At 35.0% G+C, this 115,343-nt stretch carries 62 protein-coding genes (2 of these 62 only partly in view); 43 read left to right on the top strand and 19 right to left on the bottom strand.

Going from position 1 to position 115,343, the window contains the following annotated elements; genetic code table 11:
• From CLV90_RS07170 to CLV90_RS07140, 7 genes are all read left to right on the top strand, one after another.
• Positions 1-1,785: the 3' portion of a hypothetical protein gene (locus tag CLV90_RS07170; RefSeq protein WP_133686781.1), read on the top strand. Its footprint begins 138 nt before the window's first position; the window shows 1,785 of its 1,923 coding nt (coding positions 139-1,923); its start codon lies beyond the left edge, outside the window; the stop codon is at positions 1,783-1,785.
• 24 nt (positions 1,786-1,809) lie between these two features.
• A complete protein-coding gene (locus CLV90_RS07165; protein ID WP_133686780.1) occupies positions 1,810-4,599 on the top strand; it encodes an alpha-L-rhamnosidase in 2,790 nt (929 codons plus the stop codon).
• Positions 4,600-4,657: 58 nt separating this feature from the next.
• The gene (locus tag CLV90_RS07160; RefSeq protein WP_243835293.1) at positions 4,658-7,393 is read left to right on the top strand and encodes an alpha-L-rhamnosidase; all 2,736 of its coding nucleotides are present in this window, start codon (positions 4,658-4,660) and stop codon (positions 7,391-7,393) included.
• Positions 7,390-8,910, top strand: coding sequence for a sulfatase (locus tag CLV90_RS07155; protein WP_133686779.1), 1,521 nt, complete (start codon positions 7,390-7,392; stop codon positions 8,908-8,910). The genes CLV90_RS07160 and CLV90_RS07155 overlap by 4 nt, the downstream gene beginning before the upstream one ends.
• A 378-nt stretch (positions 8,911-9,288) precedes the next feature.
• A complete protein-coding gene (locus tag CLV90_RS07150; RefSeq protein WP_133686778.1) occupies positions 9,289-12,330 on the top strand; it encodes a SusC/RagA family TonB-linked outer membrane protein in 3,042 nt (1,013 codons plus the stop codon).
• Between the two features lie 9 nt (positions 12,331-12,339).
• Complete coding sequence (locus CLV90_RS07145) at positions 12,340-13,908, top strand: RagB/SusD family nutrient uptake outer membrane protein (RefSeq protein WP_133686777.1); 1,569 nt, start codon at positions 12,340-12,342, stop codon at positions 13,906-13,908.
• Positions 13,909-14,078: 170 nt separating this feature from the next.
• Positions 14,079-15,470 (top strand): cellulase family glycosylhydrolase, encoded by a 1,392-nt coding sequence (locus CLV90_RS07140; protein WP_133686776.1) that lies wholly within the window; start codon positions 14,079-14,081, stop codon positions 15,468-15,470.
• Positions 15,471-15,584: 114 nt separating this feature from the next.
• Here CLV90_RS07140 and CLV90_RS07135 read toward each other — a convergent pair whose 3' ends face one another.
• Positions 15,585-17,333: a sulfatase family protein gene (locus CLV90_RS07135; protein WP_133686775.1), complete on the bottom strand. Its 1,749-nt coding sequence runs from the start codon at positions 17,331-17,333 to the stop codon at positions 15,585-15,587.
• Positions 17,334-17,586: 253 nt separating this feature from the next.
• Between CLV90_RS07135 and CLV90_RS07130 the strand changes: the two genes are divergently transcribed.
• Together CLV90_RS07130 and CLV90_RS07125 are read left to right on the top strand one after the other, a co-directional pair.
• Entirely contained in the window at positions 17,587-21,117 is a 3,531-nt protein-coding gene (locus tag CLV90_RS07130) for a sulfatase-like hydrolase/transferase (RefSeq protein ID WP_133686774.1), read from the top strand.
• 295 nt (positions 21,118-21,412) lie between these two features.
• The gene (locus CLV90_RS07125) at positions 21,413-22,894 is read left to right on the top strand and encodes a sulfatase (protein ID WP_133686773.1); all 1,482 of its coding nucleotides are present in this window, start codon (positions 21,413-21,415) and stop codon (positions 22,892-22,894) included.
• A gap of 79 nt (positions 22,895-22,973) precedes the next feature.
• Here the strand turns inward: CLV90_RS07125 and CLV90_RS07120 are convergent, their stop codons facing one another.
• Positions 22,974-24,326: a Gfo/Idh/MocA family protein gene (locus CLV90_RS07120; protein ID WP_133686772.1), complete on the bottom strand. Its 1,353-nt coding sequence runs from the start codon at positions 24,324-24,326 to the stop codon at positions 22,974-22,976.
• Positions 24,319-25,695: a 3-keto-disaccharide hydrolase gene (locus CLV90_RS07115; RefSeq protein ID WP_133686771.1), complete on the bottom strand. Its 1,377-nt coding sequence runs from the start codon at positions 25,693-25,695 to the stop codon at positions 24,319-24,321. Before CLV90_RS07115 ends, CLV90_RS07120 begins: the two co-directional genes overlap by 8 nt.
• 193 nt (positions 25,696-25,888) lie before the next feature.
• Between CLV90_RS07115 and CLV90_RS19375 the strand changes: the two genes are divergently transcribed.
• The 22 genes from CLV90_RS19375 (at position 25,889) to rhaM (ending at position 64,473) form a co-directional block, all read left to right on the top strand.
• Complete coding sequence (locus CLV90_RS19375) at positions 25,889-27,901, top strand: hypothetical protein (protein ID WP_208295102.1); 2,013 nt, start codon at positions 25,889-25,891, stop codon at positions 27,899-27,901.
• Positions 27,902-27,933: 32 nt separating this feature from the next.
• Complete coding sequence (locus CLV90_RS07100) at positions 27,934-28,896, top strand: ThuA domain-containing protein (RefSeq protein ID WP_133686770.1); 963 nt, start codon at positions 27,934-27,936, stop codon at positions 28,894-28,896.
• Positions 28,897-28,898: 2 nt separating this feature from the next.
• Positions 28,899-29,768: a 3-keto-disaccharide hydrolase gene (locus CLV90_RS07095; RefSeq protein WP_133686769.1), complete on the top strand. Its 870-nt coding sequence runs from the start codon at positions 28,899-28,901 to the stop codon at positions 29,766-29,768.
• A 24-nt stretch (positions 29,769-29,792) separates the two neighbouring features.
• Positions 29,793-32,285 carry a hypothetical protein gene (locus tag CLV90_RS07090; RefSeq protein ID WP_133686768.1) on the top strand — a complete coding sequence of 831 codons (2,493 nt, stop codon included), beginning with the start codon at positions 29,793-29,795 and terminating at the stop codon, positions 32,283-32,285.
• Complete coding sequence (locus CLV90_RS07085) at positions 32,282-33,853, top strand: sulfatase (RefSeq protein ID WP_133686767.1); 1,572 nt, start codon at positions 32,282-32,284, stop codon at positions 33,851-33,853. Before CLV90_RS07090 ends, CLV90_RS07085 begins: the two co-directional genes overlap by 4 nt.
• A 1-nt stretch (position 33,854) precedes the next feature.
• On the top strand, positions 33,855-36,131 hold the full coding sequence (locus CLV90_RS07080; RefSeq protein WP_133686766.1) for a glycosyl hydrolase: 2,277 nt from the start codon (positions 33,855-33,857) through the stop codon (positions 36,129-36,131).
• A 7-nt stretch (positions 36,132-36,138) separates the two neighbouring features.
• Positions 36,139-37,632, top strand: coding sequence for a sulfatase family protein (locus CLV90_RS07075; RefSeq protein ID WP_133686765.1), 1,494 nt, complete (start codon positions 36,139-36,141; stop codon positions 37,630-37,632).
• A 23-nt stretch (positions 37,633-37,655) separates the two neighbouring features.
• A complete protein-coding gene (locus CLV90_RS07070; RefSeq protein ID WP_133686764.1) occupies positions 37,656-39,107 on the top strand; it encodes a sulfatase in 1,452 nt (483 codons plus the stop codon).
• 127 nt (positions 39,108-39,234) lie between these two features.
• A complete protein-coding gene (locus tag CLV90_RS07065; RefSeq protein ID WP_133686763.1) occupies positions 39,235-42,711 on the top strand; it encodes a glycosyl hydrolase in 3,477 nt (1,158 codons plus the stop codon).
• 28 nt (positions 42,712-42,739) lie between these two features.
• Positions 42,740-44,200: a sulfatase family protein gene (locus CLV90_RS07060; RefSeq protein WP_133686762.1), complete on the top strand. Its 1,461-nt coding sequence runs from the start codon at positions 42,740-42,742 to the stop codon at positions 44,198-44,200.
• A gap of 16 nt (positions 44,201-44,216) precedes the next feature.
• Positions 44,217-45,650: a sulfatase gene (locus CLV90_RS07055; RefSeq protein ID WP_133686761.1), complete on the top strand. Its 1,434-nt coding sequence runs from the start codon at positions 44,217-44,219 to the stop codon at positions 45,648-45,650.
• Positions 45,651-45,656: 6 nt separating this feature from the next.
• Complete coding sequence (locus CLV90_RS07050; RefSeq protein WP_133686760.1) at positions 45,657-47,099, top strand: sulfatase family protein; 1,443 nt, start codon at positions 45,657-45,659, stop codon at positions 47,097-47,099.
• Between the two features lie 212 nt (positions 47,100-47,311).
• Complete coding sequence (locus CLV90_RS07045; protein ID WP_133686759.1) at positions 47,312-50,146, top strand: DUF1549 domain-containing protein; 2,835 nt, start codon at positions 47,312-47,314, stop codon at positions 50,144-50,146.
• Positions 50,147-50,167: 21 nt separating this feature from the next.
• Positions 50,168-51,652: a DUF1501 domain-containing protein gene (locus CLV90_RS07040; RefSeq protein ID WP_133686758.1), complete on the top strand. Its 1,485-nt coding sequence runs from the start codon at positions 50,168-50,170 to the stop codon at positions 51,650-51,652.
• 5 nt (positions 51,653-51,657) lie between these two features.
• The gene (locus CLV90_RS07035; protein ID WP_133686757.1) at positions 51,658-52,758 is read left to right on the top strand and encodes a 6-bladed beta-propeller; all 1,101 of its coding nucleotides are present in this window, start codon (positions 51,658-51,660) and stop codon (positions 52,756-52,758) included.
• A 347-nt stretch (positions 52,759-53,105) separates the two neighbouring features.
• Positions 53,106-55,961 carry an alpha-L-rhamnosidase gene (locus CLV90_RS07030; protein ID WP_133686756.1) on the top strand — a complete coding sequence of 952 codons (2,856 nt, stop codon included), beginning with the start codon at positions 53,106-53,108 and terminating at the stop codon, positions 55,959-55,961.
• Complete coding sequence (locus tag CLV90_RS07025; protein ID WP_133686755.1) at positions 55,958-56,728, top strand: hypothetical protein; 771 nt, start codon at positions 55,958-55,960, stop codon at positions 56,726-56,728. Before CLV90_RS07030 ends, CLV90_RS07025 begins: the two co-directional genes overlap by 4 nt.
• 123 nt (positions 56,729-56,851) lie before the next feature.
• On the top strand, positions 56,852-59,041 hold the full coding sequence (locus CLV90_RS07020; RefSeq protein ID WP_243835291.1) for a glycoside hydrolase family 3 N-terminal domain-containing protein: 2,190 nt from the start codon (positions 56,852-56,854) through the stop codon (positions 59,039-59,041).
• Between the two features lie 62 nt (positions 59,042-59,103).
• Positions 59,104-61,665: a hypothetical protein gene (locus tag CLV90_RS07015; RefSeq protein WP_133686753.1), complete on the top strand. Its 2,562-nt coding sequence runs from the start codon at positions 59,104-59,106 to the stop codon at positions 61,663-61,665.
• Positions 61,666-61,697: 32 nt separating this feature from the next.
• Positions 61,698-62,825 (top strand): glycoside hydrolase family 88/105 protein, encoded by a 1,128-nt coding sequence (locus CLV90_RS07010; RefSeq protein WP_208295101.1) that lies wholly within the window; start codon positions 61,698-61,700, stop codon positions 62,823-62,825.
• A gap of 9 nt (positions 62,826-62,834) precedes the next feature.
• Complete coding sequence (locus tag CLV90_RS07005) at positions 62,835-64,127, top strand: alginate lyase family protein (protein ID WP_133686752.1); 1,293 nt, start codon at positions 62,835-62,837, stop codon at positions 64,125-64,127.
• A gap of 31 nt (positions 64,128-64,158) precedes the next feature.
• A complete protein-coding gene (rhaM, locus tag CLV90_RS07000) occupies positions 64,159-64,473 on the top strand; it encodes an L-rhamnose mutarotase (protein WP_133686751.1) in 315 nt (104 codons plus the stop codon).
• Positions 64,474-64,492: 19 nt separating this feature from the next.
• Here rhaM and CLV90_RS06995 read toward each other — a convergent pair whose 3' ends face one another.
• From CLV90_RS06995 to CLV90_RS06970, 6 genes are all read right to left on the bottom strand, one after another.
• Positions 64,493-65,632 (bottom strand): lactonase family protein, encoded by a 1,140-nt coding sequence (locus CLV90_RS06995; protein WP_133686750.1) that lies wholly within the window; start codon positions 65,630-65,632, stop codon positions 64,493-64,495.
• A 229-nt stretch (positions 65,633-65,861) separates the two neighbouring features.
• On the bottom strand, positions 65,862-68,270 hold the full coding sequence (locus tag CLV90_RS06990) for a glycoside hydrolase family 2 protein (protein WP_133686749.1): 2,409 nt from the start codon (positions 68,268-68,270) through the stop codon (positions 65,862-65,864).
• A gap of 126 nt (positions 68,271-68,396) precedes the next feature.
• Positions 68,397-69,584: a glycoside hydrolase family 88 protein gene (locus tag CLV90_RS06985; RefSeq protein WP_133686748.1), complete on the bottom strand. Its 1,188-nt coding sequence runs from the start codon at positions 69,582-69,584 to the stop codon at positions 68,397-68,399.
• A gap of 74 nt (positions 69,585-69,658) precedes the next feature.
• On the bottom strand, positions 69,659-71,173 hold the full coding sequence (locus CLV90_RS06980) for a RagB/SusD family nutrient uptake outer membrane protein (protein WP_133686747.1): 1,515 nt from the start codon (positions 71,171-71,173) through the stop codon (positions 69,659-69,661).
• A 10-nt stretch (positions 71,174-71,183) separates the two neighbouring features.
• Positions 71,184-74,195 carry a SusC/RagA family TonB-linked outer membrane protein gene (locus CLV90_RS06975; RefSeq protein ID WP_243835290.1) on the bottom strand — a complete coding sequence of 1,004 codons (3,012 nt, stop codon included), beginning with the start codon at positions 74,193-74,195 and terminating at the stop codon, positions 71,184-71,186.
• Between the two features lie 202 nt (positions 74,196-74,397).
• A complete protein-coding gene (locus CLV90_RS06970; protein ID WP_133686746.1) occupies positions 74,398-78,507 on the bottom strand; it encodes a hybrid sensor histidine kinase/response regulator transcription factor in 4,110 nt (1,369 codons plus the stop codon).
• A 427-nt stretch (positions 78,508-78,934) separates the two neighbouring features.
• Between CLV90_RS06970 and CLV90_RS06965 the strand changes: the two genes are divergently transcribed.
• From CLV90_RS06965 to CLV90_RS06940, 6 genes are all read left to right on the top strand, one after another.
• The gene (locus tag CLV90_RS06965; RefSeq protein WP_133686745.1) at positions 78,935-79,765 is read left to right on the top strand and encodes an SDR family oxidoreductase; all 831 of its coding nucleotides are present in this window, start codon (positions 78,935-78,937) and stop codon (positions 79,763-79,765) included.
• A gap of 18 nt (positions 79,766-79,783) precedes the next feature.
• Positions 79,784-80,968, top strand: a complete 1,185-nt coding sequence (gene uxuA / locus CLV90_RS06960; RefSeq protein WP_133686744.1) for a mannonate dehydratase — start codon at positions 79,784-79,786, stop codon at positions 80,966-80,968.
• Positions 80,969-80,985: 17 nt separating this feature from the next.
• Entirely contained in the window at positions 80,986-81,825 is an 840-nt protein-coding gene (gene kduI / locus CLV90_RS06955) for a 5-dehydro-4-deoxy-D-glucuronate isomerase (protein ID WP_133686743.1), read from the top strand.
• Between the two features lie 4 nt (positions 81,826-81,829).
• A complete protein-coding gene (locus CLV90_RS06950) occupies positions 81,830-82,624 on the top strand; it encodes a gluconate 5-dehydrogenase (protein ID WP_133686742.1) in 795 nt (264 codons plus the stop codon).
• Between the two features lie 13 nt (positions 82,625-82,637).
• Positions 82,638-83,822 (top strand): DUF4861 family protein, encoded by a 1,185-nt coding sequence (locus CLV90_RS06945; RefSeq protein WP_133686741.1) that lies wholly within the window; start codon positions 82,638-82,640, stop codon positions 83,820-83,822.
• A gap of 103 nt (positions 83,823-83,925) precedes the next feature.
• Positions 83,926-85,626: a GMC oxidoreductase gene (locus CLV90_RS06940; RefSeq protein WP_133686740.1), complete on the top strand. Its 1,701-nt coding sequence runs from the start codon at positions 83,926-83,928 to the stop codon at positions 85,624-85,626.
• 67 nt (positions 85,627-85,693) lie between these two features.
• Here CLV90_RS06940 and CLV90_RS06935 read toward each other — a convergent pair whose 3' ends face one another.
• The 6 genes from CLV90_RS06935 to CLV90_RS06910 form a co-directional block, all read right to left on the bottom strand.
• On the bottom strand, positions 85,694-86,668 hold the full coding sequence (locus CLV90_RS06935; protein ID WP_133686739.1) for a Gfo/Idh/MocA family protein: 975 nt from the start codon (positions 86,666-86,668) through the stop codon (positions 85,694-85,696).
• Positions 86,669-86,787: 119 nt separating this feature from the next.
• Complete coding sequence (locus CLV90_RS06930; RefSeq protein ID WP_133686738.1) at positions 86,788-88,200, bottom strand: purine-cytosine permease family protein; 1,413 nt, start codon at positions 88,198-88,200, stop codon at positions 86,788-86,790.
• A gap of 14 nt (positions 88,201-88,214) precedes the next feature.
• Positions 88,215-89,363, bottom strand: a complete 1,149-nt coding sequence (locus tag CLV90_RS06925; protein ID WP_133686737.1) for an alpha-hydroxy acid oxidase — start codon at positions 89,361-89,363, stop codon at positions 88,215-88,217.
• A gap of 10 nt (positions 89,364-89,373) precedes the next feature.
• The gene (locus CLV90_RS06920; RefSeq protein ID WP_133686736.1) at positions 89,374-90,747 is read right to left on the bottom strand and encodes an FGGY-family carbohydrate kinase; all 1,374 of its coding nucleotides are present in this window, start codon (positions 90,745-90,747) and stop codon (positions 89,374-89,376) included.
• Positions 90,748-90,756: 9 nt separating this feature from the next.
• Positions 90,757-92,037 (bottom strand): sugar isomerase, encoded by a 1,281-nt coding sequence (locus CLV90_RS06915; RefSeq protein ID WP_133686735.1) that lies wholly within the window; start codon positions 92,035-92,037, stop codon positions 90,757-90,759.
• Positions 92,038-92,112: 75 nt separating this feature from the next.
• Positions 92,113-94,212: a bifunctional aldolase/short-chain dehydrogenase gene (locus tag CLV90_RS06910; protein ID WP_133686734.1), complete on the bottom strand. Its 2,100-nt coding sequence runs from the start codon at positions 94,210-94,212 to the stop codon at positions 92,113-92,115.
• A 187-nt stretch (positions 94,213-94,399) separates the two neighbouring features.
• Here CLV90_RS06910 and CLV90_RS06905 point away from each other — a divergent pair, with 187 nt between their 5' ends.
• The 6 genes from CLV90_RS06905 (at position 94,400) to CLV90_RS06880 (ending at position 105,784) form a co-directional block, all read left to right on the top strand.
• Positions 94,400-95,446 carry a GntR family transcriptional regulator gene (locus CLV90_RS06905; RefSeq protein WP_243835288.1) on the top strand — a complete coding sequence of 349 codons (1,047 nt, stop codon included), beginning with the start codon at positions 94,400-94,402 and terminating at the stop codon, positions 95,444-95,446.
• 352 nt (positions 95,447-95,798) lie between these two features.
• Positions 95,799-98,906, top strand: a complete 3,108-nt coding sequence (locus CLV90_RS06900; protein ID WP_133686733.1) for a SusC/RagA family TonB-linked outer membrane protein — start codon at positions 95,799-95,801, stop codon at positions 98,904-98,906.
• Positions 98,907-98,917: 11 nt separating this feature from the next.
• On the top strand, positions 98,918-100,495 hold the full coding sequence (locus CLV90_RS06895) for a RagB/SusD family nutrient uptake outer membrane protein (RefSeq protein WP_133686732.1): 1,578 nt from the start codon (positions 98,918-98,920) through the stop codon (positions 100,493-100,495).
• Between the two features lie 27 nt (positions 100,496-100,522).
• The gene (locus CLV90_RS06890; RefSeq protein WP_133686731.1) at positions 100,523-101,236 is read left to right on the top strand and encodes a hypothetical protein; all 714 of its coding nucleotides are present in this window, start codon (positions 100,523-100,525) and stop codon (positions 101,234-101,236) included.
• A 211-nt stretch (positions 101,237-101,447) separates the two neighbouring features.
• Positions 101,448-103,919 (top strand): TonB-dependent receptor domain-containing protein, encoded by a 2,472-nt coding sequence (locus CLV90_RS06885; protein ID WP_133686730.1) that lies wholly within the window; start codon positions 101,448-101,450, stop codon positions 103,917-103,919.
• Positions 103,920-104,713: 794 nt separating this feature from the next.
• Positions 104,714-105,784, top strand: a complete 1,071-nt coding sequence (locus tag CLV90_RS06880; RefSeq protein ID WP_133686729.1) for a LamG domain-containing protein — start codon at positions 104,714-104,716, stop codon at positions 105,782-105,784.
• Positions 105,785-106,029: 245 nt separating this feature from the next.
• Here the strand turns inward: CLV90_RS06880 and CLV90_RS06875 are convergent, their stop codons facing one another.
• The 4 genes from CLV90_RS06875 to CLV90_RS06860 all read right to left on the bottom strand — a co-directional run.
• Entirely contained in the window at positions 106,030-109,365 is a 3,336-nt protein-coding gene (locus CLV90_RS06875) for a VCBS repeat-containing protein (protein WP_133686728.1), read from the bottom strand.
• A 154-nt stretch (positions 109,366-109,519) separates the two neighbouring features.
• Positions 109,520-111,037 (bottom strand): RagB/SusD family nutrient uptake outer membrane protein, encoded by a 1,518-nt coding sequence (locus tag CLV90_RS06870; RefSeq protein ID WP_133686727.1) that lies wholly within the window; start codon positions 111,035-111,037, stop codon positions 109,520-109,522.
• A gap of 11 nt (positions 111,038-111,048) precedes the next feature.
• Positions 111,049-114,057, bottom strand: coding sequence for a SusC/RagA family TonB-linked outer membrane protein (locus CLV90_RS06865; protein WP_166638542.1), 3,009 nt, complete (start codon positions 114,055-114,057; stop codon positions 111,049-111,051).
• Between the two features lie 600 nt (positions 114,058-114,657).
• On the bottom strand, positions 114,658-115,343 hold the 3' portion of the coding sequence (locus tag CLV90_RS06860; RefSeq protein ID WP_133686725.1) for a tetratricopeptide repeat protein. 949 nt of this gene lie beyond the right edge of the window; only the last 686 of its 1,635 coding nucleotides appear in the window; the start codon falls outside the window, past its right edge; the stop codon is at positions 114,658-114,660.

The following is a 115,343-nucleotide window of genomic DNA, read 5'->3' as shown; positions in this document are numbered from 1 at the left end:
AATCTATTGAGAGATTGGTGCGATGGTCTTATACAAACTCAGGTGATGGATTCTAAAGATCCTGCAAAACAGGGTATGTTCATATGCCCTGCATGTAATAAAGTTCATGGTAGAATGATGGATGCTGTCTACCCTCTACTTGCCATGGCAAAATATACAGGTGATAAAAAATATCTTGAATCAGGTATTGCAGTAATGGAGTGGGCAAAAAATGTAACCTTACCCAGTGGAGCGTGGTCAAATGATTTAAATCCAAAATCATGGAACGGCATAACGGTTTTCGGCGCCATTTCCCTTGCAGAGACCTTACACTATCATGGTGATCTATTAGATATTAATCGAAGAAAACAATGGACAGATAGATTGGAAAAAGCAGCAGATTTTGTTTATGAAAAGTTCCCTTCAATTGATGCGACCAACGTAAATTATGGAGCAACTACAATTTATGCATTAAACCTAATTGGCAAGATGCTAAACAAACCGGCATATATTAGTCGTAGTAAAGAACTTGCTAATGAGATAAAACCCTATTTCACGAACCCGAATCATTTTCTCTATGGAGAAATAAAACCAAGTGCTCACAAACTAAGTGCTAAAAAATTACCTGGTATTGATTTAGGTTATAATGTAGAAGAATCTTTAAACAACATTGTGCTATATGCAGTTCATGAAAACGATCAAGAGCTTTTAGAACTCTTAGATAAATCGTTAAGCACGCATTTAGAATTTATGTTACCTGACGGTGGATGGGATAATGGCTGGGGAACCCGTATGTTTAAATGGACGTATTGGGGAAGCCGAACATGTGACGGCAGCCAACCGGCACTAGTATTGATGGCTGACCGTAACCCTGCACTAGCTACGGCAGCAGTTAAATATACAGAGCTACTAAAAAAGTGTACAAATAACGGATTGTTACATGGCGGTATACACTATGTTTCGCACGGTATTAAACCTTGTATACACCATACTTTTGCCCACAGTAAGCCATTGGCTCATTTATTGGACAATTGGGATGAACTGCCAAAAATTGATACCTCTACCCCACTACCTCGAAGCATAGCTAATGGCATAAAACACTATAAAGAAATTGACACTAGCCTATTTGCACGTGGCCATTGGAGAGGAACTGTAACCGCTTATGATGCAATTTATAAAGACGGTCATTACCGCCAAGCCACAGGCGGGGCAATGTCTCTATTATACCATAATAAAGTCGGTCTTTTATTAGCTGCAAGTATGGCCGAATACAAATTGGTAGAATCATTAAATCAACAACCCAACCCCGGAGAAGATTTTCCTTTTACTCCAAGAGTTGAAACTAGGTTCGATGGCAAATGGTATTCTAATATATTTGACCGTACAGCAATTATTTCTTCTGAAGATACTAACGGAAAAATTAACATAGACGCTGAATGTAAATTAACAGATTATAATAATGAAGTGGTTGAAGAAACAGCATCAGATTTTAATTTAACCTATCAGGCTTCAGAAACCGAAATTCAGATTATTGCAAAAACCAATCAAAAAATTTTAACAGAAACAGCCTTTGTTTTACCGATAATTTCACCGAACAATGAGGCAATCAACCAAGTGAGTACAAATGAAATTACCGTACAGAAACCTGAAGGTTTGGTAAAAATAACCTCAAGTGTGCCGCTTAAAATAAAAGAGACTTCAAGAGAACGGATTTTTAATATGGTACCAGGTGCAGAAGCCATTCCAATTATGGCATATTTTGAAGTGAACTCCAATGAACTAAAAATCTCAATACAGGTATCATAAGCTATATAGACCTATACTTAACCAATGAATACAACTTCACATAGACTAACCTTATTAATCATTATTTTATTCTTAGTTTATATACCGGTAACTGGTTATAGTCAAAAGAAAACAAATCTTGCAGCAAAAAACCTAACTGTTAGCGAGGGTTTTGAAAACCCTTTAGGATTTTATGATGCGTCACCGACCTTTTCTTGGAAACTTCCAAACAACGTAAAATATCAAACTGCATATGCAATTGTTGCTGCAAGTTCACCAGAACTCTTACCTGATAATCCTGATATATGGCAAAGCAAGAAAACATCTTCTGAAAATTCAATTTTCAATCCATACGAAGGACAAAATTTAGGTTCTAGACAAAAAATCTACTGGCAAATAATGTATTGGGATGAACATGATCAACCATCCATCTGGAGTGAAACTGCAGATTTCGAATTAGGCCTTTTAAAGAATAGTGATTGGAAAGCAAAATGGACAAGTTTAGATACTGCAAAAGATAGTATTAAAGGAGTACGGAATTTTTTAATGCACAGACCCCAGTATTTAAGAAAAGACTTTGAGTTATCATCAATTGTTAAATCTGCGCGCTTATATATTACGGCAAAAGGTGTTTTCGATGTGCATTTAAATGGTAAAGATGTGAGTGATGATGTACTTACACCAGGTTGGACACCATATAATAAACGTATTGAAACCCTTACCTACGATGTTACTGAATTATTGACATCTGGTAAAAATGCCATAGCTGTTGAATTGGCATCTGGTTGGCATTCAGGCAGAATCAGCCGCGGCAAGGCAGTGTACAAAAACTTTACCTCTCCAAAAATATTATGCCAGTTAGAAATAACACTAAAAGATGGTTCTAAAAAAATAATAGTTTCCGATGAATCTTGGAAAGGTACCACAAACGGTCCTAGAAGACTAGCAAGTCTTTATGATGGCGAAATATATGATGCTAATTTGGAAATCAAAGGTTGGACAAAAGCTACTTTTGATGCTTCAACTTGGGAAACTGCCCAAAATGAAGCTATTTCTGATAGTGTTAGTCTACGGCCAAAACGTCATGAAACAGTTAGAACAACTGAGGTTTTAGAAGATGTAGAAATTGTATCAACTACAAAATCTTCGGTTGTATTTAATATGAAACAGAATATGCTGGGTGTACCAAAAGTTATGGTGCCTATGAAAAAAGGCGATACACTTACTATTCGTTTTTCTGAAATGCTATTATCAGACGGTACGTTTTATACCGATAATTACCGTTCTGCCAAGTCAACCGACTATTATATTGCGGCAAAAAATGGCGTAATAGAATGGTCTCCGAAATTTACATTTCATGGATTTCAATTTGTTGAATTATCAGGTTATGATGACTCGGTAAAGCCAGAGACAAATTGGATAAAAGGTTTGGTGCAACATTCAGATATTACAGAAAATGGTTCATTTACATCATCAAATGAAAAATTAAATCAACTTCAAAGTAATATTACCTGGGGCTTGCGTGATAACCTTTTAGATGTACCTACAGACTGTCCGCAACGTGACGAACGCTTGGGGTGGACGGGAGATGCACAGGTAATTTCACCAACTGCTATGTTTAATTTTGACACTCATGCATTTTGGACGGCTTGGTTGCAAAGCATGCGCGAAACACAATCTGAACATAGTGATGGGTTAGTCCCATTTATTATTCCAGATGTTTTACAAAATAATAAAGCTAGTTCAGGTTGGGGCGATGCAGCTGTTATTATTCCTTGGGATATTTATAACATTACAGGCGATAAAAAAGTGCTTGAAGAGAATTATGAAATGGCTAAAAAATGGGTAGGTTATTACGAATCTAAATCTCAAGATTTTATCCCGACCATACATTCTTTTGCCGACTGGTTACAGCCTTACCCCGAAAAAACAGGAAAAATAGGTAATAGGGGCGATACACCAAGGCTTTTTGTAAACACGGCATATTTTGCACATTCGTCACATTTAGTTTCTAAAATAGCTGGTGTATTGGGTAAAACTGATGATGAAAAAAAATACAAGGATTTATATAAGAACATTGCTTCTGCTTTTGAAAATAATTTTTTTGATATCAACGGAAAATTTAAAAATAAAAAGCAAACTCAAACTAGTTATTTACTCGCTATCTATTTTGATTTACTAAAACCAGAAACAAAAATAAAAGCGCAACAGCATTTATTACAAGAAATTAAAAAAGCAGACTACCATTTAGGTACCGGTTTTTTAGGTACTCCTATTTTACCTAAAGTTTTAGATGATATGGGCGAGATAGACCTGATGTATAAAATTCTATTTAAAGAAACCTATCCGTCTTGGTTTTATTCTATAAACCAAGGTGCTACCACTATGTGGGAACGTTGGAATAGTTTTAGCAAAAAAGATGGTTATAATCCACAAAGTATGAATAGTCTTAACCATTATGCATACGGAGCCATTGGGCAATGGATGTATGAACGAATTGCCGGTCTTTCATCTTTAGAACCTGGCTATAAAAAAATAAAAATTGCCCCAATACCGAACACAGAATTTTTAAATGCCGCATCTGCGAAATTAAATACACCTTACGGTAAGGCGTCATCTTCATGGAAAATAGAGAATAACACTTTTTATCTCGATGTGGTTATACCTGCGAATACCTCTGCAGAAATACATATACCCTATAATACCATTAACAAATTAATGGTAAACAATATTACGTTCAAAGAAAATTTAAATATGAAAGTAATAGATTCTGCTCAAGAATCTATTAAAATATTAGCACAACCAGGCACCTATACTTTTCAACTAACACTATAACAAAATGTATTATAAATCAATATCTAAATATTTTCTACGACTGATAGTCTGTTTCTTTTTGATCAATCAAACAGCATGCACCGAAAAACAGAGTTTGGCGGCAGCACAAAATTTAACAATTGCCGAGGGTTTTGAAAATCCGATTGGTTTTTACGAAAACAGCCCAACGTTTTCATGGATATTACCAAATAAGGACGGTATTAAAAGTCAGTTCGCATATCAAATTGTTGTGGCTAGTGATCCAGATTTATTGCCGGACCAACCAGATTTATGGGACTCAAAAAAGCAAAACACAGACCAATCTACTTGGATAAAATACAAAGGGTCTACATTAAAATCCCGCCAAAAAGTATACTGGCAAATAAGATATTGGGATCAGAATGGCGAAGCTTCAGAATGGAGTACTTTACAAAATTTCGAATTAGGGTTACTTAAAAATAGTGACTGGAACGCAAAATGGGTTGGGCTCAACACTGCAAAAGATAGTATACGCGGTCGCGGTAATGTACTTATTCATAAGCCTCAATATCTAAGAAAAGAATTTAAATTATCTAAAACTATTTCTTCTGCTAGGTTATATATAACTGCCAAAGGTGTATTCGACGTCTCTATAAATGGAAAAAATGTAAGTGATGATGTAATGTCTCCAGGTTTTACAACCTATGACAAGAGAATTGAAACTTTAACCTATGATGTCACAGATTTAATCGAATCTAATCATAATACTATTGGTGTTGAATTAGCTTCCGGCTGGCATTCAGGAAGATTACTATGGGGCATAACGCCATGGAACAATACTATTTCGCCAAAAATATTATGTCAGTTAGAAATAAATATGACAGATGGATCTAAAGAAATTATCACTTCAGATAATAGCTGGAAAGGAACTACCAACGGACCTATCCAATTTTCTGAAATCTATGATGGCGAAATTTATAATTCAAATTTAGAAATGCCCAAGTGGTCTCAAAATAGTTTTGACGATAAAAACTGGATCAATGTCGAGGTTGCCAATCTTGAAGACCATATTGCGTTAGAACCAAAAAGACATTCGACGGTTAAGAATAAAATAGCGTTAAGTCCAAAAGAAATAACGAAAAAAAACGGAACAGTAATTTTCGACCTAAAACAGAATATGGTAGGCGTACCGAAAGTTAAAGTACCGATGAAGAAGGGAGATACTTTAGAAATTAGGTTCGCAGAGATGTTATCACCAGACGGGTCTTTCTACACAAAAAATTACCGTTCGGCGAAATCTACCGATTATTACATTGCTGCCAAAGACGGTTTTATAGAGTATATGCCCAAATTTACTTTTCATGGTTTCAGATATATTGAATTAAGCGGTTTCGATACTTCAAAAGAACCGACCAAAGATTGGGCAACAGGTATCGTACAGTATTCAGATTTTGATGACAACGGTACATTTACATCGTCTAACGATAAATTGAACCAACTACAAAGTAATATTGTGTGGGGCTTAAGGGGTAACTTCTTTGATATACCTACAGATTGCCCACAGCGAGATGAACGTTTAGGATGGACAGGTGATGCGCAGGTTTTTGGACCAACATCTATGTTTAATGCCGATGTATATAAGTTCTGGGCCAGTTGGTTACAAAGTGTCAAAGAAGCGCAATTTGAAAATGGAGGTATTCCATGGACAGTGCCCGATGCACGTGGCAACAAAATTGGTAGTTCTGGTTGGGGTGACGTTTGCACCATCATTCCTTGGAAAATTTATATGCGTACAGGCGACAGAAGCATACTGGAAGAAAATTTTGAAATGATGGAAGAATGGTTAAAATATCATAAGCTAAAATCAAAAGATAATATTTCTAATATGATGTCATTTTCTGACTGGCTACAGCCTTACCCAGAAAACGGTGATAATAGAGGAGACACTTCACTTAATCTTATCGGCACTGCCTTTTATGCCCATTCGGCAAAACTCACCTCTAAAAGTGCTGCCGTGTTAGGGAGAATTGAAGAACAAAAAAAATATGAAGAGATATATAAAACGGTAGCCAAATCATTTGAGAAAACCTTTTTCAACGAAAGTGGCAAAGTCAAAGCTGTAACATCTACACAAACTTCTTATTTGTTGGCATTGGCATTTGATTTGCTATCTGAAGATAAAAAAGAAAACGCCAAGAAGTTTTTATTAGAAGAGATTAATAATGCCGATGATCATTTGCGCACTGGTTTTTTAGGTACCCCATTATTATCTGAAGTTTTAGATGAAACAGGTGAAACAAATATGATGTACAAATTGTTGTTCAATGAAACATATCCCTCTTGGTTCTACTCCATTAACCAAGGTGCTACTACTATTTGGGAACGTTGGAACAGTTATAGCAAAGAAGAGGGTTTCAACCCACAGAACATGAATAGCTTAAATCATTATGCGTATGGTGCTATTGGTGAATGGATGTATGAAAGAATCGCAGGTATATCTCCATTAGAAGCAGGTTACAAAGTCATTAAAATAGCACCAGTTCCAAACACTGATTACTTAACAAATGCTTCCGCTTCTTTACATACTCCATTTGGTATGGTATCAAATTCTTGGAAAATCTCCAATGATCAATTTAAAATGGAAACTCAAATACCACCAAACACTACAGCTAAGATTATAATTCCTAAAATAGGTACTGAAGAACTAGCAGTAAATGACCAAAAACTAGCAGCTATTAAAGAAATTAAATTGCTGAGCACTGGTGATGATTTTATTGAAATAATGGTTCAACCAGGCACATACAACTTTTTAACACCTTATAATCAAGACAAATGAAATATAATAAGCTTAACTTTTTAGTAGTTGCTCTTATACTGATCAGTTCCTGTAAAGAGAAAGAAAAACCTATTGAAAAAAATGAACAGAGTAAACCGAATGTTCTCTTTATAGCCGTAGATGACCTTAATACAATGATCGGCAGTTTTGATGGCCCTGCCAAAACTCCAAATATTGATAGACTAGCATCTATGGGCATTTCTTTTACAGATGCCCACTGTCAAGCACCGTTGTGCGGCCCGTCAAGAGCATCATTAATGACCGGATTAAGACCTTCTACGACAGGAATTTACGGAATGACCCCTGATAATGAAATTCGACGAGATGGCAATGCTATTACAAAAGATATTACATTCTTGCAAGAATATTTTGAAAACAACGGTTATCATACTATGGGCATCGGTAAACTCTTTCATGTACATGCCCCAGATAGTACTTTTAATGAATCAGGAGGTAGAATGAAAGGATTCGGACCCTACCCGGAAAAAAGATTTGTTTGGGATGGATTTGGAACGGCAGACAGAGAAAAATATGGCAGAACAAGTACAGATTGGGGGGCTTTTCCAGAAAATGACACCTTAATGCCAGACCACAAGTCTGCTGATTGGGTTATTGATCGGTTACATAAAAAATATGATAAGCCTTTTTTTATGGGCTTAGGTTTTTTAAGAGTACATGTACCCTTATATGTGCCTCAAAAATGGTTCGACCTTTATCCAATTGAAGATATTGAAACACCACCTTACAAATTTGATGACTTAAATGACATACCACCAGTAGGGTTAAAAATAAACGACCTACCTATGATGCCTACTACAGAATGGGCAAAAGAAAATGGCGAGTGGAAAAAGATTGTTCAGGCATACTTAGCTTGTATAAGTTATGTCGATTATGAATTGGGTCGTGTTTTAGATGCTTTAGAGAATAGTGAATATGGCGATAATACCATAATTGTCTTATGGTCCGATCACGGGTATCGCCTCGGAGAAAAAGGAACATTTGCAAAACACGCATTATGGGAAACTGCCACTAAAGCGCCTTTAATATTTTCGGCACCAAATTTACCTAAAGGAAAGAAAATTGATGCCCCTGTTGAAATGCTTTCAATTTATCCCACACTTTTAGAATTAAGTGGACTACCTAAATATTCAAAAAACGAAGGGATTAGCTTAGTGAATATGATGAAAAATAATGAAGGGTTAGACGATGCACACGCCATTTCTACTTTTGGCATGAACAACCACACTATTAAAACAAACGGATATAGATATATTCGATATGAAGATGGTACCGAAGAATTCTATGATCATAGTACAGATCCCAATGAATGGACAAACCAAGCAAAAAATTCGAAGTACAAATCTCAAATCGCTTCAATGAGAGAAAAATTGCCGAAAATAAATTCCAATTGGGATGAAAGTTCGTCTTACAGTTTTCAGCCGTATTATGTAGAGCAGAAACAAAGAACTAGTAGTACAAATTATAACCCTCCAAAAATAATTGGTGCAGATCGGTAATCAGTTTTTAAAACAGTTATTTAAGACCCCTTTAATTTTTATAGGGGTTTTATTTTTAATATTAATTTCAATAGTAATGAATGCTAAATGTTTTTTCTGAATCTGTAAACCAATCAAGCTCATTTTTTCCACTACCCATATACAGCAAGAATTATCATTTTTAAATTCTAAAACCAATTTAAATATCAATTTAAAAATTAAAATGACATTTTTTATGAATTTAATTTTTTATTAAGAAAACCAGTAAACATTCTATATACACGCTATTTCACTATAAAATTAGTTTACCACTACAGTACAGTACAGGATGATTAAAAAAAACCTTAACGATAGTTTAACATAATCAAAATGAAATTTTCAACTTTATGAGACAATTCTATGAAAACTAAACTAACACTATTTAAAATTAAAACTAAGGTATTTACTGTACTGTTTGCCTTAGTTACATTATCATCATGGTCTCAACAGACTGTTAGTGGTAATGTATCGGATGAAGAAGGACCTTTACCTGGAGCATCGGTAATTGTTCAAGGAACAACTAGAGGTACTACTACCGATTTCGATGGTAATTTTACCATTGAAGCAAACTCTGAAGACGCACTACAGGTTTCTTACATTGGTTATGAACCACAAAGTATTTCCATTGGTAACCAAACTCAATTAAATATAATTCTCAAAGCAGGTAATAAGCTTGACGAAGTAGTTGTAATTGGTTATGGTACTACTAAAAAATCAGATTTAACGGGCTCTGTATCTTCGGTGAGTTCAGACGATATTACCCAAGTGCCCTCATCAAGGGTAGATCAGGTCTTACAAGGTAGAGCTGCAGGTGTTCAAGTAACACAAACAAGTGGAGCACCTGGTGCCGGAACAGCTATACGTGTAAGAGGTGGTAATTCTATTACAGGTAGTAACGAACCACTATGGGTAATTGATGGTATCGTTGTTGGTACAAACTTCAACCTAAACAATATTAACGCAAGCGATATTAAATCTATAGAAATTCTAAAAGATGCCTCCTCTATTGCTATCTATGGTTCTAGAGGTGCAAATGGGGTAGTTTTAGTTACCACTAAAAATGGATTGGGCGCTGGAACTGGAAAACCTGAAATAAGCGTAAATATTTTCACAAGTATGCAAATGCTACCTGAATTACCAGATTTACTAAGTCAAGAAGAACAAATAGCATTTACGAATGAAAGTGCTGCTTTTAGAAATGTATCGGAACCATTTCCTAACGACCCATCTACCTACCCGAATAATGACTGGGTAGATTTAACAACGGGTCCTGCTCCAATTTATAACGCGGATATATCTTTGTCAGGAGCATCAGAAAATGTTAACTATTACAACTCTATTGCATACTTCAATCAAGAAGGTATTGTAAAAAGTACTGGTATCGAAAAATTTATTTTTAGGTCAAATCTAGATTTAAAATTAAGTGAAAAAGTAAAAGCAGGATTTCGTATCAACTATTCCAGAATTAAAAATGAAAATGGCCTAACCTCCTTTGGCGGAAATGCTTTTGGAACATTACGTACGCAACCCGTATTTAATAATGATGGTACTTTTAACGGTTTTGACGAAGTAATTGGGGCACCATTCAATAACCCCTTGGCAAATTTTGCGCTGAACACTAATGAAACGTTCACCAATAATTTATTGTCAACTGCTTATTTAGAATACCAACCAGCGCCAGGTTGGATTATACGTTCAACATTCAGTCCAGAATTCAATAATACGAAGCAAAACCGATTTAATTCTAGTCAGTTGCCAGGCAACCTTGCCATTGGTGTGCCAGATGGTGGTACTGCTAGTGTACGTACTGTGGCAAGCACGGGTTGGAACAACGAAAATACGGTACAGTATAATACCGATTTTGGTGAGGACCATAGTTTAACTATTTTAGGTGGCGCTTCATTTCAAAAAGTAGAAACAGAAATAACGGAAGCAGAGGCAGCAGGTATTACAAGTGATGCTACCGGTTTTAATAATCTAGGAAACTCTGATCCTATAAGATCTATTGTAAGCAGTGATTATACTGGGTTTCAAATTGCTTCATTTTTTGGAAGGATAAATTACGACTATAAAGACAAATATCTTTTAACATTGGTAGGTAGATCAGACGGTAGTTCTGTATTTGCTCCAGGGAATAAGTATGAATTTTATCCTTCAATAGCCGGTGCCTGGAAAATTAGTGAAGAAGAATTCATGCAAGACCAAACTTTGTTCAAAGATTTAAAGTTAAGAGCTAGTTGGGGTCGTTCAGGTAATCAGGCGATTGGCCCTTATAGAACACTGGGTGTGCTTACCGAGGCTAACACAACGTTGAATGGATCTGAGGTTCCTGGCTTAACATTAGGTAGGCCTGCAAATCCAAATCTGCAATGGGAAACAACAACTTCTTTAGATATAGCTTTAGAAGCATCAATGTTCAATGGCAGACTTTTTGCAGAATTTAACTACTACGAAAAAGAAACTAATGATTTACTTTTGGATGTTACTATACCAAGGCAAACGGGTTTTACAAGTCAGTTACAAAATGTAGGGGCACTTTCCAATAAAGGTTGGGAACTTCTATTGACATCTACCAACATATCCAAATCAGATTTTAGCTGGAATTCTTCCGTTGCGTTATCTTCTAACGATAACGAGATTTTGGATTTAGGAGGTCAAGAGTTTATAGATGTTGTTGTTGACCCTATTATTGGCTCAGGAAATACACGACTTATTGTAGGTGAGTCCGTTCCAGTTTATACAGGTCTAAATTATTTAGGTACTTGGAAGAGTCAAGAAGAAATTGATGCCTCTGGCAGAACCGACCCTCAGGTTGTTGGTGGATCACACTTTGAGGATATTAATGGTGATGGCATTGCGTCTACAGAAGACAATGTTATTTTGGGTAGTCCAATTCCCGATTTAATTTTTGGGATCGAAAACTCTTTTTCATATAAAAATTTAGACTTTTCATTTTTCTTTCAAGGTACTGTAGGTAATGAGGTGTACAATTTAAGAATGCGTAATCATTATTTTAACAGAGGTGAAACAGTTAAGTTTGGCGATTTACGAGACAGATGGACGGTTAACAACCCAACCTCTAATATTCCTAGAGCGGGAGCCGATACAGTGACAAATACACCGAGTAATTCCGAATATGTGGAAGATGGTTCACACCTACGTTTGAAAACGGTAAGATTGGCATATAACTTCCCTACTGATAAAATAGGTCTTGACGGCGTTAAAAAAGCTACCATCTATTTGTCAGGTGCCAACTTATTGTTGTTCTCTAGTACTAGATTGATAGAACCAGAGGCAAGTAACTTTGGTAGAACCGGTTTGGGCAATATTGCACAAGGATATTTAGATGCAAATTATCCTAATCCACGTGTTATCACACTTGGTGTAAACGTAACTTTTTAAAAAATAATTATGAAAACAAAGAACATTTTTTTATACATCTTCATTATATTCTCCACTTTTGGATGCGAGAAGTTTTTAGAAGAAGACCCGAGAGCCATTGTGGCTCCAGAAACCTTTTTTGCATCTGAAAGTGACGCAAGACAAGCTATTAATGGTACTTACGCAATTTTAAAAAACAATTCCATTTACGGTCAAGTAGGTTTGGATCATTTTTATGATAATGGTGCGGATATTATCGAACCTAATCGTGCTGCAAATTTTGTGGAACCGATTGGTAACTATTCCATGAACGAAGCTCTTGCAGATGTGTCTGTACAAAAAATGAGTGTTTCTGATACTTGGAAGGATTTATATGGAATTGTATTCAATACAAACATCATTATCGACAGGGTAGAAAATAATGAAGGTATTTTAGAAGGTCCACGAACAGAAATTGTTGCAGAGGCCCGTTTTTTAAGAGCACTATGTTATTGGCACATTACCAATCTTTGGGGAGATGCCCCATATTATACCGAAGTACTTACATTAGAAGAAGTGAGTTCATTAGCAAGGACGGATGAGTCAATAATAATTGAAGGTATTTTAGACGATTTACAATTTGCCCAGTCTATTTTACCATTGACCTACCCAGATGACCAAAGAGGGCGTGCAACCAAATGGGCAGCTGCTATTATTGAAGCAAAAATTTATATGAAGCAGCAAGAGTGGTCAGCTGGTTTGAGTAAATGTCTGGAAATTATAGATGAATCTCCACATGCACTATTACCAACTTATAATGAAGTTTTTGATCCCACTAATGAATATAACCCTGAAATTATTTGGTCTTTAGATTTTGCTAGGGATATCGAAGGTATTTTTGACCCTGCTTTTCCAGGTGCAGCATTTGCCGGTAATAATAGTTGGAGACCAAGCTTGTTTAACCCTCGATTAAGGGATGAACCTAAAAATGCAGATGAAAGATCTGCATTAAGCGATGCCTTAAATGCAAGAGGTGAGGCTTTTAATGGTACAGGTTTACAAGTTGCCTCTAAAGATTTTGCCGAAAAATTCCCTTTAAACGATTTAAGAAGAGAATTAAATATTGTTGATAATTATTTAGGCTTCGACTTAAACTTTCCATACATGGGTAAATTCTGGAATTTAGATTTAGAAAGCTCTCCTCGTTTCAATCACTCGGACAATAGAATGGTATTTCGTTTAGCAGATGTCTATTTAATGGCGGCAGAATGTGAAAACGAAGCTAATGGTCCTGGTAATGCTTATCAATATATAGAACCTATAAGAGAACGAGCTTACGAAACGGAAGCAGAATGGAAACTTGAAGGTCTTACCCAACAAGGCTTTAGAGAAGCTATTTATGATGAGCGTAAATGGGAGTTAGCAGGTGAAGCCCATAGAAGATACGACCTTATACGTTGGGGTATCTTATTAGATGTTGTTACAAACTTAGAATATCGTTTTTGGGAACCGAATTTAAATATTAGACCATGGCATGTTAAACTTCCTATTCCGTTACAAGAACTGGAACAAAATCCTGCCTTATTAGAATCTGACCCTACAAATAATGGGTACAGATAAAAATTGATATTATTATAATAAAGTTACCAGAATTGGTAATTCATATTAGTTGTTTGAAGTTAGTTGGTAGAGTGGGACAAAACATGTTTTTGTCCCACTCTCTTTTTATCATGTATCATTAAATACCGAAACTTAAAAATGTGTCAATTTCACTTTTAAAAAATTATATCATGAAAAAAACACTCTTAATTTTCCTTTTAGTTTTAGCCGGTAATATAACCTGTTCAGCTCAAATTAAACATGGTCTACGAGATAGCCATGGAAGACACATTATACCAAGAGGTTTCGTAATCAATACCAACGATCATAAAGGAGAAGTCTTCTTTAATTCTGATGACTATACTCGTATGGTTCGCATGGGCAGTAATACACAGGTAATAAGACTAGAGTTAGGTAAACTTAGTAGTTTTCCTGGCGGTAAATTAGACAACAACTATTTAATAAAATTAGATTCTTTGGTTAATTTAGGTAGAAATGCTGGGTTTAATACCGTATTTAAAATGACCGTTTATGGTATTGATCGCTTTATTTGGGAGGACTTTTGGTTGAATAAAAATAACGAATACAACACCTATATAGCCGCATGGCAGGTAATATGGAAGCGATATGCAGAAGAATCTTCTGTTCTAGGGTATGACATTGTAAACGAGCCAAGAAAGTTGACAATGAAGATTACCTATAATGAACTTACCAAAAGATACTTAGTTCCACTATATCAAAAAATAATAGACGCTAGCAACCTCATAAACCCTAAGAAAAAAATACTATTACAATCTATCTTTATGAATAAAGGTGAAGGCATCGATAATAATCAATATGCTGAAATAACAACCAATGTCAATAGAGAGAATATCATTTTTGCACCACATATTTATCAGAATAAAATTGAATTTATTAAACCAGTAATGGATCGTTTTGATAAAGAATCTGATTTTTTAAATGCTCCCATACTTATTGGTGAATGGGGTTTTCCAACATTTGCTACAACAGATACTTTAATTTCAGGCCCTTTAGGTCAATTAGAGTATCGCGAGTTGTATATACGAACCGCAGAAGTTTTTGACAGAATGGGTGTGGGTAGTATAAAAGCATGGTTCTTGGGTAATCGTAGCATGCAGAATTTTTTACCTGGCGGCCCTTCTACTTGGGCAATTTTTAGCGATAAAAAAGCTGCAGGTACTGTAGAAAGAAAATACATTACAGATATCATTGCCAGACCTTATCCACAAACCATTGCCGGTGACATTAAATCATTTTTGTTCAACCATGCGACACGAACATTAGATTTAACTATAAAACCAGATGCAAACAAAGGAGCTTCGGTAATTTTCATAGGCGCCAATAGACATTACCCTGATGGATTTTCAATACTCATAGACGATGATTTTGTTATGTATTACGACCCTATTAAAAATAAAGGATTAGAAGTGTACAAAATTCCGACTGACATTAATCCTCTAGATTTTATATGGGATGAAAAGACTCAAAAATTAATAATTTTAAAATGGCCTGCTAACAAAGCTGTACTAAACATACAAATAGTACCAGGTATTCGAAATTAAACTGAAGAAACAAATTAAAAATTACAAGCAGCATGCACTTTTAATTCAAAGATTACAAAGCAATATTTGTAATCTTTGAATGAACGGCGCCATTAAAATAATTTTAAGTAAATATTACTTATTGACTACAACAATGCCACTAGGTTTGAATCCAATACGATGAGATTGAATGCTCAGTGTGCTATTTTCAGGTAATTTAAAAGGGTCAACATACACCTGCCAAACAGTTGATTCTTTTTTATTATCATCTGTTATTTTATAGCCTATAGAAGCACCTTCTGTAGCACATGTAATAGCTACTGTAGATGCTAGAAAATCTGCCGTTGGGTTTAGTGTAACAGGCTGTACCTCTTCTCCTTCCCACAATTGCGTTAACAGCTCACCTTCTGGTAAGTTTGGCTGATCACCTATATTTGCTATCCATTTATCCAATTCGCCGCTTAACTTCTTTAAGGTTTCAGCATATTCCGGGTTATTTGCAAGATTATTGATCTCATGTGGATCAAGTTGACAATCGTATAGTTCTTCTACAGGTTTTGTACTACCAAACCATAAAGATTGTACTGAATCTAATTTACCAGCATCTCTTAAGCGCAATAACTCTTGCATGGTCGGTATATTTTCTCTGTAATCTATTGGTAAATAATAACCTTGTTCCGGTCTATAATTTCTAATATATTTAAAACGGCTATCGCGTACTGCGCGAATCGCATCTGTAAATCCATCAAAACGATCGGCAGCTCCATAAATATATTCTCGTTTATTTTTTGCTTTAAATTCACCCAAAAAAGCTTGCCCTTGCATATAGTCATATGGTTCAGAACCTGTTAAAGAAAGTAATGTCGGTGCAAAATCTACAAAACTAATTAACTGATCATCTTTAGAACCGGCATTTACTTTATTTGGAAATCTAATAATCATTGGGGTTTTCAAACCCGAGTCATAAATTAATCGTTTTTGTCTGGGCATTGTGCCACCATGGTCTCCATAAAAGAAGACAATTGTATTTTCTAAAAGTCCATCATCTTCCAATTGCTTCAAAACCGCACCTAATTGGCTATCCATTTCTGCAATATTATTATACATCTTCCACATATCTCTTTGCACAACTTCTGTATCGGGTAAATAAGGAGGGATATTAAATTTTGTGTCCTTTGCTATGTGCTTTGGAGTTTCTTCCTCTGACATTCTACCTTCTTTCCACTTAAAGCTTCTATCTCCTAACTGATAATGTCTTTTTTCAATATAACGATGTCCGTAAGGTTCAAATAAACCAGACTCATGGGTTTCGGTAAAATTAACAACCGAGAAAAATGGTTGATCTTTATCTCTATTGCGCCAATGCGCATATGGTCCATTTTCATCCCAAGCAGTTACCGGAGCATTAAACTGATAATCTGTTTTATAATTGTTGGTACAATAATAACCTTCTCTACGCAACAATTCACTGATCATTTTAACTTCTGGTGGTGGTACCGCGCCATAAGCAGGTAAACCGGTTACTTCTGTATAAGATGTAGTTCTCATATGGTTGGCACCAATACTTGATGGGTACATACCCGTTGTTATCGCAGCTCTACTTGGGGCGCAAACACCAGATGTAGAAAAAAGATTCGGGTAAATGACCCCTTCATTAGCCAACCTACTCAGGTTTGGCGTAACTATGGTTGAATCGCCAAATGAAGGTAAATAAGCACTCATATCTTCTGTAACCAACCACAGAATATTTGGACGTTCTGGTAAGCTTATCTCCGTAGATATTTCAGCAGCTTCCTTTTTTTTATTTTTATCATTACAGCTTATAATTAATAAAATAAAACAGAGGGATATAACCTTTGAAAAGTTGGATTTTATATATTTCATATTTTGATTTTTAAGTTAATGGTATACGCTAAAATTAGTGTTCTCCAAAAGAATAACCATACTGGTGTGTAGGCTATAAAACCAATAACCATAATTCCATTATTTTTAAACAAACACTTAAATTACAATACCCATAATATATTCAGGACAGCACAGGATGGATACTACAACCTTGAAACTTAAGTTTGGTAATGCGGTCCAAGAAAAAGACTGCAATACAAATCAACAAAAACAATAAAACTAAAATCAACGTATGCTTAATATAATAAGACGTTTAGCTGTATTCTTATTTTGTTTAATAGGAAGCTTATCATATGGTCAAAACAAAGCACAAAAAAGCGAGAAGCCAAATATCATATTCATTTTAACAGATGATCAACGATTTGATGCGATAGGTTATGCCGGAAACAAATTTGTAGAAACACCAGAAATGGATGCCTTGGCAAAAGCAGGTACTTATTTTAATAAAGCAATAGTTACCACACCTATTTGTGCAGCTAGTAGGGCCAGTATCATTACCGGGTTACACGAAAGAGCACATAATTTCAACTTTCAAACAGGTAATGTTCGCGAAGAGTACATGGAAAACTCCTACCCTACGCTATTGAAAAATAACGGCTATCACACCGGTTTTTTTGGGAAGTACGGCGTTAGATATGACGATTTAGAGAAGCAATTTGATGAGTTTGAATCGTATGATAGAAATAACCGCTATAAAGACAGAAGAGGATATTATTACAAAACTATAGATAACGACACCGTTCATTTAACCAGATATACGGGGCAACAGGCACTAGATTTCATAGACAATAATGCATCGGGCAATGAACCGTTCTGCTTATCGTTAAGCTTCAGCGCACCTCACGCACACGACCCGGCCGAGGACCAGTACTTTTGGCAGAATAGCACAAACAATTTATTGGCTGATATTACCATACCCGAACCTGCACTATCTGATGATAAATATTTTAATGCACAACCAGAAATAGTAAGACAAGGTTTCAATAGACTTCGCTGGACATGGAGATATGATACGCCAGAAAAATACCAGCATAGCTTAAAAGGGTATTATAGAATGATTTCTGGTATTGACTTAGAGATAAAGGAAATTAGAAAAAAACTGAAAGAAAAGGGTATTGAAGACAACACGGTCATTATAGTTATGGGCGATAATGGCTACTTTTTAGGAGAACGCCAACTTGCAGGTAAATGGCTTATGTATGACAATTCTATTCGTGTACCCCTATTAATTTTTGACCCTAGGGTAAATAAGCATCAAGATGTTGATGATATGGTTTTAAACATAGATGTAACTTCTACAATTGCAGATTTAGCAGGTGCAAAAATACCTAGCACTTGGCAAGGAAAAAGCTTGATGCCAATTGTAAATCAAGAAAAAAAATCTATAGAAAGAGATACCATTTTAATAGAACATATTTGGGATTTTGAGAGTATTGCCCCAAGTGAAGGTGTACGAACTGAAGAATGGAAATATTTTAGATATGTAAACGATAAAACCATAGAAGAGCTATACAATCTTAAAAAAGACCCTCAAGAAATCAACAACTTAATCGGCAAGAAAAAATATGCCGAAACAGCTAATAAATTACGGGCTAAACTAGATGAACTTATAAAAAAGAACAGTAACGAATATAGAGCTGCCCCTACAGATTTAACGGTTGAATTGATTAGGGCACCAGAAACAGAGGTTGAAATTTTTGACCTACAACCAGAATTTGGTTGGACGGTACCTTCGGCATCAAAATTTCAATCAGCATATCAAATTTTAGTAGCTACGGATAAATTAACTATCGATGCCAATAATGGCAATGTTTGGGATAGCCAACGAGTAGCTTCTAATCTATCTACTAATGTAGAATATAGTGGTAAGCCCTTAGAAATAGGAAAAACATATTATTGGAAAGTAAGAATTTGGGATGAAGATAATCGATTGGTAGATTATTCTGAAATGCAAAAATTTACCACAGGGCAAAGTGATAGTTATATTATATCTACCGAAAACAAATTTGTGACAACAAAGGTAGATCCGGTAGTATTCGAAAAAAGAGGTGATTCTTACTTTGTGGATTTTGGTAAAGCAGCCTTTGCAACTATCGATTTTAACTACAATGCGAAGGAACCACACACCTTGACATTTAGAATTGGTGAAATGGTAGATGAAGAAGGCAATGTCAATAGAACCCCTCCAGCGAAAAGTAATATTCGCTATCAAGAGATTCAAGTTGATGTAAAACCAGGACAAAAAAAATATCAGATCGAAGTACAAAAAAATGAAAGAAATACTAGACCTAACCAAGCTGTAGCATTACCTAAAGGGTTCCCCCCACTTCTTCCATTTAGATATGCCGAGGTAGAAGGAACTCAAGAAACAGTTTCTAAAGAAGACTTTCAGCAATTAGCATTTCATACTTATTGGGATGAAGAAGCAAGTAGTTTTGAGAGTGATGACGACATACTTAATCAAGTTTGGGATTTATGTAAGTATTCTATAAAAGCAACCACATTTAACGGACTTTATGTGGATGGAGATAGAGAAAGAATACCTTATGAAGCAGATGCTTACCTGAATCAGCTAAGTCATTATACCACTGATCGTGAATTCGCTATGGCAAGACGTACTATAGAGTATTTCATGAAAAACCCAACATGGCCAACAGAATGGCAACAACATGTAGCTCTTTTAATTCATGCGGATTATATGTATACCGGCAACACTGAGTTAATTGAGAGATATTATGATGCACTTAAGCATAAATCATTATTTGAACTTTCTAATGAAGACGGTCTAATAACTTCAACGAAAGTTGATAAAGAATTCATGCGAAAATTGGGATTTCCTGACGGATATAAAAAACCCTTAACGGATATTGTTGATTGGCCTCCAGCGAATTTCAATGGTAGTAAAACGGCTGGTGAACTTGACGGTTTTGAATTTATGCCATACAGTACCGTAATTAATTCATTCTTTTTTGAGAATATGAAGATTATGGCCGAGTTCGCCAAAATATTAGGAAAAACTCAAGAAGTTCTAGACTTTGAACTGAGAGCTGCAAAAGCCAAGAAAGCAGTCAACGAACAAATGTTCGATAAAGAAAGAGGTATTTATATAGATGGTATTGGTTCAGATCATGCATCACTACATGCCAACATGATGCCATTGGCATTTGGTTTGGTGCCAGAAGAGCACTACCAAACTGTTGTTGATTATGTTAAGTCTAGAGGTTTAGCCTGTAGCGTTTATGGATCACAATTTTTAATGGATGGTCTCTATAATGCCGGTGAACAAGATTATGCCTTAGACTTACTAACAGACACTAGTGATAGAAGTTGGTACAACATGATTAAAATTGGCTCTACCATAACTTTAGAAGCTTGGGATAATAAATACAAAAACAATTTGGATTGGAACCATGCTTGGGGTGCAGTGCCTGCCAATGTTATACCTAGAGGGTTATGGGGAATAAAACCCAAAACACCTGGTTTTGGCATTGTCACTATTAAACCTCAAATGAGCACATTGAAATCAAGCTCCATTGAAGTACCAACTGTACGTGGTACCATAAAGGGTACATACACACACAACGGGCCTAGGTTACAAACTTATGAAATAGAAATACCGGCAAATATGGTAGCCGAATTTAGCTTGAATAACTTAGATGGAAAAGATTTTATTCATAATGGCGAAAAGGTGCCATCTGCATTTGAAAGTATTCGACTTTCACCTGGTAAGCACACCATTCAATTAAAAATTAATTCTTTTTAAACACAATACATGAACTATAATTGACATTAAAAATTACATTTTTTAAATTTTTAATAATGAGGTTTTTTAAGTTTAAAAAACCTCATTATTAGCTTGTTTACTAAAGTTTAATTTATGAGTTCATTTCACTCCGCATTTAAGGTCAAAGACATTTAATCAACAAGAGAGTTCTATGTTAATCTTCTTAGCTCAAAAGAAGGTAGATCTACTGAAACGTGAATTAATTTTAATTTTTTTTGACAATCAATTGTCTGCCCTCGTGGTAATCTCAAGTTAATGCAAAAAACTAGATTATATGAATTTACGAAACAACCCGTCATCTTTACATGCAAAAATCGGGTATGTACTACTTTGCTTTTTGCTCGGTTATTCCTGTAAACCGGTACAAAAACAAGAAACAGAAACAAAGGTTAAACAAAAACCCAATATCCTTTTTATTGCAGTAGATGATTTACGACCAGAGCTGAATTTTTATGGTGCAGCACATATCAGTTCCCCAAATCTGGATGCATTGGCCGCGGAGAGTTTGGTCTTTGACAGAGCTTATTGCAGCGTTCCTACCTGCGGTGCCTCTAGGGCTAGTATACTAACAGGAACACGCCCAACACGTTATAGATTTTTGACCCACGACGTAAAAGTGGACGAAGAAATTCCCGAAGCGGTTACCCTACCGGAACTGTTTAAGGCCAATGGATATACTACCATTTCCAACGGAAAAGTGCTGCATCATAAAAACGATAGAAAAAAAGCTTGGGACGAAATATGGCGACCTGAAAATACAACTACTAAGTATTTAACCAAGGAGAATAAAAGCTTAATCGCAGTACCCAATCAAAGAGGAAACCCTTTTGAAAGTTCTACAGCGAATGAAAGTGAATATCTAGACGGTCAGATTGCTACTAAGGGTATCGCCGACCTTAAAAAACTTAAAGCATCTGGTAAACCCTTTTTCTTGGCTATGGGTTTTATGAAACCCCACCTACCCTTTAATGCACCACAGAAATATTGGGATACCTATCCTATCGAAAACATTCACCTACCCGAAAGCTATCAACAACCAAAAACGACACCCTCCAAAGCATTTCATGGTTTTGGAGAACTTCGTAGTTATCACGGAGTGCCAAAGAAAGGTCCGGTAACCGATGCCATGGCAAAAAAGCTTATTCAAGGCTATTATGCCTGTGTGAGTTTTGTTGACGCACAGATTGGTAGGGTATTGCAAGAGCTTGAAACTAGCGGTTTAGCAAAGAATACCATTGTTGTGTTATGGGGCGACCATGGGTGGAATTTAGGCGAACACCAACTATGGTGCAAGCATTGTACGTTTGAGACCTCTTTACATAGTCCGTTGGTGATAAAAGTACCTGGTAAAACCAAAGGAAACCATATTGCCAATATTACAGAGTTTATTGATGTCTACCCAAGTTTGGCAGAACTAGCTGGTTTAGAAGTTCCAGAAAACCAATTGGAAGGAGAAAGTTTTGTGTCGCTCATTAACAATACACCCGAAAAACGGCAAAAGAATTACGCGATATCTAAATATAAAGATGCGGTTACTTTAATACAAGGGAACTATTTCTATACCGAATGGACTGACCACAAAGGAACCGCCTATTCAAGAATGCTATTTGACCACAGTACCGACCCCATGGAACTGGATAATTTAGCTGAGAGAGCAACCCACCAAGATATCGTAAAAGAAATGGCAAAAGTACTTCGTGAAAAATGGGGTGCTAGTTTTCTTGTGAACACTATTGTAACTACTGATGCAGAGTAGCTAAACAACAAATTAATAAATAAGGAATTAATCGAATAAAAAATCCCCGAGTTAAAAACTCGGGGATTTTTGTATTCCGTTACATCATAAACTTAGATTTCCAAGATTCTTCGTAAGGCTTGCCCCAAAGTTTCATTGCTTCTCTATTAAACATAGTACCATTTGTACTATCGATATCAAAACCTTCGTCGATACGCGATGCCACATTTGCATAATGAACCATAGCCATTGATATGTTTGCATCATCAATAGGTGCTTGTAAAGATTCATTTCCTCTAACAGCTTCAAAGAAGTTCATAACATGAATGGTAGACATATCGCCACCTCCACCAAGAGCAACACCACCTTCTTGACCACCGCTTGAAACTTCTTCTATGAGCTTTCCTTTTCTATCGAACAATTTATAATGACCGCGGTTTACAAAAACGGTACCTTCGGTTCCGTAGATGATAACACCACGACCGCTACCGTAAGTATTATATGCGTTTCTACTTTTTCCGTCCCATTCGATCTGCTTATTCTCTTCAAATGTAAATTTAGCCATCATAGTATCATACATTTCCCATCCATCATCTATAAAGTGCTTTTTGGAAGCATCTACTTCTACTCTTTGTGGTAAATCAACATTTAAGGCCCAACGTGCCACATCCAATTCATGGGTTGCGTTATTTCCCATTTCTGCTGTACCATAGTTCCACCCATACCAATGCCAATTATAATTCCAAGTTTCCGAGGTATATTCCCTATGAACTGCTGGTCCCTGCCAATTGTTCCAATTTAAACCGTTGGGAACGGGTGCCTGTTTCTGGTGTGGCACCTTGCCCCTACCATTATTATAAAATGCTAAAGCCTTATAAGCCTGCCCTATTGCACCATCATGTATTTTTTGAATTACTTGTTGCGTGTGTGCAGAAGAACGTTGCTGATTACCCATTTGCACTATTTTTCCATATTTTTTTGTAGCTTCCACTAAAAGTTCATTTTCTTCCATAGTGCAACTGCTAGGCTTTTCAACATACACATGTTTACCAGTTTTCATAGCCATAATTGCCCCAGGCGTATGCCAATGGTCTGGCATAGCATTTATAAGAACATCAACCTTGTCATCATCTAAAACCTTAAAAATATCTTGTTCAAGTTTTGGAGCATAATCAATATGCTTTTCAAAATTAGAGGCAGCTTTTGTCATTTGCGATTGCATAGCATCACATAAGTATACCAACTTAACATTACTCTTTTTATGAGCGATCGGTGCGTAAAACGCGCCTAATCTGCGACCTAAGCCTGCAACGGCAACATGAAGACGGTCATTGGCACCAACAATGCTATTATAACTTTTAGCACTCATACTCATTGAAGATGCACTTGCCAAGCCCAAACCTGCTAATGTAGATTTTTTAACAAAACTTCTTCTACTATTATTCTTACTCATAAGTTTTAATTTTAACATTTTTAAATGAAACCAAATCACCATGGTCTTGTAAAAGAATATTCCCTTTTTCTAGAAGTCCAAAATTCGGCCAATCTTTATACTTACTTTCACTGACTAATTTTAAGAAATCTTCGCTACCGCGATCATATTCCAGTACTTTAACACCATTAAGCCAATGTTCTACTTTATTATTTTTTGAAACGATATGTGCAGTATTCCATTCTTCAATCGGGTTCATATGTTTTGTTGTATCTGCTTTAATCAAATCATACAACGATGCTACAGTTCTGCTACCCTCATGACTACCTAACTTCGCATCTGGATGTACGTCATCATCTAAAATTTGAAATTCAAGACCAATTGAAGATCCCTCTCCTTTGTTTAACTCTGTATCCACGTAGTATTTAATACCGCTATTGGCACCTTTGGTAATTTTGAAATCAGTTTTCATCTCAAAATTAGCATACATATTCTCGGTTACGATATCACCACCGGCAGTAGATTCACCACCGCCAGAAGCAAGTACACTAAGTTCACCGTTTTTAATTTCCCAACCTTTTTCAGGAAAAGAATCTGACTTGGCACCTCTCCAGCCATTGGTTGTTTTACCGTCCCAAAGCATTTGCCACCCATCTTTTTGCTCTTGAAAAGTTAGGTTGTTTTTAGTGACAATAGGTTCTAATGGCGATTTTTTGCTATAGGCATTCAAATTCTCGGTTATAAGTTCAATATTTCTCCATTTAATCTCTACTCCCGGTTTCCCTTTGGCACCAATACTATGTACTTGAAGTGCAATAAAACCTTCTTTAGTCATGTCATCTATTAAATAAGCTGCGGGCACATCATTTATCCATGTTCTTATCGTATCACCTATTGCTTCGATTCTGAAATGATTCCAATCGTTTGGCCTGTAAGCTGTTTGTGCAGGTTTGTTATCTTCTAACGGATTTAACCATTTTCTTCTTTTTTCATCATAAATACCACCGCTCCAAGCCCTTTTTGAAGGATCTATCTCTACTTGATACCCATGAACTATACCATCTCTGTACCATGGTAAGCTGTTACTTCTAATTTGAACACCAGAATTAGAAACCGAGTCCGTTTTAAAATCAAGTTCAAGTATAAAGTCGGTAAATGTTGCGTCTGTAGCTAAAAAGGTGTTTGGTGTATTCGAAACGGTAGTACCGATTATTTCACTATTTTTTACATCATAAGTAGCCTCACCACCAATAACATGCCAACCTTTTAGATCTTGACCGTTGAAAATTGGTGTTAAATGATTTTTATTTTCAGCTGTACAACTAGATAATACAGCATAAATTAGGGCATAGGAAATACCAATAAAATTCTTTTTTAGTCTAATGTTCATTTCAGATATTATTTATTAAAAGTTTAAAGTTAGCTCAAATTCTCTCTAAACTATCCTGTGCTTACATGCCCAACACTTTATTGAAATAATAGATAATTCGTAAAATAACTTCAATAAAATTATAAGCCTTACACTACAGGATACCTTAAAGATGTCAAAATCTTAAATTGCTTTTAATTCTAAGTATACATAAATGAAGATATTTCGAAAAAATGTTTTAATGTTATTTATAGTTTTCTGTATTAGTAAGACTGTAAAAGCACAAATAATTCAAGAAACACAGCCCATAATACATGAAAATAACATTTTTGAAGAACATGAAGGTATCGTTGCGGTTGAGGCCGAATATTTTTATAGCCAAACTAAAACCGACCTTCGTAATTGGCACAGAATTACTAAAAATGAAATTGCTCGAAGTGACATCAGAAAAATAGAAAACCATAGTATTGGTGCAAGTAACAATAGCTACATAGAAGTTCTACCAGATACTAGAATCACACATTCAGACGAACTTATAGAGGGAGAAAATTTTTCGAACAAACCGGGCGAACTTGCCATATTAAAGTATAAAATAAAAATAAACGAGCCAGGTCGCTATTATGTTTGGGTTAGAGCATACAGCACGGGTAGCGAAGATAATGGTATACATATAGGCTTAAATGGAGAATGGCCAGAACATGGTCAGCGCATGCAATGGTGCGATGGTAAAAACGAATGGTCATGGGCAAGTAAACAACGAACAAAAGAAGAACATTGTGGTGTACCTCATGAAATTTATCTAGATATACCTAATAGCGGTATTCATGATATTCAATTTAGCATGCGTGAAGATGGTTTTGAATTTGATAAATTCATACTTACAAAAGATAAAGATTTCCAACCAGAAAACAAAGATCAACCTGTTGTAATTACCTGGCCAGAACCTTCATATTATCAGCTAATTTCATTATCAGATATAGAAAACAAGACGTTGCCAGTAGCAGATTTTCCGATAGAGAAAACAGGTTACTATAAAGATGCTGGCGGGCGATGGTTAGCTATAAATCCGAATAAAAACAAAGCAGCAAGTACTACTACAACCTTCAATTTCAATGATGGTTCTTACGATATTGTATTTGTAGGTGTCGGTGAAAACGATGGCCAATCTAAATTTACGCTATTAATAAACGATAAAGAATTAGGATCCTTCTCCCCTTCTTTAACTAATAAAATGTTTGATGAAGGAAGTGATTTTAATGGACTGTGGAAAAATATTTCTTTACAAAAAGGGGATGAAATTACCGTTACATCAGCTATAGGAAGTAGCGATGGTAAAGAATGGGCCAGAGCTAGATGGTCTGGTATTATTTTCGCCCCAGTCGGTAAAGGTGAAAAAGTAAAAAAGGCAGATGGTACCATCAAAAATTCTACAGTAGATAGAATTCCAAAAGTTCAACCACCAATGGGGCGTATTGCAATTGTAGCAGATGGTAACTCACCCGATCCAGATGATTTAGGTGGTACAGCTGTTTCTTTAGCACTTTTAAAGGCAACCGGATTTGAAAATAGACTTGTTCATTATTCTCATAGTTGCGATTTAGTACGTGTTGATCGCATTTCAGAACGAGCAGAAAAAGAAAGACATGCCATGATGCAAACTGTTTGTGATGTAACGGCAAGAAGATGGGGAAGTTTTGATAATATCAAATTTTTCGATGCCAAATGGCAACAAGAGCAAACTGTCTATGATTTAAGAGAAGCTATAAACGCATCATCTCAAAATGATCCGTTATGGATTGTTGAGGCTGGTGAACCCGATATTATAGGATACGCTTTACAGGCATCAAAAAAATCTAAACATAAATATGTAAAAGTAGTTACGCACCACCCGGCAAATGATGACGCAGGCGATTTCTTTAGCTGGCAAGACATATTAGATTTTGGTATTGAAGAAATTAGAATACCTGACCAAAATACCCACCTAAAAGTCGCTTTATCTGAGTGGGATTGGGCCAAAAACCATGAAGACCCAAGAATACAATGGGTTTGGCTTCAAGGTAAAATAGCTGAAGTCGATGATGTCGTCAAATTTCAAAAAGGAAAATGGGATTGTTCAGACGCAGGTATGGTACTATATTGGCTAACCGGCGCGACTAATGGGGGTTTAGAATTAGGCAATGTAAACGATGTTAAAAGTTTACTGCTGAATTTTATCGAAAAGAAATAAAAAACAAGATCACCGAATTTAATTTCAGAAATATGAAAAATATCATCATTGCCCTACTTTTAATATGGAGTGTAAATTGTAGCGCTCAAGAAAAAATCAAAGTACTTATAGTCGATGGTCAGAACAATCATCAAATATGGCCCAAATCGACCATTATGATGAAACAGTATTTAGAAGAAACTGGCTTGTTCAAAGTCGAAATATCACGCACTCAATTTATATGGAAAGCAGAACGTGAGCAAGACTATTTAAAAATTGCCACAAGTCAAAAATCACAATCAGTTGAACAACCTATAACCGACCCAAATTTCTCGCCTGATTTTGATACATATGATGTAGTTATTTCAAATTTTGGATGGAAGGCTGCACCGTGGCCAAAGAAAACCCAAAAATCATTTGAACGATATGTAAAAAAAGGTGGTGGCTTTGTAAGCATTCATGCTGCAGACAATTCTTTTCCACAATGGGATGCATATAATGAAATGATCGGACTAGGCGGTTGGGGTGATAGATCTGAAAAAGATGGTCCATATGTGTACTATGACAATGCAGATAAAATGGTTGTTGATACATCAAAAGGCGCAGCAGGCTTTCATGGCGATAGACATCGGTTTCCTATTACGATAAGAAACACAGAACACCCAATCACCAAAGGAATGCCTAAAATATGGCTCACTGGTATTGACGAATGTTATGCCAAAATGCGTGGCCCTGCAAAAAACATGACCATACTGGCTACTGGCAAAGACCAAAGTGATAAGGCGCCAACTGACCGCAATGAACCCATGCTAATGGTAATAAATTATGGTAAGGGCAGAGTATTTCACAATACACTTGGTCATGATTTAGATTCATTTGAGAACGTAGGATTTATTGTTTCAGTTTTACGCGGAACGGAATGGGCAGCGACAGGAAAAGTGACCCAAAAAATTCCTGATGATTTTCCAACCGAAACAGAACCTTATAGCCGCACTTTTCAATTAAAAATAAAATAGCGATGTCAAGAATAAAATTATTAATAAAAACTTTTTTAATTCTAAATTTTCTAGGTTTAGGTTCGCAAGCCCTTTCTGCGCAAATTACGAAAACAGAATCTAAAGACTGGGTACCATTATTAGACACTGAATTAACGCAGTGGGAAGTTTGGACCGGCGTACCAGAGACATCAGTAAAAAACCTTCCTCCTAGCTATAAAAAAGATGAGAATGGGGTTAACAAAGACCCTATAGGTTTGGGAGATCCTATGGATATTTTTAAAGTGGTCAGAAATAAAGACGGAGATCTTGTTTTACATATTTCTGGAGAGGTATATGCTGGTCTTACTTCATTGAAAACATATTCCAACTATCATTTAACACTACTCTTTAAATGGGGCGAAAAAAAATATGAACCACGATTGGCGCGAAAACGAGATAATGGAATATTATATCATTGCTATGGAGAACATGGTGCTTTTTGGAATGTTTGGAAATCTAGTTTGGAATATCAAATTCAGGAGGGTGATTTTGGAGACCTATATACTTTAGCTGGTACTAAAGCGAACATCACTATTGATGACGACGGAAAATGGAGTTCTAATTCCGAAAAACTTAACAAAACTATACATACCATTAGAAAAGAAGATGCTGAAAGTCCTAATGGAGAATGGAGCCGTTTAGACCTATATGTGTTAGAAGATAGTGCAGTTCATGTAACCAATGGCAAAGTTGTAATGGCATTAACAGATGCCAAAACTAAAAATGGTAAAAAACTTGACTCAGGTCAATTACAGCTGCAATCAGAGAGTGCAGAATGTTATATGAAAGACATCAACATACGTCCGATTTCAAAATTTCCAAAATCAATTAAAAAAGCGGCAGAACTTTAGAAATCATACATCCAACATAACTGAATGAAAAAATTACTTAAGCAAAATTCCAAAAAATACGTACCCCTTTTACTATTGATGCTTTATTTATGTGTTTCTAACGCACAATCTTTAGATCACCCCGTCATTATGACGACCAAAGGTGAAAAAGAAAAAATACTACAAAATATTGAAAAATATGAATGGGCTAAGAGCTTGGTTGAGCAATTACATAAACAAGTTGATAGTACTGTAACAGTACACAGCAAAAATCCTGAGAATATATTAAGTAAAATTCCGGCATTTGCAACAAGTGATCACCAAAATAAAGAAAGACAGGCTGGACCAATTGCCGCTGCGCACAGTAAAATATTAAAATTAGCCGCAAATTCAGGTATGCTATTTTACCTAACAGAAGATGAAAAATATGCGCAATTTTCTGCGGATATCGTTAATGTTTACTTTGACCATATTTCACCACTAACACCTGAAACTACGACCATTTGTGGTTATGCTTTTTTTGACCCTAGAACAACGTATGACCAACTTGCCATCGCCTATGATTTTATTTATGGGTATCTAAAAAAACCGGGGACTACGGTCTACGATAATTTACAAAGCACTAAGGTCGCTTTTGATAACAATAAAGCACAAAAAGCCATGAAGAATATTGTGGGCAATGTGTTACAAGAATATGGCAAACCAGATTCATATGGCAAACGAATATCTAACCACCCTATACTGACAGCACCTGGTGCATTATTTGGTATTCTATGTATAGAAGATGATACCGAACGTGAACATCTATTCAATATATTTTGGGAAACTGGTACGGCTCATCAAAACTCATTCACTAAAACCATATTACCCATGTTCTCTGGTCAAGGAATATGGCCAGAATCTTTAAGCTACAGTTTCATGCCCATAATCACTATGGTATTAAATATTGTAGATAGGGTAAAACCAGAAATGAACGTAACAGAAAATAATCAACATATTTTTGAAGGAAATTTTCTTTTCGATTATTTAAGGAATCCTGATCGAACTTTTGTGCGGTACGGCGATTCTAAACGATACAATGACTTTACTGCACCGCTATATCGATATACCTTAAGTATTGCAGATCGCCGAGGGTATACTTCTTTAAAACAAAAAGCAGAAGTTGCGCTACAACAGTCGTATAAAACACAAGGCGGATACCACCCTAATATTGGCCAAGACAATATTTTCAACAATTACAATGCGTTACAATTGTTCTGGGGAATACCATTATCAGATACTATAGATGAAAATATAGACCTCAACAAACCGACCGTTATAGTTGACCATGCAGGTATAGCGTTACAACGAAACTTTGTTAAAACAGATAACGAATTATATGGGCTATGTGGCATAATTGGTGGTGCACACTATGTTCACTCTCACCTTACAGGTATTGGTATGGAGTTATATGGAGCAGGTTATATTATGGGGCCAAATGCCGGACTACCACCAACAGTCTCGGAGCGTCAAATACCATTACACGAACATTATTTTAGACTTTATGCAGGTAACAACACGGTAATAGTAAACGGTACATCGCATGGTCTAGATGAGGGTTCATGGAAAAGAAAAGCAAACGTTTGGCAGAACACCACAATAAATATTGCGGCAGAACCAAAACATTTAGAAGACCCTATTTCAAAAGAATTTAGTTTCGCAACCCAGTTTTTAAATGATACCGTTAATGATGCACAACAAGAGCGGACCTTAAGTACTATTCGCACAAGTGCTACCACTGGTTATTATTTTGATATGTTCCGATCAAAAGCAAATAATACCAACAATTTTCATGATTATATCTATCATAATATTGGCGACCGAACATTACTGACTAACGATAAAAATAAGGAGCTAAACCTAAAACCAACCGAACGTTACCAAAATGATATTGGCGATGTGGTAAAGTCGCCCGGATGGCGTTATTTTGAAAATACCAAGACTACTAAAAAAACAAAAAAAGGGGTAAAAGTTAGGTTCGACATTGAATACGACGATAGATATATGCATGTATTGATACCTAAGGGTAATAAACGTGAATATACAAAAGCTTTGACTCCGCCAACCAGAGAAGCGAAACACGATTATATAGATAAAAAAACACAGGTACTTGCCATTAGACAAGAAGGTGAGGCTTGGATGAATCCCTTTATAGTTGTATTTGAACCTTCCTTGAAAAAAAATTCCAGTATTAGTAGCATAGAACCCCTCGAAGGAAAATATAAAACCGTTGGCGCGATTATTACCTCAAAAGTGGATAACGCCCTGATAACCGATTACATTATCAACCAAGATACTGATGATGCCTTTTATGAGAATAAAAAGCTCGGACTCAGTTTTCAGGGTCGTTTCGCAATAGTTCGCACAACTATAGAAAATGAAAAAACAGACATTACCCTTTACATTGGTAATGGTAAGAAGCTAGTATTTGGCACTAAAGAATTAATAACTACCAATAAAGCCAGCGCCATATTAAATTATAATTCTCAACAATTATGAGGTCGAGCTATATAAAATTAATACTACTTGCTACCATAATGTTTACGGCTTGTAATAAAGTACCTAAAAACAAAAATGTTCTCTTCATTCTTGTAGATGATTTTGGATATAATGATATGAGTTTTAGAAACAATACGTTCTATGAAACTCCGAATATTGACCAATTAGCTAGCGAAAGTACAATCTTTAATGAGGGTTATGCCAACTCAAGGGTCTGCAGCCCCTCAAGGGCCAGTATTATGACAGGCAAATTTACGGCTAGGCACGGTATAACAGATTGGATAGGTGCTCCTGTTAAAGAAGAGTGGCGAAAAAAAGGAAGATTCAGTAAATTATTACCACCCGAATATATTGAGAATTTACCTGCAGAAAATATCACTTTAGCAGAGGCTTTAAAACAAAATGGGTATAACACGTTCTTTGCCGGCAAATGGCATTTGGGAGAAGAAGGTTCTTGGCCAGAAGACCATGGTTTTGATATTAATATTGCTGGTATTGGGGCGGGGAGTCCTAAGGGCGGCTATTTTTCTCCATTTAACAATCCTAAATTAAAAGATAACGTAAAGGGTGAAAACCTTAGTATGCGATTAGCCGATGAAACTGCAAAATTTATAAAGAACAATAAAGAGAAACCTTTTTTTGCTTTCCTATCTTTTTATGCGGTACACGGACCAATAGAGACGACACAAGAAAAATGGAATAAATACAGACAAAAAGCTGAGAATAATGGTATTGAAAGCAGTGGTTATACCATGGGGCACTTTTTACCGATACGTCAAGTACAAGACAATCCTATTTATGGTGGATTAGTTGAAAATATGGACGATGCCGTTGGTCATATTTTAAGCTCGTTAAAAGAAATGGGGCTAGATAAAAATACTTTGGTAGTTTTTACATCAGATAATGGTGGCGTTGCATCGGGAGATAATTATTCAACTTCAAACTTACCCTTACGTGGCGGTAAAGGATATCAGTTTGAAGGTGGTATCAAAGAGCCCTATTTTATAAAAGCTCCTTGGATCAAAAATACTATCAAAGAAACCAACACCCCTGTAACTGCAGCCGACCTCTATCCTACTATTTTAGATTTAGTCGATGCTAATTTACTACCTGAACAGCATGTTGATGGTTTAAGTTTGAAATCAATATTAAAAGGTGCAAACTTGCCAGAGAGACCTTTAATTTGGCACTATCCACATTTCGGTAATCAAGGTGGTGAACCTTCATCTATGATAAGAAAAGGAAAATGGAAATTGATTCACTATTACGAAGACGAAAGAAATGAGCTTTATAACTTAGAACAGGATGAAGCTGAAAGAAATGATATTTCTTTAGAACATAATTCCTTAACTAAATCTATGTTGAGTGAGCTATTAAATTATTTAGATGGTGTTGGCGCTAAATATCCAGTAAAAGACCCCAACTACGATAAAAATTTAGAACAAAATTATCTCAACAGAATCAGTACCGAAAAATTAAGGAATTTAGAAATTGAAAGGTTAAACATATTAGACCCAGATTTTAAACCTAATGCTGATTGGTGGGGAAGTAAATTAACAAAAGAGTAATATGTATTTAAGATTTAAAAATTATAAAATTTCGACTTTACTAATCATTGCATTACTGATCACCGGTATTTCATGTAAAAAAGAGAAGGAAAAACTGTCAGAAAAATTAGTACAAAATTTTAAGAACCCGCCAAACGAATTCAAGCCAATGCCTTTTTGGCACATAAACGGTGAACTAACTACAACCGGTATAAAAGAACAAATGACCGATGCTAAAGAGCTAGCAGGTTTCAGCGGCATTAGCGTACTACCATTGGCACCAAAAGACAATGGTAGACCTGGAACGACACCAACATTTCTTTCGAAAAAATACCTAGAACGGTATCAAGACGTCTTAAATACAGCTGAAGACTTAGATATGCAGGTAATTCTATATGACGACAATGATTTTCCAAGCGGAATGGCAGGTGGAAAAATAGGTGAACTTTTTCCTCAACATACCATGAAACGTTTAGATAAGGTGGAGAAACTGATCGACGGACCTGCAAGTTTAAAACAAAACATACCAAAGGGCAAATTGGTATCGGTTGTTGCGATGAACCAAGAAACATTGCAACGGATAGAACTCAGCAATTATATAGAAAATGGAACACTACAATGGCAGGTACCTCAGGGATCTTGGAAAATAATGCTTTTTGTTATGGTCAAGGATAGTTACCATAAGGCTTTTCCTGTGGTAGATTATATGGACACTACTGCTGTAAGGGAAATGATTCGTTTAACCTATGATGTTTACAAAGAAAATTTTGAATCATACTTTGGCAATACTATTAAGATGACATTTTTTGACGATGTTGGATTTTTTAAACATCCAAGAACATGGACCAGTCTGTTCAATGAAAAATTCATGGAACTTAACGGTTTTGACCCAAGACCATGGTACCCGGCTTTGTGGTATGATATCGGTCCTGAAACAGAAGCAGTACGACATGCATTTTTTAATACTCGTGCAGAACTTCTTGCAGAAGGTTTTCCGAAATTAGTTGGGGAATGGACCAAAGAAAACGGACTTAAAGATACAGGTCATCCGCCAGGTAATTATGATCCTACACCTATAGATATGAACGGAGATATATTTAAATTTTTTCGTCACACTTCTATTCCTTTAACCGATGCCATCATAGAATATCAGTTTGGTCAAAACGGGCATAAGCTCATCAGTTCAGCTGCCGATTATTATGACAAGCCAATTGTATCTACTGAAATTTACGGTGCCTACAAAGAACAAACTTTCGATTCGTTAATGCTTTACCGTTCTGCAATGGATCTTTTTTCTCGCGGTGTAAACTTTGTTGTTCCGCATGGCATGTGGTACAACCCAGATCAAGTATACATTTCACCTTTAGTCTCTTCTGATAGTGAAAAATTGGCTACTGCCCTTCCTAGTTATTCCAACTTTGTTGGTAGATCGTGTATGTTATTGCAAGGAGGTAAACGAGTAGCCAATATTGCAGTGTTGTATCCGTTCGAAGAATTGGCTGGCTGGTATCATTTTGAGGCACCAGACAATCCTCGACAAGGTTTTTATGTATCACCAGAAACCAACTACCAAGAAATTAGCGGTCTATTGACCAACGATATTCGGCGGGACTTTACATTTATACATCCAGAATATTTCTTAGATAACAAATATGAAATAGAGCAAGGTTCGGTCATATTGAATAATGTTACGAACAAACAAAAATACGATGCACTTATAATTACCGGCTGTAAAATTATTTCATTAAAAACATTACAAAAGGTAAAGAACTATTTTGACAAAGGTGGTTTAGTAATTTCTACCGGGCAGTTACCATTTAAATCATCTGAGATGGGGCAAGATGACAAAGTCAAGTCCTTAATACTCGAAATTTTCAAGGTAAACCCTGAAGCTATAGAAATTTCTGAATTACAAATTAATAGTAATTCGGCTGGCGGAAAAGCTATTCATATTTCGAAACCAAATGAAAACACGTTATCTGAAGCACTAAAAGCAAGTATGGTAACAGATGTTGCATTCAACCCAAATCCAAAACTGTCTACAGACATGGGTAAGTTTAACTATGTACATAAAGTAAAAGAAGGTAAAGATTTCTATTTCTTTTCTAATTCTAGCGACGAGACCATTACTACTGAGGTAACGCTACAAGGTAAACATTACCTATTCAATGCAGACCCGCATAATGGACATATTGAAAAAATAAAAAACCTTACTCATTCAAAATTCAACAATCAAGAGTTTACAAAAGCTACACTAACGTTAAAGCCAGTTAGCTCAACATTTTGGATATCAAATTAATAGAAATATGAAAACAATAAATCAAGCCCTTATTCTAACCTTCTTTTTTGCAGCTTTTTTAAGTTGTAAAAAAGAAGTAAAAACAGAAGCTATTAAACAGCCTAAAAAACCAAACATAGTCTACATTTTAACCGACCAATGGCGAGGCGATGCGTTGGGTTACGCTGGTGACCCGAACGTAAAAACACCAAATCTCGATGCCTTCTCAAAAGAATCTATAAACTTTACCAATGCCGTATCCGTAACCCCTGTTTGTACTCCTCATCGTGCAGCACTTTTGACAGGTAAATTTCCTACTTCAACAGGTATGATTGTCAATGATATTTATTTGCCATCTGAAGAACTCACAATGGCAGAAATATTTAAAGCAGAAGGCTATAATACTGCTTATTGGGGTAAGTGGCATTTAGACGGTCATGGGCGCTCAACGTTCATTCCCAAAGAAAGACGTCAAGGATTCGATTATTGGAAAGCGCTAGAATGTTCACATAATTATAATAAAATGCCCTATTATGATAATGACAATCCCCAATTAAAACATTGGGAGCAATATTCACCCTTTGCCATAGTAGAAGATGCCAACACTTACTTAAAAGAGCATGCAAAAGATGAAAAACCATTTTTAGCTATGGTATCTATTGCTACACCACATTTTCCTCATGATTCAGCACCTCAGAAATATAAAGACCTATATCAACCAGAATCATTAAAACTTAACCCAAATGTTACTAAATCATCTATAGAAAATAGAATTCGAAAAGAATTACAGGGTTATTATGCCCATGCTACCGCCACCGATGAAGCCATTGGCCAATTACTACAGCAGATAGAAGATTTAGGCCTTTCTGATAATACGATTATAGTTTTTTCCGCAGACCACGGTGAAATGATGGGAGCCCATGGGGTAAGACCTTTTGCAAAACAAATGGCTTGGGACGAGTCTTTACGAGTACCATTTTTAATAAAATATCCTGGTATAAAAGAAAACAAAGGTGCTGTAGTAAATGCACCTATTAATACTCCTGACATATTACCTTCATTGTTAGGCCTATCTAAAATAAAAATAAATGATGAAATAGAAGGTGAAGATTTATCACAGTTAATACTAAACCCCAACCCAAATACAGACCGGGCCGCTTTGGTTATGAATGTTGCTCCTTTTGCAGGTAATAAAAATGATACGCCATTTAGAGCTATAAGAACAAAACGTTACACTTATGCCGTAAGTATTGATGGGCCAAATATGTTCTATGATAATGTAGCAGACCCTTACCAACAAAATAATTTACTTGACAAACCTGAATTTAAAACTATACAGACAGAATTAGATAATACCTTAAAGGAAAAGCTAACTAAAATTGGTGATAAAATACGGCCTAGAGAATATTATTTAAATAAGTATAATTATTCTTTTGATGAGAAAAGAAAAGCAATTCCATATTGGGAATTTGATGAAGGTACCGGTGAGGTCCAATCACCTAAACCAATACAACTAGATTAATGATAAGATGTACCAAGTACTAAATGAAAAAATTTATAATACTATTCATTACTACTTTTTATTTCGTAGGTAGTAATGCACAGGAAAAACAGCCAAATGTTCTAATATTCTATATAGACGACCTAAGAGCCGAACTAGGTTGCTATGGTAGTAAAACTGCCATTACCCCGCACATTGACAAACTGGCAAATGATGGTATATTATTCAATAAAGCTTATGTACAGCAAGCTATTTGCGCCCCCTCAAGAATGAGTATGTTAACGGGTCTGCGACCAGAGACATTAGGCATACATAGCATATTTACTCCATTGAGAAAAGTTCATAAAGAAATTGTTTCAATTCCTCAATTGTTTAATAAGAATGGTTATAAAACTGTAAGTATCGGTAAAGTATACCACCATGCCAGTGACGACAAAAATGAATGGTCAACTTATTTTGAAAAAGAACAAAACATTTATTATAAACCAGAAAATATTGAAATATTAAGGCATTTAAAAGAAGAAGGCAAACCTTTAAAGGGACCTGCTTTTGAAAATGCAGATGTAGCTGACGACGCCTATAAAGACGGCCGTGTCGCTAAATATGCCATAGAAACACTACGCAAGCTAAAAGATGATAAATTTATAATGTTCGTAGGTTTGAGCAAACCACATTTACCATTTAATGCCCCTAAAAAATATTGGGACCTATACGATAAAAATAATTTTGAAATTCCTTCCAGAAAAAAACCAGAAGATGCGTACAGACTGGCATTAAGTCCTTGGGGAGAATTAAAAGCTTATTCAAATATTCCCGGCAAAGGAAATTTAGACGATGATTTAACACGGAACTTAATTCACGGATATCATGCTTCCGTAAGTTATATAGATGCCCAGATCGGTAAAATAATGAAAACGTTGAACAATCTAGATCTTAGAAAAAATACCATGATTATTTTCATGAGTGATCATGGTTATAAAATTGGCGAGTACGCTTCTTGGTGCAAACAATCTAATATGGAAATAGATGTAAGAATACCAATGATCATCAGTAGAGAAACTGATCATAAAAATAGGAATACGGGTAAAATATCAAATGCCTTAATTGAAAGTGTAGATATATATTCCACATTGGTTGAAGTTTGCAATTTAAAAGGTGCCCCTAAGACAGATGGTAAAAGCATACTACCCATAATGGAAAATCCTTCTAAAAAGTGGGAAAAAGCAGCATATAGTGTGTATGCAAGAGGTAAAAAGATTATGGGTGTTACAACTACCGATGGTGATTGGCGCTATACGGAATGGAGGAACTCTCAAACCCATGAAATTTTGGGAGCAGAATTATACCAACATAAAAATAATCTCCTGTCGTATAAAAACCTATCAGGAAATTCAGACTTTACATCAGTAGAACAAAGAATGAAAAAGTTACTAGAGAAAGAATTTCCAAGAGATATCAACCCATTCTTGCAAAATGATATTCCACGAAATAATTAGGAGGTGCCAAATTTATTCTTCGTCAATTAAACGGTATATCCTAAAAAAGTTAAAACATCAATTAAGCATGACATTACAGGATGATATAGATAAGTACTTCAGGTAGATTTATATCAAATATGTAAACATGAAAAAATTGATCTTAATTCTTGCGGCAATTTGCCTTAACAATTTATTTGCGCAAGAATTTAAGTCTTTGGAACAAGGTTTCTACACCCCACCTAATGAAGCAAAAGCAAGAACTTGGTGGCACTGGATCAGTGGCAACGTTTCTAAATCTGGCATTACAAAAGATTTAGAGGCCATGAAAGCAGTTGGCATTCAAGAAGCACAATTATTCAATTTACATTTGGGTTTTCCAAAGGGTCCAGTAAAATATTTAAGCAAAGAGTGGCTAGACTTATTTAAATTTTCGGCGGAAGAAGCAAAACGTTTAGGTTTAGAATTGGCATTTCACAATAGTCCGGGCTGGTCATCTTCTGGCGGTCCTTGGGTGACAGAAGAAAATTCAATGCAAACGGTAGTTTTTACTGAACTTGAAGTTGAAGGCGGAAGTTTCATAAACGAGCAACTACCAAAACCTAAGACCAAATTTGAGTATTATCAAGACATTGCTATATTGGCATTTCCAAAGCCAAAGGAATTTAAGAAAATAGGTGGATTAGATTATAAAATACTATCTGAGCGTGTTCGTAATCATTTGTTACCTGATACTACATCTATTTCTAACGCGTCTATTATTTCAAAAGAGAGTGTTTTAGATGTCACCTCTAAAGTGTCCAAAGATGGACTTTTAGAATGGAACGCACCACAAGGCGAATGGATTATTTTAAGATTCGGGCATACACCTATAGGTACAACTAATCGTCCTGCACCACCAGAAGCTAAAGGCTTAGAAGTGGATAAAATGAGTAAAAGCGCAGTAGATGCGTATTGGAAAGGTGGCGTGCAACCAATAATTGATAAACTAGGCAATTTAATAGGAACTACTGTTAATAATTGCCTAATTGATAGTTACGAAGTAGAAACCACTAATTGGACAAGTGGTTTTGAAACACAATTTAAAAACTTACGAGGTTATAATTTAATCTCTTACCTGCCAACATTAGCAGGCTATTATGTAGAAAGCGGCGAAGTTTCAGAACGTTTTCTTTGGGACTTTAGAAGAACCATAGGCGATCTAATCGCCGAAAACTACTATGCCCATTTTGCAGATCTATGTCATAAAAACGGTATGAAATTTTCTGTAGAACCCTATTGGGGCCCTTTTGACAATATGCAAGTGGGCGCGACAGGCGATATTGTAATGTGCGAATTCTGGAGCGGTGGTTATCCATTTTTTGATTCTGCCAAGTTTGTGTCATCTATAGCACATTTAAACGGCAGCTCTATTGTAGGTGCAGAGTCCTTTACGGGTATCGGTGGTTGGGACAAACACCCAGCTGACTTAAAATCTATTGGAGATCGCGCTTGGGCAGAGGGTATCACACGCTTTATTTTCCATACCTATGTACACCAACCTTGGGATTTTGCACCAGGATTAGCATTAAGTTATCATGGTTTTGACTTTAACAGATTAAATACATGGTGGTCGCAAAGTAAAGCCTACATGGATTATTTGGCACGTTCTCAATACTTGTTACAGCAAGGTAATAATGTTGCAGATGTATTGGTATTTACAGGAGAATCTTCTCCGAATATCGGATTTATAAAACCCCAGATCAAAGAAATGGGTTTCGATTATGATTTAATTGGAGCCAATAAGTTAAAAGACCTATCTGTAAAAGACGGGATCATCTATTCATCTGTTGGTAATACTTATACGGTGTTAGTATTACCAGAATCTGATTTTATCAAACCTGAGACCTTAGTAAAAGTAATAGAATTGGTAAATGGTGGCGCTATAGTTATTGGTAAAAAACCAATGCGATCGCCAAGTTTAACCAATTATCCCGATTGTGATGATGATATCAAAAAACAAGTTGAAAAATTATGGAGTTCAGGTTTGGTAAAAGATATTGCTATAGAAACTGTTTTAAACAAAAATACACCAGATTTTAAGGTTATAATGGGAGATGAATCTGACTTGGGTTTCATCCACAGAAAAACAGAAGAAGCAGATATTTACTTTGTAGCAAATGCCAGAAAAGAAGCACGAGATATTACGACCAGTTTTAGAGTTACAGGAAAACAACCCGAACTTTGGAATTCAGAAAAAGGAACTATAGAAGATATCGTTGTTTTTAAAGAAAATGAAGATGGCACTACAACTATTCCATTACAATTAGGTTCAGAAGAAGCAGTATTTATCGTCTTTAAAAAATCGATAATTAACAACCATTTAGTAGCAACTAAAATGGATTTAGATAAACCCAAAGCACAACCACTACCCAATCTTAAAATTATAAAAGCAGAATACGGTACATTTCTACAAGAAGGGTTAATTGACATTACCGATAAAGTCAATGATGCTATAAAAAACGGAACATTAGATTTTACTATGTCACGTGCTTTTTGCGATTGCGACCCAGCGATGGGCTACAAAAAAGAGTTTCGAATGGAATATCAACTTGGTGACACTAAAAAGCAATTGTATGCAGAAGAACGAGAACATATTAAAATTAATGCAGGCAATCAAAAACTAAAGGTACTCAAAGCCGTATTCGGTAAATTTAAAGGTGAAACCACAGGTATTCCGCAACATTATAAAAGGTATGATGTTACTCAAGAGATTCAAAAACAAGTACTATCAGGCAATTATAACATATCTGTCACCAATAAATTAATTGAAAATAAAATTCCTAAAGGTAAAAAAACAACCCTAAAGATCACCTTTATTACAGAAGGTGAAGAACGTACACTTTTTATACCTGAAGGTCAAACAGTAAACCTGTCAAAAGAAATAATTAAACCAAAATTTATTTATAAAGATAAGGTTACCACTTTGGTAACACCGTATACCGGTAAGGTTACTTACACAACAACAATTGGCAAAACCAAAACGATTAATGTCAAATCTATTCTTGATCCCATTGATTTATCGAATTCGTGGCATGTAGAATTTCCGTTGTTATCTGGTTCCAGTATACAAGATAAATATAACCAGTTAACTTCTTGGTCAAATAATAAAAATGATAAAATAAGATACTTTTCAGGAACGGCATCTTACAAGAGGGAGTTTAAATTAACTGCCCAACATATTGAATCTGATAAAAGCTTAGAACTCGACTTAGGAAGTGTAGCAGTCATAGCTGAAGTATTTGTAAATCGTAAAAAAGTAAATACTTTATGGAAAGCTCCTTATAGAACAGTTATTGACGGTTTTGTAAAAAAAGGAAAAAACACAATTGAAGTGAAAGTGACCAATCTCTGGTCAAATAGATTGATTGGTGATGAGTTATTACCATTGGATATTGAACGAAATGGCAAACAATTAAAGAATGTACCCAGTTGGTTGAAAAATAAAACCGAACGTACATCTGGGAGAAACACATTTCCTTCATGGAATCATTATGACAAAGATTCTAATTTACTCACTTCTGGTCTATTGGGTCCTGTTCAAATTAATGTGTTTTCAGTAAACAAATTATTAAATACTGATTAAAAAATTTGTAAATAATAAGCGTCGTAAAATGAAAAAATCAAAAGTCATAACAATTCTTTTAGCATTCGTAATTATCACCTCATGTAGGGAGTATAAAATAGATAAAGTAACATTAGATAACCCAGCTCAGCCCAATATCATTTTCTATTTGGCAGATGACCAAGATGTATATGATTATGGTTGTTATGGCAATGAAAAAGTACATACAACTGCCGTAGACCGTTTAGCTCAAGAAGGTTTATTGTTCACAAATGCGTTTACCGGTCAAGCAATTTGTGCACCAAGTAGATCTCAACTCTTTACAGGAAAATATCCATTAAAGAATGGCTGTTTTGCCAATCATACTGCTACGAGACCAACCATGGAAAGTGTTACGGACCACATGAAAAAATTGGGGTATGAAGTAGTATTGGCCGGAAAAAGTCATGTAAAACCCTCTAATGTTTATCAATGGGATAGCGAATGGCAACCAGTACCTAAAGAAAACGTACCAAGAGATTACATTCCGTTAGATAGCATAGAAAATTATTTAAAAAATAAGACTAAACCATTTTGTATGTTCATAACCTCAAAATATCCGCACGGAAAATATTTTGAAGTTGATAACCCTAAAGCAGAGGATATTAAATTTTATCCATTTAATGAGGATAAAAAGACAGACCCAGAATATGTAAAGTCTAAAGCAGGTTACTATAGAAGTATAAAAGAAGATAATACGCAACTAGAACGTGTTTTAAATTTAGTTGACACGTATTTAAGTAACAATACACTTTTTATTTATAGTGCAGATCATGGTGTTTCTGGCAAATTCACTGTTAAGGATATTGGTCTTAAAGTACCCTTAGTAATGCGTTGGCCAAAAGTAATAAAGGCTGGCACAGTCTCTGACCAACTTGTTCATTACACAGATATACTCCCCACCTTTTTGGATATTGCAGGCGGAAAAGCTATGCCAGATATGGACGGCAAAAGTTTTCTGCCAATCCTTCAGGGTAAGGATGTTGAAATAAACGAATATGTATACGGTGTTAGAACCAACCAAAATATACTGAATTCAGAAATTTTCCCCTCAAGAATGATTCGTAATAAGAAATACAAATACATTAGAAACTTTAATTCTCTAGAAGTAGTAGAGAATAATCTCACGGGAAAAACATATGTAGATTACTTTATTAAAAGAGGGGCAAATAAATTTAAAAATGAACCATTTGAAGAGTTATATGATATTCAGAACGACCCATTTGAACAGCACAACTTGGCAAATGATGAAGAATTAAAATCAGTAAAAGACACCCTTTCAAAAAAAATGTTCATTTGGATGAATTCTCAAGGCGATATTCTTAATAAAATCGCAGGTAATATGCCCATTATAACTCCTAGTGGAAATAAAGGATTTAAGTTGGATCAAGATACGCCAACACGACAAATTGCCGATTCACTAAAAAACACATTGCAAAAAGAAGACTATACAATAATTGAACATTGGTAAACATAAAAAAATTAACATGAATAGATTTTTATATATCATATTATTTTTGGCAACCTTATTATTTTCATGTAAAAGTGAAAATAATAAACCTATTGTAACCCAAGATAAAAAACCGAAAAACATATTGTTCATTGCAGTTGATGATCTGCGCCCAGAATTAAATTTTTATGGTGCCAAACACATAATTTCACCAAACTTGAACAAATTGGCCAGTGAAAGTTTAGTCTTTAACCGAGCATATTGTAATATACCGGTATGCGGTGCATCAAGAGCAAGCATACTTACTGGTATGAGACCTACAAGAAATCGTTTCATTGATTATAGCACTAGAGCAGATGTGGACGTACCCTTTGCTACTTCATTACCTAAGTTTCTTAAACAAAATGGTTATACAACACGATCTAACGGTAAAATTTATCATCAAATAGATGATGATAGTTTAGCTTGGGATGCCATTTGGTTTCCTGACGGTAATATTCGTAATTATCAACTTAAAAAAAATATTGAAGAAAACGGAAATGCCAATCTAGCTGTTGCAGGAGCTACCGCATTTGAAATGGCAGAAGTTAATGACACCGCTTATTTTGATGGTAAAATTGCCCAAAAAGGTATTGCTGAGCTAAAATTGCTGAAAAACGAGAAAAAACCTTTTTTCTTGGCTCTAGGTTTTATGAAGCCACACCTACCGTTTACTGCACCAAAAAAATATTGGGACCTTTATGATAGAAACGAAATAGAATTACCTCAAAGTTATGTACAACCAGAAACTACACCTAGTGAAGCCTTTCATAATTTTGGAGAATTGCGCAACTATGGCAACATTCCTAAAAGTGGGGAAATCCCTGATGATTTAGCAAAAGAACTCATACATGGTTATTATGCTTGCGTAAGTTATGTTGATGCGCAAATTGGTTTGGTATTAGACGAGTTAAAACGCTTAGATTTAGAAGATGATACAATAGTTGTTCTTTGGGGAGATCATGGTTGGAATTTAGGAGATCATAAATTATGGTGTAAACATGTCACATTTGAAACGGCCTTAAGAACACCCTTACTACTAAAAGTTCCAGGAAAAACCAGTGGACAAACAACAGATGCTATAACAGAATATATAGATATTTACCCAAGTATTGCAGAACTTGTTGATATTGAAAATGTTCCAAAAACCGTACAAGGCAAAAGTTTTGTCCCTCTTTTAAAAGGTGAAAAATCTAGTAAAGATTGGGCAGTAAGTAAATTCAAAGATGCCGTTACATATATCAAAGGTGATCTATTTTATACTGAATGGATCAAAGATGATGGTACTGCCTACGCAAGAATGTTATTTGACCATTCAACAGATTCTTTAGAACTTGATAATTTGGCAGAGAAACCTGAATATCATCAAAAAGTTAATTTACTTTCTAAAGAATTAAGACAAAATTGGGGCAAAGATTTTTTAAACAAATAAAATTTCATGATGATCTGTATTAAATATCCGAAAAAAATAAAAACAGTATTCTTTACCATTTTTATTTCACTAATTGCCTCATGTCAAGATAAAAACAAGTCGGTTGAAAATGGGCAACCCAACATAATTTACATTTATGTTGATCAAATGAGTGCAAACATGATGAGTTGCGCCGGCAACACATATTTAAATACGCCAGCTATAGATTATATAGCCAATAACGGTATTAGGTTTACAAAAGCATATACGACCAACCCGGTTTGCTCTCCGGCAAGGGTAAGCTTAATGACAGGTAGATTTCCAAGTTATTTTAAAGATAATCAGGGAAATGAAGTTAGGGAGAACAGAGCTTCTATGAAAATACCTGAGGTATCGTCAGAAGTAAAAAATACGACCATTGCATCTTTTCTTAAAAAGGCGAATTATGAATTGTATTTTGGAGGCAAGGAGCATTTGCCCGAATCTTTAACACCTAATACACTAGGTTTTAACAAATTCTCTGACAATGAAAGGGGCCAAATGGTAAATAAAGCGGTAGAAATTATTAATGAGGAGCATAAAAAACCTTATTTTATGGTGGTATCATTAATAAACCCACATGATATATGCTACATGGCCTTAAGAGAAAAGGCAACAAGTGCAAATGATGCCTTATTACTTAAACGCGCAGAAGTTGAAATAGCTACCTTGAATAATGCCATGAAAATACCGGAGGGCATCAGTGAAACTGAATTTTACACAGATTACTGCCCGCCTTTACCCCCCAACTTTGAACCTCAAAAGGATGAGCCAAGGGCCATCAAAAAATTAATTAATGACAGACCCTTCAGAAAGAATGCCAGAGAGAATTTTACAGAAAATGATTGGAAACACCATAGGTATGCATATCATAGGCTAACCGAAGTATTAGATAAAGAAGTTCAATTATTATTAAATGCCATAAAAGCAAGCGGACAAGAAGAAAATACCTTAATAATATTTTCAAGCGACCATGGCGAAATGAGTGCAAGTCACCGTATGGAGCATAAATCTACCCTTTATGAAGAATCAGCTAATATTCCCTTATTGGCAATGTGGAAAAACCATATTCCAAAAGGTCTAATTAATGATCAAAATTTGATTTCAAACGGTTTAGATATACTACCTACCGTTTGCGATTATGCAAATATTACTGGTATTTCAGACGTAAGAGGTAAAAGCCTAAGACCACTGTTAGAAGGTAAAAATGTTAAATGGCGAGAAACCCTGGGTGTTGAAAGTGAAATAGGCAAAATGGTTATTGATACTAATGGGATAAAATACATTCGCTATGATGCAGATGGCATTGAAGAGCAATTATTAAATTTAGAACTAGACCCATTTGAGACTACTCACTTTACCAATGACCCCAACTTTAAACAAGATTTGGATAGAATGCGTACCATTTATGAGAAAGAGTGGTTTGATTAATTAGTATATATTCTACATGTTATATATCTTTCATAATACTACTGACGAGTAGAACTAAATGAATATAAAATTTGAGGCAATTTCAAAAAAATACCCAATAAAATAACCATTTAACATTAATAACAACAAACCAATACAGATACTACAGGATAGTGCCATAAAAAAATATTGATAAGTTTAGTTTTTATCAAACCGAGACAAAGACTTATCATATGGAAACTTCAAATTGGATACTTCAACTTTTGGGCAGGCTACACCCTTTGCTGGTACATTTTCCTATAGGATTATTGGTTGTTTCTTTTGTTTTAGAACTACTTACCCTTAAAGGAAAAAGAAATTCTCTTAGAGAAGGTATTAAGTTCATGGTATATATTGGTGCTTTTTTTGCTATACTCTCTGCTATAGTAGGATGGTTATTAAAAACACAAGAAGATTATGCCGGTAATTTAGTAGTTAACCATCAAAATACTGGTATAGCTACCGCTGTACTCGCTCTAGCAACGGCAATAATTTTAAATTACAGTTTACGTGAATCAAAAAAACTAACCCTTTATAGATCCATCTTTACCATAACAATTGTTTTACTTAGCGTAGCAGGTCATTTAGGCGCAAACCTTACACATGGAGAAGATTATTTAACAGCTGTATTACCAAGTAATAATACAAAATATGACAACGAAAATACAGTTGCATTATTACAGGACTTAAAATCTGCCGATTCGCTTTCTATCTTACAAAAAGATAAATTAAATCTTGAGGTAAGGGGTATTTTTGCCCATAAGTGTTACCAGTGTCATGGAGAGAACAAAAAGAAAGGTGAATTAGTTCTTGAAAATAAAGCCGGTGTCTTTAAAGGTGGTGAAACTGGGTTGGCAGTTGTGCCCGGTAATGCAAAAGAAAGTGAAATCTATAAACGAATTATTCTTCCGGCCGGTCATAAAGATGTTATGCCAACTAAAGGCAAACTACTTACTGCAGATGAAATAGAACTTATTAGACTTTGGATCGATGAAGGTGCACATTGGTCTGATCAAGCCCTTAAAGTATTTCCTGAAGCTGAACTTGCGCTTATTAAACCAGATTTACCCACTGCAACAAATGTAAACCACCCGGTAGACAAATTGGTTGACTCATATTTTGCAAAAGAAAATATAGAATGGTCAACGTCGGTAAACGACAGGTTTTTTATAAAACGTGCATATCTAGATATTATAGGGCTATTACCAGAACCAGCGGCTATAAATACCTTTATTGAAGATACTGACCCGAAAAAAAGAGAACTTTTAATAGATGAATTATTAAGTGATTCTGATAACTATACACAGCATTGGTTAAGCTTTTGGAATGATCTATTACGAAATGATTACAGTGGTACAGGTTTTATAACAAGAGGACGTTCACAAATTACAGGTTGGTTGTATGATGCTTTACAGAAGAACAAACCATATGATGTAATGGTAAGTGAGCTGATGAATCCGAATAAAGATTCTGAAGGTTTTATAAAAGGTATAGAATGGCGAGGTCTAGTTAATGCTAGCCAAACCACAGAAATGCAGGCAGCACAAAATATTGGTCAATCTCTATTGGGCACTAACGTAAAATGCGCTTCATGCCACAATAGTTTTGTAAGTAACTTGACCTTAGATCAGGTATATGGCTTTGCTTCTATTTTCGCAAAAGAACCTCTAGAATTAAATAGATGTGATATACCAATAGGCAAAATAGCTAAAGTAAATTTTCTATATCCTGAGCTAGGAAATGTCGACGGAGAAACTATAGATGATAGATTGCTAAAATTATCTGAGGTAATGATAAGCCGAGATAACGGTAGGTTGTACAGAACCATAACCAACCGTATTTGGGACAGGTTAATGGGTAGAGGTATCATTGAACCCGTTGATGAAATGGACAATGCACCATGGGATGGAGAGTTGCTAGATTGGCTATCGGCAGATTTTATTGATTCAGGTGCAGATTTAAAGCATCTCATCAAACAAATAATGACTTCTAAAGCATACCAATTACCTACTGTAAATTATATTAGTGCTGCAAGTGTAAAAAACGAATATGTTTTTAAAGGACCTCTATTAAGACGAATTAGTGCAGAGCAATTTTCAGATGCTATTAGTCAGGTAATAACACCCATATATACTGCAGTAGAATTTAACCCTAACGAAGAGAAAATGCCAGCACTACGAGTTTGGCATCATGAAAAAGACTTAACAAATACCGTACTTCCACTACCAGGCGCACGATATTTTAGAAAGAATTTCAAACTTGATCATAAACAGATTACCAATGCCTCAGCATTAATCTCTGTTGACGACGTTTATGAGCTTTTTATAAATGGCAAAAAAATAGGACAAGGAAGTGAATGGACAGAAGTAGGTAAATTCGATATAACAACTCATTTAAAAGCGGGTAAAAATACAATTGCCATAAAAGGTATTAATGAAGGTAAAATAGATAATCCGGCAAGTCTATTGTTTGCAATGAAAATTAATTTTAAAGATGGTAAATCAGTTAAGTTATTTTCAGATAAAACTTGGGTAAGCACAAATGTTGGACCTTCAACAAACTGGTCGAGCGTAGATTTTAATGATAGTAAATGGCTAGAAGTTCATAACTACGGGACTGATAATTGGGGAAAACTAATGGATTTTACATTTAATGACTATCAAAAAAGTTTTGCAAGAGCGAGCCTTGTCAAACAACATCCTTTCATGAAAGCTTTAGGTAGACCAAGTCGAGAAATTGTAATTTCAAAAAGAGAAGAACAAGCGACATTATTGCAAGCTCTAGAGCTCACAAATGGTGCCTTTTTCAATAAAAAACTAGAACAAGGATCAAAAAAATGGTTGAAAGAATATAATCACAACAGTACTTTAATTGTTGATAATGTTTACCAAAAATTACTAGGAAGGTTACCATCAAGCGATGAGAAAAATATTTTACTCAATGCCTTAGGAAGTGAACCAAGTACAGAAAATCTACAAGATATATTTTGGTCGGTTCTAACGTCTCCAGAATTTCAATTCATTAATTAATTGCATATAAACTTTATTAAAATGAAGAATAGCTTTGAAACGCAAAATTCTCGAAGAGAGTTTATAAAAAAAATGTCTGCCGCAAGTCTTGCGGCATCAGCGACGACCATACCTATCGCAAGTTTTTTAAGTTCTTGCTCACCAGATGTTCAAAAAATAGCGGCAACAGCAGATAGTGTTATTTTACTATGGATGGCCGGTGGCATGGCACATACCGAAACATTTGACCCAAAAGCTTACGCACCTTTTGAGAAAGGTTTGAATATTAATAAAGTGCTAAGCACTTTTCCTAAACACCCGACTGCAGTAGATGGTTTAGAATTTTCTGAAGGCTTACAGTCCATCGGTAATGTAATGGATAAAGGTGCTATTATTAAATCGTACAAAGCTGCAGATCTAGGTCATATTTTACACACCAGACATCAGTTTCATTGGCATACCTGTTATGAGCCACCACAGTCTGTACAAGCTCCACATATTGGTGCATGGATCGCAAAAGAACTTGGACCGATCAACCCTGTAATTCCTCCATTTATTTCTATAGGGCAACGTTTTACCATGGGCGAAGCAGAAGAACTGAAAGCTTTTCATACGGCAGGATTTCTAGGCAATGAATATGGTCCGTTTTTAATTCCTGACCCTTCAGAAGGTTTAGATAGTGTACGACCGCCACAAGGTATGTCACTTAAACGCTTTGAGGCACGATATAAGTTATACAAAGAGCTTGCGAACAAAAGTAACGTTATGGAGCAGGCAAGCGATTATCAACGCGAGTCTTTAATGAGGTCGATGGAACAATCGTACATGTTGTTGAATTCACCAGAAGCTAAAGTATTTGATCTATCTCAAGAACCAAAAGAAGTGTACGACACTTACAACACCGGTCGCTTTGGTTTAGGGTGCCTATTAGCAAAACGTTTAGCTATGAATGGTGGTAGGTTTATTAGTGTATCTACCGAATACGAACCTTTTATAGGCTGGGACACCCATGCAAATGGTCATACCCGTGCAAAACAAATGAAAGCTCTAATTGATAAACCTGTAGCTCAATTAATTAAAGATTTAGAGGAATCTGGTCATTTAGATAAAACCCTGATTATTTTGGCAAGCGAATTTAGTAGAGATGCTCTTATGGAAGGTAGACCGGGCGAAGAAGTTAAAGATCAGGCAAGAAATCAACCAGATGTAATTCAAGAAGTTAAACATTATGGCATGCACCGTCATTTTACTGATGGAGGTTCCATATTAATGTGGGGAGGTGGTATTGAAAAAGGTCTAGTCTATGGAAAAACAGCAGATGAAAGACCATGTGTTTCTATTGAAAAACCTGTTGTTATAGATCAGGTACATCAATCGATCTATCATGCTTTAGGCATAGATTCTCAAACACATTACGAGATTGAAAGTAGACCATTTTACACTACACCAGACGGTAAAGGAGAACCTATTTTAGATTTATTCGGCAAAACGTTTAGCTCAAAAGAACAAGGTACTAAAAATGCATAATTATCATGGCGAAGTTAGAAATTAATAGAAGATATTTTTTAAATAAGTCTGCGAAAGCTGGTCTAGGCTTAGTGATAGTTCCGCATTTTAATATCATAAAATCGAAACCTAAATTATACCAAACTGTTATTGGCCATGGTGATTTTAAGTACCGTGTACATAAAGATTGGGGAGTTTTGGACAGAAGCCGTACGCCTATAAAAAACTGTCATGAAATGGTTATGGATTCTCGAGGCCGACTCATAATGGTCGGTGACGATACCCATAATAATATTTTAATTTATGATAAATCTGGCAAACTTTTAGATTCTTGGGGTATTCGCTATAACGGCGGTCATGGTTTAACTTTATGGAATGATGGCTCGGAAGACTTCTTGTTTATATGTGATACTAACGGAGAAAGCCTTATCAAAACCACTACAAACGGTAGAGAATTAATGATAATTGAGCATCCGTCTAAGTATGGTGCCTATAATGAGAATGATGCATTTAAACCAACAGAGAGCGCCATTGCCCCAAACGGAGACATCTATATTGCGGATGGTTATGGATCGAACTACATTTTACAATTTACTAAAGACGGCGAATTTATACGTAAAATTGGGGAAGGCCGAGGTATCGGTCAACATCAATTTCAAACAGCACATGGCATTTGCATAGATTACAGAGAAAAAGGACAACCTACCCTACTGATAACTTCTAGAGCAACCAATTGTTTTAAGCGTTTTACCCTCGATGGTATTTTTATCGAACAAATAGATGTACCCGGTGCATTTGTTTGTCGCCCTGTAATTCATAATAGCAATTTATATTCGGGTGTATGTTGGTCTTCTGAAACCGATTTTGAAGAAGGTGATATGAATACACACCCAACACGAACAAGTCCAAAATCTGGTTTTGTTACCATTTTAGATAAAAACGGCAAAGTAGTTTCAAACCCAGGCGGTGTTGAACCTCATTATAAAAATGGACAATTACAAAGAATGGTTCAAAAGGATGAAATTTTCAAACATTGCCATGATGTATGTGTTGACAATGATGAAAATTTATATGTATGCCAATGGAATGCAAATAATACTTATCCTATGAAATTAGAAAGAGTTTAACTTTTGCTTCCTTCAAAAAAATAGTACCTCAAATTATATAATAATCTAATTTGAGGTTTTGACAGCTATAAGTCATTTCATCTAAAACTATATAATGACAACTCTTTACTACTGAGCAAGAACATGTTAAAATTGTCTTCGAATTTTAATAGTACATTAAAAATCTACAAACCAATTAAATACGCTTACTTGCCCTATAGTACAGGATACTAAAACAGGGGTTTTAAATTATTTTAGATCAATACTAAGTGATTCACGTTTAATAATTATAGATCGACTAAGTAGCCACATTTTCGTGGTTACAATCTGCATCTTTTAAAATATCACTTATACTCTATAATAATATTATGATAAAAATTTACAAACAAAATTTTCTGAAACCCATAATAACTATTGCCATTACAGTACTTTACTGTTCTTGCAGTGAGCCAAAAAGCAATGATTCTTTAATTTTCACAAAACTAACTTGTAACTATAAAGAAAACCCTACCGCTATTGAGGATCAACATCCGTTGTTTTCTTGGCAGTTAGATTCAGAGGAATTTAATAAATCTCAATCTGCATTTCATATACTGGTCGCATCTTCAAAAGAAAAGTTGAATGAGGAAGATGCAGATAAATGGAATTCGGGAAAAATATTAAAATCTACATCTTCATTTGTAAAATATAATGGAGAGCCTTTAGAAGCCTTACATACCTATTATTGGAAAGTTCTTATTTGGGACGAAGATGAAAACCTATCAAAATGGTCTTCTATTCAACAATTTAATATGGGGCTTATAGACATTAAAAACTGGGGTTCTTCTGCGTGGATAACATTAAACGAAGACAAAAGAACATCCCCACACCAGTACCGAGAGTATAAAACCGGTAAAATGAGTAAACCTACTGCCGTAAAAGGTTTCGCTGCCAGTTATTTTAGAAATGAAATTGATGTTACTAAAGAAATAGAAAGTGCCAAAGCGTATATCTGTGGTTTAGGTTATTATGAGCTATACTTAAATGGAAATAAAGTTGGAGACCATGTCTTAGACCCCGCACCATCAAATTATGACAAGCAAGCATATTATGTAGACTACGACCTTACAGATATTCTAGAACCAGGTACCAACGCCTTAGGTATTATTTTAGGAAACGGATTTTATGGTCAAAATATCTCATGGAAAAATGACCCTGAATCTGAAAAAGATTTATCCTATGGTCCACCTGCCGTCAAGCTTTTAATAAAAGTAACATATACAGATGGTCAAGAAGCTGAATTTTATACAGATGAAACATGGAAAGAATCTACAGGACCAATTGTATTCAACAACATTTACGGCGGCGATACTTATGATGCACGACACGAAATAAATGGTTGGAACACTGTAGGATTTAATGATAAAGATTGGAGCAACCCGAAAATAGCCACACCCGAATTAAAAACAATTAGTGCGCAGCAAATACCTGCAATTAAAAAACTGAAAGAATTAGAACCAAAAGAGGTTTTTAAAGGAGCCGATGGTGAATGGATCGTTGATTTTGGTCAAAATATAGCAGGCTGGGTTAAACTTAATGTACAAGAAAAAGAAGGGCAGTTAATTGAAGTAACTACTACAGAAGCACTTTTAACCGATGGCTCAGATATTTTTCAAGGCGCTACAGGTGGCGGAGCAAATGGTATGCCACAGATTTATGAATATATCTGTAAAAGTAGTGAACCGGAATCTTGGGAGCCAAAATTCAGCTATCACGGTTTTAGATATGCGAAGGTAAAGGGGGTATCTTCAAAACCAAATGCAGATATGATAAAAGCTGTACTAGTAGCTACCGACATAAATGAAACAGGTAGTTTCACTAGTTCAGATGAATTATTCAATAAGATGCATAGCATTAGCAAGTGGACAATAGTTGATAATTTACATGGTATTCCTGAAGATTGTCCACACCGAGAAAAATGTGGTTGGTTAGGCGATTCTCATGCTTTTGCAGAATATGCACTCTATAATTATGACATGCATGATTTTTATAATAAATACATGGAAGATATACGCACCCAAATGCGACCAACAAAAGGACATAATAATCCAGATATTAAATTTCAAGTACCCACCATGATTGCTCCTGGCAAACGAACATCCACTTACGCCAAAATAGACTGGGGCGTTGCCACCATGTACTTACCATGGTACAGTTATAGATATTATGGAGATGAAACCATAGTTAAGGAATACTACGAGGAGATGAAAGAGTTAACCAACTTCTATCTATCATTTAAAGATGAAAACGGAATCATGCAAGACGGTATGGGCGATTGGTGTCCGCCGTTGTGGGACAGAAGGTTAAATCCGAGCGCCATGGAAACCGACCCCATCATTTCTGCTAACGCCTATTTTTATGATGTATTGGGAATTATGGAAACTTTTGCTAAAATGAACGACGATGTAGCTTTTGCAGCACAGATGAAAGAAGAAAAAGAGGCCTTAAAAAATGCGTTCAACAAGGCATATCTTAAAAATATTCCAAACACTGAGCATAAGTGGTATCAAAGTCAGACCGCAACCGTACAAGCTTTGCAGTTTGGTATGGTACCAGAAAACGATATAGAAAAAGTAGTGAACGGTCTAGCACATAATATAACCGAAGTTAAGGGTGGGCATCACGCCACAGGTATTCATGGTAACAGATATATCTATACTGTTTTGAACAAGTACGGTAAAGAGGATTTAGCTTATGAAATTCTAACGACACCTGAGTTTCCTAGTCAAACATACGTCATGAATTCAGGATTTACAACATGGCCCGAACGACAATTTGAATGGGAGAAAATGGAAGGCCCTACAAATTCATTAAATCACCCTATGCATAGTGGTTTCGCAGCATATTTCTACGAATCTTTAGGAGGTATAAAATCATCTAAGGACAAACCAGGCTATAAAGAATTCATTGTAGACCCAAAATTCCCAAAAACAGTAACCCATACAGCAGTTTCTGTGCCAACACCATATGGAAATATCGATTCTAAATGGTCTTTAGAAGATGGAACTTTTATAATGCAATTGAACGTACCGTTCAATACAACCGCACTATTACCATTAAACGAAAATCAAAGAAATAGTTTAAGTATTAATGGTACCGATTGGAAAAAATTTCACCAAGAAACTACAACCGAAAATCAAGTAAGATTAGGGTCGGGTGATTACCAAATAAGCTACAAAAGATGAAAATTTACTTTTTTAGAATAGGCTTACTAACCTGCCTTTTGACTTTAAATTTCTCGTGTATTTCTGATCTCAATACAGAAGAGCCTATAGTGGAGATGACGGGAGATTCTAATACCACAGAAGAAGAAATAATGGACGACCCTAAAACACCGAACAGTGATCTTGATGTTATTAGCTATTTGGAAACTGATGGTATCATAAGTGTCGAATTCGAAACTGTAGAAGGAGATTTAGAATGGGAACGTGGAGATACAATTAATGATTTTGAAGGTACAGGTTACCTACGTTGGAATAAAGAAGACAATTTTAATACACCAGGCGTAGGTACTTTAGTTTATAAATTAAATATCACTATCCCAGGTACCTATCAGTTTTTTTGGCGTTCAAGAATATCTGAAGGTGATAGTCAATCTGAGGGAAATGATTCTTGGTTGCGCTTTTCAGATGCCACTGATTTCTTTGGTCGGCGAGATGGCAGCACTGTTTATCCGAAAGGGCTTGGAAAAACTCCGGTTCCTGAGGGCAGTAGCACAGACGGTTGGTTTAAAATTTATATGAACCGTGTAGGTGAATGGTTTTGGCGTTCGAATACTAGCGATAACGATCCACATAATATTTTCGTAAAATTTGATGAGCCGGGCATTTATACCATGGAAGTTTCCGGTCGTTCTAAATTTCATGCTTTAGACCGTTTTGTTTTGTTCATAGAAGGAAAAACATTGACAGAAGCACAAAATGCAGAAAGAAGTACCATTGTAAGACCTTAAAATTAAATAGCACCTTAAAATATTTTAGTTAATAGAAATCCAACACTAATGAAACCAATGAAATATTACATCTTATTTTTCCTTTTCCTAATAACGTTCGGCGTATCGGCTCAAAAAAATAAAATGCCTTACAAAGATGCATCTCTTTCTATAGAAGAACGGGTAAATGATCTTTTACCCAGATTGTCGTTAGAAGAGAAAGTGGCACAAATGCGAATTTTTCATGCCAATATCGGTGTAAAATCTGATGAAAAGGGAAACATGGAACTATCGGATAGGGTAATTGAAAAATTAAAACTAGGTATTGCAGGAATCAAAAATCCTGGTGAGCACATATCTCCACTAGCAGCTGCGAAACTTAACAATGAACTTCAAAAGTATATAATTGAAAATAATCGTTGGGGCATCCCTGCAATGTTCGTTACAGAATCATATAATGGGGTAGATGCAGAAGGCTGTACTAAATTTGGTAGACCTATTACTTCAGCGGCATCATTTAACCCAGATTTGGTACGTCGTGTTTGGGACGTTGTTGGAAAAGAGGCAAGACTAAGAGGTATGCATATGTGTCATTCACCCGAGGCGGATTTGGTAAGGGACCCTCGTTTTGGCAGAATGTCTGAGGCCTTTGGAGAAGATACCTACTTGACTACACAAATGGTCGTGAACGCCATTAAAGGTGTACAAGGTAACTATGAAGGGTTGGGTAATGGAACACATATTGGTGCTGTTGCAAAACACTTTGCTGGTTATGGTCAAGTTCTAGGTGGATCTAATTTTGCGGCAATAGAAATATCTCCACGTACATTGATAGATGAAATCTACCCTCCTTTTGAAGCAGCAGTAAAAGAAGCCCGAACATTGGGCATAATGGCATCTCATGGAGATCTAAACGGAATTGCAAGTCACGGCAACCCAGAACTACTTACAGGAATACTTAGAGACCAATGGGGCTTTGATGGTTATGTAGTTTCTGACTCCAATGACATAGCTCGTTTATACTATTTTATGAAAGTAGCTGAGTCTCCAGAAGCAGCAGCCTTACTTGGTTTAACGGCAGGTATAGATATTGATCTTTATGCAGAAGATTCATATGCATATTTACCGGAAATGGTAAAAAAAGACCCTAGTATCGAAAAAATGATCGATCGTTCTGTAAAAAGGGTACTAAGAACTAAAATGATTTTAGGTCTTTTTGACAACCCCTATGTAAATATCAAAAAAGTTGAAAAAGAAGTTCGTTCACAAGCTTCATTATCATTAGCACAAGAAGCAGATTTAGAATCTATAATTCTCTTAAAGAATGAAGCAAATACATTACCACTTCAAAAAGGAACTCAAAAAATAGCCTTACTTGGACCATTATTAAATGAAGGAACCAAAGAAGCTTTTGAGTCGGTTGCAGGCAATAAAGTAACTTTCACTGCAGATAAAGGTTTTGAATTGACCGATCAGAACACAGGTGTACCACAACTTTTAGAAACAAGTGATAGTACTATTGATAAAATGGTAGGTATGGCAAAAGAAGCCGACGTAACTATTCTATTTTTGGGAGGGGACGAATTTACTTCAAAAGAAGCCTTTTTCAACAATGCGTTAGGAGACCGTGCATCAATTGACCCTGTTGGCGCACAAGATGAATTAATTGAAAAAATAAAAGGTTTAGGCAAAACTGTAATTGTTGTTTTAAAGCATAGAAGAACGCTTTCTATAAATACTATAGCCGATAAAGCCGATGCGATTTTAGACGGATGGGATTTGAGTGAGCTTGGGGATTCTTCATTGGCAAGAATAATATTTGGGGAAGTTTCACCTTCAGGAAAATCTCCCGTAACCGTACCACGATCCATTGGTCAAATTCCTTTTCACTATAGTATGAAGGAAATAAATTATAAAAAAGGATATTTATTTCTTGAAGACGGTCCGCTTTATCCATTTGGTCATGGTTTAAGCTATAGCCAGTTTGAGTATGGTGACCTCAAAATCTCTAATGATATGATTACACCCAATACCGAACTTACCGTTAGTACAACCATCACCAACATTGGCAAAATGAAAGCTAAAGAAGTGGTTCAAATGTATATAAAAGATGATATTGGTTCTGTTACCCGCCCAGATAAAGAATTAAAAGGTTTTAAAAAAATAGAACTCTCACCAGGTGAATCAAAGAAAGTAAGTTTTACCATAACTCCAAGAATGTTGGAATTTACCGGTTTAACTATGGATAAGATATTGGAGACAGGTGATTATACTATTATGATCGGTACTTCTTCACAAGATGTAAAAACAACGAAGTTTAGATTAGAAAAATAGGCATGTACAAACGCTGTAAAATAGTTAAATTATTAAAAAGGCATACTTGTATCGGGCAACTGATGCTAGTGACTTTTTTATGTTGTTATACGACTGTTTTTTCTCAGACGGTCAAACGGCCATCTATTTGGGTAAAACCGGCAGACAAAGCTATTATTCTCAATAAAATTAAGACCAATAGTGACATTAACGATTATTATAAAAACTTTACGAAAAGGGTAGAAAATGATCTTAAAGCATACCAAAATAATAAAGAGACCTATCTAAAAAAATTACCTTGGAATTATAATGATGTTAAACCATCAGATTTTCCTCCTTTACATACTTATGTGAGTTTTGACGGAAAAGAAAGGGAACAGCAAAATACCATAATGCATTATTTGCAAACCGCAATTGATTGTGGAGTTCTTTATTTTTTAACAGATGATGAACAATATGCAGAATATTCTGGGTCGGTTTTATTTAATATATCAAAAGGATTATTAGCGCTTCCGGAGCCAAAAGAAAACCATAATGCAGGCTGGTTGTATACAAAAGACCACCTTAGAGAAGCTCGAGAAATTGGTGCTCAACTACCCATTATTTACGATTTCGTATATCAATACTTAAACAATAATGGTAAAGTATATGACTTAGGGCAAACAGCTATGGTGCCCTATAATTTTGAAGATGGCCAAAAGATATTTCGAACCTATGTCGATCTGGCTCTTGAACGCGGTATTATAAATTGTAACTGGCCTATATTAGAATCTCCTAGCCTTGTAGGAAATATTTTAGCATTGGATGATGAACAGGAACGCAATGAACTGTTACCCTATTTTTTAACGATCAACACTAAACATCAAGATGCATTACAAAAAATAGCAAATCATTATTTGGAGTATAATGGTGATTGGCCCGAGAGTATAAACTATTCAAACGGTGTGAACACGTTTCTTACTTATTTGATGACCTTATTGACCAAGTATGATCCGTCTCTGCATTTAGGTCAAAAGTATCCTCAAATTCTAGAAGCGCTACCAAAACCGTATTACATGACCTATCCTAACAAAGAAGAGACAATACTCTTTGGTGATGGTCATCGTAAATACAGTCCCAACTACCATGCTTATGAAACGGCTTATTATTTAGCCAAACTAGAAAAACAAGAACAGTTCGTCAATATTTATGGGTCGCTTTTAAATAGTAATATAGCCCAAGGCAACTATAAAAGATTTCAATTAGGTGAACGAAGTTATGGTGCAAGGTTTTATAATGAACCCACTAAACTACTTTGGTTTGAACCTGAAATTGAGGGTAGCGTAAAAGATTACCCCTTACCCGTTACCGATGAATTACCTTTTGCAGGCATTGTACTGCAACGTAATTTAAGCGACAATCAAAATGCCGAAGACGATCTTATGGGCTTTGTAGGTGGTGGGCATTATGTTCATGGGCATGCTACAGGTATGTTTATGGAGTTGTACGGAAAAGGTTTTGTTTTAGGCGGCAAATCTGGTAGAACCCAATATCGTACAGAAATACATGAAAACTATTATAGATTATTTGCTTCTAATAACACCGTTGTTGTTAATGGATCATCTGAGGGGAAAGGCGGTTGGGCAGGTCTGGAAATCAATACGGTTGAAAAAATTGCGGTTGAACCAACACCTAAAACAGCGGCTATTTCACCTTATAATTCCTTTTCAATAACACGATTTAAAGATGATAAGGGTGAAAAAACCAAAGCCCTTCAAGAAAGAACATTAGGTATTGTTAGAACCTCTTCAAAAACTGGATATTATATAGACGTTTTTAGGTCAAAATCATCTCTTCCTAATCAGTATCACGACTATATTTATCATAATATAGGAGAATCATTACGTATAGACTCAGGTGAAAAAGCATTACCCCTATTTTCAGATAAAAATAGGTTTTCGAATTCAAGAGATAAACCATGGATGAATAATAAGAAAGCAAAGCACCCAGGTTGGCATTATTTTGAATCGATTGAAACTTCAAAACCGACATCGAATAATATTACCGCTACGTTCACGGCAAATAAATTAAACCCCGCACCAATAAAAATGAAGGCTTTTATACTTGGTGCAGAAGACAGGGAATATACTTCTGTATTAGCACCACCAACCACAGAAGGACCTAAACCTTATAAATCTGCCAAAACCCCTACACTGGTAATTCGCAAAAAGAACGAAGCATGGCAAAATCCTTTTGCCGTAATATACGAACCCATTAAAGGGAATAATGGAAGTATAGCTTCTGTCGAAGAAATTAAGGAAGATGATATTTTTAAAGGCTTTGTAGTGAACAGTTCACTTGAAAATAAGCGTATAAAGCAATATATAATTATTCAAGATTCGAAAGATACTACTTTCGCTACATCTGACAAACAAATTGAATTTACTGGAAGTTATGCTGTAATTACTTTAGATGAAAAAGAAAATCTAAGTTCTGTTTACGTTGGCGAAGGTTCGTTTTTAAAATTTGAAGATATCTCTATAATATCAAACTCAGGGCAGTCAACATCTCTATTCATTGATTTTAAAAATACTGACCTTAAGGTAAATACTAAACATAGTATTACGCTTAAAAGCAATAATTCAAAGGCTAAAATTTATAACTAAAAAACTATAAAGTCAATTTTAAACAACTCATAATGAAGAACAAACAAATCAGAAAAATCATTCATACAACAGTGATCTTACTTTCATTCTTTTACGGTGTAAAAACACAAGCGCAAAAGCAAGTAGATAACTCGAATATAGAACAGGCTATGATCAAGGCTTTAGAATGGCAAGAAGCCCATCCTATTTTTGCCTTAGCACCAACCGATTGGACCAATGGGGCATATTATATTGGTGTTACAAGGGCACACCAAACTACAAAGAATCCTATCTTTTTAGCTGCGTTAAAAACTATGGGTTATACTAATGATTGGAAACCATTGTACCGAACCCATCATGCAGATGATATAGCGATTTCTTATACTTACTTATATGCAAATTCGACAAGAAAAAATCTTGTAGACTTAGCACCTACCAAAGAATTTTTAGATACCCATCTTTTTGAACCAAATGAGTGGAACAATGGTTCTGAAAAAAATGCAGAGCAAAAAATTCTATGGTGGTGGTGTGATGCCTTATTTATGGCCCCTCCTGTAATTACTCTATATACAAAACAAACAGGTGAGCAAAAATACTTAGATGCCATGCACAAGTACTATATGGAAACCTATAATCTGCTGTATGATAAAGAAGAACAGCTTTTTGCAAGAGATACTCGCTATCAATGGGGTGTAAACAAAAAAGATTTAAAAGAACCGAACGGAAAGAAAATTTTCTGGGCCAGAGGTAATGGCTGGGTACTTGGCGGACTTGCTTTAATACTATCTGATATGCCTGAAGATTATGAACATCGTAATTTTTATGTCAACCTATACAAAAAAATGGCTGCTAGAATTAAAGGACTACAACAAGAAGATGGGCTATGGCGTACAAGTTTACTTTCACCAGAATCTTTTAATCATGGTGAAGTTAGCGCAAGTGGGTTTTACACCTTTGCGTTGACATGGGGTATAAATAATGGCCTTTTGAATAAAGCAGAATATACGCCTGCAGTAACTAAAGCATGGCAAGCATTGGCTGCCTGCCAACATGAAAATGGCATGGTAGGCTGGGTACAAGATATAGGTGCTGATCCTCAGCCAGCAACTGCAGATAGCTGGCAAAATTATGGTACCGGGGCATTTTTATTAGCAGGTAGTGAAATCTTAAAACTTAAATAAGTTATTTAGATGAACAAAAACACTTTAAAAGCTACTTTACTTTTAGTAGTGTTCATAATCATTAATGCTTCTGGTCAAAAAAAAGAAAAAAAGGTAGGTGCATTTCAAGATGATGTACCTACTATTTATTCGGCTAAGCCTAGTGGGCATATAGTTGGTAATGAGCTTACTGTTTACGACTACAAACTGCTCTCTCAAGTAAAACTAGCAATTAGAGAAAAAGATGATGATTTTCTACCTGCTTATAAAGCACTGATCAAAGCGGCAGATAAAGCGCTAAAAGAAGGTAGTTTCTCTGTAGTCTCTAAAAAGCAAGTTGCCGTTAGTGGTGACAAGCATGATTATTTGAGCTTGGCACCCTACTGGTGGCCAGATCCTACTAAAGATGATGGTTTACCTTGGATTCGGAAGGATGGTAAAATAAATCCGCTTACAAGAGGTCAAAACGTCGATGAACCTATTAAAGATAAAATGATGGGTAACGTTAAGGTTCTCTCATTGGCATATTTTTTTTCTGGAGACATTAAATACGCCGAAAAAACTAAAGAGCTTCTTAAAGTATGGTTTGTAGACGCAGAGACAAAAATGAATCCCAATTTAAATTACGCACAAGGGGTACCTGGATCAAGTGAAGGAAGATGTTTTGGAATAATAGAGTTTTCAGGAATTACAAATATCATCACCGCTGTTGAAATTTTAGAATTAGACAATTCATTTGAATCAAGTCTAGGTAATAAACTTAAGGCCTGGTTAAACAGTTATCTAAATTGGTTACAAACAAGTGAACTTGGGCAATTGGAAAATTCGAGAAAAAATAATCATGCCACTCTTTATGACGTGCAAGTGGTAGCCTTACTCCTATTTCTAGACAAAACTGAAGAAGCAAAAAATGTTTTAACATCGGTAGTTGAAAAACGAGTTGAAACTCAAATTGAAGCAGATGGCAAGCAACCCCATGAACTTCAACGAACAAAATCATTAACATACAGTATCTTAAATTTAACAGGATTGACAAAACTTGCCTTTTTTGGCAGAAAAGATGGTATTCAAATAGATATATGGAACTACCGATCAAATAACGGCGATATACAAAAAGCTTACCAATACCTATTACCCTTTTTAAACACTCAAAATCAATGGTCTTTTGAGCAATTGGGCAGCATGGATAACGCTGTTAAAAGACTAAAACAAATGTTTAGAAACACAGGCAGCATGTTAAGTATAAACGAGTATTGTAAACTTGGTTTTGACATTAAAGAAATAGACCATTTAGATTTATTGCTATACCCCTGTAATCGTTAATATATTATTACCAACCATAACAATTATTAAGATGAAACGATTGTCATTTATAATGAAATTAAAGGCCGGTGCTAAAGAAGAATACACAAAAAGGCACAATGAAATATGGCCAGAACTAAAAGAACTGCTAAAGAAAGCTGGCGTAAGTGAATACTCCATCTTTTTAGATGATGAAACGAACACACTTTTTGCATTTCAAAAAGTGTCAGGCGATGGTGGTTCACAAGATTTAAGCCAGAACCCAATTGTAAAGAAATGGTGGGCATATATGGCAGATCTTATGGATACCAATAATGATAACTCCCCTATTTCAAAACATTTGGACGAGGTATTTTATATGGAATAAGGACAAGTTTTGATAATGACTAACGAAGGTAAGTTCTAAGCTGTAAGCTTGATGCATTTGGAACAGTCAACTCTTGAGGTAGTTTTTTAAGTATTCCTGTTTTAATATCGCGACGAAAAATAACAACATTATCTGTAAATTGATTGGCCACTAAAAGAAATTTCCCCGAAGGGTCTATTGCAAAATTTCTTGGGTGCTCACCATGAGTATCTTGATGACCTTTTAACTCTAATCTACCAGTTTTTCGATCAATAGAATAAATAGCTATAGAATCTTCATTTGGTCCTCTATTAGAAGCATACAAAAATTTACCGTCTGGTGAAATATGTATATCTGCAGCCCTGTAAATTTCTTGATCACTCCTATATGTTAAATAATTTTCTATAAAATTTAAATTACCATTTTCGTAAGAATATGCGGTAACGCTACCACTTAATTCTGCTATACCGTAAGCAAAAGAACCGTTAGGATGAAAGGTAAAATGTCTTGGACCGCTACCTGGTCTTACCTTTACAAAACCATTGGAGACTAAATTAAATTTAGTATCACTTTCTTTCTTAACGTTGAAATTCCAAATTTTATCTGACCCTAAATCTTGGGCAAATAGAAATTTACCATCGGGTGAAAAATTAGTAGAGTGTATATGAGCTTCATCTTGTCTTCCTTCTACTATACTACTGTCTTTGAATGTAATGATTTGATGTAATGGAGCCACCCCCCCATCCTTTTTTATATTGTAAACAGAGAAACTGGCATCGGTATAATTAGAATTAATTAAGTATTCTTCGTTTGGATGTATTGATAAATGAGCAGGATTTCGACCTCCAGAATCTTGCGTATTCAAAAGTTGTAATTTGCCATTTAAAGAGTCTATGGCAAAGGCGGCCACTTTTCCGTTATTTGGTAATTGACTTTCTAAAACGGAATATAAATATTTACCGTTTGGCGCAATTTTCAAAAAAGAAGGGTTGATGAGATTTTGTTCTGAATTCAATAGACTTAGCTCTCCTGTTTTTGTATCCAATTCATAAATATAAATACCAGTACTTGCTATACCTTCTGTAAAACTACCAATAAATAATAAGGTTTTTGTTGAATTTTCAGCACAACCGTTGCATAAAAAGATGAGGAGTATTAAATGCTTAATATAATTTTTCATAAACTTTATAATGGGTAAAATGGCATCGTTATTTTTTTGAGACCAAATGTGATAGATAAAATATAGAGCGGAATGTTAAGCAACTTAATAAATCGCATACTCTTCATTAGAATGTTTTTTTTCAAACTTCTTTTATGGCGAAGCGTGTTAAATTATTAAATTTCAATTTACAAAAAATGCCGTGATCGGTTAACTGAACACGGCATTTAGCTAACAACTCTACTCCTTATTATTCAGCAATAGTCAAATAAGTACCTTTAAAATTCTGATTCATTACCATTACTTTTAAAGTAGTTTTTGTATCATCAGGTTTTATTTCCAAAGACGCTTTACCATTGGCCATACTAATAATTTCACTTCCTGTAGGGGTACCTTGATTCTTTATACTATGACCACCTTCTAATGTTTGAAAATAGACTTTGTCTTCATAATCCAAACACCTTAAACCATTTTCATCGATAGCTACAGCAGTGACCATAAAATTCCCATTCTCCATCTTTTTGGCAGTTAGCACCAATTCTTCGGCGACATTGTTTTTGGTATATCTATAATTTACTTCAAGAATATCTTCGACCATTTCTCCATTTTCGATATTTGCCTTTGCAATTAGCTCGTTTTTACCTTCTGAAAACTGAATATTCCAAGTTAAACCCGATGCAGGAAATTTACTAATGTCTTTTGTTCTAGTACCGAGGGATTTACCATTATGGAATAATGTTACTTCTTTACAATTACTAAATACACTAATTTCTCTCGCCAAACCTTCAGGACCTTGTCTTTCTGTCCAACTATGCGATTCTATATATGCAAATGGTTTTTTTGCCCAATAACTTTTAAATACATAAAATGCATCTTTAGGGTTGCCTGAACGGTCTACTAAACCTTTTTGATTCAAATATGGGATATCATTTTCAGGTCGTAACGGTGTACCAAAATCTTTAAAAGCCCATTGTGCATTACCTACAAAACTAGAATCTGTCTCAGAAATTCTTAAATGCCAATCAAAAAGATCTACTATGTAATTCTCGCTCCAGTCACCTATTTGAGCAATATTAGCCGCTTTGGTCTGTACAATTGCCTCTTCCCATCCATCTGAACTTATAACTCCTTCACCCGTAATAGGGTTTTCTGTATGTCTACCAACCTGACTTGACCCGCCATACTCGGCATGCAGAAAACTTTTATATAGAGGTTTGTAGGTATCTATTGCTTTTTGATAACTTTTATAGCTACCTGAATACCAGCCAGACCAAATAGAGGGTGAAAACACATCTACAATATTGGCACCTTCATAGTATTTACGTATAGCTGTTTTTCTACTTGGATCCATGGTATGAGCAATGGTATTGAGTTTAGTTAGAAAAGTGTTCATTTTTTCAGTATCATTACCATTTTCAAAATCTGGCAACCAATACATTTCATTACCTAAAGACCAAATAATAACACTTGGATGGTTATAATTTTGATCTATAATTTCTCGTAACATGTTCTTGGTATTACTTTGCCAAATCTCACCACCTAAGCCACCACGGCACCAGGGCAATTCATCCCAAACTAAAAGACCTAGCTCGTCACAAGCTTTGTATATTTCTGGATCTTGAGGGTAATGTGCTAGACGAACAAAATTTGCGCCCATTTCCTTTATTAATTCTATATCTTTTCTATGAAGCTCGTTAGACATTGCTGCACCAACACCGGCATGTTCTTCGTGCCTATGCGTACCGCGCAACAAAACCCTTTTACCGTTTAAATAAAACGGTCCATTTTCTACAAACTCGAACCAACGAAAACCTACTCTTTCAGATACGTTATCTAATTCTTCTTCGCCTTTTTTCAAATAAACATCAACAGTATATAATTTGGGCGAATCAATATCCCATAGCTTTGGTTGTTGAATAGATTTAAAGTTAACTTTTATAGCATTACCTGTAACATTTTCTATTTCTGAGCTAATAATTTTGCCTTCAGGATTTCTTAAAAAAACATGCAATTTTAAATCTGTAATATCTTCATTTAAAGCTAAAGGAACATCGATTTCTAACGATGCCGACTCTTGAGAAACGTTAGGGGTAGTCAACTTTATTTTACCAATAGATTGTTTTGGCTTGGTTATGAGCCAAACATCTCTGGTAATACCACCGTAAATAAAGAAATCACTTTTTTGAGAAGGAATAATATCTGGATTATAACCATTATCAACTTTTACATATATTTCATTTGTTCCCGTTTTAATAAATGTGGTAATATCGATTTCAAAACCAATATAACCCCCGATATGACCACCGGCTTCTTCTCCGTTTACATATACTGTTGTAGTAATATTCGAACCTTCAAAATAAAGTAGGTATGTATCATTTTCATATACTTCGTTTAACAGAATATCTTTTTTGTACCAACTTGTCGTTCTCCTGTACCCGGGTTCACTATCTAACACATCTTCATTGTTCCAAGTATGTGGCAGGTCAATTGATGTCCAATCTAATTGAGCTCGTGCACTGTCAATTTCCTCGGTGGCATGTGCTAAATAAAACCAGCTATTATTAATATTCTGTTTTGTTCTTGAATTTATTTTATCCTCTTTTTGAGTACAGCTTATAAGAAACGTAAAACATAAAAGAACACTATAATTTAATTTCATTTTTAAATTTTAAGAGTGTTGAGCGCTAATTCTTGATATAAAGATCAATTATTTAAAGACCGATTTTTTGACACGTCATTTATTTAATATTTCTATAAAAATCTAATATCGGATTAGTATTGAATTTCATTTTTTATTTTTCTGTCTCAATAAAGCCTCTAGAAAATAATAATCGCCATATACGATAGGCTCGTCGATTTCATCATTTTTAGGCCAATTACCAGTACTATGTTTAAGAATAAAAGGTGCACTTACAGATGCTTCTAATACATACTCTTCAGTTTGTAAATTTTTAAGCACTTTATCTGCATATGCTATATATTTTGGATCATTATCGTAATTGGTTAATTCATAAAACGCAGAGGCAATTACAGTGGCTGCAGAAACATCTCTAGCCGCATCTGGTATTGATGGATCATTAAAATCCCAATAAGGAATACCATCTTCTCTCATAAGCGGATGATTTAAATAAAATGAAGCACTGGCTTTGGCACGCTCTAAATATTTTGCATCTTTCGTATATCTATAGCACATAGTATAACCATAAATACCCCATGCCTGACCCCTAGCCCATGCCGAACTTGCATTGAAACCTTGATGTGTTACCTTATCTTTTGATTTTCCGGTTATGGTATCGTACACCACTACATGATAACTACTACCATCATCTCTAAAATGATTTTTAAGCGTAGTATTTGCATGAGACACCGCAATTTTATGATAGCTACTGTCACCAGAAATTTTAGTTGCTTCGAACAACAATTCTAAATTCATCATATTATCAATAATGACCGGAAACTCCCATATATCTTTATTAAAATCCCATGATCGTAAACTACCTACGTTCTCATTAAATCTTGTACTTAAGGTATTTGCCGCTTTAACAATGACTTGTTCATAATCCGAATTGGGTTCAACTTTCAGTCCTTCTCCAAAACTCGAATACACTTTAAACCCCATGTCATGTGTGCCACCGTTAAATTTCTCCTTTTCCATAAATACCGTCCACGCTTTTGCCTTTTCTTTGTATTCGGTATTTTGGGTAAGTTGATATAAATGCCATAAATTACCTGGAAAAAACCCGCTAGTCCAATCTTTAGATGGTACTTTTCGAAGCTTCGCTGTCTTTAAATTATAATTTCTTGGGAAACCAACAGAATCTATAGGATACTCTAATAAATTGGTATACCGAATTTGTAATAAGGAGTCTATAGATATGGACGCAGAACTTTTAGTATCATTACCATTTGGCTTACATGCCCCAACAAGCAAAAAGAAACCAATAGATAAGATAGCATAACTAACTCTATTCATTTATTTATTTTTAAAAAACTCCTTTAAGCACTTCAATATATAACTGAAGTAAATCAAAGGAGCTATGATTAAATTTAATATCCTGGATTATTCGGTGCCAAATTCGGATTCCTGTTTAACTCATCGAAAGGCAATGGAAAAAGATAATCTCTATTTGGGTCGAAATTAGGCTGGGGCTCTAAACCGTTCGCTCCAAAAACTTCTGAACCAAGTTGTCTTCTTTTAATATCATACCATCTTTGGAATTCGAAGGCCAACTCCCATTTTCTTTCATCAAGTACCATATTTCTAAAATCGGTTTGGGACATACCACCTGCAACATTTTCTGGATAATCAGCGCCATTACCTGACCTTGCTCTTTCGCGTACACGGTTTACATAGCCTGCAGCCTCTTCTGAACCTGGGGTTATTTCATTTAAAGCTTCTGCAGCTGTTAGTAAAACCTCGGCGTAGCGCATTAAACCATAATTAAGACTAGATGCTCTACCGTTACCGGTACCTGTTGGACCAATAGCGCGTGTGTACTTCGCTATGTATGCACTTGGTATATTTCTAGAATCAAATTCTGGGAATTTTACAAATGGTTCGATTACGCCACCAAAAATACCTGTAGTATCTAAACTAACGGCCTTTCGGTAATCTCGACCGTCCCAAGTATTATAGACCTCAACAGAAGGTACGGCCACAGACCAACCGCCACCGATATCACCTCTTTCATTACCTCTTATACCTGTTAATGCTGGAGCATAATCTCTACCAGTATCACCATCGCTAAAACCATTAAAATCTAAAGTTAACAGAAATTCATTTGTACTAGACTGCTTGCTAAAGTCAAAAAGATCTTGATAATCGGCAGCCAAGCCTAATTGAAAATTAGTTTCATTATCTATTACAAATTTTGCTTGATCATATGATTTTTGATATTCCCCTAGTGTTAAATAAACCGAAGCTAAAAAACCTGCGGCAGTAGCTTTAGTTGGGTAAGAAGATGATGGCTGTGTCTCAGGTAACGTTAATTTTGCCTGTTCTAAATCTTTAATAATATTAGCATACACCTCATCTACAGTTGACTTAGTCAATAGTTTAGCCTCGTCAATATTATCTACTGGCGCATCTAGATAAGGTATTGCCCCAAACAATCTTACCAAATGATAATAGGTATAAGCTCTAAAAAAATAAGCTTGACCAGTTATAGGATCAATTTGGTCTGGTGCAGCGTCAATTAATGCAGCCCCTGCAATTGCTTCGTTAGTACCGGCAATTACTTGATATACCTTAGGCCAAAGTGCCGTAACCATTCCGTTATCAGGGCCCATAGAAAAGTTGTCAACCTCCTGTCTACGGCCAGGTGTACCAGCATCGCCGATAGTTGCCATATCGCTTCTTAACATTATAGGTAAAGACAATTTTCGCCCCCAATATGCCTCTGTTGCCATATTACCTATAGCACCGTTTATTAATGTCTGTATATCTTGCGGTGAGTTTACGAGACCATCTGGTGAAAGTCTACCTACTGGTACTTCTTCCAAATCTGAACACCCTATAAATATGACAACCAAGAGTAGTCCTAAATATTTTATATTTTTCATAATTTTCTTTTTAAAATTTTAAGTTTACTGATATTGTATAAGATCTGATGTTAGGGTAACTACCATAGTCGAAACCTCTATTTGTATTACTATTTTGACTACCGCTACTTCTATAACTAGCCTCCGGATCTGTACCTGGAAAATCTGTAAATGTCAGTAGATTTTGCCCACTAAGGCTTAATCTGATACCATTCATACCTATTTTATTTGCAACATCAAACGGAATGTTATACCCTAGTGAAAGGTTTTTTAATCGTACATAACTACCATCATATACAAAACGATCTGTAATACGTTTTTCTCTAACATTTGCTGAAGGTATATTAGTATTCGTGTTTGACGAGGTCCATGCATTCAATACTTCTGTTGTTGCATTTGACTCTCCAGAAGCCAGCTCTAAGAAAGTATAGCTAAAAATATCACCACCAACTGAAGCTTGAAAAAATACATTTAAATCAAAATCTTTATACCTGAAATTATTATTAAGACCAGCTTGCCAGTCTGGGTTAGGATCCCCAATTATTTTACGATCATCACCATCTATTACACCATCATCATTCAAATCTGAAAACAATTCGTCACCAGCAACTGAGTTTGGATAACCCGCTGTACCAGTTTCAGGTGTGCCTTGGTTTACACCTCTATATTCATAACCCCAAAATACACCAACAGCTTCGCCCTCTCGTAAAAGATGCGTCTCATCTTGCAAGAATGAACCCGGTGAAGAATCTAAAAATATATCTTGACCATCAACTAAAGCCACTACTTCATTTCTATTTCGTGACCAGTTAAAATCCGTAGACCAAGAAAAATTTTCTTTTACTATATTTTTAGTATTAAGGGTAATCTCAAAACCCTTATTATTGATTTCCCCAATATTGCGCAAAGAAGTCAAATTAGCAAAACCTATATATTCTGGAGCAGATGAATCTCCCAATATAAGATCCTTTGTATCAATAGTATAGTAATCTAAAGTAAGCCCTATTCTATCGTTTAGAAGTCCTAAATCTAAACCTACATTTGTTTGGTATGATGTTTCCCATTTTAAATTTGGGTTTGCCAATTGTTCTGGAACCACTGCATTTACGACCTGGTCGCCAACATTAGAGTAAATACTTTCAAAATTTGCTAAAGATTGGTAAGGTGCAATAGCCGGGTTACCGGTTACACCATAACTAGCACGTAATTTTAAATTAGAAATCGTTTCGCTATCCTTTAAAAATTGCTCGTTCGATATTCTCCAGCCAAGAGCACCTGAAGGAAAAAAAGAATATTTATTATTTTTCGAGAAATTAGAAGCTCCATCTCGTCTAGCCGTAAAAGTTAATAGGTAACGATCATCGTACTCATAATTTAATCTACCAAATTGAGAAATAATTTCTTGTTCTGTTAACGAAGAAAACGGTGTCTGTATATTTGATCCCGCACCTAAATTAAAATAAGACAAACTGTTACTAATGAAGTTTTGAGAAGCAGCCCCAAAAGATTCATTTCTTGATTTCTGATAAGAATACCCCAACAATGCAGTCAAATTACCTTTTCCAATTTCTTTAGTGTAGGTCAGGTAATTTTCAGAAAGAATATTCGTGCCTTTTAACGACTCTAAACTACCTATACCACCTTGAACACTAGCTTGCCCAATTAACGTAGAAGGTAAAAATCTACCTCTTGTTCTATTCTCAGAACTAAACCCGAAAGTTGTTTTAAAAGATAAGCCACTTAAAATCTCATAATCTGCATAGAAGTTAGCACGGTAATCATCTGTTTTAGTCTCATCTATAGACTCAGTCGCAATCGCAAAAGGGTTATCGAACTGATCACCGACAGGGTTTGTCGTATTAATACCATTTGCATCTCGTACCGCAGTATCTGGGGCAAACCTATATGCTGTAGAGATAACATCTCCGCCGCCACTACCGCCACTACCAGCCTGACTCTGAACTCCATCTTTTGTACCTCTATTAGCATAAGCGTTAAAGCCTAGTTTTAATCGATCTGTAGCCTGAACATCAACATTACTTAAAAATGAAAATCGTTCAAATCCTGAATTTATAACCACACCCTTTTGATTAAAATAATTTCCAGATACGTAATAGTTGATTTTATCTGACCCACCTGAAAATGAAAGTTGATGGTTTGCAATAGTACCCGATCGGTATATTAAATCTTGCCAATCTGTCTCGGCATTGCCCTGAACATAAGCAGGGTTAATAACTTGACGATAAGCTGCGAATTGAGATGCATTCAACAAGTCTAATCGATTAGATACACTTTGCGATGAATAACTACTATTTAATTCAATTTGCATTTTACCACTGCGTCCTTTTTTAGTGGTTACCAAAATAACACCATTGGCACCCCTAGAGCCGTAAATAGCCGTTGCAGAAGCATCTTTTAAAACCTCTATAGATTCAATATCATTTGGTTGCGGTAAAGCCCCCCCTACAAAACCATCAACAACAACAAGTGCGGCACTACTGGCTCCAATTGATGTGTTACCTCTAATACTTACATTAATAGGTGCCCCAGGTTCACCACCATTATTAGATTGTACGGCTACACCAGCTGCCCTACCCTGCAATGCCTGTTCTGCACTTAAAACAGGAAAAGCTGCAAGTTCTTCTGCTTTGACCGAAGAAACCGACCCTGTAATGTCACTTTTCTTTTGTGATCCATAACCCACTACGACTACTTCTTCTAACTGACTGGCATCTTCGCTAAGTATAACATTCAATACCTGTTGACCGTTCAACGCAATTGTTTTCTTAGCATAACCTATAGACGAAAATTCTAATACATCTCCGCTTTTTACCGTTATGGCAAAATTACCATCAAAATCGGTTGAAGTTCCGGTAGTGGTATTTTTAATGACAACGCTGGCACCAGGCACAGGCATTTTGAGTTCATCAGTTACCGTACCGGTCAAATTATAACTGTCTTGGGCAAAACCTAAGCTAGTCATGATCAATAGACTACTAAAAAGTAGCATTTTGATCCATTTAGTTTTTTCATGTTTTAACATAAGTGTGATTTTTGAGTTTTGTTGATAATTAATTATTCTGATTAACTAATTCAATACATAGAGGTATACGGTGTACAATCAATAGTATAGAAATAGAATATCTTCTTGACTTCAAAACTATGATTATATCTGATGAAAATAATCCAAAATTAGGGGGTTAAAAATACATATACGACTTAAAAACCGCTATAAACACGAGCATTTACTCAAAATCGAATATGTTTTCTGAGAATTTGGTAATATATGCCGAAGGGCTTAAACCAAACTTTTTTTGAAAGCACTTGCTGAAGTATTTCGGATTTTTAAAACCTACCATGTAACTTATTTCAGAAATATTTAAACTTCCTTTTTCTAATAGCTGCGCAGCACGTTTCATTCTAATCTCTTGAATGAACTCGTTTGGGGTAAAATTAGTCCAAGCTTTTATTTTAGTAAACAATAATGTTCTACTTATACCAAGTTCAGTGCTAAAGGCTATGATATCGAATTGATCATTAGAAATATTCTCCTCTACAATAAAAAGTGCTTTTTTAAGTAATTGTTCGTCGATAGAAGATATTACGATATCATTGGGAACAAAATTCTGATCCGTAGAGAACTTTGCCCGCATTCTACTTGAAGAATCTATTAAGTTTTTTATTCTTAGTTTAAATTCTTTAATGTTAAAAGGTTTACTAATATAATCATCGGCACCACTCTCAAGACCTTCATATTTGTATAGTAAAGAGGTTCTTGAAGTTAATAATACTACCGGAATATGACTTGTTTTAATATTTGATTTGATTTTGGCACAAAGCTCTGTACCAACCATTTCGGGCATAATAACATCAGAAATTATTAATGATGGTACGTATTTCAATGCTTTTACCATTGCCTCTTTACCATTGCTGGCTTCAAGTATAGAATAGGAATCTTTTAATAAATCTTTAATGAATCTTCTTAAGGGTATATTGTCTTCTACTATAAGAACAACATCAAGTTCTTTGTCTACTATTATATTCTCTGTATTAACTATAGCTTTCTCTGGTAGCATATTAGATAACTGCGAAGTATATAACCCCACGTCATCGCTGAACTTAAAGTCTTGAATTATTTCATCTTTAAGGATATGAGAGCTTCCAAGTTTAAGTTCTACTACAAAAACACTGCCCGTATGTATTCCATTTTCTACAGAAATAGAACCTTTATGGAGCTCTACAATACTTTTTGCTATTGATAGACCTATTCCTGTACCAGTACTTTGAACCGAATTGATAGTTATATATTCAGGCACTTCAAAAAAACGTTCAAAAACTTTACTCTTATATTTTTCTGGTATACCGGGTCCAGAATCAATTACTTCTATTTTTACAGAATGCTTTTCTTTTTTGACCACTATTTTTATGTTACCACTGGCAGGGGTGTATTTGAATGCATTAGAAATAAGATTATAAAATACCTGCTCAAGTTTAGACCTATCATAATAAACCAAAATCTCATCATTACTAGTTTCAAACGAATACTCGTAATTGTTAACCTTTGCGAATTCTGAAAAAGACAAAAAGATTTCTCTTAAAAACTTTACTAAATTACCTTCTGCAGCCTCAAGCTTATAATTATTATGCTCTAGCTTTCTAAAATCCATCAACCTATTAATCAACTGCAATAAATGATTTGCGTTACTTTCAATTACCAACAGTTTTTTATACACGATTCTACTACCCTTATAATCTTCTAATAATTGCTGTAAAGGTCCGGTAATGAGGGTTAAAGGCGTTCTGAATTCATGCGATATATTCGTAAAAAAACGCAATTTAGCATCATTGACCTCTTGATTTCTTTCATTTTCTAAATGTTCTAATTGTAATTTGTGTTTAAGCTTAGTTTTAGATCTTATCATATTGTATAAGCCTAGCAAACCCATTAAAATTATTAGGGTATATAAAAAAAACGCCCAGTTACTTAACCACGGCGCAGGTTTAACTATAATAATTAGTGATGTTGCTTTTGAATTCCATAGTCTGTCATTATTAGACCCTTTTACCTCAAAAACATACTTACCTGGCTTTTGTATCGTATAATTTGCACTAGTACGATCTGTAATTACCCAATTATCCTCTAAACCGACCAAACGATATTGATATTGGTTACTTTCTGGGTTGATGAAATTGGGAATTGAATAGTCTATTGAAAAGTTAGCTTTATCATATTCAAGAATTATTTCTTTTGTAAAAGGCATGCTTTGGGTTAACACCTCATTCTCTTCTCCTACAGAAACAGATTTATTTTTAATTTTTAAATCTGTCAAAATTACCTGCGGATTATAATTATTGCGAGCTAATTGATTTGCATCGAAATAAGATACTCCTTCCGGACCTCCAAAATAAAATTTTGATTTTCCTTTTTTTAACGCTGCACCGCTACTAAATTCATTACCAACAAGACCATCTTTTTTGGTGTACACAACAAAGGTATCATCTGGTACATTATACTTTAAAACTCCTTGGTTACTACTCATTAACAAGGTATTGTCTTCACCTTCAAGAATAGAGTAAATTGAGGTAATTTGGTTATTGAGACCTAGGCTGATATTCTTAAATTCTCTTCCATCATACCTATATAATCCTTTAGCCCGTATACCTACCCATATAACGCCATTACTGTCTTGAAATATATATAGAATATCATCACCTGAATCTGTTTCTAAATCATAAAAAAATCTTGTAACGTTCGTATCACAATATCCTTTTTCAGAATGCGGTAAAAGATTAAGTCCGCTTTGGGTACCTATCCAAATATTTGAATTTTTATCGACCAATAGACTTCTTACTCTATCACTCGATAAACTATTATTATTCGTTGATATATGTGCAAATTTATCTATTGATTCATTTTTGGTATTATATTTAATAAGACCATGCCCAAATGTACCCAACCAAATATCATTGTTTATACCTTGTTTAATAGCATAGACACCAGTTTGATCAATTAATGCGTTTAATTTATCTGACACCAAATTGTTGTAGAATCTATTACTTTCAACATTATAAGTTTTAACTCCTTTGTTAAATGTACCTATCCACAAAACATGATCATCTAACAATAATGATTTCACATTATCACTTTCTAGCAAAGATGAATTTGCTGTATTTAAAAAACTTGTTTTGTTTTGCTGTTCATTAAAAATTGTTAAACCACCACCTTCAGTGCCAAAATATAAATTTTCGTTATCGTCGTTTACAATTGAACTGACTACTTTATGACCCAAACGTTTTTCACCGAAATTTTCAGTGTAATTGATAAAATTGGCATTAGAAATATCCCAAATATCCACTCCCCCATAATAAGACCCAATCCACACAGAACCTTTTTTATCCTTGAAAATAGATTTTATATAATTATGGCTTAAACTATTTTTATCAGAAGGATCATATGTAATAGATTTTACATTATCATCTGAATCGAAAAGGGTTATTCCATTAGAGCTTCCTACCCATATCATTCCGTTATCACCAGCTTTAACAGCTCTTACATCCTCATCACCATTAATAAATTCTCTTGGTAAAAATCGTTCAGAAATTAAATCGAATTTTAATAAACCCATATTTTTTGTGCCAATGCAAATGGTGTTTTCATCGCAGGAAGAAATATCTTGTATAAATGGTTTTTTGTCAGAATCGTTGGGCTTAAAAACCATAAACTCAAAACCTTTATTTTCTGTAGCAACTATTTTACAAAGACCTTTAGAAGTACCTAGCCAAACCGTACCATTTTTTGCCTCTTTTATACTTAGAATGTAGTTTGATGGCAACCCATTATTATTCTCTGAATTGGTGTATAAATTGGTAAAGCTATCGTTGGTTTTATTGTATATGGAAATTCCGTTCGATGTACCTATCCAAATTTCTCCATTAGAAAGTTCCTCAATAGCCCATACGGTATTATTACTTAATGATGTTTTATCATTGAAATGATAAAACCGTTTAAAAGAATTTTTTTTAGGGTCATATCTATTTAACCCGTTGTAAGTACCGACCCATACAAACCCAGAACTATCTTCTTTTATTGCAAGAATGTCACTATTACTGATAGAGGTACTATCTAAACCGATATTTCTATAAACCCTAAACTCTTTACCATCATAGAGATTGAGTCCGTCTCTTGTACCCAACCACATGCGCCCTAAATTATCTTGTTCAATTGCTATAACCGAGCTTTGCGACAAACCATCAGAAGTACTTAAATGCTTAAACTGATAGGTGTTCTGTTCTACTTGGGCTATGCCTGAACTAACCAATAAAAAAAAGAATAAATTAAAAATCTTTTTCAACATAATATATTTATAATGTACACTCTATTTAGCACTAATGATTTTAAAACTATAATTTTTAACTCACTTAAAAGACTATAAGAAAGTTTAAAAATCAGTTAAAACAATTCCTTAGCAAAAAACCATCTTGATATAACTATTCAAAAGAAAACAATAAATATTATCAAACTTCTTGAAATAAATTATACATAAAAATTAGACCTTTTGAAGTAAGACCACCTCTAATTACAGTTCTTAGACAAGATACTACAGGATGCATTTAAGAAAAGTATAAAGTACCCTTGTAACAATTAAAATGAACGAATTGACCCCTTAAAATGTACTATTGTTTAAGCTAGTCATTAGTTCTTTTAAATTAAAAATTTAAAATTTGAGAAAACGGTCAGCAGATACTCAAAACGCATTGACGAAAACAAAATAAGAGAATAGGATGATTAAAAAGGTAGTAGTATTAACAGGTGCCGGCGGTGTTCTTTGTAGCACTTTAGCAAAAGCTCTTTCAAAAGAAAATTATAAAATTGCTGTATTGGACCTTAGCAAAGATGCTGCACAAAAAGTAGCAGAAGAAATCAATAAAACAGGTGGCGAAGCTATAGGTGTAGTAGCCAACGTTCTTGATAAAGAATCATTGCAAAACGCAAAAAAAGAAGTGAACAACTCATTAGGCGCTTGTGATATTTTGATTAACGGAGCTGGTGGAAATCATCCATTAGGTACAACTAGTAAGTCTTATTTAGAAGAGGAAGATTTAAACAATACTACCGAAGGTTTTAAAACTTTCTTTAATCTAGAATCCTCGGGCATAGAGTTTACGTTCAATCTTAATTTTATTGGTACATTATTGCCTACACAGGTATTTGCCCAAGACATGATCGGCCGTAAAGGATGTAGCATACTTAACATATCATCTATGAACGCTTTTACACCTTTAACAAAAATACCTGCATATAGTGGCGCTAAGGCTGCAGTTTCTAATTTTACACAGTGGTTGGCAGTACATTTTTCTAAAGTAGGTATTCGCGTAAATGCATTAGCACCAGGCTTTTTTCTAACTGATCAAAATAGGTCGCTACTAACTCAATCTGATGGTTCTTTAACAGCTAGAGGCAATACTATTATCGAGCAAACACCTATGGGACGATTTGGAGAACCAGATGATTTGGTTGGAACCACATTATGGCTATGTGGGGACCACGCAGCCTTTGTTACTGGTATTGTTGTACCTATTGATGGTGGATTTAGCGCTTTTAGCGGAGTATAAAAAATAATAAATAAACCTATGTTAGAACAAACTTGGAGATGGTATGGGCCAAAAGACCCAGTTTCCCTTTCCGATATTAAACAGGCCGGGGCTACAGGCGTTGTTTCTGCACTGCACCACATACCTAATGGAGAGGTGTGGCTAGTTTCGGAAATACAAAAGAGAAAAGAAAGTATAGAAGCAGCCGGTCTTACTTGGTCCGTAGTCGAAAGTGTACCCATACATGAATCTATCAAAACTCAAGCAGATGGATACATGGACTATGTAGAAAATTACAAAGAAACCTTAACCAATTTAGGTTCATGTGGTATAGATATCGTGTGTTACAATTTCATGCCCGTATTAGATTGGACCCGAACAGACTTAGAGTTTAAAATGGAAGATGGCTCTACAGCCCTACGTTTTGAGGCAAAGGCTTTTGCTGCATTTGAACTTTTTTTACTTAAAAGACCAGGTGCAGAAAAGAGTTATTCAAAACAGGAAATATCTACAGCTAAAAGCTACTTTGATTCACTTAGCGATGATGATAAAGATAAACTGACCAAAAATATAATAGCCGGTCTTCCTGGTGCTGAGGAGGGTTATACTTTAGAAGAATTCAATAGTATTTTAGCAAATTACAATGACATTACGCCATTAGACCTAAAAAAGCATTTATATGAATTTTTAGGACATATTATTTCTACAGCAGAAAAAGCAAAGATTTTGATGTGTATTCATCCAGATGACCCGCCATATCCAATTCTTGGTTTACCAAGAATTGTAAGTACACAACAGGATATACTTGAATTGTATAGAGCAATTGACAGTCCTAATTGTGGTTTAACATTCTGCACAGGCTCTTTTGGCGTACTACCAGATAATGATTTACCAGAAATGGTTAGACGTCTTGCAGATAGAATTCATTTTATACATTTAAGAAGTACCCAGCGAGATAGCGAAGGTAATTTTCATGAAGCAAACCATCTTGAGGGTGATGTAGATATGTACGGGGTAATGAAGGCTTTAATTCAAGAACAAGAAAAAAGAAAACTGGCAGGCAGAAAAGATATAAGAATGCCAATGAGACCAGATCATGGTCATAAAATGCTAGATGACTTAACGAAAAAAACGAACCCAGGCTACTCTGGAATTGGTCGATTAAGGGGTTTAGCAGAATTACGTGGGCTTGAATTAGGAATAAGAAAATCAATACTAAACTAATATTTAAAAATAGAAAAATGTCAATATCATACGAAACTAGATATGCTTCTAATCCAGAAGCTGTAAAACAATACGACACTACTGAACTACGCGAAGAGTTTTTGATCAACAACTTAATGCGAGACGGTAAAATCAATCTTACCTATACACATTATGACAGATATATTGCCGGATCGGCCGTACCAGTTGAACCTTTAAAGTTAGAGGCCATAGACCCATTGAAATCCGAATATTTTCTTGATCGTAGAGAACTAGGTATCATAAATGTAGGCGGCTCAGGTACTGTAGAAGTAGATGGCACCATATATAATTTAAACCATAAAGATGCGCTTTACATTGGTATGGGAGCTAAAGAAATATCTTTTAAAAGTGATGACGTAAAAGATGTAGCAAAGTTTTATTTGAACTCCGCTCCAGCTCATACATCATATCCTACTAAGAAAGTAAGTCTTGCCGATGCTAACAAACTAGAACTTGGCTCTTTAGAAACAGCTAATCATAGAACGGTTAGCCAAATGATTATTGGCGGCGTAGTAAGAACTTGTCAACTACAAATGGGAATGACAGAGTTAAAAACCGGTAGTGTGTGGAATACCATGCCTGCTCACGTACATGACAGAAGAATGGAGGTTTATTTCTATTTAGATGTACCTGAAGGACAATCTGTATGTCATTTTATGGGACAACCACAAGAAACCCGTCATATATGGATGCAAAACCACGAAGCCGTTATTTCACCACCATGGTCAATTCACTGTGGTTCAGGTACATCTAACTATACATTTATTTGGGGTATGGCAGGTGAAAATTTAGATTACGGGGATATGGATGTAGCCAAAATAACTGACTTAAGATAAATATATGAGTATAGAACTTTTTAATCTAAAAGGAAAGATTGCTTTAGTAACCGGTAGTACCCATGGTCTTGGTATGGCCATGGCCAAAGGTTTAGGTAAAGCCGGGGCAACAATAATAGTCAACGGAAATTCATCTCAACAAAAAATTGATGATGCTGTAGCCCATTACAAAAATGAAGGCATTAATGCGGTTGGCTACAAATTTAACGTCGCAGATGAAACTCAAGTAATCAATGCCATAAATGCTATTCAAAACGAAGTTGGCCCAATTGATATATTGGTGAACAATGCAGGTATTATAAAGAGAACACCTTTAGAGGAAATGGAAGTAGCAGATTTTAAGCAGGTCATTGATATTGATTTGGTTAGTCCTTTCATAGTATCTAAACATGTGGTCAAAGACATGATTGCTAGAAAGCAAGGTAAGATCATAAATATTTGTTCTATGATGAGTGAGCTTGGTCGTAATACCGTTGGGGCATATGCTGCAGCAAAGGGCGGATTAAAAATGCTTACACAAAATATGGCGACCGAATGGGCTAAACACAATATTCAGACCAATGGTATCGGTCCAGGGTATTTTGCTACTTCACAAACTGCGCCTATAAGGGTAGATGGACACCCATTTAACGATTTTATCATTAACAGAACACCGGCTGCCAAATGGGGTGACCCAGATGATTTAGCAGGAGCTGCAATTTTTTTGGCTTCTAAAGCAAGTGATTTTGTTAATGGTCATGTAGTTTATGTTGATGGCGGAATTTTAGCCACTATTGGCAAACCAAGTAATGAAGATTAAAACCCAAAAAACTATGAGAAAATCCATCCTTTTATTCAGCTTCTCTTTTTTATTTCTTTTTTTTTCTTGCAATGAACAAGGCAAATCCTATCCTCAAATAATTATTGAAAATACTACCGAGGCAGATCGTTCTTTAGAAACTGTTTCTATTGATTTAGATGCATTTAAATTTGAGAATAAAGAACAAGAGATTGTAATTCGCGATTTTGATTCAAAAGAGGAATTAATATCGCAAGTTGTAGACAATGATGGTGATAAAAGGATGGATTATCTTTTGTTTCAACCCGAAATACCGGCAAAAAGCAAAAAAACATTTGAAGTTATCTTTAAAGAAAAGTCTAAAGAAACAGATAGTATCCCAATATGCTATTCAAGGTTTGTACCTGAAAGAACAGATGATTATGCATGGGAAAACAATAGGGTAGCTTTTAGAACTTATGGTCCGGTTGCTCAAAAGATGAAAGAAGATGGTGTAAAAGGGGGTACATTATCTAGCGGTATCGATGCATGGCTAAAAAGGGTCGATTACCCAATCATAAACAAATGGTACCATAAAGAGTTGAAGACAGATGGTAGTTATCATAAAGATGACGGTGAAGGTTTAGATAACTTTCATGTAGGTGTTAGCCGTGGTGTCGGTGGCATTGCAAAAAAGGTCGATTCCATTTATTATTTTTCCAAAAATTTTACAACTTGGAAAACCATTACAACTGGTCCAATTAGAACTAGCTTCATTTTAACTTATGAAAAATGGAACGCTGATGGGAGTATAATTTCAGAAGAAAAAAAGATTTCTTTAGACTATGGTAGCAATTTATCAAGATTTGAGATTTCTTTAAAAGGTACTGATACTATTTCTGCCGGACTTACACTTCATAATAAAGAAGGAGAAATTGCAGTAAACGAACAAAACGGTTGGGTAAGTTATTGGGAACCTCTTGATGATTCTGAAATAGGAACGGCAATTGTGGTACCTAATGATAATATGATAGGTTACGAGCACTATGTTACCAACAAAAAAGATGAGAGCAACCTCTTTTCTACTATTAAGGTAACTGATGGCAAAGTAATTTATTATGCAGGTTTTGGTTGGAAAAAAAGTAGCCAATTTAATTCGCAAGAAGAATGGAATGCCTATTTGAATACCTTTTCAAAACGACTTAAAAACCCATTAATAGTTACTGTCAAACAATTATAATCCATCATTATTAGTATTCAATTCCATTTTAAATTTACCGCATAGTACAGGATACTACCTTTATCTCAAAACAGTAATTTTAGAATGAACATAAGAATTTAAAATGTCAGAAAATACGATAAACGAAACTTTTGATGCTATAGTTGTAGGTACTGGTATTAGCGGAGGTTGGGCTGCAAAAGAGTTATGCGAAAAAGGCTTAAAAACCCTTGTTTTGGAACGTGGAAGAATGGTAAACCATGTTATAGACTATCCTCACATGCACCTAGACCCTTGGGATTTGCCGCATGCAGGAGAGATGACTGCCGAAACAAAAGCCAAATACCCAAAACAATCTCGTTGGAAAATCGATGAAACTACACGCCATTTTTTTAACGATGATTCAGAATATGATTATCAAGAAGCTAAACGTTTTGATTGGATAAGAGGTACTCAAGTTGGTGGGCGTTCATTAATATGGGGTAAACAAACTTACCGTTGGTCAGATTTAGATTTTGAAGCAAATGCCAAAGATGGCATTGGCGTAGATTGGCCCATTCGTTACAAAGACATAGAACCATGGTACGAATATGTAGAAAAACATGTAGGTATTAGTGGTGAAGCATTGGGTTTACCACATTTGCCTGATAGTATATTTTTAAAGCCAATGGAACTTAATTGTGTTGAAGAACACTTAAAAAATGGCATAGAAAAGAACTATAGCGATAGAGTATTGACAATAGGTCGAGTTGCTCATATTACCGAAGGTTCAAAACCAGGTGCAGGTAGAGGTACTTGTCAATATAGAAATAGATGCAAACGCGGGTGCCCTTACGGAGCTTATTTCAGCTCCAATTCATCGACCATACCAATGGCTGAGGCTACTGGAAATATGACACTTAGACCAGATTCTATAGTTACAGAGGTATTATACGACAAGGATAGAAAGAAAGCCACAGGGGTTAGAATCATCGATAGAAACACAAAAGAAGTTTTAGAATTTAAAGCAAAAGTTATTTTTTTATGTGCCTCATCTATGGCTTCAACAGCAATTTTAATGCAGTCCAAATCTGAAACGTTCCCTAACGGTATGGGTAACGCTAGTGGAGAATTAGGGCATAACATAATGGATCATCAATTAGGTGGTGGAGCTTCTGCTAAAATTGATGGTTATGATGACAAATATTATAAAGGCAGAAGACCTAATGGATTTTATATCCCTAGATTCAGAAATATTAACTCCAATTCTGAAAAAACAGATTTCATAAGAGGTTATGGCTATCAAGGTGGGGCAAGTCGTAATGATTACGGTACCGTAATACCTGAATATAATTATGGCGTAAAGTTTAAAGAAGCTATGCTAGAACCAGGTGGTTGGAGAATTAACCTTGGTGGTTTTGGCGAGGTACTGCCCTATCACGAAAACCATATGTGGCTTAATTATGATAAACTAGATCAGTATGGTCTGCCAACTATAGTTTTTGATGCAGAATTCAAAGAAAACGAAAAGTTGATGAAAGAAGATTGGATTATTCAAGCACAAGAAATGCTTGAAACTTCAGGGTTTAAGGATGTAAGAGCAAATAAACGAGATTCTTATATGGGCGGTGGTATTCATGAAATGGGTACTGCAAGAATGGGGCACGACCCAAAAACATCGATACTAAATAAACACAATCAGTTACATGAAGTAAAGAATGTATATGTTACCGATGGGGCATGTATGGCCTCGTCTGCAAACCAAAATCCATCATTAACTTATATGGCATTAACCGCCAGAGCAGCAAACCATGCTGTAGAGGAACTAAAAAAGCGAAATCTTTAAGCTTTAATTTTAGTTGTAAATATTTAAAATTTCTTGGGAAAAAGTCAGTAGATAATCGATAGCTTATTTACTGACGCCCACTTAATTTCTCCAACGCTTTCATAACTAGAATACCTTCTTCAACTGCGCAAGGATTTTCTTTATTTCCTAGAAAATAAGAAACCACCGAAGCAATCATAGGCTGTTGTATGTGTTTTGGATTATTAAACTTTAAAACATCTTCTTTGTCTTTGGTTCTAACAACGATACTATCTCCATAAAATGAAAAACTTATACTGCCCTGTGTACCATAAATAATACATTGTTCTTTGCTATAAAGTTCATTCCCAACAAAGTTCCAAATTCCGCGAAATTGCACTCCATTTTCAAACTCAATAATCCCGTTTACAGTATCTTCTACCATTTCAGAATTACTTGATGTCGACGATCCTGAAATGTTCTTAAAAGCCCCAAAATAGTGATACATTAAATCGATTTGATGTGGTGCTATATCATAAAACAATCCACCACCGGAAACTTGTGGGTTTAACCGCCAATTCTCTTCTGAATTCGCGATTAATTTAGATTTTTTAGGTTGTAGAATTTGAATGTCAGCAATCAGTATTTTGCCTATAGCATTGGCATCGATTAATTCTTTCACTTTACTAAAGGCAGGTAATTTTCTACGATAATGGGCAACACTTAACTTTCCTCGAGAACTTTTTACAGCCTCACCAATGGTCTCTGCTTCTTTAAAAGTTAATGCCATCGGTTTTTCTAGATAAACATTTTTATGCAATGAAAGCGCCTTTAATGCATATTCTAAATGCGTAGAGGGTGGTGTTGCAATGTAAATGGAATTAATATCGTCATTGTTCAATAAATCATCGGCGTTATCTGTCCAGTAGGGTACACTATGTCTATCAGCAAAATCTTTTGCCTTTGCACCATTACGCCGCATGACTCCAATCAGTTCTGAGTTTTCCGTTTTATTGAAAGCCGGACCACTTTTGACCTCAGCTACATTTCCGCATCCAATAATTCCCCACTTTATTAATTTCATTAGAAGTGTTTAAGTATTAAAATATACACTAGTTATAGGCATTATAATTTAGTTTAAACACCCTTAACCAATGTTATATAACTAATAAAACTATCATCGAATTAATTTCAATGATACCCTTACATTTTCTTTTGAAACTTTTTACTGAATATCAAGAACAAAACACCACATAATAACCACGCTGGTAATGTTACGAATGATAAAAAGACATCAAATTGAATTGATATGTAATAGAAAAGCCCAAAACTGATACCCCATGCCAGTAATACAGATTTATTGAATTTTTCACCTGCCAACTCTGCATAATTTTGAACGATGCCTGCTTGGTTGTGAAAGAAATGTTCAAATACAATTACAGCACCTACAGGAGCTAAAATAAAACCATATAATGCTACAAAATCAAGTAACTTCATAGCAAAAGCAGGAAAAAGACCTGCGATAGTTGCAATAGAACCTGCCAATATAGTTACCCAAAATGTTGATGTTTTTGGCATAATTGCCTGAAAAGCAAGACCTGCTCTATAAATGGTAGGGTTTGCGGTCGTCCAACCTGCCAATACCACTGCAATAATACCGAATACACCAATTGCGTTATATGCTAAAGGACCCGGAGCTACGTTGGGCGCCAAACCTTGACCCAATAATGCTTGAGCTTCTGGCGTTTGCACGTAAACGGCATATAACAATGCAGCTGCAATCCAAGCCATATAATGACCTACATACATACCTGCTGCGGTTGTCCACCCTGAACTTGCTTTTTTCGCAAAACGAAATACAGAAAGATCTGACATACCAATATGCATAGCACCATTAGCAAACCATGACCAAAAGAAAACATGCCAAAACGTATATTTAATTTGACCTGGAAAAGGTTCTCCACCCTCACCCCATATATTCCAAAAATCTTGAAAACTACCAACGCCTAATTGCTGCAATGCAACAATACCGCAGGCAACAAAGGCTAAAACTATAATTGGCGACATCCAATTAGCTGCTTTTGAAACTGTATCATAACCCTTAGATGCTATTAATGATATAACGGCACCAATAACTAATACTATAATAATCCAGGTAGGTCCATTTGGTAGTGTATCGGTAAGTTTAGGCATTTCCATATCAAAAGGAATACCCACTGCAGTAGCCGAAACGGTGATCATAGCACCCGCTAAAAAGCAGAATAAAATACCGTTTGCCAAATTATACCCAATGACCAATTTTTTACCACAAATTTTTTCCAATTGGTAGTATAAGGTCAAACGTCTTTTTACTGCAATTTCCGAAGTTAAAAATCGCCAACTTAATACTGCCATTAAATTACCTAGCAAAAGGCCAATAATCAAATCGAAAGCACTAACACCTGTGGTTAAAAATAATGGTCCAATTACAAATTCGGTACCTGCAGCATGTTCACCTGCATACATACCAAGAAAGCTTTTCCAACTTTTTAATTTCGATTGTGGAACCGGTTCTCTTTCAAATTCACCGCCAGCTATTTCTTCAACTATATCTTCTTCATGATGGTTTTGGCTCATAATTTTGGTTGTTTTTATTTAATAAGGTGATTTGGTAAATCTTCAACTCGCTCACAGCAAAGTTGGTCCATTACTTGTTTAAATTGAGTCTTCAACATACCTATAGTATGATCACCGCCTTTATTACCTAAAGCGCCAGTACCATATACGAATGAACGACCCATAAAAGTAAATTTTGCTCCGCTGGCCATAGCCCTAGCAATATCTGGACCTGAACGTAAGCCACTATCCATCATCACCTCAATTTGATCACTGTATTTTGCAGCAATTTCCTGTAAAGAATTAATGGTTGATTGCGCTGCATCTAATTGTCTTCCTCCGTGGTTAGAAACGATAATTCCATCAAATCCCATTCGTATGGCATCTTGGGTATCTTGTTCAGAGGCGACACCTTTCAAGACCAATTTTCCTTTCCATCTGTCTCTTATAGGTTTTATTTTCTCTTCATTTAATCTACCAGAAAAAGTTTTGTCCATAAAGGCTCCTAATTGCTTTAGGTTAAGTCCTTCAGGAGTATACGGTTTTAACGTTTCAAAAGTAGGCTGCCCATATTTTAGCGTATTATACGCCCAAGTTGGTTTACCTAAAATCTGCATGATGTTCGTTGCTGTCATTTTAGGCGGCAGTGCCAATCCATTTCTAAAATCTCTAGGTCTATAACCAAAAGTAGGTACATCGCAAAGTAATACTAAAACAGGGCAACCTGCAGCTTCTGCCCTATCAATAATACTATCTCTAATAGCATCATCTACCGGATTATATAATTGAAACCAAGCATTACCTTCTGTAAGTTCGCTAGCCTTTTCAATATCCATAGTGGTTACGGTACTAAGTATAAAAGGTATATTATGCTTGTGTGCCGCCTTTGCTAAAATAGCTGGGGTATTTGGCCACATTAGACCTTGTAAACCCACAGGTGCTATACCAAAAGGAGCATCGAACTCCATACCCATAACCTTGGTTTTAATCGAACTTGTTCCATAATTCCTTAAATACCGGGGTTGAAGTTGAACCTCGCGTATTTCTGACGTATTTCTAGAAATACTTATATCTTCATTACAGCCGCCATCTAAATATTCGAAAGCAAATCTCGGAATTCTCCTCATTGCTTTATTTCTTAAATCGTCTACAGATGGATAATCTGAATTGAATTCATTTGCCATATAGTTCTACTTATTTAATAATAAAGGGCACGTGTTTTTTTAATGCGTAGTTCTTTTTCAAAAATTTTGAATTAAGCTCCGTATCTGAAATAGCGATTGCAGCACCCAATGCCGATCCTAGAGAAGAATCTGTAGTTCGTAATTCCATATTTCTCAAGTAATGAGACACCAATTTTATATATACATCATTATCGCTAAAACCACCATCTATATATAACTTTTCTATAACATCATCACCAGTAGCTGTCTTTATACTTTCAACTTGCAGCAGAACTAATTCTATCATCAATTGATGATATGCATGCTCGAACTTATCAAAATTAAATTTGGTTTGAGAAGGCATGTTCTTATCTGAAATACCATCCCATTTAAAGCAATAATTAAAGTCTTTAATTAGTGCAAAGAAGGTATCATAACTAAATTCAACTGATTTATGAAAATCTTTAGGTACGTTGAACTTCTCGCTTAACTTTTTTACTTGCAAACTATACTCATTACCTAAAAATAAACGACTTGCTTTTGCAGGCTTACCATTAATTCTCATATAATTAATACAATCTTTTTCTATATCTTTTTCTGTTAGGTGCTTTTGTGAGAAAGGATTCAAAGCTATACTCCAAGTACCGGTAGACACTAAAATAAACTTCTTTTTAATACTTCTTACATAGGGTAATAAAGCTGCAGAACTATCATGTATACCTACGCCTATTTTAATGCGTTTACCGTTATAGTTCATATTTATACTTGTCTCGGTAGAAACAATTGGAGGAAGTATTCGATGAATACCTTCTTTATACACCCAAGAGTGATAATCTTTTTGTGCATAATTCCACAAGCCTGTATGGCAACCAATACTTGTATATTCGCTTAAAGGTATACCCGTAAAAATGTAACTTAAGTACTGTGGAAGATGCAATGAAAAGGCAATCTTATCATAAATTTCAGGCTTTGTATGTTTTATCCAATATAACTGCATTCCAGAATTTAACATACCTGAATCAGATGAGCCTGTTACTTTTACAAATTCGTTTTTAGGACCATACTTTTTATAAAAATCATTCAAAACCTTTGCATCCATTGGTTTTGTATAATTATACAATGGTGTCAGTACTTTACCATTTTCATCGAGATGTACAAAACTGGCACCGTATGTAGAAAAGTTTATAGCCGTTATATTATGCTCTTTTGCATTTAGTATTCTATCAAAAACCTCTTTTAACCAAGCTTGTAGCGAATGTAAATCTTCGGTTGGATGACCGTCTTCATCTACAATAGAATCAAAACGGGTATATTCTCGATAAATCTCTTGATAATCTTCATCGAACAGAAAAAATTTCTTATTCGTCTTACCTATATCAAATACTGCGGTTACATTCGTTTTCATAATCTTCAGCTATAATCCCGATGCTACCGAGTTTATTCCTCTTTCTTTTATTAAACCCTGTCTAACTTTTAAGGCACGATAGGTTTCTATAGGGTTTATTGCTCCTCCTCTAGAGATTCTTGCTTTTTCAATCAACGGTCTAACATCTGTACGGTAAGCATTTTGAAGTATTTCTTGACATTTAACAACATCATTATCCTTTTGAGCTGCTGCCAACTGATCTTGATCGATCAGCAATGCTTTTGCATATGCTTCTTGAATTGCCTCTAAAGATTGTATTAAATCTTCTAAAGGATCTTTTATATTATGACTGGCATCAATCATCCAAGCTGGATACGGATTTTGAGGATTATTTTCCATACCATATACCAAAGAATTAAAAATCAAGAACAATGAATAAGGCTTAATGCTACCAACAGTAACATCATCATCACCATATTTACTATCGTTAAAATGAAAACCACCTAATTTACCCTTCATCATTAAAGTTGATACGATCTGCTCTATATTGGTATTGGGCAAGTGATGACCAAGGTCTACCAAACTGTATGCTTTGTCTCCGCATGCATTGGCCAACATAAAAGAAGTTCCCCAATCTTGAATTACAGTACTGTAAAAATTTGGTTCATAAGGTTTATATTCAATAAACATTTTCCAGTCTTCCGGTAGTGCCTTGTATATTTCTTTAACACTATCTTCTGTATTTTGAAGTACATGTTGAAAATTACTCTGACCAGGAAAATTAGAACCATCCGCCAACCAAATGGTCAAGCTCTTTGAACCTAATTTATCACCTATATTGATTACATCTATATTGTGTGCAATAGCTTGGTCTCTAGACGCCTTGTTAATATTGGACAATGATCCAAACTTATAGCTCTCTTTAGCATTTTTTTGATCTTGAAAGGTATTGGAGTTAACAGCATCGAATATGATATCATGAGAAGCCGCTACTTCCTTTATTGCCTTATAATCACTTGGCACATCCCAAGGAATGTGTAAAGAAATAGCCCCGGCGGTCTGTGTTAATTTGTGTAATATACCTACATCATCTATTTTTTGTTCTAACGTGCTAGGCTCTCCTTGAAAACCAAAGCGACCAAATCTGGTACCACCTGCACCTAATGCCCAACTAGGAATAGCCACTTGAAAGTCTGCAAGTTTCTTTAATATTCCATCCACATCTTTTCCTTGCTTAGACAACATATTGCCTAAAAAATTATATGTATCATCATGTAAGGACAGATGTTCTTTATTTATTCCTTCTAATTGATTCTCGTCTACTCTCATAAGTACTAATTTCCCATTAAAAATAAGCTTCTATAGATTTTCACCTATAAAAGCTTTTAAAAAAACTACAAACAACTACCTTACAAATGCGTTGGCCATACCGCCATCAACATTGATAATATTACCAGTTGATTTATCCAAAATTCCTACGCATGCAAAAACACCGTTAGCAATGTCCTCAGGGTATATAATTTCATTTAATAAATTTCTTTTGGCGTAATGTGCCGGCAACTCATCTACAGTTATACCATAAGCTTTAGCACGACCTTCTGCCCAGTCTCCTTCCCATATTTTACTACCCACTATCACTCCATCAGGGTTTACAACATTCACTCTAATTTTATCTTTACCAAGTTCGGCTGCCAATAAACGGCTCATATGTTGTTGCGCTGCTTTGGAGGTACCGTAAGCCACGTTGTTAGGACCGGAAACTAATCCGTTTTTGCTCGCGATGCTAATAAAGTTTCCACCTAAACCTTGATCTCTCATAACGGCAACTCCTTGTTTTGCTAGATCAAATTGACCTTTAACAAGAACGTTCTGCAATAATTCCCAGTCTTTATCAGTAGTTTCTTCCAGAGGCTTCGAAATTGCCAAACCAGCACTATGAACTATGATATCTACCCCACCGAATTCTAAACATGCTTTTTTGAACGCATTAGCAATAGATTCGGTATTGGTAACATCGCAAACGGCATAACTAGCTACATCTCTTTTGTATGTTGCCATACCCTCTACTAATCTATCTTCTACAATATCAGTAAGGATTACGTTAGCACCTTCTGCTGCAAGTTTATCTGCTATAGCCTTGCCAATACCACCACCGGCACCAGTTACCAAAGCTACTTTTCTTGACAAAGGTTGTTCCTTTGGCATACGTTGCAATTTAGCTTCTTCTAAAAGCCAATACTCAATATCAAAAGCTTCTTGTCTAGGTAATGAAGTATATGCGGATATAGCTTCAGCGCCCCTCATTACATTAATAGCATTGATATAAAACTCACTTGCTACTCTAGTGGTTTGTTTATTTTTTGCGAAACTGAACATACCTACCCCTGGATATATTATTATGACAGGGTTAGGATCTCTCATTCCAGGGCTGTTATCATGCTTACAATTTTCATAATAAGATGCGTATCCCTTTCTATATTCTTCGAATGCAGGTGTTAATTTCTCTAAAACTTTTGAGCTATCTGAAAGATCCTCAGCAGTACCTAAAGTAAGTACTAACGGTTGTATTTTTGTTCTTAAGAAATGATCAGGACAAGAAGTGCCCATTGGCGCTAATCTTTCTAAATCATTACTATTAATATACTCCAAAACCACATCAGTATCTGTAAAATGCCCGATCATTTGATTTTCAGAAGAACAAAGGCCTCTTAATAAAGGCATTAGTTTTGCCGCCTTATCTTTTCGCTGATCCGCTTCAAGACTTTCAATTTTCTGGCCTCCAAAAACACTCCCGTTTTCAGTAATTTTATTTTCAATAAATTCAGAAGCCATTTCTATAACCTCCAAACTATTTAAATAACATTCATAAGAGGTATCGCCCCATGTAAACAAACCATGACTACCTAAAACAATGCCACGAATACCTGGGTTATCGTTTAAACATTTTTCTAATTGTAGACCTAAGTCAAAACCTGGTCGTTGCCAAGGAACCCAGCCCATTGTATCTCCCCAAATTTCTTTGGTTACTTTCTCACTATCTTTTGCCGCAGCAACTGCTATTAAAGCATCTGGGTGTAAATGATCAATATGTTTAAATGGTAGTAAACCATGTAATGGTGTATCTATAGAAGGTGCTTTACTATCTAAATCATAAATACAATGATTGAACAAACCAACCATACGATCTTCATCTTCAAGACCTCCATAAACATTTTTTAAATTTCTAAGACGTTCTGTATAAAGCCCAGCGATACCTGCCTTGGTAAGTGTACCAATATCACCTCCAGAACCTTTTATCCACATAACTTCTACCTCATCATTGGTTAGAGGATCTTTCTCAATGGTTTTACAACTTGTATTACCACCACCGAAATTAGTTATGCGAAGGTCTGCTCCTAATATATTAGACCTATATAGAAACAATTCTACTTGGTTGTCTCCTAATTTAGACGCTTTTGCTTCGTCCCAAAGATAATCTACGTGTTTATATGTCTTGACCTGCATTAATGTGTTGTTTTTAATTATGGTTGTCAACGAAAGTAGGATATGAATAAAAACAAAGCATCCTGTACTATACTGTAAGTTAATTTTCTTAAATTAAATCAAAAAGAAATTAGAAATACATAAGTTTGAGTTTTTATAAGAATATTTTCGAATACAACTCAGTAGTATTAAACTAAAAACAAATAGCTTGAAAAGACTTGAATATATTTATGTAGACACTGAATCTAGAATACCCAAGTATAAACAAGTTATGGATTCTATTATAAATAGCATACATAAAGGTAATTTGGGAATAGGAGAAAAAATACCATCAATTAATGAAGTAAGCGAAGAATATCTATTATCAAGAGATACTGTAGAAAAAGCATACGGTATGCTAAAAGAACAGAACATAATTATTTCAGTAAAAGGTAAGGGTTATTACATTTCTAAAACTGATCTAACGATTAAAGTGAAAGTCCTATTCCTCATCAATAAACTAAGTACCTATAAAATGAGAATATTCAACTCGTTTGTCAATAGCTTAGGTGCAAATGCAAAGGTGGATTTAGACATTTATCATTGCGAGCCATTAGTATTTAGCAATATCATCGAACATAAAAAAAATTTATATGATTATTTTGTAATCATGCCACATTTTAAAAATGAAAACCTTCAACATATGGGTTGTACAGATGATATACTAAAAGCAATACACTCTATACCTAATGGAAAGTTGATTATAATGGATCGTAATCTGAAAAGCTTATCTAAAGAAGCAGGACGTATATATCAAGACTTTACAGAGGATATCTATAATGCATTAACAGCAGGTTTAGAAAAATTATCAAAATATAAAAAAGTTATTTTAGTATATCCAAGTAAAGGTGTTTATCCTTACCCTAAAGGAATTGTAACTGGTTTTAAGAGATTTTGCATTCAACATGATATGGATTATGAAATATTAGATGAAATCTACGATAGCATGGAATTGCAATTAGGTGATTTATATATCATTATAGAAGAATCTGACTTAGTAAACTTAGTAAAACAGAGCAGAGATAGACATTATAAATTAGGGGAAGATATCGGTATTATATCGTACAATGATACTCCATTAAAAGAATTACTAGGTATTACTGTTATTAGTACAGATTTCAAAAAAATGGGTGAAGAAGCGGCTAAAATGATTGTCGATAACAAAAGGGTAGAAATTAAAAATGATTTTAATTTCATAGACCGTCATTCAGTATAAGCTAAATTATTAATCAAACCTTAATATGAACTATTTACATCATATTCTTTCTGTAAACTAGCAAGGTTTTTTTTAAATAGTTAAATTTTAAAAAGCTGGGTATATTCTATACTCAGCTTTTTAATTTTACATAAACCGTTGATTTTCAAAATATTGGATATTATTTAAAAATTTAAAAATTATTACACTCAAAATATCCCTACAGTACAGTACAGGATGCCTTCCTAATTTCCTGTTAATATAATTGTTAAGAATCTTATAATTAATGATGGATTATTTTAATTAATTAACAAAAATTCGTCTTGCAACTAAGATTAATTCAACATTTAATTTTAACAAAACTCAATTTGAAATGAAAAAAAAGTGTAACAAACGTTCGCGTATTGCTACCTTCTCGGTTTTGGCATCAATGGCATTATTCTTATTGTCAATTACGTCATCATTCGCACAAGTACAAGCTGTAACCGGAACGGTAACTGACACTAACGGAGAGCCTCTACCAGGGGTGAACGTAGTACAAAAAGGAACAAACAACGGGTTATCAAGTGATTTTGATGGTAATTACTCGATAAAACTTGTACCAGGATCTAAAATATTAATCTTCTCTTATATAGGCTTCAACACTAAAGAAGTGACGGTTAATTCTTCTACTATAAATGTATCGTTAGAAGAGGATACAGAAAACCTAGACGAAGTTGTCGTTATTGGTTACTCAACAGTATCTAGAGAAAAAGTTTTAGGCGCTTTAACTTCTGTAAAATCAGAAAAAATTGCGTCAGTAACACCTACCAATGCCTTTGAAGGTGTTCAAGGTAGATTGGCCGGGGTACAGATAGCAAGTAATGGTGGACCTGGAGCAGGCTTCGATATAAGAGTACGTGGTACTTCTACTTTTAGTGCTGGCGGTACAGGACCTTTATATGTAGTAGATGGTCAGCAATTAGATAATATTGACAATATTGACCCCAATGATATTGCTTCTCTTGAGGTACTTAAAGATGGTGCAACAACCGCAATATACGGTACTAGAGGTGCTAATGGGGTTGTATTGATTACTACAAAATCAGGAAAATCTGGCGATGTCAGCATTGACGTTAACGTTGTAAGTGGTATCAATACCTTAAATGGTGCCATACCCGTAGCAAATACTAAGCAGCGTTTGTTTTATGAAGACGTGCGACGAACAGCAGCCCAACGTGAAAACCCTACAGGACTGCAGAGAGATTCTTTGAGTCTTAGAAACCGTAATTCTTTCGATCTTCAAGATTTGATCACTAGAGCTGGTATACGTAATCAAGTAAACGTTGCCGTTAGTGGAGGTAGTGATAAATTAAAAGCGTATTGGAACAATGGTTTTCTAAATGAAGAAGGCATTGTAGTCAATAGCAGATTTAAAAGAATCAATAGCCGTTTTAAATTAGACTTTATGCCTAATAAAAAACTAACGTTGAGCACAAGCTTTAACGCATCTTTTGAAGAGTTTAGCGGTTTAAATGAAAATCAGGTCTTTCAACAATTGGTAGAGCGTATTGCCTATTACCCTGTTTTTGAACCTGACGGAAGTTTTACACCTGAATTTGGTGGTAGACAGAACCCTTTAGCAGAAGCACAATTAAGACAACAAAAATTAAGAACGTGGCGAGCACAAAGTTTCAACTCTATACAATATAAGATTACACCATCATTCTCTATTAAATCTACATTAGGTATAAATTTTAGATTAAGGCGAAACAATGATTTTCAACCATTATTGGTCTTAAACCCAAACAACACAAATCCGTTAGGTAGTATTAGAGATAGAATAGACTACGATATACAGCAAGAGAATTTTGTAAACTATAATAAAGATTTTGGAAAACATAGTGTCTCTTCTTTTGCCGGTATGCAAATACTTAAAAGAGTAGAGGAAAATTTTGGGATTTCGAACGCCTTATTCGTATCAGAAGATGTACAAACATTTAATAATGCCGACCCTAATGGTTTAGGTATTAATGGAGGTCAAACTTTCAATACTAGAAGTAATCTGTATTCTTTCTTCGGTGGTTTCAATTATGATTTCGATAACCGATATCTTATTAGTGCCACATTAAGACGAGATGGTTCATCAAGATTTGGCGACAATAAAGAATTTGGTTATTTCCCATCAGGTTCTATAGGTTGGAGGTTAAGTAACGAACCTTTCTTCAAGAATATCGGAAGTAAAGTTAATAATCTTCTATTTAGAGCTAGTTACGGTGAAACAGGTAATGACAGAATTGGTGATTATGAATTTACCTCTGCTCTTTCTCCTGGTGCTATTTATGATGGTATAAGTGGTGTATCGCCAACAAGATTGGGTAACCCAGAATTAAGTTGGGAAAGTACAATCGCCACAAACTTCGGTTTTGACTTAGGTATGTTTAAAAATAGACTAACCGTAAACTTTGACATTTGGAGAAAAGATACAGAAGATTTATTAGCAAACGTTCCACTGCCTGAAGAATCTGGCTTCTCTGGAATTAGACAAAATGTCGGTGGTGTAAGAAACCAAGGTATAGATATAAATGTCGGCGGTCGTATTTTACAATCTAAGAATTTTAGTTGGAACACTAATTTCAACATCAGTTTTCAAGAAAATGAAGTTACCCAGTTATTTGGTGGTACGGCATTTCAATCTGGCGATTACCTAATTGAAGAAGGTCAACCGCTTGGTAATATCTACGGATTCAAAAATTTAGGAGTCTATCAATATAACGAGTCAAACGCTTATACCGACGATGGTGTTCAACTAACACCAAATTTTGATAATGCTGGTGAGTTCGTTAATTATACATTAAACGGATCAGAATTTACTGGTGATGTCAATCAGATAAGAAATGATGGTCGTGTTGCAGAAGGTGGTGATATCATTTGGGACGATGTCGATGGTGATTTTGTAATTACTAATGAAGACAGACAAACAATCGGTAATGGTTTACCGACCTCTTTCGGTGGTTTCTCAAATGATTTTAAATATAAAGATATAAGTCTAAGCTTTTTATTCGATTTCACATTAGGCAACGAAACATGGAGACGTTGGGATGAAGCAAGAAATGATTTGAATTCAGGAGGAGAAACTCCAGGTCCTGATCGTATTCTTGGCGCTTGGTCAAACCCTGGCGACATTACTGTATACCCAAGGTTGACTAGAGTACCTCAAAATAGAGATCGCCCTAATAGTTTCTTTGTAACCGATGGTAGTTTTATAAAGTTACGATTTGTCAGACTAGGTTATGACCTACCAAAAAGTGCCTTAGAGAATTTTGGTTTTGTTAAAAAGTGTTCTTTTTATATTTCTGGAAACAATTTACTAACATGGACAAATTACCCAGGCTTTAATCCTGAATTAGGTACAAGAGGCAATCCGTTAGAACCGGGAGTGGATAACTTAAGATTTCCAAATGACCGTGAAGTAATTTTAGGCCTTAATCTTAAATTTTAAAAAAAACTATAATGGAACTAAAGAAAATAAATAAATATATAATAGGTAGTGTAGCCATTTTAATGGGTACCATATCTATATCATCATGTGAAGACTTGGTAGATGAAAGTCCAATAAGTGAAATCTCGCCAGACAATTTTTTTAGAAATAACAGCGATGCTTTAGCATCTGTTATTGGCATGTATGATGGCATGCAACCAGCTTTTCGATTAAAACACTATTATTGGGGCGAATTTCGTGGTGATAGTTATATTAATGGAAATGATGGTGCAAGTGCAAATAATATCGAGCTTACAACAAATGATGTTACCTCTGGTAATGCAGGAGTATTGAGATGGGACGACTATTATGATCTTATTAACAGGGCCAATTTAGTAATAGCCAACCTACCTCAAATAAGTGGGTTTGATACTGACCTATTAGCCGAAGCACAAGCGATGAGAGCATACGCTTATTTTCAAGCAGTTAGAGTATGGGGCGATGTACCATTATTTACAGAGCCGGTAGTTGGCGCGAGCCCAGACTTACAAAAAGCCAGAACAGATTCAAATACTATCATCAATGATATCATTATACCAGATATGTTGGCTGCAGAAGAAAATATTGGTATAGTAAGTAGACCATATCGGTTTTCGTCTACTAGTATTTGGGCACTACAAGCAGAAGTTTATGGCTTCTTGGGTGATGATGTAAAGGCTAAAGAAGCACTTTTAAAAATTGTTGAAAGTAACGAGTTTAACTTGGTTACAAATGCAAGAGATTGGCAAAATCTATTCTTAAATGATAACATAGATCCTTTTTCAGCTAACCCTACTAGTCTTGGACCGTTGAAAGTACAACAAGGACCTGAGCTTATAATGTCTTTAGGTTTTAGCTTAAATGAAGAACCAGGTAGCGGTAATAGAAATAGAGCAGGAATTTTTAATTTGTTTTTTGCCGGTATACCGTCATATACACTTTCACCAGGTTTAGAACTTAAATGGCGCGAAAAATTCCCAATTGACTCTCTTGGTTGGGTTACTAAATATCCAGATACGAATCCGGTATTGACAACAACCAATGAAGAAGGTGAAGAAGCGTTTATTTATGGTGACTACAGATACTATTTATCAAGAGAAGGTACTACTAATCTAGAATTGAAAGGATTAGGAAATGCAAGAATGGCAAAATATAACAAAGCAAATTATAGCCAAAATTTAGACGATAGCGACATGGTACTTTTTCGGTATTCTCATATAGTGTTATTTCTTGCGGAAGTTGAGAATAGGCTTGGCAATGACATGACAGCATTAGAGATTATCAATGATTTTAGAACTGCTAGACAACTACCTTTAGTTGATGCAGCTGAATTTGGCACAACAATTCAAGAACGTGAACTTTTCATCTTAGATGAACGCCAACTAGAACTATTAGGCGAAGGTCAACGTTGGTGGGACCTTAGAAGAACCGGTCGTGCATTAGAAATCTTAAACCCAATTTTAGATACACTTAATGGGGGTAGAACATTGACAGATGAAAGACTGCTTTTTCCAATATTTGATGAACATCTAGTTGAAAATCCGTTATTGGAGCAAACTCCGGGGTACTAAAAAATAATTCTTATAAAATATATTAAAATGAAAAAAATAAAAGCAATAAAATTGTGTAGCACACTTCTGCTTATGCTAGCATTTATAGGATGCGACATTGATTTGCAAGAGCGTTTTGTTTTTGAACCCGAAGTTGATTTAACGGATCCGTTTGGAGAAATGACAGCTTGGCAATTTTTTAATAGTACGCAAGCATTAAAGCTAAACGAAGATGGCACTTTAAATGGTGATGGGTTAAACTACTTTAGAGCAGCTATTGAAGCTGCCGGTATGGTGGATGAATACAACACACCAAACGACGGTAGGACCTTTATAATGCTAAATAACAATGCCTTTGAGGGCAATGGCGATATAATTGCATTGGTAACAGGATCAGCTGACATAGAAGAAGGTGAAACACCTGCTGAAGTTATGGCTAGAGCAGATATCAGTGTATTGCGTTTAATTTTACAATATCATATCATCACTACGTACATTACTCAAAACAATCCGCTTTTAGTACGTGATGTTAACTATGAATTTCAGACTTTAATACCAGGTGAAGCTGGTAAAATTGTTCTGAGAAGAGATAGCCAATTGAGAGTTGATGTTAATACGTCACCTGCACCATTACCTAGTACAGCAACAGGAGGCGGTAATAATGAAAGACTTCGTAATTATAATTATGTATTTAGTAATGGAATAGGTCATAGTTCAAATGATCCCGTAAGAAATGAACCTTATCCTAGTCCAAATAATTAATTTATAAAAATAGTTGAGTTAGTTTGTTGAGTTAGTTTATAAAGACCCTTTCACAGTATTTGAGCATTACTGTAAAGGGTTTTTATTTTATATAATAAAAACAAAATATAAAAATTTAAGTGTTCTTTAAAATACTACTTTTCTTTCCTCTACTTCATTTTCAAAAATTCTGTTATTTCAAATTTAAAAATCAATTTTAATTAATTTTAAAATGCATATTAAACAAATTTGGCTCACCGTTTCACTACTAACATACGGTGCAATATGCTTTTCTCAAGTAACAGGTAAAATTGTTGATGAAAGCAACATTGCTCTAGAATATGCTACTGCAGCAATCTTCAATCAATTTGACAAAACCCTAATTACAGGTGTCATAACAGACCTAGAAGGTAATTTTACACTAACCGACATAAAAAATGGAACGTATTATCTAGAGGTATCTTTTATTGGTTATGACATAACAACTATTAGAGATATAGTTATAGAGAAAAATTACGATAAAAAAGATGTAGGTATCGTACAATTAAGTTTGGGAAACTTACTTAATGAGGTGGTGGTTAAAGCAGAACATGCTTCGGTGGTCAATAAGATCGACAGGCAAGTATATACTACTAAAAGGTTTAAAAATGCACAAGGAGGATCTGGAGTTGACGTAATACGTAATTTGCCTTCGGTTACTATTGATGGTTTAGGTGAGATTAGTGTTCGTGGTAGTACCGGCTTTATTGTTTTGCTTAATGGAAAACCCATACAAGGAAATGCCAGCTTGTTAATGGCATCTCTACCAGCAAATGCCATAGAGCGTGTAGAAGTTATCACAGCACCTTCTGCAAAATATGACCCCGAAGGTAAAGCAGGTATTCTAAACATAATTACAAAAAAGGGCGCAGCAAATGGTGCATTTGGTCAGCTAAATATAAAGGGCGGCCTTCCCTCTATCGAAAATTATGGAAATGACAAAACGCATCAACGTCATGGTATCGATGCTACCTATTATGTTAAAAATGACAAATGGAACTTTGCATTTAGCGGTAATTATCAACGCAACGATTTAGGAGGAAGACGCGAAGGAGACGTATTTACGATTATCAATGATGTAAAAACACAATTTCCGTCTACAGGAGAACGTAGTTCTAACGAGGTTAATTATAGCGGACGTGCAACGATTGACTATTCGCCAGATTCTACCAGCGTATTCTCATTTGGTTTCTTTGCAGGAAAGCGTAGTAACGAGCGTTTAGCGGATATTGTTTACTCTGACAACCATGGAATATCGCCAGCTAATAGTAACAATAGAATTTACACCTTTCAATATTATAATCATAATACTAGAGAACGTAAAAGTGATTTTGCAATTGGTAGTTTAGATTATGAGCATACGTTCAAAAATACATCAAAATTATCAACTTCATTTTTATATGAATATACGCTGTTAGGCGGTCCAACGGTAAACCAAAATTTAGGGTTTCCTGATAATTCTATTCTCTATCAAGATGAATTCAACACAAATACCAATCCTTTAAATGGAGTAAGATTTCTATTAGATTATCGCTTTAACGCTCTTAAATTAGGAGTTTTTGAAACCGGATACCAATATAGAAATTTAGACCACAAAGGTGATTTTGTTTATGAAAGACGTCCTCGTTTTGAAGACGATTTTGTTTTAGTTCCTGAATTTTCAAGTGAGGTTAATCTAAAAAGAAGTATTCATTCATTTTACACACAATTTACAGGTCAGAAAGGAAAATGGGATTATGCAGCTGGCGCAAGAGTTGAAATAACCAATAGAACCTTCGAACTAAAAGATAAAGCCAATACTGTAGATGAAACCTTTAAATTAGATTTTACTAAATTGTACCCATCTACTTCTTTACTATATAGTATTAACGATAATACAAATATTAAAGCCGCCTACAGTAAAAGAGTGGAGCGCACCACGACATTTAAAATGAATCCTTTTCCAGAACGTGAGCATTCAGAAACTTTAGAACAAGGCGACCCAGAACTTAAACCTGAATTTATTGATTTACTTGAATTAGGAGTTACCAAAAAGATAGAAGGCGGTAACTCAATTTTTGCGACAGCATATTACAGAAATGTAAAAAACTTGGTAAATCGTGTAAATACTGTATTCAACGATACAATTCTAAACAGAATTTATTCAAACGTAGGTAATGCCAAAGCCATAGGGCTAGAAATTGGAGCACAATTTAAGCCATTAAAGAACTGGGGTAATTTCATTGGAGCCAATATCTATAATTATTCAATTGATGGAACATTTGATGACAGAAAAGTAGATTCTAAAGCAACTGTATATTCCATAAACTTAAATTCTACTTATACATTTTGGGACAACGCTTCATTACAATTTACATTCAATTACCTATCGGAAAAAGTTACGGCACAAGGTGAAGATTCCAGATTTTATTCCCCAAATTTAACCTTACAAAAATCGTTTTTAAACAATAGACTAACAGCAACCTTTCAATGGCAAAATATTGATATGGGACTTTTAGACACCAACGAACAGCGCATAACAACGGTTAAACCAGACGAATTTTTTACAACTACAAACTACATTTATGAAGTTGACATAGTATTACTCAATCTTTCCTTTATATTCAAGAACGGAAAAAACAAAACAAAATTTATTGACAGTGAATTTGGAAAAAGAGAGTTTTAATTGTACCTACTTTCAACATCATATTTTCTTAAATATACTATAAAAAGAGCAACTGTTTTGGACTACAAGTATTCTCTTATCTTAAGATTTAATTCTATCTATACTCTAAGAATTTCATTTAAAAACTCTTTTTATTCTCTATATTTGATTCTAAGAGATAAGTTTTTCATTAACTTTTAAACAATTGCAGGTAGCAAATCGACAACAGTAAAAATAAAATTTCGCATAACCCTCTGTATTCAGGAATTTCCAACAATAGGTTTGAATCCTGTCGAGGTCACAAAGATTTAAACCCTGCAAATTTTACAATTTGCAGGGTTTTTTTGGTTTTTAGAGGTTATATAAAATGATTGATTGTAATCTGAATCAGTAACAAATCATAAGAATTTGGGGTCGATTTAATAAAACTGATGTAGTGATAAAATATAATTGATTAGACTTTTATTTTTAAAAATTGCTTAATGAAAACATAAAACCCACACCCACATCTAACACATTCGCAATCTTATTTTAAAATACTTTTTCAAGTTTAAAAAGCTTTTTATCGATAGTTCAGAGCATCACTATAAAAAATGAAAGCGCCGCTATATACATAAATTAAATAAAGTATTTCTGTTTGAGACTATAAAGAGAAACCAGCAAAAATTAATTGAAAAAATCATTATTTAATGAAATCCAATTCTAACAAAAATATAAATCGTTAATCTGATTGATTGTTCAGTTTTAGTACAGTTGAATATCAGAGAAAAAATTACTTGTTTTTTATCTTTAATCAAAGTGTAAAAATCCTTGTAATGAAAAAAATAGTATTGCTGATAGTGCTTACAAATTTTATTGTAGTTAGTTGTTCAACATCTACTTCAGATGAACCAACTACAGAACAGAAAGAGTTGGAGGAAGAAGTCATAACTGAGGAGGAAGAAGAAAATGAAGAAGAGGTTATCGAAGAAACCTGGATTACAATACCCGTACCCGCAGATGCAGGTTCTGGTATGACGTGGGAGTTTCAAGAAAGTGTTTCCGATGATTTTGAATATGAAGCTGAGGCTTCGAACAAAAGTGCTATATTTTTAGATAAATGGGACGACTGGTATCATAATGCTTGGTCAGGACCAGGTTCCACCACTTGGTCAAGAGATCACTCATTTGTAGAAAATGGCACTTTAAAGTTAACTGCTTCACGTTTTGAAAACGACAGAGTTAATGCGGGTGTTATACATTCTAACCAAACTGTTAAATACCCGGTATATATAGAGGCAAATATCAAAATCATGAATTCGGTATTGGCAAATGGCGCTTGGCTACTAAGCCCAGATGACACTCAAGAAATAGACTTTATGGAAGGCTACGGAGCTAGTTTTTCAGAGAGTGCAAATGGTGATCTTTCATGGTACGCAGAGAGAATGCATGTTAGCCACCATGTATTCATTAGAGATCCATTTCAAGATTGGCAACCTAGCGAGCTAGTTAGTGGTAATGGTAACCCAGCACCAAACCCAACGTGGATCACTCGAAATGACGGTGCTGGAAATACACTTTGGAAAGACTCTTTTCATAGATATGGTGTTTACTGGAAAGACCCTTTCAATTTATATTATTATATTGACGGCGAACTTGTAACTAAAAGAGAAGGGAAAGACCAAATCGACCCTTTATATTTTACAAATTCAACAAACCCAGGTGATACAAGTAATGACACCAGAACTGGGCTATCTAAAGAAATGGATATTATATTCAGTGTTGAAGAACAAGGGTGGCGAGCTATAAATGGTAAAGCCGTAATACCTACCGATACAGAATTATCAATTTCCGATAATGACTTTACTATTGACTGGATCAGAATTTTCAAACCTGTTGAAAACTAGATGAAATTGATTTTAAAATGAGGTCACATCTAATAAATATATTAAATATGACCTCATTCTTTTTAAACATACTACAAGGTTATTTCTCAATTAGCAAGCTAATGTTTCTTGTGGCTTAATTGAGCTTATCTATCGTTTTTAAAAATATAGAATTAACCCGTATTATTGTCTAAATACAACCTCACCTGTCTGTACCGAGGAATTTAGTTCGCAATATGTGCCAATTAATTTGATTAAAAAAATCACTATCTACTTTTAGGAAGTAACGTAAAAAAATCATGTGCACCATTATTGTTTGCTACTATTATTGTAGTTTTTTTCTTTGATTTCAAAAACCCCATATTTCTAACGTCTTTATCAGTAAAAAAGCCTGATTCTAAATGTGGTATCAGTTTAAACGTAGCCTTTTCACTACCTTTTAAAAAGAAGCCAATACCTGCATCACCACGAGTAGTTTCAACTTCTGTTTGGTAATTGTTTCCTGCAAGCAGCAGATCTAAAATACCATCATAATCAAAATCTTCATATAAAATACTATTTATTGGAGATTGTTGAACCTGACTTTCAAATGGTTGAAATACAAAAGACTCGTTGTCTACATTTATAAATATTCCAGACCTAAATTCAGTTGCAATATATAAAGGTTCACCTACTTTGCCTCCTAGAATAGCATCTAAATCTAGTTTTGCAAATTGTTCATGCGTATCTATACGGTTTACTAAGTAGGGCATTTGTTTCGCTAAATCCACTTTTCCTCTAATAGGCATGTTCTTACCATCAATTTCCTTTGCAATGACTATATCAACAGAACCATTTCGATCATAATCATTAGCAAAAATCGATAATGGGTCTTCATAACTTGCCTTTAGTTTATGATTTAAACCTAAATTACCAGCTATGATATCTAAATCTCCATCATGATCAATATCTTGAACTTCAATTTTGTTCCACCACCCTATCGATTTAGATAAGGTTTTATATGCATCGCTCTTTTTAAATTTACCCGATTCATTAATGAATATCTCAATACCCATCCACTCTCCAGCAACGACCAGATCTAACAATTTGTCATTATTAATATCTACCCATTTGGCATCGGTTACCATACCCACTTTTTCTAATTCAGGAGCCAATAAACCTTCTACACGAGAAAACTTACCTTCGTTATTACGTAATATAAAACTTGATGGTGCAAACGGGTATTGACCTGGTATTACTCTACCACCTACAAAAAGATCCAAATCTCCATCTAAATCAATATCACCAGAAACAACCACAGAACCAGTTGACGTAATTTCTGGTAATGCTGTAAGTGACCTTGTAAATTCACCTTTGCCATTATTTAAGTATAACCGGTCTTGTGCATACCTGGCGTTTCTATAATCTTCATAACTACCGCTAACTACGTATAAGTCTAAATCACCATCACCATCGGCATCAAAAAAGCAAGCACCTTGATCTTCAAACATCTTATCTATATCGAATGTATGTATTGAGAAAAGACGTTCTTTAGATTGACCAATTGAAATTAACTGACCAGCTTGATTTTTACCCCCACCAATATAAACTTCTTCATTTCCATCACCATTAATATCGCCTACAGCCAAACCTGGTCCTGACTGAGATATTTTATGTGGTAGTAAAAGCTGTAAATCAAAATCATTGAAATACTCTTCTTTATGTTCAAAAACATAAGGTTGCTTTTCAAATATAGGTTTCTTTACTTCTTCACTTATTTTAGCGGCGACACCTTCTTCATAATTTATTCTATTTGTTTGATTCACTTTAAATGTCGTGTACTCTTTAGTGCTATTATCTGACCATTGCACTACTATTTTATTCGGATTTTTATTTTTTGGTAGTCCAAAATGCAATGTATTCGCAACAGAAGATAAAAAGCCTCTAGTATTAGTTAATTCTTTAGTTTGTATAGATGTATCATCAAACACTAAGGTGACTTTAGCGCCTACACCATATTTGTTTTTATCTACTCCTTCTAATTCTATTTTTATGAAATTACCTAGTTTTTGTTCTATTGAGTTATTTTTTAAGATTATAGCTTCTTGATTGATATTATTTACAATAATTTCCAGGTCACCATCATTATCCAAATCGGCATAAGTTGCACCATTAGAAAGTGATGGAGTCATCGTTGCCCAAATATCGGATGCATTTAAAAAAGTATTGTTCCCATTATTTTGAAATAAATAATTTTTTAATTTTTGCTGGGGTAACATTTTAGTGAATTCTAAAAAATCTTCATCGGTAGGTTTTCTCCCTCTTGAACGCAGAATGTCCATTGTAGACTCTATAACATCACGATTCATTACATCTCTGTAAATACCATTAGTTATAAAAATATCATTAAGACCATCTAAATTAAAATCGGCTGCCAAAACTGCCCAAGACCAGTCGGTATCGGCAACACCTGCCATTTTAGATATTTCACTAAAGGTGCCATTACCATTATTAACTTGAAGCATGTTATGAACATACTGATGATGATAGCCTTGATTTACCATCATCTCAAATTGACTGATTGGCATCATACCCATATTTAGTTTAGCCCGTTTATAATCTTCAGGGTTCATATCAAGAGTAATTAAATCTAATTGACCATCATTGTTCATGTCAGCCAAATCACTGCCCATACTATTAAATGACATGTGTTTAAACATGGTTTTACTAGACTCTTTAAATGTGCCATCACCATTATTTATATAGGCAAGATCAGGATAATTAAAATCGTTACAAACATAGATATCTAACCAACCATCATTGTTAAGATCACCAACTTGTGGGTTTAAGCCAAAACCTATATCATAATACAACCCGGCTTCTAAAGAAATATCTGTAAAATGACCAGAACCATCATTTTTATAAAGTCTATCACTACCTTTTAGCTCCATAGTTTTTGGATTGCTATGAACCTTATTTAAATCTACTATTTTTGTTCTGCTCGTTATATCTGGTGTATTCGACACATAGACATCAAGATCATTATCTCTATCAAAATCAAAGAAAGTAGCCTGTATTGTTCTGTTACTATCTGCTAGACCTATTTCTTTAGCTTTTTCTTCAAAAGTTAAATCTCCATTATTTAGGTATACTAAGTTATCGAATTGACCATTTTGATCCAACCAACCACCACGAGATACATGAATATCCAATAAACCATCGCCATTAACATCGGCCATGGTAACACCTGTATTAAAACCAGGAAGATTTAAAATACCAGCTTCTTCAGTGATATCTTTAAATTTTAAATCACCTAAATTTAGATACAGCTTGTCTGGTGCTGAATTTGCAGTAAAGTAAAGATCAACTAAACCGTCATTATTGATATCACCAGCAGCTACCCCAGCCCCGATGTAAGTATACATATATTGGTAATAATTAGAGTCTACAGTTTCTGTAAGTGTATTATTAAAATAAATACCAGTACTGGAAGAGGTAATTTCTGTAAATAACTTAGGGGAGGAAGTGGTAACTGTTTCCTTTTTATCGTCTGAGAAAGAATTACATGAAAAGGAAAAAAACGCTAACACATAAAACCAAGGTTTTATAAATGAATTATTCATCTTTAGGTATTTGACTTGCATAGCTTATAATAAAATCTTTAAAATACATGTATATAATAACTATTCCTATTTTCGAGAGAATACAGAGGGTATTAAAAAATAACGGTGAACAAATTAAGGTTCACCGTTATTAAACTAAACTAACTCAACAATTTTAATTACCCAGGTTTGGATTTAAATCTATTATTGCCTGCGGTACTGGTGAGAAATAATTACTGGTACCTAGGCTACCTTGTATTTCATTATGTTCTTGAATTGCACCTGGCGAATCTCTTGCAATTAATGCTTCTTCCACTTTTTCCATTCTAACAAGATCGAACCATCTAAGGTATTCACCAGCGAACTCCCATTTTCTTTCGGAAAAAGCTAGTTCTGCCAAATCGCCACTAGTTACATCTATGCTTGAATCTGCAGATGCATATGGTAAACCTTCAGCTCTTCTTCTAATCATATTCAAAGCCTCCCATGCATCTGCGCTTGATGCACCAGATCTACCTGAGGCCTCAGCATATATTAATAATACCTCAGCGTAACGCATGTAAAAATCATTTCTATCGGTAATGAATGCCGCTGCAGGTAAATCATCTACAGGTCCAGCTATTTTTTTGAAAATCGGACTTTTTTGATCACTAAAAGTGGTATAATCCAAATCTGTCCTATAAGTAGCTTCTTTACGTGCTCCTTCAGGAAAATCTTCAAAATATCTGATTTCGGCAAAAGTCTCTTGCCACCCTCCAAAGTCACTTGGAAGACCTAATATTCCATCTTTTAAATTTGCCGTGTTAAAACCACACGACCCACAATATGAAATCGTAAATACACTTTCATTATTAAATCGGTTAGCTACTTTCCATAAATCTTCTAAATTAGCTGAAAGCTCAAATTGATAAAGTGCTGCATTATCAATAACCTCTTTAGCTTTTGTTGCCGCACTGGTATATTTACTAACATCTTTTACAGGAAAGCCTGCCCAATCTAAATAAAGTCTAGCCAACAATGATTTTGCAGAACCTTTATTAGGTCTAGGAGCGCCAGCTTCTTGCCCTGGGTATACATCTGGTAATCTCATTTCAGCTTCCATGAAATCAGATTCGATCTGAAGGTAAACATCTACCTGTTCAGATAAACCAATATTAGGATCTGGAATAGCCGTCAGAGGAATAGGAATTTTACCATGTACACGAGTTGCATGAAAAAGTGCCATACCCCTTAAAAAATAGACCTCGCCAATCAATATATTTAAACGATCTTGATCAACATCTAAATTCTCCATTCCCTGCGATCTTTCTAAAAGGGAGTTGGCTGTGTTTACAATATTGTAAATGGCATTCCAATTGTTTAATAAACGTCCGTTTGTAGATTGTACCACACGTTGATCAAACTGTCTAAAATCAGCTTTATTACTTGCAAAGTGGGTCGTAATATCGTCACCTGCCCAAGAAGCAGCATAAAAGGTTGTCCATTGTGCAGCACTTAACAACGTACTGTAAATACCTGTTATACCTTTATCAAAATCAGTTAAACTTGCAAAAGATTCTGGTGGCAGATTAAATTCTACCGGGTCTGGGTCTAAATTTGCACAACCTTGTAAAACGGTTGCAGAAATAGCTACGAACAAACCTGCATAAGCAAGTCTTTTCACTATACTTTTTTTGTTTTTATAATTTTTCATATTCTTTTTTTTTAAAACTGAAGTTTAAGACCTAATGTCAATGTTCTTGGGTTAGGGTAAGCCCCTATATCAATACCGGCTCCTGCATCTGTATTGTTCAAATCTTGATTAACCGGTGTAGAAGATACCTCTGGGTCATATCCAGTGTAGTCAGTTAGTAATAATAAATTTTGCCCACTGACATAAACTTGAAGGCTTTCAATACCTTTTATCACTTCGTCAAATGTGTAGCCTAATTTTAAATTACTTAATCTTACAAAACTACCATCTTCAACATATCGCGAAGAATTCAAAACATTCAGTGAACCTCTTCGTGGTATATCTGTTTCATTTTGAGGAGTCCATTTATTTACACTTAACGGAGAAAGGTCATCTCTAAAATCACCAGCACCACCATTAATTGCTGCCGCAACTTGGTTATAAACATCAAAATTATGTGCTGCATTTATGAATACGTTCAAGCTCAAATTTTTATAAGTAAATGTGTTATTAAAACCCCATGTTAAGGTTGGCAACCCATTACCGATAGTAGAAAAAACCGAGTTGCCCTCTTCATCGGTCAAATACTTCGCATCACCTGCCTGAATACCTTCTGGCAAAACATCAGTTGATTTCCATGTACCTAAAAACGTAAGACCGTAAAATTGACCCAATGGTTGACCAAGCTCAATTACATTTATAGAATTTTCAGTACCATCTACGGGTCTAATATTTCCTAATATTTGATCAACATCGTTCACCAATTCAGTTACTTCGTTAGTAACATATGAAAGGTTGAAGGAAGAATCCCAAGTGAAATTATCATTTTGGACAATGGTTCCAGCCAAAGAAAAGTCGATACCCTGATTATCAACGACCCCAGCATTTTCAAATTTCGCAAAAGATGTTCCTGGAATTATAGTTCTTAATAAGAGGTCTTCTGTAGTTTTTTTAAAATAATCTACAGACGCATTAAGTCTTCCACTAAAAAACCCAATATCAACACCAATGTTTGTTTGTGAAGTTGTCTCCCAAGTCAAATCTGGATTACCAACTTGTGTAAGAGTTGATCCAGACACCAATGTAGAGCCGTCAAAAGGATAATTACCAGCATCATTGGTCAAAGAAAAACGTGCTGTAGAGTTTATATTCTGATTACCTACCTGACCCCAGCCAGCTCTTAACTTTAAACTACTTAAAGTTGTACCATTTTCAAGAAACGGCAAATTATTAAAACTATAAGCAATTGCACCAGAAGGAAAATACCCTGTTCTATTACCTTTTGCAAACCTAGAAGACTCATCAATACGCATAGATCCAGTTAAATAAAGTGAGTTGTTATAATTGTATTGAACACGACCTAAATAAGATTGTATCGCATTTTGATTACCATCATTAGTAAAATTTTCTCTTGATTGATCTTCATTATCGGCTAAATAAATTCCGCCTGTAGCTATAGCGAATGTATTGTAACTATTAAAAGTATTACGGTCTCCTTGAAATTCATATACCCCTGTAATATCAAGATTATGTTTATTAAAACTATTGTTATAATTAAGAATGTTACTTACCTGATGACTTGTGTTTCGAAAATTAGTATATGCAACACGTGTATGATCGGGATTAGCATCGGAAGGGTTATCATCTCGTATAAAAGACTCAATATTTTGATTTATTGTAGACGCCCCTACAACAAGACTATATTTAAAATGATTTGTAAACTTATAACCAACATTAATATTAGTATTTAAACGATCAGCAGCACGATCTCTATTACTTCTTAATAAAGTACCTATTGGATTAAATCCATTGTTTGCAAAATTTGAACTTGTAATAAAATTACCATCACTATCTTGTACAGGTAGTGTTGGATCCCATGTTAACGTCTTTAAAATACTACTCCCTTTAAAACGATTAAAATCATCTGGGTTATTCACCTCTGATTCTCTACTACCATATAAATTTACACCTACCGATAATTTATCTGTAACATCAAGATTAATGTTAGAACGTAAAGAGAATCGCTCATATTCATTACTAATAACCGTACCAGTTTGGTTTACATAGTTACCAGAAACGAAGTATCTTAAATTATCTTTGCCGCCACTTACTGCCAACTGCGTATTTGTTCCTATACCTGTTTGAAACAATTGATCTTCGTAATTGATTGGGTTAGCATCAAGAGCAGATATTTGTTGTTCTGTATATGCTGGATCTGCACCGTTTGCAATTAACCCTGCATTTTTTTGTCTAGCAAAATCACCAGAACCTAATGTTTCAATACTTCTAGCTTGACTACTTATTGATACGAAATGATCGAAGCTAATTTTGGCTTTACCGGCTCCTTTCTTAGTGGTCACCAAAATTACACCATTTGAAGCTCTAGAACCATAAATTGCCAACGATGAAGCATCTTTTAATACCTCTATAGAAGCAATATCATTTGGGTTGATGGTTCTCAAATCTCCTCCAAAAACACCATCAACTACAACTAGCGGGTCATTGTTACCTGTTATAGAGTTAACCCCTCTTACCCTTACTTTAATACCTGCACCTGGTGCACCAGAACCTGAAACTGACACCCCTGCTGCCCTACCTTGCAATGCATCTTCTACACGAGTCAATGGTTGGTTTTCAAATGATTTGGCCGTTACTTGAGAAACAGCACCGGTAAGATCGCTTTTTTTAGAGGTACCATAACCAATTACTACTACTTCATCTAACAAACTTGCGTCTTCTGCCAATACTATATTAATAGTTTTCTGACCTCCAACCTTTATCGACTGTGATGCATACCCTATATAGGATATTAATAAAACATCATCTGGTGATGCTTGAATTGAAAAATTACCGTCGAAATCGGTCTGTGTACCGTTAGCCGATCCTTTCACTAAAATATTGGCCCCAACTACAGGTCCTAAATTATCGGTTACTGTTCCTGAAATGGTCTCTTGACCAATTGCGCTGTTCATGCTCAGTAGGGCAAAGAACAGTCCCGACAGAAAGCATTTTTTTAAAAATTCAAAAAATTGTTTTTTCATAATCATTGGTTTAAATAAAATTTGCTTGAGTTATTATACATAGATCTGAACTAAGAATATTGTTAATATTTTATGGTATTCTTAATATTAGATCTGATGATTAAGTAAAACTAATTATAACTCTATTTTTTTTGCCATTTTACAACTGCACAATAACTTGACACAATTACTAAAAGTTAGATTTATCAAGGTTTTCGAATATAATTTGGTTTGAAATTGAAATATTTGTCAAAAAAAAAGACTGTCATAAAGACAATCTTTTTATACCTATAAATCGAGATTATTTAAGCTAAAAACTACTCAATCATTAATTATGTTAGCTTTATTTATCCGTAATTAGAATTTAAACTTGAGTGATTTCTAAAACAACTTGTTCACCTATACCTTAACTATCGGCTAGAATTTATTTTTGTAGTCAATAAATTTAATTTCCTTGATTAATAGTTTTTCTGTTACCAAGCGCCTACCCCTATAAAAGATAAATAAGAATAGTATTAATCATTCAATTAAATAACCTGTTAATAAAAAGAGTAAGGACTATCGACTTGAATTAAATTCCACAAGTCGATAAATTGATATATAATATAAGTTGTATGGGGTTTAAATTGAATTAATATAATCTTCTAAATTGACATTTCTAGGTAGATTCATTTTTTTACGAATACGATGTCTTGAAGTATGCACAGACTCTACAGATATACCTAACAACCTCGCCATATCTTTACTAGACATGTTTAATTTTATCAAAGCACATATTTTTTGATCACTTTGACTTAAATTGGGGAATTTCTCGAAAATCTTATCATAAAACTCTTTGTTCACTGATATAAACCGATGCTTAAACTCATCCCAATTATTATTATTATTAGACGAGATTGATCTTAGCACCTTATTAATTTCATGAATTTTAATCTTATCGTTACCTACACGTACCTTAGATTTTATCTCTTTCAAAAATTCATCTTTTTCTATTAGCTGAAGTGCTGAAGATGCTAATTCTTTATTCTTTATATCAATAAGAACCTGTTGCTTTTGTATTTCCAGTTCCTTATTTCTTTTTATGAATGCTTTTTCATTTCTATGTTTGGTTCTTAGGTAATTAAAATAGCCATAACCTATTATTATGATAAAGAAAATAGACCCTAACAAAATAATCATTTGAAGTTTACTTATCTCTTCTTCTTGCTCGAGTTGCTTTAAGTACTGTTGTTGAATTTGTTTTTCTTGTCTATCCTTTTCTAATCGATAATTATCTTTTATTTCTAATAAAGATTGGTTTATAGAAC

The sequence above is a fragment of the Maribacter spongiicola genome (assembly GCF_004364165.1).
GTDB classification, from domain to species: Bacteria; Bacteroidota; Bacteroidia; order Flavobacteriales; family Flavobacteriaceae; genus Maribacter; species Maribacter spongiicola.
This window is presented reverse-complemented; position numbering and strand designations above follow the sequence as displayed.

Coding starts and splice junctions, on each gene's coding strand:
- CLV90_RS07140 (WP_133686776.1), top strand. CDS start 14,079: ATGAAAAAAACACTCTTAATTTTCCTTTTAGTTTTAGCCGGTAATATA.
- CLV90_RS07050 (WP_133686760.1), top strand. CDS start 45,657: ATGATGATCTGTATTAAATATCCGAAAAAAATAAAAACAGTATTCTTT.
- CLV90_RS06965 (WP_133686745.1), top strand. CDS start 78,935: ATGATTAAAAAGGTAGTAGTATTAACAGGTGCCGGCGGTGTTCTTTGT.
- CLV90_RS06910 (WP_133686734.1), bottom strand. CDS start 94,212: ATGCAGGTCAAGACATATAAACACGTAGATTATCTTTGGGACGAAGCA.
- CLV90_RS06995 (WP_133686750.1), bottom strand. CDS start 65,632: ATGAAAAATTATATTAAGCATTTAATACTCCTCATCTTTTTATGCAAC.
- CLV90_RS07090 (WP_133686768.1), top strand. CDS start 29,793: ATGAAAAAATTACTTAAGCAAAATTCCAAAAAATACGTACCCCTTTTA.
- CLV90_RS07020 (WP_243835291.1), top strand. CDS start 56,852: ATGCCTTACAAAGATGCATCTCTTTCTATAGAAGAACGGGTAAATGAT.
- CLV90_RS07010 (WP_208295101.1), top strand. CDS start 61,698: ATGAAGAACAAACAAATCAGAAAAATCATTCATACAACAGTGATCTTA.
- kduI (WP_133686743.1), top strand. CDS start 80,986: ATGTCAATATCATACGAAACTAGATATGCTTCTAATCCAGAAGCTGTA.
- CLV90_RS07145 (WP_133686777.1), top strand. CDS start 12,340: ATGAAAACAAAGAACATTTTTTTATACATCTTCATTATATTCTCCACT.
- CLV90_RS07095 (WP_133686769.1), top strand. CDS start 28,899: ATGTCAAGAATAAAATTATTAATAAAAACTTTTTTAATTCTAAATTTT.
- CLV90_RS06950 (WP_133686742.1), top strand. CDS start 81,830: ATGAGTATAGAACTTTTTAATCTAAAAGGAAAGATTGCTTTAGTAACC.
- CLV90_RS06985 (WP_133686748.1), bottom strand. CDS start 69,584: ATGAATAGAGTTAGTTATGCTATCTTATCTATTGGTTTCTTTTTGCTT.
- CLV90_RS07135 (WP_133686775.1), bottom strand. CDS start 17,333: ATGAAATATATAAAATCCAACTTTTCAAAGGTTATATCCCTCTGTTTT.
- CLV90_RS06915 (WP_133686735.1), bottom strand. CDS start 92,037: ATGAGAGTAGACGAGAATCAATTAGAAGGAATAAATAAAGAACATCTG.
- CLV90_RS19375 (WP_208295102.1), top strand. CDS start 25,889: ATGAAGATATTTCGAAAAAATGTTTTAATGTTATTTATAGTTTTCTGT.
- CLV90_RS07060 (WP_133686762.1), top strand. CDS start 42,740: ATGAAAAAATCAAAAGTCATAACAATTCTTTTAGCATTCGTAATTATC.
- CLV90_RS06890 (WP_133686731.1), top strand. CDS start 100,523: ATGAAAAAAATAAAAGCAATAAAATTGTGTAGCACACTTCTGCTTATG.
- CLV90_RS07015 (WP_133686753.1), top strand. CDS start 59,104: ATGCTAGTGACTTTTTTATGTTGTTATACGACTGTTTTTTCTCAGACG.
- CLV90_RS06870 (WP_133686727.1), bottom strand. CDS start 111,037: ATGAAAAATTATAAAAACAAAAAAAGTATAGTGAAAAGACTTGCTTAT.
- CLV90_RS06980 (WP_133686747.1), bottom strand. CDS start 71,173: ATGAAAAATATAAAATATTTAGGACTACTCTTGGTTGTCATATTTATA.
- CLV90_RS06990 (WP_133686749.1), bottom strand. CDS start 68,270: ATGAAATTAAATTATAGTGTTCTTTTATGTTTTACGTTTCTTATAAGC.
- CLV90_RS07040 (WP_133686758.1), top strand. CDS start 50,168: ATGAAGAATAGCTTTGAAACGCAAAATTCTCGAAGAGAGTTTATAAAA.
- CLV90_RS07130 (WP_133686774.1), top strand. CDS start 17,587: ATGCTTAATATAATAAGACGTTTAGCTGTATTCTTATTTTGTTTAATA.
- CLV90_RS07065 (WP_133686763.1), top strand. CDS start 39,235: ATGAAAAAATTGATCTTAATTCTTGCGGCAATTTGCCTTAACAATTTA.
- CLV90_RS06880 (WP_133686729.1), top strand. CDS start 104,714: ATGAAAAAAATAGTATTGCTGATAGTGCTTACAAATTTTATTGTAGTT.
- CLV90_RS06925 (WP_133686737.1), bottom strand. CDS start 89,363: ATGGCAAATGAATTCAATTCAGATTATCCATCTGTAGACGATTTAAGA.
- CLV90_RS06940 (WP_133686740.1), top strand. CDS start 83,926: ATGTCAGAAAATACGATAAACGAAACTTTTGATGCTATAGTTGTAGGT.
- CLV90_RS06900 (WP_133686733.1), top strand. CDS start 95,799: ATGAAAAAAAAGTGTAACAAACGTTCGCGTATTGCTACCTTCTCGGTT.
- CLV90_RS07150 (WP_133686778.1), top strand. CDS start 9,289: ATGAAAACTAAACTAACACTATTTAAAATTAAAACTAAGGTATTTACT.
- CLV90_RS06885 (WP_133686730.1), top strand. CDS start 101,448: ATGCATATTAAACAAATTTGGCTCACCGTTTCACTACTAACATACGGT.
- CLV90_RS06970 (WP_133686746.1), bottom strand. CDS start 78,507: ATGTTGAAAAAGATTTTTAATTTATTCTTTTTTTTATTGGTTAGTTCA.
- CLV90_RS07025 (WP_133686755.1), top strand. CDS start 55,958: ATGAAAATTTACTTTTTTAGAATAGGCTTACTAACCTGCCTTTTGACT.
- CLV90_RS07155 (WP_133686779.1), top strand. CDS start 7,390: ATGAAATATAATAAGCTTAACTTTTTAGTAGTTGCTCTTATACTGATC.
- CLV90_RS07120 (WP_133686772.1), bottom strand. CDS start 24,326: ATGAGTAAGAATAATAGTAGAAGAAGTTTTGTTAAAAAATCTACATTA.
- CLV90_RS07125 (WP_133686773.1), top strand. CDS start 21,413: ATGAATTTACGAAACAACCCGTCATCTTTACATGCAAAAATCGGGTAT.
- CLV90_RS07005 (WP_133686752.1), top strand. CDS start 62,835: ATGAACAAAAACACTTTAAAAGCTACTTTACTTTTAGTAGTGTTCATA.
- CLV90_RS07045 (WP_133686759.1), top strand. CDS start 47,312: ATGGAAACTTCAAATTGGATACTTCAACTTTTGGGCAGGCTACACCCT.
- CLV90_RS06875 (WP_133686728.1), bottom strand. CDS start 109,365: ATGAATAATTCATTTATAAAACCTTGGTTTTATGTGTTAGCGTTTTTT.
- CLV90_RS07030 (WP_133686756.1), top strand. CDS start 53,106: ATGATAAAAATTTACAAACAAAATTTTCTGAAACCCATAATAACTATT.
- CLV90_RS06930 (WP_133686738.1), bottom strand. CDS start 88,200: ATGAGCCAAAACCATCATGAAGAAGATATAGTTGAAGAAATAGCTGGC.
- rhaM (WP_133686751.1), top strand. CDS start 64,159: ATGAAACGATTGTCATTTATAATGAAATTAAAGGCCGGTGCTAAAGAA.
- CLV90_RS07100 (WP_133686770.1), top strand. CDS start 27,934: ATGAAAAATATCATCATTGCCCTACTTTTAATATGGAGTGTAAATTGT.
- CLV90_RS07055 (WP_133686761.1), top strand. CDS start 44,217: ATGAATAGATTTTTATATATCATATTATTTTTGGCAACCTTATTATTT.
- CLV90_RS06865 (WP_166638542.1), bottom strand. CDS start 114,057: ATGAAAAAACAATTTTTTGAATTTTTAAAAAAATGCTTTCTGTCGGGA.
- CLV90_RS06975 (WP_243835290.1), bottom strand. CDS start 74,195: ATGTTAAAACATGAAAAAACTAAATGGATCAAAATGCTACTTTTTAGT.
- CLV90_RS07085 (WP_133686767.1), top strand. CDS start 32,282: ATGAGGTCGAGCTATATAAAATTAATACTACTTGCTACCATAATGTTT.
- CLV90_RS07035 (WP_133686757.1), top strand. CDS start 51,658: ATGGCGAAGTTAGAAATTAATAGAAGATATTTTTTAAATAAGTCTGCG.
- CLV90_RS07075 (WP_133686765.1), top strand. CDS start 36,139: ATGAAAACAATAAATCAAGCCCTTATTCTAACCTTCTTTTTTGCAGCT.
- CLV90_RS07165 (WP_133686780.1), top strand. CDS start 1,810: ATGAATACAACTTCACATAGACTAACCTTATTAATCATTATTTTATTC.
- CLV90_RS06945 (WP_133686741.1), top strand. CDS start 82,638: ATGAGAAAATCCATCCTTTTATTCAGCTTCTCTTTTTTATTTCTTTTT.
- uxuA (WP_133686744.1), top strand. CDS start 79,784: ATGTTAGAACAAACTTGGAGATGGTATGGGCCAAAAGACCCAGTTTCC.
- CLV90_RS07070 (WP_133686764.1), top strand. CDS start 37,656: ATGAAAAAATTTATAATACTATTCATTACTACTTTTTATTTCGTAGGT.
- CLV90_RS07080 (WP_133686766.1), top strand. CDS start 33,855: ATGTATTTAAGATTTAAAAATTATAAAATTTCGACTTTACTAATCATT.
- CLV90_RS06920 (WP_133686736.1), bottom strand. CDS start 90,747: ATGAAAACGAATGTAACCGCAGTATTTGATATAGGTAAGACGAATAAG.
- CLV90_RS06895 (WP_133686732.1), top strand. CDS start 98,918: ATGGAACTAAAGAAAATAAATAAATATATAATAGGTAGTGTAGCCATT.
- CLV90_RS07115 (WP_133686771.1), bottom strand. CDS start 25,695: ATGAACATTAGACTAAAAAAGAATTTTATTGGTATTTCCTATGCCCTA.
- CLV90_RS06935 (WP_133686739.1), bottom strand. CDS start 86,668: ATGAAATTAATAAAGTGGGGAATTATTGGATGCGGAAATGTAGCTGAG.